Raw genomic sequence first — 115,343 nt, forward strand, 5'->3', positions numbered from 1 at the left:
CGAGCTTGAGTCGATACGATATACGATAGAGCAGTTGGCAGCAGAAAGACGAGCGCTTAAAAACGCCTCGACCTGACCCGGAGGGCCTCCCATGCAAAGCGTCCTTTTCTCCAGGATTTTCGATGAAGCCGTCGTCACCGTGCACTACAAGAGCGGCATCTGGACCACGTCCGAGGTGCTGCAGCGGCATGGCAGCTCCCACAGGGGACGCTATTTCACCGTGGAGATCGAGAGGCGCAAGCAGGAGTATCACCCGGTGCTTGCGTGGACCGCGAACGCGCCGCGCTACCTGTACAAGATGGAGATCGCCTTTTTCGGAGAGATTGCCGGGTCATGGAGCTTTTTTAAGAACGGCTACCAGTCCTGGACGGTCACGCGCAGTTACCGTCCCGACGAAACGCCCCTCAAGCCCAGGCGCCCGTGGTACCTTCCCATGGTCAATCCCGTCGCGAAAATGCAGGACAACATGAACAACCTGCCGTCGGGCCGCCACGGAGAAATCAGCTCCGAATCGTTGGTGGTGCTCAAGAACATGGAGAACGGCAAATGCGACTTTGCAGGCGTCGCCGGCGACTTCAGGGATTTCGTATATTTCCGCGCGAACCTTGAATCCGGGGGAATAACGCATTTCGCGATTACGTACGATCTCGACAATTTCGAGCTTCCCATGGGCGCGGGCAAGCGCGCGCTCGAGCCGCTCCATACCGCGTTCGGCGACGAGGAAGTCGTCCTCGAGGATTACTGCGAGGATATCCGCAAACGAAAAAATCCGCCCATCCCGAAAGACGTACCCGTGGGCTGGTGCTCGTGGTATTACTACTTCACGGAAATCAAGTACGCCGACATGCTGGCCAACCTGGAGGTGTGCAAAAAGAAGAAGCTCGCGCTCGACTACTTCCAGGTGGACGACGGCTGGCAGTTGAACGTGGGTGACTGGCTGGAGATGAGGCCCGAATTCAAGGACAGGATGAAGCATCTCGCCGACGAAATTCACAAGGCCGGATACAAGGCGGGGCTATGGCTTGCCCCCTTTGTGGCCACGATAAAATCGAATATTTTCAAGCGCCACCCGGACTGGTTTATCGTCGACCGAAAATCCCTGATATCGCTCGGGAAGAGTTACGCCGGATACAATCCCAACTGGGCGGGATCGATATTCCTGGGACTGGACCTCACCAACCCGGAGGCGATGGCGTACGTGCGGCGGGTCATCCATACCGTGGTGCACGAATGGGGTTACGACGTGATCAAGCTCGACTTCCTGTACGGGGCCGCGCTTACCGGTCACTGCCGCAACAACCGCCTCACACGCGCGGAGCGCCTGCTGGAGGGACTGCACGCGATACGCGAGGAGGCGGGGGCGCATACCTTCATCCTGGGCTGCGGTATTCCCATGATGCAGGGGATCGGAATCGTCAATGGGAACAGGATTGGTGAGGACGTCGCCCCCAACTGGATCGACCCGGACGACATCAGATGGGGCGGGGAATCGCACGTGGGCACCAGGAACGCCCTGCGCAACACCCTCAACCGTGTGTTCATGCACCGTAAATTCTGGCTCAACGATCCCGATTGCCTCATGATCCGGGACACCGATACGCAGCTTACCGCCGCCGAGCGCTCGATGCTCAGGGATGTCATCTGCGTTTCCAACGGGATGCTCATCGTTTCCGACGACATGGGAAAACTGCCGGACGCGAAGATCGAGGAGATCAGGGACGCATTCACGCTCTCGCGCGCGCTCGCGAAGGGCAGGGTGTACACACTGGGCGTCATGGATGCTGCGCACCCGTCATGGCTCCTCAATACCGCGGGAGCCCTACTCGCGATGAATTTCGCGGACGACAGGCGCGCCGTAAGGCTCGACCTGGTCCAGCTCGAACGCATCCTTGCGCGCAGTAAGAAGAAGCTTCCCGCCAAATTCTCGGACGGGGCGGGAAAGAAGTATACGCCCGCGAAGCTCGAAGCGGGTGTGGAGCTGGAAGCGCACAGCGCGCTCCTGCTGCGATTCTAGACGGCTGCCGGGACGGGGGGTCGATCAGGAAATCACCCTCCATCCCTTGATCCGGGAAACGATCTCGAACGGCCGGATGAACTCGCCGTACACCACCGATGCGTGATGCGCAATCCCGTTGTAGATCACCTTACCGAGCACGTCGCACACCGGCTCGTCGAACACCGCCTTGAGATAGGTCCCTTTGAGCTCCTTCTTCATGGGGACCGCCTTCGCACGCATGAGCAGGGTCCGATACTCCCGGTCCGCGGAATCCAGGCGCAGGATGCTGAGATCGCCGCTTTTTAAGACGAAGTCCGCGGTGACTCCCTTGCCGGTGGCGAAATAGGGATCAAGGGAACGCACGCATTCGCTGTCCCACAGGCCGCAGGGCGCCACGCCGCAATGCCAGAACAGCGCGAAGTTCTCCTCGAAATTAACCTGCGAGAAATCGAACAGGAAGGGTGTGCCGGCGCCCGCGGCCCGCTGCGCAAGCATCGACAGCGCGCCGTCGATATCGCCCTCGCAGGCCAGGATCCTGTGCTCCCCTTGAAGAAGCGACATGGCGGCGCAGGGCGCTATGCCGAAATCCGCGGCGAACTCCGGCCAGCAGCGCAGGGCGAGCGCGTCAAGGCCGTGACGGTCCTGGAAGCCCGCGAGCTTGACCGAGAGCCGGGCGACCAGGTCTGCCTGCGATTCAGTAATCGCCGAAAGGTCGAAGACGTCTGCAAGCGATTTTCTTCGTGCGGCGACGTCGCTATCCGCCGCCGGAAAATCGAAAATCTCCCTCAGCTCGAAATGGTCTATGATCACGCCCATCTGGCGATGCGCCAGAGGCTCGTCCACGCTCATATTGAAGAATCCGTGAGCGTGGGATCCGGCGATCCCCACGCGCGCGCGTTTGAGCGCGACGATCACGCGGACGGCGTCTACCCAGTCCGTGTCGATCGCGTCGCCCGTCACCGCGTGGTAATCGCGGATTCCCGCCTTGTAGAGGTTGGACGCATCCAGGTTCACCCCGCACACCGAGTTCAGCCGGATCTTGCCCCCGTCGTAGGGGAGCTCGTTCAGGCCCCAGAGGAGGACAGGCACCCTGGTCTCATTTTGAATTTCGAGCAGAAGATGGCCCAGGTGAAAGGTTCCGCTGATGCACACGAGGGCATCGATCGCGCGCGACGCGAAGATGCGCGCCGCCTTCCGCGCGTCCTCGACCTCGAAGACCAGCCCGGGAACGATTACCAGGTCGACCTCCGGCAGGCCGGCCAGGTCGCGCCTGATGCGCTCGAATATTTCCGCCGCGGCGTTGAAATCGAAGGTCTTGCGGGCAAGGCAGACGATGCCAAGGGTAATTTTCTGCTTCATGGCCGGCTTGTTCTCATGGTTTTAATAGGTCGCATACGTCACCGCCGGGGGCGCTCTCAGTCTTCCAGGCCAAGGCGCCAGAGGGCGGTCCCGGCCAGTCCTTTTTTTTGGGCGAGCACGGCCAGCAGGCGTCGCGTTTCGGCATCGGAGAAGTATACCCTGTGCGTCCCGGCGGGACCCTGGTACGAGTACGTGATCGTTCCGGACGAATCCCTCTTCCCTGAGTACCGCGAGGATTCCGCCGCGGCATCCCGCGCCGCGATCACCTGGGCCCGTCCCCGTGGAGGCCAGGCGTATCCGTACGCGGGGATTCCCAGCCAGGTTCGCGCGGAGGGAAACACGCGCGCCACGCGATCGATGTTGCGCTCGGCCCACTGGAGCGAGGTGACCGGGCCTGGGGACGTATCGGCCCGATTAAGGTCGTAACACATGAGCACGATCTCGTCGAGATGCTTTCCTATGAGTGAAAGGTCGTGGAATTTTGCCCATTTCTCGGGGAAATCGACCGGCGGAAAGATCGCCATGCTCAGGCGTACGGCGCCCTCGGATGATAGCTTTGCGCGGGCGAGGGCCAGGAATTCCGCGAGGCGTTTCGCGTGCTCCGGGGGAATGTACTCGAAATCGAAATGGATGCCCTGGAGGCGGTGCTTCTCAAGCAGCGCGGCCAGTCGAGCCACGGCATTCTCCCGGGCCGTTTCCGATTTCAACATCGCCGTGCCATCGGCGGCCGACGAAAAGGTGACGAGGGGGCAGATGCTCTTCGCCCCCGAAATTCTTTTCAGGAGCGCTACATTCGCCTCGCTCGTGACGAGGTCGCCCCTTGCGTTGAGATAGTACCCGGTGAGGCAGATAACGTCGTAGCGCGATGCCGCAGATTCGAGATAGGCGGCGTCCGCGGACGTGTCGAGCATTCCGCTCATGATATAGGCCCAGGATTTTTGCGCGCCGGGGTCCGGTTCGCGTCCGCGCGAACAGGTGATAAGGAATCCGGCGATGAGACACGCGAAGACCGGGATCGCGCGCAGCGCGAAGCGCAGTGTACGCCGGCACATGGAACTCTGCGGCGCGCTCGGCATTTCAGCCCTCCTTTCCCGGCTCTATCTCGCGGATTTTATACAGACATATCCCGGGAAACTGCATCCCGTCCTGCTCGTAACTATTCCCGGTCACTACTGCGAAGTTCATAGTGGAGTTGTTGCAAAACTGTCATTTCGACCGCAGGGAGAAATCTTAAGGCGTATGCGGGGCAAAGATTTCTCACCCGAAAAAGCCGGGTTCGAAATGACAATAAGAGAAAAGCAACAAGTCACACACCCGTTCGCTCTGCGGGATTCACTTCTTCGCGCGTACGAGGGAGCGTACCGCCTCCACGATATGCTTCACACCGAACCCGTGCTTGTCGAACAGGTAGTTCTCGGTCGCGACCTCGCCGAATTTATCGGGAATGCCGAGGCGCCTGACCTTCACGGGGTGATGTTCCGAAAGCGTTTCGCACACGGCGCCGCCCAGGCCCCCGATTATCTCCTGGTTCTCGACGGAGACGACGGCGCCCGTTTTCTTGGCGGAGGCGACCAGCCCGTCTACGTCAAAGGGCTTCACGGAAGGGAAGTGCAGTATATCGGCCCCAATCCCTTCTTTTAAGAGCTCGTCGGCGGCCTTCACGGCGAACTGGGTCATGTAACCGGTCGCGACGATCGTGACGTCGCCCCCCTGGCGCAGCCGCACCGATTTCTGGGGATCGAAAACGTACGTCTCGTCAAACAGCGCGGTGACCTTGGAGCGCACGAGCTGCATGTAGGTGGGCTGCACCGCCGCGGCCATGTACTTCATCATCGCGTGCAGCTCGAACGGGTCACAGGGGCTGTAGACGTGCATGTTGGGCATCGCGCGCATGATCGCGAGGTCCAGGAAATCCATGTGGGTCCCGCCGTTGGGCCCCTGGGTGATGCCGGGCGCGGTGCCCACGATCTTGACGTTGTTGTTCGCGTAGGCGACGCTTATCGTTGCCTGGTCGTACACGCGCCGCGAGGCGAAGCAGGAGAACGTGGCGCAGAAGGGAATCTTCCCCTCGTTCGCGAGACCCGCGGCGATGGAGATCATGTTCGCCTCCGCGACGCCGGCGTTAATAAAATTTTTCGGATGCTTGTCGCACACCACGGGGTTCGTGCCGCTCGCCTTGGAAAGGTCCGCCTCCAGGCACAGGACGTTCGGGTTCGCCTCTATGAGCTCGTTGAGCGTATGGGCGTATACCATGCGCATTTCCATGCTTTTATAGTCCATCGTTATACTCCTCTGCAGTAGGGTAAATCGTAGCGGCAGCCGCATCCTTCAAGGTATTCCTCCCATGTCTTACCGTCCGGAATCTTGATGTTGTGGCTTCCCACCTTGCCCTCGACGAGCCTGTTGCCCTTTCCCTTGATCGTGTGCGCGATGATCATGGAGGGCTTTCCCGTGACCGCGACCGCGCCGTTGATCGTCGTAAAAAGCGCGTCCCAGTCGTGGCCGTCCGTCTCGAAGACCTCCCAGCCGAAGGCCTTCCACTTATCGGCGAGGGGCTCCAGGCCCATGACCTGGTGGGTGGTCCCGTCTATCTGGAGCTTGTTGTAATCGCAAATGGCAACCAGGTTATCGAGCTTGTAGTGGGACGCGAACATGGCGGCCTCCCATACCTGGCCCTCGTCGCTCTCGCCGTCGCCCACGATGCAGAACACGCGGTGACCCTTGCCGTCGAGCTTCCCCGAAAGGGCGAGCCCGCATGCGCACGAGAGCCCCTGTCCCAGGGAGCCTGCCGTCATGTCGATGCCGGGGGTCCGTACCTGGTCAACGTGGCTGGGGAGCCTCGTCCCGTCAAGGTTCAGGGTGGGGAGCCATTCCTTGGGGAAATATCCCTTCTCGGCAAGGGTAACGTAGAGCACGGGGCCCGCATGCCCCTTTGAAAGCACCAGGCGGTCCCGGTCGGCCCAGCGGGGCTCTTCGGGGCGCACGTTCATGATCCGGTAATACAGGGTAATTAATATTTCCACGAGGCTGAGCGCGCCTCCTATGTGGCCCGATCCGGCGCCACAGATCATATCGGTGATGACGAACCTGAACTTCTTCGCGAGCTCGTCGTACTCGTCGCGGGCGAAGCCTCCTGGTGCGGTTGCAGACATGTGAATCCTCCATGGTGAAAGAATGAGCTTGAATATGAAGATGAGGGCTAGGCTCTCATGGCAAGCGGAATATTGTCACACAGAAAATGGGCATCGTGTAAAGCGACTTTTTTCGGGATGCACTGATTTTCGAAGCAGGGATATGTCGTATCTAAGATTCGATGAATTTGAAGTGCAGTGTGCGCGACGAGGAGGATCCGCCTATCGGGGAGCGTTCGGCGGGCGGCGGACCGGTATGACTTCTGCCGGGGAAGGAGTCATATCGGTCCCGGGGATTATTCAAATACCCATAAAGGGCCGACCCGGCCGTTCCTATGGCATCTTCGCGGAATAGTACGGTCCCGTAGTATTAAAGAAAACTCGTGCGCAGTGTAACCCCTCCGGAATAGCTGAATCCTTCCACATTCACCTTCGCGTATCCTATGGGATGATACCCGCGGCTTCCCTCGACGAAGACGGCGAAATTGGGTGCGAACGCTATCTCGATACCGGCAAACCCTACAACCCCGTACGTGTTTTTGGAAAATTCGTAACTCTTGACCCCTGGGCCTTTGGGCGGAGTTGCCGTTTCCACGAAATTCTGGTACTGGAATGCGGCACCCGCATACCCTTGCCAGAGTATTCCCAGGCGGTAATACCCGCCTATAAACCTGCCGCCCAGGAATCCCCCGGTCGCCACCAGGCTGTAATCCTCTAGGGCGGGAAACAGTTTATCCTCCAGGACCATCTTTTTATTCGTCAGGTTGGTCCCATTTCCATAGGTCCGGTGTGAAATCCTAAGCATGAGATCAAAGCCGTTGCCGAGCGGCGAGCGGAAGGTCGCGGGAAACCAGTCGATCACTATCATGTAGGCGTCTTCCGGCGGCATGGATTCGATCGCCATTCCTTTTTCAAGCGTGGATGAGACGATGGCGGTTCTGCAGTATCCCACCCTCAAAAGGGATGTCCGCGATTCGATGTTCTTCCTGCGTCCCGCGACGACTCCGCTTTTACCTTCGCCTGCGCGCCATGCGTATTCGCGCTCCTTTTCTTCCGCCTCGAACCTGGCAATACCGGAGGCATCGCCGGTTATCAGGAAGGACCCCATAAGTTTGGATACCTCCTCCAGGTAATCCCTTTCCCTGAACTTAACCGTCTTCACTCGCGCAAGCTCTATCCTTCCGGTTGAGCGATCCAGTATTTTCGCGGTGATGTAGAACAGTCCGTCCACGTTCGAGACGGTTCCATACACGATGTAATCGGTCTTTATGTTCTCCATGAGTTTCTTGATGCAGGCGTCATCGTAGCACGCGTCCAGGCTCATCTTGAGCTCTTCCTGCGCGATAACCTGTTTTACCTCGTCGTCCGAGGTGATGAAGAACGTTCCCTGTTCAATTATTTTTTCGGAGATGTAGTCCTTGATGTGGTTCCCAACAGGATCGGTCAGCGGGATACCCTGGACAATGCCGAAGGGCTTGATGTAGATTGCCTTCTTATCGGCGAGCGAGGGGAGGGTCAGGAGCAACAATAACACCGGAGTCACTATTCCAACAGCCTTAAACCTCGTACCCATTTTCGATACCTCCCCGGAAATCGAGCGAAATTACACTAAACGCATTTATAGACCCGAGTGGGCCTTTTTTGTGTCCATATGTCAATTGTTAATTAGTAAAAAATTGTTTTTAAGCGTTCGAATTTGACACTCTAGCATGTTCTTGGGACGTTCGGTTACCGGGTGTCCCAAATTTAATTGGGATAAGTTAGTATCCGAACACGTAAGGAAAGTGGAATAGACGCTAATTTTAGTCTAATGTGACATAACGTATATTATCGGAAGTTGCTGAAATATGTTTTGCTAAACGGTTGATAAGGAGGTAGGACCACATGGAAAACAACAGTGAACCACGGTGCCGGCGTGTTTGGAAGTGGCGCGGTTACGATTTACGCCCATGACGCAATTTATAACGCTATGTTCGACACTCAAATTTCATTCGAGGTAGCGTCATGAAATATATACCGAATACCGAAATCGAAATACGCTTCATCGCGGCACTGAAAGCGTTCAAGCTGGAGACCGGTCTTTCCGGCCTTGAGTACGTCATTTCCAGCACGTACCGCCCCGGCGAACAGAGCGAACACGGAAAGCCAGGCGGCGCAATGGACGTGTATTTCATGATCCATTCAGAGAGCGGCCGGAAGGAATTCGCCCCCCTGTCTGTCTATATCGATCTTTTCGCCTTTCTCCTGGATAACTGGGAGGGATACGCGGGCCTCGATGCGTTCAACGATCAAATACACATTCACCTGGACATGAGGCCGGACAACGTTTTTTTCCTGGAAGATAAAGGCTATGCCTTCGCGGTCGCTAACAACCGCGCGGCCCTGCTCCTGGAAGTCGCGGACTATCAAAAAAAAAGCGCGGGGGTCTGATGCTCGCGGGCCTCGCGCTCCTGGTCGTGTGTCTCCCCGTCATCGCAAGTATACCGCAACGTCAGATCAACTAAGTGCCCTGGGGTCCGCACACCCTGGGGCGCTCCTCTTATTGTGGTTTAGGGTTTATCTTTTCCTCTAATTTTCTTGTAAAATAATTATTTCTGTTATCAACATAATTTGGTAACATGTTCGTGTAGATTATTTATCAATGGAGCATGATAATGAAATTGAGTAAAAAACAGCAGGATTATGTATTTAAAAAATTAAACTCATTTGGGCCGCCGCCGACCTGCTCGATTTGCCATACAAAAGATTGGACAGTATCGGATACCATATTCGAGTATCGCGATTTCAACAAAGGGAGATTGTCGGGAGCAAGTATTCTATATCCCGTAATTCTTCTTACGTGTTCAAAATGTGGAAATACGTATAGCTTAAATGCAAATATTCTTGGTATTGAATAAGCCGGGGTGAAGTATGAAAAAAATCAAAGATATAACCAGACCGAGCATTTTATTTGAACCAGTAGTTCAGGGCGAATACCCCATCACCGAAACGGATTGGAATCGATTAAAAGAAATGGTGAAAACTATTAAACCAGAGAATAGAGTATTCAATTTTATATCCGCATTGTGTTTCGGGGTATTTGGTAATTCAATTTTCATGATTTTGTCTTTGTGTTTGCTAGAAAAATTACCACCTTGGATGATTCCCACATCCGTTGCGACAGCATTCGTGACCATAGTACTTGGTGTTGCGTTTTTTAAACTAGACATGTCACAAAAAGTTTATACTTCGAGCTCATCAAGTGCTGTTGTGCAGGAAATGGATAGATTGGAATCGCGTTTTGAAACAGGCATAAATATCGAACAAAAGCCTGAGGATTTACTTTGGGGGGATTACAGTTAGCTAAATAATGAAAAACCTGGCGGGGATATTATCCACCGGCCGGGCCTCTCGGGCGCCTATAGCTTTGCGCCGTTAAGCCGTTGCCGTCAAGCCTTTTTCTCGACGCCCCCGCCGGTGAGCGCGCCGACAACGGCCGCGATGTCCAAGTCCCCGGACTGGAATTTCTGCAATAACGCCATTATCCCCGCGGTGGGGTCCGTCGACGCGACTGGCTGAGGAGCGGCGGCGACGGCCGCCTGGAGGCGATCCCGTTCCGCCCGGACGATTTCCAATTCTTTTTCCATGCGCCCGATGTCTATTCCCTCGCGGCGGCCCATATCCTTTCTTTCCTCCCTGGTCTTCATGACGTCGATCTGCATGGCGAGGGCGTCAGTGGGAGAACACATGCATACTTTACACAATTTTGCCTTAAAACCAGCAACAATCCCATCTGCCACTGCTTGTCGTCGAGAGCATTCGGTCTTCCGGAGGCCCTTTTCCATGGCGGATATCCAGAAACGTTGTCCCGGTGTAAGCTGCGCGATGATCAGGAAAGTCTTCGCCGATTTAAAGAAATCCGGTGAGATCAAGCCAATAGTCCGCGGCCCCGGGGCACAGTGGGTTAAAAAGGGGTAATTTTTTTAATAAGGGTAAGAGAAAGGGTAATGTTAACATTTCCCTCACCTCATGCCTTCCCGCCCAGCCCTGTACCTACTCCCAGCATGACTGATACATCAGTTTCCTTATCTCTTATATAGCCTTCTTCACCTCAACCTTTCAATCGGGTCGTCCGTCATCAATTCCGGGTACAGCCTCTGTTCGCACTCGGGGCAGATTCCATGCGTGAATTTCGCTTCAATGCGTGCGGCCAGGTAGTGCTCCACGTCCTCCCAGGTGCCGTCCTCGTTCTTCACCCGCTTGCAGTGGGCGCACATCGAAATGACCCCGCACGCGTCCACCTTCGCGAGCGCGTCCCCGAGGTAGCCAAGGGTTTCCTCAACCTCGCGAGTCTTCAGGTCGAGCTCCGCCTCGAGCCGGGCCACGCGGTCCGCGAAATCCGCGATGGCCCTGTCCTGTTCCAGCATCCTCTGGCGCTGCTGGATGATCTCGGTGACGTCCTCAACGCGGTGGATGATATAGCGCACCTCGTTCTCATGGCCCATCACCGGGATGTTGACGGGGCTCCAATAGCGCTCCTCGACGGGACTTCCCGCGCTCCTGTTGATGCGGATGTCGTATTTACGGACCACCATGACGTCGGACATGCGGGTTTTCCGCACCCGTTCAAGCGATGCGCTCAGAACCTTCATGATGCTTCCAGGCTCCTTCTCGCGGCCGTTACCGAACAGGACCTGCGCCTTACGCCCCATGATGTCGTGCCGCGAGGTACCGGATGCACGCAGGTATTCCTCGCTCGCGGCCACTATCCGGAGGTCCTCGTCGAACACCAGGAACAGGCCCGGGGCCGATTCCAGCAATTTTTTGTAATCGGGCTCCATCGCGGGGTCGATCGCCCTGCCCCTGGCCGAAACGGGGCGTGCCACTGCCTGGAACGCTCCCTGGACCGCGGCGCCCTCACCGCCGTAAAACAACCTCCTGTCCGGCCCCCTGCGCCTTCCGCCGGGCGCCCGCACCGGGTCGGCGCCGATATTCACCCAGCCGGTCGAGCGCATGAAGCCTTTGATCTTATTCGAGGCTATGAGCCCGTCCAGGAGAAAGGGCTCCACTTCTTTACGGACATTGTCATGAAACATTACTTGTATATTCATGGTTATTGTCACACTCCCGTTTCGGTTGTGCGCATATGTCGAGGGTTATTGCAGTAACGCTGCCGCCGTTTACGTTTCAACTTGGAACCATAATAAGGAAAAATTTATTTGGATTCAATCCGCGCCCTGTTTTTTCCCGGAAAATATGTATTTTTGTTATACAGGATTATCAAGCGCCGTTCCGATACCGCGGACGTTCCCGGGGGAGCCGGTTCCGCCGGCAGGAACGCATTATCGGACGGCGAGACGGGGGAAGATGAATACATGAGTATCGATATACTGGAACAGAGTGAGATCATACTTCAATCGGTGATTCACTGCCCGGTGTGCGGTTTCGAACGCGAGGAAACCATGCGTACCGATTCATGCCTGGTGAACTACCTATGCGCCTCGTGCGGCTCGATTTTACGGCCCGCGAACGACGACTGCTGTGTGTTCTGTTCGTTTGGCAGCGTGAAGTGTCCCCAGAAACAGGCGCAATGAGCCGTGCGCGGGTGACGGGTTCGGCCGCGCGGATTTGAAGCCGCGACGCCCTATGAGGGTTTATTCGTTTTCGCTGTTCTTGAGGATGTAGCGCGCGCGCTCGTGTCCCGGCTCCAGTTCGAGCGCTTTTGTCGAGTAGTGGGCCGCCTTTTTCATGTTGCGATGCTTGTAGTAAAGCTCCGAGAGCATGACGAGCGCGTCCACGTTGCCGGGCTCCAGTTCCGTCACGGTGACGAGGTGATCGCGTGCCTTCCGGTCGTCGGGCTCCTCGCTGCGGCTGTAGAAGGTTCCCAGGAAAAAGTGCACGTCGGGGGCGTTCGGATACAGGGCCAGGGCCTCTTTTGAATACTTGATGCCCTCCTTGATATACTTCTCGCGAAGGTCCGCCTTTATGTAGGAAAAATACGCCTCCCGGTATCGGGTCTCGGAAAGGCTCTTCAACAGGGCGAACCGGTCCTCCTTGTCGTACAGACGCGAGATGCTCTTATACGCTTCGCTGAGCTCCTTGTAGGCGAAGGGAAGCATGTCGTCCTTCAGGTAGCGCTGGCCCAGCCTCAGGTGCGCCTCGGGATTTCCGGTGTCCAGCTCCAGGGCGCGCTTGTAGCTCGCGATGGATTCGGCGTCCTGTCCGGTCTCCCGGTGGAAATCGCCCTTCGCGTTGTGGATGTAGGCGTCCTTCGCCTGTGCGCCCTCGGAGCGCTGCACGACACGGTCACCCTCGTTCGCGAACCTGAAATTACCGAACGCGAGTATCATGGGACCCAGCGACATGGAGTTGAACACGGTTTTGACTTCCATCTTAGCGATGATCAGGTTGTTTTCGTTTACGACATAAAGCTCATCGCCCGCCTTGATGCCCTCGTCGGAATAGAGCCGCGCGGAGAGCTTCGTCTTGCCGCGCGCGCCGCTCGATACGCTCTCGATGTCGGTCATCTCGCTCGTCGATATGGAAACGATCTTCCCTACCTCGACGCACTCCCAGCCTATGGCGTCGGCCTCGTGGTACAGCGCGCGAAGCCGCCTGCCCTCCCCCGGAAGCTTCATGAGGGACGCGGCGCGCGCGTCTGCCAGGGCGCAGGCGAGGTAAATGAATACGGCGATGATGGAAATGAACGGTCGCATCAGCGAATGAACCTCAACGGATTGAGGGGGGTCAGATATTTCCTAAGCTCAAAATGGACGTGCGGTCCCGTGACCGCGCCCGTCATGCCGGAGAGCGCCACCTGCTGTCCCTGTTTCACCTCGGCGCCCGCCGCGACGGTGTTCTGCTTGTTGTGCGCATATACCGTAATATAGCCGCCCGGATGGCTCACGACCACCATGTTCCCGTACCCGTCCTTCCACCCGCTAAAGATCACGCTTCCCGCGGCGGCGCACATGACCGGCGTGTCGATCGGGACGTAGATATCCACGCCGCAATGGAATTGCGGGCGCCTCGTGAACGGATCGAGCCTGTTCCCGAAACCGGAGGTGATTCCCCCGCGGACTGGCCACGCGAGCGCGATCCCCAAACCCGCCGCAGGCTTCGATACGGCGACAGCCGCCTTTGCCGCGAGCCTTTCGGGCTTGCGTGCGTCGGGTATGAAAATCGTCGTATTGGTCTTAAGCACCATGCTCTTGTTCTGTTCCTGGATGGAGCGCGGGGTCACACGGTAGGTACCGGAGATGGACTTGATCGTTTCGCCCGGTTTCACGGTATGGCTCACCCCGTTGCGGTTGGGAACCATGATGACGTTGCCCGGGGCGAGCATCGCCGGCGTTTCGATCTCGTTCGCCCTTATGATAAGCCGGTGGTCGACGCCGTATCTCTTCGCGATGGTCCAGAGGTTGTCGCCCTTCGCGATACGGTAGTTCGTGAGGTGCCAGCGGGAATCCTTTTCCTTCAGCTCGGCGAGCACGGTCCGGGCGGCGTGCGCGGGAGAGTCGACCTGCGTATCGGACCCCCCGTCCTTTTCTTCCGGCCCCAGCGAGGCGATGGTGTCGTCGAAGGACTCGTCATAGATTATCTGCCCCTCACCCGCCTCTTCCTCGTCCTCGCGCAGGGGGTTTTCGGAGAACATGCTCAGGCCGTTCATGATGACAGCCTGTTCCAGGGCGGCCATGCCGTCGTCGGGGGATTTCTTCTTCGCCCCCCCCGCCACGATATTCGTGTACAGGGCGAGAAGGAGCAGGACCGCGATGAATGCGATGGTGGCAAGGGTGAAATGACGACGGTTCATGCATTAATCATCGGATCGAGGGGGGCTCTTCTTTACCCGGAAAACGCTGAAACATTCGTAAAGCGAGGCCAGTCGCGTTCGGAGCTCGGGAATCCCCTCCCCCGTCACGGCCGAGCCCACGATGCAGCCGGGAAAGCGCTCGGCGATGTGGAGCGCGCGTTCGTGGTCGGCGAAACGGTCGGCCTTGTTCAGGAAGAGGACACACTGCTTCTCCCCGGACCCCAGGTGCGCGAGCTCGTCCTCGACCACACGGATGTTCTTGTCCAGGGTGGGCGCGGTGATATCGGCCACGTGGATGAGAAAATCGGCGTTGTTGATCTCCTCCAGCGTCGACTTGAACGACTCGATGAGGTTCGTGGGGAGGTTGGTGATGAATCCGACCGTGTCCGTGAGGAGCGCCTTCATGTCGTCGGCGATGTGGACGGACCGCGTGTACGCGTCCAGGGTGGCGAAAAGCCTGTCCTCCACGAAGAGGTCGTCGCGCGCGAGAAAGTTAATGAGCGTGGACTTGCCGGCGTTCGTGTAGCCCACCACCGCGCCGCACACCGAATCCGCGCGGGATTTCCGCACCCTCGCGCGGTGCGCCGCGATCGTTTCCAGACGGCTTTTGAGTACCGATATTCTCCTGAGCACGTGGCGCCGGTCGGTCTCCAGCATCTTCTCGCCGGGCCCCCTGGTGCCGATACCGCCCCCCAGCCGGGAGAGCACACCGCCCAGCCCTTTAAGCCTGGGGAGGATGTAGCGCAACTGCGCGAGCTCGACCTGGATCTTCGATTCGGCGCTGCGGGCGCGGCGCGCGAATATGTCCAGGATGATCTCGGTGCGCCCCACGACGCGGATCTTGAGGATTTCCTCCATATTGCGTATCTGCGCCGGCTTGATCAGGTTGAGGTCGAACACCAGGAGCTTTATCCCGGCGGCCTCCACGGCAGCTTTGAGTTTTTCGAGCGTCCCCTTTCCCACGAGCGAGGAGGCGTCCAGGCGGTCCCTGCGTATGACGCGCGTATCGACGATGATAGCCCCCGCGGTCCTCACCAAGTCACGGAGCTCGTCCAGGGAGTGCTCCACTTCGTGCGAATCCTGCTTCCCCAGCCGGATCGCGACCAGGCAGGCGCGCTCTTCCGCCGATGACGGTATCCTATTGACCGAGGCATCCATCTATGTGCACCCTGCATCCGCGCGTGATCCCGTTTCTTTCGAACCATCCCGCGTTCACCTCGAGCGCGTACATCGCCGGGTTGCGCGACGGGTACGTGAGCGTATCGTCCAGCGGCTTCATGTCGTAAATTTCCCTGATGACCCCCCTGCGGTCGATGTAGGCGATGCTGAGGGGAATATGCGTGTTTTTCATCCAGAAGGCAAGCACCTGTTCGTACTCGAAGGCGAAGAGCATGCCGGAGGCTTCGGGAAGGTACCTGCGGTGCATGAGCCCCAGGTTCCGCTCCTCCGGCGTGCGTGCGATCTCCACGCCGAGCGTTATCCGCTCCCCGCGCGCGTTGACGAGCACTAAGTCGCAGGTGCCCGGTGCGCCTGCCGCTGCTGTCTGGAACAGGAGTACAAGGGTTAACGCGAGGGGGCTAAAACGCATCGTTGTATTCAATCCGGATGATCCTGTTGGCAGGCTCCCGCGATTGAAGTAAAATGTCAAACTCTATTGCAAGATGGCCCATGTACGAATAGCGCATACCCAGGTTCCACAGCCACTCGTAGGCGCGCCTGAAATTATAATAGATGCGCTCGCTCTCGGCCTTGAAAATAAAGTACTGTCCCAAAGGAACGTCCAGTCCCACGAAATAGGCGGTGTCTTTGGGTACGTAGTGCGGCTGGGTGGGCGTGCGAATTCCCACGCTGATATGCTGCTCGTCGTTCAGGAGGTAAATGGGTTTGGTGACGACAAAGTACGGGCCGTAGATCATGCGGTTGAGCTCGTTGTCGGCGTTTTCGGTCCGCGCAGCCTCGCCGATGTAGAATGAATCGTACCCTGCCGCGATCGATATGGGAAAGGTCTCCCACCCGTCGGTGAACTTGAGCTTGGCGATGACGCCCGGCACGTTCGGCTTGGGTTTGTCCTTCCCTATCGCGTTCTGCATGTCGAACGAGACGCCCAGGAAGAGATTATTGTGGAGGCCAATGAAGGTCTTGAGTTCCATGCCCCCGTTGTCGTAGCCCAGGAAGGAAACCTGGTAGGTGCCCTTCTCGATCGTGAAGGCGGTGGGCGAATCGATTTCGACGGTGTTGCGGATGTAGTTCTGGGCGAACGCGCCGGCCGGCGCCATGAGCAGGATCGCGATAAGGCACTGGACGCATGTCGTTTTCATGAAGTGGCAGACCCGCATTCGATAGATTCGTACTCTTCTTGAGTATCGGAACCTTGCGGGCGGGAGATTACTTTCTTTCCCCCGGGAGCCGCGACTGGACGTCAAAAAGCGTTCGGCCTCTTCTCATCTGGTTTTCTTGCGCTTCTGTTCGACTTTTTCATTTTCCAGCTGGAGTTCCCTGAGCTCTTCGAGCTCGAGGATCTTCTGTTTCACGTTTTTATGGTACGGATTGTTCTCGGCGCAGTCCTTGAACGCCTCGATTGCCGAGTCCAGGTCGTTCTGGATGTAGTACCGGATGCCCTTCTGGTAGAATTCCTCGGCCTTGATCTTGTTTTCCACGGTGATAACTTTAGGAATGAGCTTGACGGTGACCGTAAATGAGTAGACCGGACCGAACACCCTGGTGTCCGTATACGAGGTGTCCACCTGGAATGCCACGTTCTTCACCGCGTAGTTGAACCCGAACCCCAGGCTGTACTTCCCCTGGATATCCGTCACCTTGTTGTCGAGGAACCGGTACCCCGCCCGGAACGTCAATATTTCCAGATAATTAAGCTCGAACCCCGTGAGCACGCGCAGTCCCTCATCGAAACCATAGGTGAAGTCGTACAGGTCGGAAGAATCGATGAAGTACTCGGTGATGTCCACGTTGACCCCGAACCATTTCGTGAGATAGTACGAACTCCCGATCCTCAGGGTCCTGGGCAGCGGATCGTTCTTGACCTTGGTGCCCATGTTGAGAAGCGAAAGCCCCAGGGAAAGGTTCCTGATAGGCGCATCGAACGGCGAGTACATGTACAGGCGCTTGAGCACGCCCACGTCCACTGCCGCCGCGTGCACGGTTATGGGGCCGATGCGCTGGTACAGGTATTTGACGGAGCCCCCCACCTCGACGAAGCCGAGCGACTGTCCGTAGGCCACGGTCATTGCCGAATTGTAGAATTGCACGTCCCCGACCTTGTTGCCGTCTATATCGATCCTGTCGAACGGCGGGACCCAGAAGAGCGAGTTGGAGAATCCCAGGAAGCCCTGGTACACCGGCCACACGAAGCTGAAGTTCTCGAACCGGGAATCGAGTATGAGGTCCTGGTGCATTACCGCGAATTCCGGGTATTTCATGGTGCCCAGCCCGGCTGGGTTGTAATATATGGAGTTGATATCGCCGACCGCAGCGGTGAACGCTTCCCCCATGCCAAGGGGTCTGCTTCCCACCCCGAGTTCCAGGAACGCCGCACCCGACGTGCCCACGGAACCCGCCGCGAACAGCGACCGGCCTCCCCGGGACAGGGACAGCGCCAGGGTCATGCACGTAAGGGCAATAACGGTCAGACTTGTATATTTTCTCATAATTGCGCGCATCGACCGATCCGCTCCCCGGCCCCCGGACGCACCGGTACGAGAATAGCCGAACCTGAACGACTATTCAAATATTTACTGGTAATTTCTACCCAGTGGGCAAGTTTTTATTTAAACATAAGCTCCCGGACAAGGTCGATACCCGTTTCGTCCCCGCCCGTTCCCGGGAGTTTGACGACGATCACGCCCGGTTGTACCTGCTCCAGCCGCTGCACTTCCAGATCGAGCATTATCTTGTCCGCCGGAGACGCCAGAACCAGTATCCTGGCCCGGTCGAGGCGGCAGATTATCGAATTGCCGGAGAGCCTTTCATTCAGCAGCGCGTAAAGGTACACGGCAAGGTGGTACGATTCGGGATCGTGACGCAGGATTTGCAATTCCACGGTGACACACCTCCTGGCCGCGACCCGCGCCTTCTGGAGGTATTCCAGGATATAATAGGTGTTCTGAACCGTTCCCGGGTTGAGCGTCCATTGCCGGCGGATTTCGTCATGGGTGTACATGAGCAGCGCGGGGGCAAGTACCGCCCCGATGGAGGAGCGTACCTCGCCCGGGCTTTTGTCCGGGGCGCCCTGCCGGTACCAGATCATGAGTATGGGCGAGAGGGATTTGTCCTGGAATCCGGTTTCCGCCGCGGGGCCCTGTTCTCCCAGGAGCGGCGCGTAAAGATTGTGGAAGCTGTTTGCGTAAAGCGCCCAGGAGTTCCCCTGGAGAAATCCGAACCGGGACGCGAGCGCGTCGTCGGCGGCGATGTCCTCGCGCTTTACGAATATTCCATCCGCCGATTCGCGGAGCATCCGGTATATGCCGTCATGCACATCCAGGAAGAGGGAGTATATCTCGACATCGCTTATGGTATTGATGACGGGGGTGAAGCACTTGCTGCGCATGTTATAGGCGAGAATGCAATACGAATGTATCCCTATCCCGTCCAGGCCGTCGCGCAGCACCGTTCCCAGATCCTCGCTCGTGATGGCCGACAGCGCCGCGTAGGTGGAGGCGGAATCGGTTCCCGCGCGCCCGGGAAGGTTGGCCACGTGGTAAAAGAGCATGTGGAAGCGCATGATGAGCTCTTCCTCGGAAAGGGAATCGACGTCATCGTCGATATGGGGGGCCGACTCCCGTGCGTTGATCTTGTTCACCAGGTCGCGGAGTTCTGGATTGAAGGTTTTCTCTCTCAGGAAAATAGGCGCGGTATCTTCCGGGGCCGTATCTGCGCCCTCCCCCCCCGCGCCGGGCGCGGGGCCGCCCGTCACGATGAATTGATCGTCCAAGTGATCGCTCACAATATGCCGCTATTCCTTTTTTCGCAAAGTGTGCGCGTTCAAAATTAATTAGGCAAGATAAAATCAAATTTGCGGGAAAAAAGTTACAAAAAGTATTGACACGGTTCCGTTACTCTTGCTAAGAAGTAACCCACTCGGAAACCATTCCCCTGTAGCTCAGTTGGTAGAGCAAGTGGCTGTTAACCACTGGGTCGCAAGTTCGAGTCTTGCCGGGGGAGCAGGGGCGGACGTTATCGAACTCACGATAACGTCCGTTTTATTTTTATTATATTCCCCTTCATCAAGCAGCTTCTCTGAATTACACTCATTTAAGCAAAACCTTCCCGTCCTTTTCTTTGTGGTCTATTGCAATCAAATTTGCCTTTTTAACCTGCCACTCACTGGGTGTGTAAAAAAATAATTGACATTTATATGCCTATGCAATAAACGGACGCACTAGTACGTCCGTTTATTGCATAGGGGCCTCACGAGGATGGGAAACGATGAACAAAACAGACACGGAAATGAAAATTCGGGTAAGCTTCTATGGCAAAATAGGAGAGTTCTTTCAGCCGGACGGTAATTTTGACAGAGCACGCTTCCTGGTACGCCTTGGGCGTTCGCTGGAAGATGTCAAAAAGAAGCACAAGACGGAAAAAACCTATAAACGGGCCGGGGCGGAGTGGCTTTCCCGCTACCTGAATGAAGTACTCGTCTACCTTTTTGAAAAGGGAATGGCCGGCGCGGCTTTAGATTTATTCAGGTCGGCAATTTCTGAGGCGAAGAATCGGATGCTGGATCCCATCGCCGTCGCTCCGGCATTCCTTGAAAACATTATCGCTTTGGGGGAGTCGCGTGATGAAAAAACAAAAAGAACGAATCCATCGTGGGACAATAAACGGAAAGCAATTTTTAAGGCCGCGTTAAATGTTTTCGAGCGTGACGGCTACCCTAAATCGACGATGGACGCCATTGCGGCGGGCACAGGGATAGGCAAGGCATCGATATACCGTATGTATAAAAACAAGGAAGCCCTGCTGGATGACATGCTTCAGGAAAAATTCAACGAGATAGCCGCGGAAATAAACAAAATCCATTCGCAGGAAAGCGACGTGCTTGGGCAGATTCAGGAAATGGTTTCATACTGGCTCTCATTCATCACTGATAACTATACGGTGTACACGCTTATTCATAATGAGAAGAATTCCGCGGGGGTGAGCAATCGCATGCTGTTTTATGACCATATAACAGCCAATCTTCCCATGTTCAAAGAAAGGATCGTCGCCCTCAATAAAGAGAATAAGCTGAAAACCATTAACTTCTACACGGTATTCTATGGGATTTTGGGATATATCGACGGAATCGTCGTTAAATGGCTCAAAGATGAAAGAGCGTATGACCTGACGGGAAAATCCCTGGAAATACTGGATGTCATTTTTACCGGCATCCTGACCGGTGACAATGGTGCAGGAAAACACCGACGATGAGATAAAGCAACTTTCCGCGCACGCACGCTTTCTTCTTTGCTGGAAAGCGTTAAAAATATTAGAGGAGGTCCGTTATGGACAATAAACAAAAAATCCCCATTTGGGGAAAGGAGAAGGGAAGAAAAATAGCGATCCGGGGTACAGATGTCGTTCACCCTTCCCAGTGGGTTTCGGGAGAACATCCGGGCACGTGCCAGGTGCCGTATATTCTGAACCCCAGATCGCTTAGTCATCATGAAAATCTTGCCATTCGAAGAATCTGGAGGTCAAGCGATTATTCCGGAAAAAACTTCAGTCTCTTCAACATCACCGACGTGCCCAGTAAATACAAGCTCGCGCAAGTGCTTGCGTGCGGGTTAAAGGCCACCAATGCCACCTATTCGCAGCACTGGGAGGGACTGTATTTCGACTGGACCTTTAACGAGCGAATGAAGGCTATCGTTAATGAATTCAAACTCTTTCGCCAGGGTGAACGATTTGTCGACAACGCATTCGCGACCATCGTTCTGTTGAATACCGGTTACAGTGGCCCGTTCATGCAGATGCTCAATCTGCGCAGGAAACCAATGCCCCCCAGCATGCTGACCCTCGAGCAGATCGACATGGGCACCTTTGAGCATAATATCAGGGCGGCCATCGGAGGGGTTCTTGGAGGTGCGATCGGAGCGAACGTCATCCGCCATTCTCTTGCCCGTGAGTGTATCGAAGGGCTCAATAAAGATGCGTACCTGGAATTGAGGCGTAATCTGATACTCGAGGCGCGCGAAGGGAATCCGGGGATGAATGAACGCGGCCGCGTAGCGGTTATCATCCAGATCGGGTTCAAGGGTCCCGAGGATCGCTTCACCTTTAGCGAGCACTTGATGAAACTCGCCGCGGCTAAGATCATCGAGCGCAAGAGCGAGCGGCGCAATGTGGATTTCGATCGTGATCTGGACGTGACAGTCTTATTCAATTTCAAAAGGACCATCAATAATTTATTCGTGAGGGATGGTCTGGAAAAAATCGTTAAAATGATCGAGGTGGAGGGGAATACCGAGCAAGGGCGTACCGTGCTCAACAGGATCAGAGACCGTATTGAAGAGGGATTGAGCAAAGCGCACGACGACATACTTGAAAGCTATGAGGACAATCTCCGAGATGGCCTTATCGGCCCCGGTCGCGATGGATATAATCAAATGGCCGGGCTCGTCGTGGGATTGGGCAAGAAGGTGCTCAAGCCCCGTGAAGACGCTCATAAAATGTTCTTCTTTTATATCGATCTCGATATGCTCGCGAAAACAGCATTGCCCATAGACATGATTGAACACTCTATCGGCGAAGCTATACAGGCGGGTCTTAACTCGATCCATCTGGACGGAACCACGCTCGTTCCTACCGGGGAAGACCTCCGCTTCGGAGCGTTCTGCCTCACCGGACCGCTCCATTCGGCAGAGTGTAATGACTCAGTCGAGGAGCTCGAGCGCGGATATGGAAAGGGATTTTGGGATATCCTGGCGCCTGACCTGCCCCCGGTGAACAAGATGGTCGCCATTATCGCCCTCGCAGCCAAGAGCGAGCAGGATGCGATGATAAGCGAGGAGCAGGCGATGAGCGAACGCAAGTCGGTCAATGATGTATTCTGGTATAAAACCTGGAATCATCCCGAAGGGAAAAAGCTGGATGTGCGTCAGTGGATATCGTATGCAGACATGTTGAATGTCGTCCCTATACCCGGGAACGACACTGCCTTGTCAGATGACCCGGTGCCTGATATTCTTCCTGCCGATCATCCGAATACCATGGTATACTCCTCCCTTAAAAGGAAGGATGCATGATGAGGCACACTATATCAGTCCAATGAGCACACGGTTTTACAGGCCGGCCGGCGCTACTGCGGTCGGCCGGCCTGTGATTTTTCTGAATCGCTTGTTTTTCTCCAGCCGGAATACCCCCCGGAAATATTCTGTATCGGCGGCCTCGCTATATCACACTTGAAAATTCCCAATTTTTCCTGTATTCTAATCTTAGCTCAGGGACTCTAGAAGTTTCCAGGAGCCGATTGAGACGTCCTCCAGGGGGTTGAGCCATGGCCGAGAGGAAACGGGCAGTCTCGATTCGCAGCGTGTCGGTGTTCATAGGTCTTTTGCCACTTATATTCGCGGCCTGCCTTTTTTATGTCCTCCTGATATTCGTGTCCCCTACCGGCGCCTTGAACAGCAGTGCGCTCGCGTATTTTGGGCTTGCAATGGCGGGGATTCTCGCATTTGGCGTCTCTGCCGCTATTCTCCGGCACAGGAGGTTTGGCATCCCTGTACGGAAGCTTGTGGAAAATACCCGTAATATTACCATTTACACCCGGCTGCCGGGAACAAGCCGGAGCGGCTTCAGGGAAATCACGGACAACCTGAACGGCATGTTCGCACGGGTTTCGTATCTCATGGACGAGATAACCGGAATTACCGGCAATCTCGTGGAATCACTCAACTCTATGTCCGATACATCGTTGGTGTTTTCTCAAAATGCACAAAACCAGGCCGCGACCACTGAACAGATCACCGCAACCATTGAAGAGATATCCGCCGGGATGGAAACGGTCACCAATAACGTTTCCATGCAGTTCTCCAAGCTTTCCGAGCTTACCCGGAACATTCTAACCCTGTCGAGCGTCATCACCGAGATCAGCCGGCAGGTCCAGGACGCCCAGGCGCTTTCCGGGGAAATATCACACCACGTAGCGGTGGGGAGTGAAACGCTCGAGAGATTGAGCGTCAGCATGGAAACGATACGCGCGAACTCCCGGGAAATGACCAATATCGTGCAGATTATCAACGACATCTCGGACAAGATCAACCTGTTGTCCCTGAATGCCTCGATCGAAGCGGCGCGTGCCGGGGATTATGGGCGGGGATTCGCGGTCGTCGCAGACGAGATTTCGAAACTCGCCGACCAGACCACGATGAGCATCAAGGATATCGACGCCCTCATCAAGAAAAACGACCAGGAGATCGTGGTGGAGCTGGGCAATGTCAAGGAAACCGTTTCGATGATTTCCGGCATCTCCCAGGGGGTCGGGCGGATCGATTCGCTGGTGGACCAGATTTCCTCCAACGTGAACATGCAGCTCGAGATCAAGGAAATCATCAACCGGGAGGCGGACACGGTAAAGTCCGGTTCGGATGAGATCAAGGCGTCTACCGAGGAGCAGCACACGGCGATCCAGGAAATCGTGAAATCGGTATCACAGATCAACGAATCCACCCAGGCGATCGCGTCCGGCTCCGAGCAGATTGCGAACAAGTCCGTCGAGCTGGCGAGCACCTCGCAGGTGCTGAAAGAGCGGATCGAATATGTAAAACTGTAGAAGGAGGTCCCAAATGGCTCAGTTTAAGGCATTCACGGCCAATGCGGAGGTCAACGGCGAAACCGTGCTTTCAATCGTTGACGGGATGGGTAACTTCAAGGATCGGGCCATGAAGTTCCTGGATGAACAGGGAATAAAATCGCCGGAACCGGGGAAATGGTATTCACAGCAGGCATGGCTCAATGCGTTCGAGGCCATAGCCAAGGCGACGGGAGATTATACGCTCTTCAACATCGGGAAGAAAATACCCGAGAACGCGAAATTTCCGCCCCAGATTGACGATATCGAAAAGGCGCTCTCCGCGATCGACGTTGCGTACCACATGAACCACAGGATCAACAACGAGGTGCTCTTCAACCCGAATACCGGAGCCATGAAGGAAGGCATAGGGCATTACGCATTCGAGAAAACGGGGGAGCGCAAGATGAAGCTGGTATGCAATAACCCGTATCATTGCGATTTCGATAGAGGCATAATCGATGCGATGTCGCAGCGTTTCAAACCGGCAGGCGTTCCGCTGGTGATGGTACGCCATGACGATACTCAGCCCTGCCGCAAGAAGGGTGCGGATTCCTGTACCTACCTTGTAAGCTGGTAGTTTTCCCCAACCTGCGCGCCGGCGTCTCAGTTCTGTTATACAAAACGCTCTCCCGGCCTTGCGATGAGTATGTCTCCTGATTCCCCGAGCTTGTGAACGATACGGATTATCCTGTTCTGTGATTCTTCCACGTCCTCGAGACGTATGGGGCCCATATACTTGATATCTTCGCGGAGAAGCGCGGCTGCCCTTTTGCTCATATTCGCAAATATCTTCTCCTGTACTGCCGGGCTTGCGCCCTTAAAGGCTTTTGCAAGGTCCTGCGTATCCACCTCGCGAAGGACTTTTTGTATCACCCTGTCGCCGCACGCGGCAAGATCCTCGAAGACAAACCATTTCTGCATGATCTGTTCATACAATTCGGGGGCATATTCCTCGAATCCCCGCATCACCTGCGAAGACAGTTCTGCCGGTCGTGATCCCAGGAGCATGATAAGGGTGCGCACTCCCTGCCCGGACGATTTCACTGCCTCCGCGAGCGCCCCTATCTCCTGTTCGGAAACGGGTTCGCTGGACACGATGCGCCTGTTGGCCGACAGGATTTTTTCGAGCTCCTGCCTGCATTCCTCGTCTTCCATGGGAATGGAGATATTCGCTCCGGGAGACATTTCGTTAACCGGAACGCGGTTGGGCGTAAAACCGGTCTTGTCGTCCGCTTTTTCCGGATCAGCCTGACCGTGTACCGCCGGCGGAGTGGAATAATCGGGTTCCAACCGTTCCCCGAGATGCGCCATCATTTCCTCGCGGACATAGTTTGGTGAAAGTCCCTGCTGAATGCCCAGTATCCCGCTCGTCGCGACCATGCGCATGAGCAGCTCCCATCCGTCAAAATGCCCGGCACGCATCCTGGTCACACATATATCATGCACACGCTGCGGATCGCATCCGTCCACCACGAGCCTGAGGCCGTTTTTTATGAAAGTCGATTCGATGCCGGGCAGCTCGTCTTCAAGGGCGAGGAGGCCTTCCATGCGCGCCTTTTCGGCGAATTGAACGAGCATGTCTATTATGGGGATAATTTTCCGCTTTTCGGTTTTTGAGCATGTGGTGTTTTTCCAGAGATGCGCATCGTATAGCATTGGAACCCCCTGAGCTGGAATGTACTTATTCTTTTATCGCCGGGCCACCAGTCGCGGGATGTAGCGAAACGCTTCCTTTACCTTCCTCCACACGCCATGCAACGCCCGGAAAATCATGGGCCCGTCCCTTCATGCAAGCCCACTCCGTGTGATAACCCCCGTGAACCAGCGTCCCCCTAGTCGTCGCCCTTCATGCCGAGGTAGAGCTTCATCGTGTGCCAGGCGATCCCGGGGTCGTCGGCGATCATGCCGAACAGGGTGCGCAGGTCGCGCATGAAATACCATGCCTTGAGTATGCCCGGCTCGCGCTCGGCGCCGTAGCGCACCCCGCGCGCATCGAGAATGCCGTAGTGCGTCTGCAGGCGTCCGTGGAATTCGTCATAGTCCCGGCCCTCGGGCCGGCTCCACAGCGTTTCGCTGAGCGCGAGCATCCGGGGGAAAAGCTTCTCTTCGACGTTGTCGACGGTCGCGTATTCGGACCACATGTTCGCCTCGGACCCGAGTATCAGCCCCCGGCGGTCTTCGGGGATTCCGGGGGGAATGGGCTCGAACGAATAGACCGTTTCCAGGCTGGTGATCGCGAGCCCGTAATCGAAATAGGTATGCGACGTGGGGGACACAATCGCCCTGCGGCCCTGCTTCACCGCCTCGACCGCGCCCTGGACACCCCGCCACGACTGCACGGTAGCCGATTCCGGCAGCCCGCCCTCCAGTATCTCGTCCCAGCCTATGAGCCTTCGCCCGTGCGCGGCGAGCATAGATTCGGCGCGCGTGATGAACCAGCTCTGCAACTCCTTCTCGTCGCGAAGGCCCAGTTCCTTCATGCGCGCCTGGCACCTGGGGCATGCCTTCCACCTGAACTTGGGACATTCGTCACCGCCAATGTGGATGTACTTCCCGGGGAACATCGCGGCGACCTCGGCGAGCACGTCTCCCAGGAAACGGAAGGTGTCTTCGCTGCCCGCGCAGAATACGTCCCGATGAATTCCCCACCGTGCGCTCACCTTGAACGGTCCCCCCGTGCAGGACAGTTCCGGGTAGGCAGCCAGGACCGCCTGGCAGTGACCCGGCATCTCGATCTCCGGGACCACGGTGATGAAGCGCTCCCGCGCGTACTCTACGATCTCGCGCACGTCGTCGCGCGTATACAGGCCTCCGTAATCGGCCCCGCCCTCCTTTCTGAAGGCGCTCACCTGGGCCAGGCGCGGATATTTTTTGATTTCGAGCCTCCAGCCCTGGTCGTCGGTGAGATGCCAGTGGAACACGTTCATCTTGTAGAGCGCGAGAAGGTCCAGGCAGCGTTTAATGAAATCTTTCGGATAAAAATGCCTGCTGCAGTCGAGATTGAGTCCGCGCCAGGGGAAGCGCGGCGCATCGCGGATAACGATTCCCGGAAGTCTGACGGTCTTATTCCCGGGGCCGCCCGGCCCGGCAAGGATCATCTGCCTGAGCGTTTGCGCGCCGCGAAACACGCCCTCGGGCGAAGGCGCGCCCAGAAACACCTCGTCGGGTCCGATACGCAGCGAGTAGGACTCCGCGTTTATCCCGCTCCCGGGCGCCTCCAGTGCAAGGTGGATGGCGCCCTGCCGCCGCGCCCCCTGGTATGATTTTATCATGAGCGCAGGCCCTTTGGCGTCCGAAATCCATCCGGAAAGCATGGCCGCCGTCGTGCGCACGGATGCGTCATCGCTCGCGAAAATAATCGTGTCACCGCTGATTGTAAAAGATCCCGGCACGGATTCGACTTGTGTGGGTCGGGGTATGAGCGCGCGCTGGTCCATCACGGCCTCCATGGGGCCCTTATTCGTGCAGCCGCAGAGCATAAGCATGCCCGCGGCGAGTACCGTCGGAACGCCCCTGTGCATGGGAATTCTCCTGTGAGAATGATTTCAGGGGACAGGGAATGCAATCCCCCGGCGATCTTTCTATTTGTTCGTACGCACTTTCACGCGCACGGTCAACAATAGCATTCCCACCCTGAAAATTAAAATACATTTTTTCATTTCGGAGGTCGCGGGGACGTATTTATTGGTTGCCAAACTAATATAATGATGGTATACTCATACCCGCGATCCCACGGCACATCGAAGCCGCATCCTTCGAAAACCGGCGGGCGCGGAAAGAGGGGGTACCTTGCCATGATCATTGACGCGCACAGCCACCTGGGCGACATACTGAACCGCGGGGGCGGAGAGCTCATCTACCGGAAAGGGGTACGAATGCCCGCGATGATGGATCCCCAGGCCCTCAGCGAGAGTCTCATGATGCGGAACCTGGGCCTGGGCAAGCTTCTTTATTACGCCTGCATGACCCAGGCGACCAGGGCGGAACGCGCGCGTAATTCCACGGCGACGCTCGAGAACATGCGGGAATCCCTCGATGGAACCGATATCGCGCATACCGTATGCCTTCCCATCGCGCCGCACGTAACCTTCAAGGACCTCATCGGCGCTGCCGCGCACGACGATCGCATCGTTCCCTTCACGACCGTCGACTTCGACGACATGAGCTCAATGGAGGAATCGCTCCGGGAGGATGTCCGGGACGGCGCCCGCGGGCTCAAGCTCCACCCCGTGATACAGCGTGTCTCCCCCACGGACGAGCGCACCTCGCGCGTCCTGGAGGCCTTCCAGCCGCTCGGAAGGCCCGTGCTCGTACACGCGGGAAAATCGCAATACTACCTGGGGGACGAGAAACACCGCAACGTCGCCGCGTTTGGGTCGATTAAGCCCATTGCGCATATGGTGCGGAATTTCCCCGGCATACGATTCGTCGTGGGTCACGCGGGGCTTTTCTGGCATCGCGAGGTGCGCGCACTCATGGGCGGGTTGAAAAACGTCTGGGTGGACACGAGCTTCCAGTCTCCCTATACCATAAGGAAACTCATCCGTTCATTCGGCGCGGAACGGGTCATGTACGCGTCGGACTGGCCGTACGGGAACCGGAAGCCGCATTTGCGGACCGTCCGCGCCGCGTGCCGCGGCGACGCATCGCTCGAACGTATGATTTTTTTCGAGAACGCGGCGTCCTTGCTCGGCATTTCCGCGAGCCGGGTGTGATGGCCCGTCTCCGGTTCAGCCGTCCATACGGATAAACAGTCCCGTCCAGCCGTCCATCTCCGCGTCGTCGGCGATCCGGATACCGCGATGGCGCAGCGCCTCCAGCACCTCATGCGCGCGGCGCGTGAGTATGCCGCTCATTATGAGCGCGCCGCCCGGGGCGACAAGGGCGAGGATCCTGTCCAGGTAGGCGAGTATCACGTCGGTGATTATGTTCGCGAGCACGATGTCGTAGGTCCTGCCGGGATTGAAGTTCGCGAGGTCGCCCAGGCCCACGTCGATGAACCCGCAGCCGTTCGCGATCATGTTTTCACGCGCGCATGCCACCGCGCGGTCGTGTATATCGATCCCCCTGATGTCGCGCACGCCGTAACGCGCCGCGAAGATCGAAAGTATCCCGGTGCCGGTCCCCACGTCCATGATCGACAGGCCTTTTCGGGCCTCCTCGGGAATGGGGCGCAGATACCCGGCAAGCAGTTTCATGCAGAGCACCGTGGTGGGATGCTTCCCGTCTCCGAACGCCCGGCGCGGATCGATGTAGATGTACGAGGCCATGTCGCCGATACTCCGTTCGTGGGTGAAATCCACCGAGACGTTGAAATCGTCCAACAGGACGTATCCATCCGCGCCCTCCATCCAGATGTAGGGCCACAGGCGCTCCTCGAAGTCCTCGAGAAAATCGGCGCCCTCGTTCACCGCGTCGTACAGCGCCTCGAGCTCGTTGAAGTGCCCTGAAAGATGCAGGACGTCCTCCGTGGAATGCCTCTCGCCGTAGACGTGGTACGATTCCATACCCCGCCCGGTGTCGAGCGTGAGCGCGATCCGGATCGAGGCAGTATCGGTACTATTGCCGCTCATTCGGGTCTTTCCCTCCCCGCGCTGATTACAGGCGCTTTTCGCGCTGATCAACTCTGCCGGTGCGCGGCGCGCGCGGCAAGCGCATTTCCTTAATTCCCGCAAAATGCTTGACAGTGTCCGCGACAATGCATGGAATTTCACGATATTTACTGAGGAGCGCCCCGGTGGCCGATAAAAAAGATCCGAAAGACAAGAAAAAAACAGGCGGCAGGAAGAAGAAGCCCAATACGGGAAAAGCCCCCGCCGGAGCGCCCAGGCGCGGTAAAAAGAAGTCTCCTGTCGTCGAGAACGCGCTCGCCCGCGTCCCCTCGAAGCTCCCCGTGAAGATAGAGGAACCGGAAGAAGAGATCGATCCCGAGGCCCTCAAGCGGGGGGACACCCCCATGAGCCTCATCTCGCACCTGGACGAGTTTCGAAGCCGCATAGTGTTCACGCTGGTTTCCATCCTCGTCATCATGCTGCTTTCGTTCTTCTTCTCGGACGAGATACTGTCCTTTCTCACCAAACCCTATACCGATACAGGGCTCAAGCTCAACGTGTTCAACCTCATCGACGGTTTTCTGCTCAGGCTCAAGTCTTCGCTCATCGCGGCGCTGCTCCTGGGATTTCCCATAATCATTTTCGAGATATGGAAGTACATCGCGCCGGCAATAAACAAGGAGGAACGCGGATTTGCGCGCGGTATGATCGTTGTGGCGGTTTTGCTCTTTTACCTGGGCGTGAGCCTCACCTATCTTGCCCTCCCCATGGCGATAACGGCGCTTCTCAGCTTCACGCCGCCCGACATGGTGAGCATGATCAGCGCGAGCGATTATCTTTCGGTGATCATGCTCTTCAGCTTCGCCATGGGAGGCATCTTCGAGCTTCCCATCGTGATCCTCATACTCACCAAGATCGGCCTCGTCACCCCCGCGTTCCTGGTCTCCAAGCGCAAGTACGCGATCGTACTGGTGTGGATCATCGCGGCAATCATCACCCCGACCGTGGACCCGCTTACCCAGTCGATGGTCGCCATACCGCTCATGCTCCTCTATGAAATCTCGATCATTATCTCAAAGGTTGTGGTAAAGAAGAAGATACGCAGGATGCAGGCCGAAGAGCGCTAAATATTTCTTGACGGGCGCGCTCCGGCGCCCCACCCTCTTTCCGGCGTATCGAAACCATTCAATGGACGACGAGGTGTCGACATGGCGATCAAATACCTGAAAGACCTTGAATTGAAAGGCAGGCGGGCCCTCATCCGCGTGGACTATAACGTGCCCTACGACAAGGAAATGAACATCACCGACGATACGCGCATCACCGCGACACTCCCCACCCTGAATTACTGCATAGAAGAAGGCGCGAAGGTCATACTCATTTCCCACCTGGGACGTCCCGACGGGAAGGTCGTACCGAAGATGAGCCTTAAGCCCGTGGCGCTCAGGCTGTCGCAGGTTTTGAAAAAAGACGTGAAGTTTATCGACGCCCCCCTGGGTGACGCGGTGCGTGACACTGTCGCGTCCATGAAGGAGGGGGATGTCGCGCTCCTCGAGAATATACGGTACTATCCCGAAGAGGAAAAGAACGACGAGGCGTTTGGCAAACTGCTCGCGTCCCTGGGCGATGTGTACATCAACGACGCCTTCGCCACGGCGCACCGCGGGCACGCCTCGAACGAGTCGATCACGCATTACGTAAAAGATTGCGCGGCCGGAACGCTGCTTCAAGACGAGATTGAATATTTCAACAAGGCGATGAAAAATCCGGAAAAGCCCACCCTCGCGATCGTGGGCGGCGTGAAGGTCTCTACGAAAATCGAGGTGCTCAAGCACATCATGGACAGGGTCGATTACCTGGTCATAGGCGGCGCAATGGCCTTCACCTTCCTGAAGGCGAAGGGCGTGAACACCGGGAAATCCCTCGTCGAGGAAAACTACGTTCAGACCGCGCGGGACATCATGGAGCTGGCGAAAAAGCATAACGTCCAGATACTATTGCCTGTCGACGCGGTAATCGCGCCGGATATGGAAAGCGGCTCAAAAACCAGCGTGGTGCCGATAGACAACATCCCCCCCGACATGGCAGGTTTCGACGTGGGACCCCAAAGCGTCGCGCTGTTCAGGGACGTTATCATGAAATCGAAGACCATCATCTGGAACGGGCCGTTGGGCGCGTTCGAGAACGCCGCCTTCGCCGGCGGAACGAACATGACCGCGAAGGCCGTCGCGGAATCGGGCTGCCTGAGCGTGATCGGAGGCGGAGATTCGGTCTCGGCGCTAAACCAGTCCGGTTACGCGGACAAGATGTCGTATATTTCGACGGGGGGCGGTGCGTTTCTGGAAATGCTCGAGGGGAAAACGCTTCCTGCGATCGCCGCGCTCGACAGGTAGGCGGTACCCCAGTTCAGGACCTTCCTTTCGCCACGCGGTCCCGTCGTGAAAGTATCCTGTCGGGATCGATCTCCCCGACGTTATTGAAGATGTAATCGGGCACGTAGGGAAACTGACCGACCATCTCCCTCGTGGTCACCCCCGTGAGTACGAGGCAGCAGGTCATGCCGGCCTCGAGCCCCCCGACGATATCGGTGTCCATGCGGTCTCCCACCATGAAGCAGTTCGCCGAATGCACGCCTATGTGCTTGCGCGCCCAGTACATCATCGCGGGATTTGGCTTCCCCAGGAAATAGGGGCTGCGACCGGTGACCTTTTCTATCGGAGCGACGAGGGCGCCGCACGCGGGGACCGGCCCGCGCGAGGTGGGACCGGTTATGTCGGGATTCGTTGCAATGAATCGGGCCCCCTCCATGATAAGAAACGTCGCCTCCATGATTTTCAGGTAATCGTACTCGTCCGTCTCGCCGATTACCACGTAATCGGGATTGTCCTTGGTCACGGTGATATGGTGCTTTTCGAGCTCGGCCAGGAGCCCCTTGCCGCCGATCACGTACGCCGAGCACCGGGGCTTCTGGTACTCCATGAAGGTCGCCGTCGCCATGGCGGAGGTGTAGAATCGGCTTTCCTCCACCTCGATCCCCATTCCGTGCATGCGGTGGCGGAGCTCCAACTGGGTGTGGTAGGAATTGTTCGTGATGAACAGGAAGGGGTAGCCGCGATCGATCAGCCTGTTCACGAATTCCCTGGCCCCGGGGATGAGGGTAGGCCCGCGGTTAATCACACCGTCCATATCGATTAAAAACGATTTCTTATACCCGTCATCCGGAATCTGTGTCTCAATCACTATCCTGTCCCCTGTAGCTATTAATGGTTGATTCGAGCGCGGAACGCGCTACTACGCAACAGTATTTATAGTATATCCAAATTTTAAGCAATAGTAAATACCATTTTCCGGGCTGCACGGTCTCGTCCGATCCTTCTTAACCCAACCGGGCATAATTAATTGTTTACAATTTAACTCGTTGTACGACAATCAATCGAACATACTATGGAGATCGTAGATATGAATAAAGAAAAATCCCCCCGGGGCGGCCTGCGCGGACTTCGCACATTTTTGAAATTCCTGCTGGTACTCACCCTTATACAGATAATCGTCGGGGTGTGCCTGGGATCCATGACCATCGCCATTACGGAGATGGCAAAATTGAGGACCGTGGTCGTCGCCGTGGCGTTCATCCTTGTACCCTCGACCCTGATTTACTTCATCGTCAACCTGGTAAGCCTTGTGAGGATGCGCACACTTTTCTTCGGCACAGTCGAGGCGATCCGGGATGATCCCAAGCTTCGCAGGCGTATCGATACCTACACGCGAAAGCTCTATATAACAACCGTTATCCTGGCGACGAGCTCCCCCGTCCTTTACACGGCCATTCAATTCATGCGCAAGACGCCGCCCGCGATGGGCAGCGTCGCCATCATCGCCTTCTGCACGGCGGGGGTTGGTATCGCGGGGGGGAACGTGATGCACCTGTTCGCCGCTCCCCGTCTTGCGCGTCTGATGCACGACGCCGGCGCGAAATTCAAACGCGTGCAGCTTAAGCACAAGCTGATGCTCCCCGTCATGAACATGGTCATGGTGCTGCTCATCGTGGCCTCGATATTCACCTATGTATCGATAAGGAACATCTACGAACCCGCGGGAATGGAGAGAAACATGCTCTCGTTCAGGCTCTCCCTGGAAACCATTCTCGAAAAAGCGCCCGCGAAGCCCGGCCCCGAGCGGGATAGGTACATTCTCGAACAGCTGCGCTCGAAAAAGCTCCTGAATCAGGATTTTCATTTTATCCTGGACCGGGCCGGCACGATTACCGGTTCCAGCTTCCCGGACATCCTTGGAAAGAACGCGCTGAACGACCTCGAGAAGAACTGGATGATTACCAACCGGTTCGAACCGAACGTGCGCGCGCTCATCGGCGGCGGCGAGGGCATGGCCGGCATCTATTACGGCCGCAACGTATACTATTCATTTTTCATGAAGATCCCGGACACGGGGCTTTATGTGATGAGCGGGGAGCTTTCCAACAGCTTCTTCAAGGACCTGAGCGTGATCGCCACCATCATGGTGGTCTTCGGCTGGTGTGCGGTCCTCGCGCTCGTATTTTACTCGCTCTACTCTGCAACCGTCAAGTTCAGGCCGCTGGCGGAAGTATCGCGGCAGCTCAACCACATGTCCAACGGTGACATGAGGGCGGTAGATTTCAGCGCCCGGTACCAGTTCGGCGACGAGATCGGGGACATGGTGGATGCGCTCCAGAGGATGAAAAGCATTTTCAGGGACATCACCGTGAACCTTAAAACAGCCTCCAGCGACCTGAGCGAGATCGCGACCACGGTCGATTCGACAAGCCGCAGCATATCGGACGACGCCCAGTCCCACGCCAGCACCATCGAGGAGTTCTCGGCCTCGGTCGAGGAGATAATGTCGTCGATCGAGATGATCTCGGGCAACGTGAAGGACCAGTATGAGAAGACGCATAGTGTGTTCAAGTCCATCTCCGGTTTCGTGAATTCGATGCAGAGCATCTCCCGGAACACGGAAGAAGCGGAATTGATCGCCGAGAAGACCTACAGCAACGTGGCCCGGATCGAGGGAGAAATAGGCACCACGGTGGACGAAATAAAGGCTATCGGCGAAAGCTCGAAAAAGGTCGGCGAGACCCTCGCGGTGATCCGCGATATTTCCGACCAGATAAACCTGCTTTCCCTGAACGCATCCATCGAGGCCGCGCGCGCGGGCGACGCGGGCCGGGGATTCGCCGTCGTGGCCGACGAGGTGGGCAAGCTCGCTGACCGCACCAACACGGGCGCGCGCGACATCGAAAACCTCATCAAGGAAAGCGGGAAGCGCGTGCAGGAAGGCATCGTCAAGATTCTGGACATCTCGGGAAGCATGAAGGCGATGACCGATTCGGTCAAGACCACCTCGGACATCATCGTGCGCATCGCGTTCCATTCGAAGTCGTTCGTCGAGGAGACAGACGCCGTATTCAGGGAGGTGAAACAGCTCACCGAGCTTTCCAACACGAACGCGGTCGCCGCCGACGAGCAGATGAGCACCACGAAAGAGGTCATGTCGGCGATAGACCAGATGAACGCCGCGGTCGACAAGACCATGGAAAGCATCAAGAAATTCATGAGCGTGGTGGACACCCTGACGACGCACTCGCGCCGCATCTCCGAGATGCTGTCGGTGGTCAGGACGGAATAGGCGGCGGGAATTCTAGACGTACACGAGGTTTACGACGGGCCCGATATCGACCTCCACGTGCCCGGACGCGTGGTAGAGGTCGCCGTCCATCGTGTAGGTGATCCCTTCCGGCGACTCCATGCGCAGGGAGCTCACATGCCGGTAGAAATGCCTGGGGCTGGGAATGGGCTTGCCGCGCTTTAGCCGGATAAAATAACGCAGGACCTCCCGGGGGCTCAGCGCCGTGGCGATCACATGAAAGCTTCTCTCACCCGGGTGCCGCGGGGCGAGCGGGGAGAATCCCATGCCCACGGTCTCCACCGTTCCCGCAAGCACGCCGATAAAATCCTCGCAGGGAAGGTAACTTCCATCCAGTGCGACGCGGCCGTGAAACCTCTTGAACAGGCGCGGGGTGCCGGTATCGGAGGCGCACTCCCAGATGGCGCGGGCAAATACCCTGATGCGTTTGAGCAATCCCTTGCTGCCCCCGTCATACACCGCGTCCAGCACATTCGTGACCAGGCCGTTCCCGAACAGGAAGCAGTAGCGGTCCTCGATCCTGAGCGTGTTCCGGGGAACCGTGCCGATCGCGTCGCCCCGCCTGACGCGCGCCAGGTAGCGTTTCAGGATGCTCAAGCCGCTCCCCTTGAGATTGATCGTCCGGGATATGTTGTTCATGGTCCCGTCTTTCAACAGGAGCACCGGGGGCAGCGGGTCGGAGCCGTATTCGCGGATAAACCGTGTGAGTACCTGGTGGATGCTGCCGTCCCCGCCGGAAATTGCGAGAATGGAAATCCCCTCCCTCCTGCAGCGCGCGACCGCATCGTCGAGTTCGTCGAAAGAACACGGCGCGATCACCTCTACCAGCCCCTGCCCCGCTTCCCGAAACTCGCGAATGGATTTCCCCTTCCGGAGCTTGTTTATCCTGGAAAGCGGATTGACAAATAGGGGGATTTTTCCGACTTGATTCATTAAGGGTTCCGATGCACCCAGATGTATCGACGAGCCCCGATTAAGTCAATGATAATCGTCCCCGGGGGTCCGATAAAAAATACTTGCGTAGACGGGTCCCCGGTTTTATGAATCGAGACACGGAGGGCCCCATTGAGCGACGAAATTATAAACATTCTTCCCCGCGCGCGCTGGGAGGTCAAATTCTCCGACCAGGGCAGCTGGCGCACGGGAATTTACCGGCCCGAATTCGCCGGCCCCGGTGCGGTCGAGACGCTCGAAAAGCATTCCTGCCCGGAGCTTTTTATCTGCGCCGGCGGACGAATGGGCATGGTGCTCTATGACGGCGCGCGCGAGCGCGTCGTCGAGCTCGATCCGAACGAGGCGCTTCTCGTGGAAGACTACCATAACGGCTTTGCCGTCGACGAGCGCGGGTTTTTCATCGTCGTGGAGCGCACCTCGTTTACCACCGAGTATATCGACCGCCATACGAAGCGCTTCATCAGGAAGGTTGAAACGTGAAAATTCCAGGGGCCCTCACGAGGCTCTATTGCATATTCGGCAATCCGGTCCGCCATTCCCTTTCCCCGCGCATGCACAACGCGGCGTTTTCCGCGCTCGGCATGGACGCGGTGTACCTCGCCTTCGAGCCGTCGTCCATCAAGGATGCGCTCGCGGCGATGCGGGCGCTTCCCATTCACGGCGCAAGCGTAACGATTCCCTACAAGACCCCGGTGCTCCCCCTTCTCGATTCCGTGGACGAGCTCGCGGCGCGCATCGGCAGCGTCAACACCGTCGTGAACAGGAACGGCAGCCTTCATGGCGCGAACACGGACGGCAGGGGCGCGCTCACTGCCCTTGAGCGGGCCGGATTTTCTGCGCGCGACAAATCCGTGCTGGTCGTCGGCAACGGGGGATCGGCGCGCGCCGTCGCGTTCACGCTTCTCGCCGCGGGCGCGCGCGTGCTCGTCGCGGGGCGCAACGAATCAAGGATCGCGGCCCTCTCCGCGGAGCTCGCGGCGTCGTATCCCGGCGTCGCGCACCGCACCCTGAATTCGCTGGACCGCGCTTTAATGAAAGATATCGACGCCATCGTCAATACCACCCCCGTGGGAATGGGGTCCGATACCCACGACACCCCGATCGACGCCTCGCTGCTGGCATCGGCGCACCTGGTAATGGATATCGTGTACGCCCCTCCCATGACTAGGCTCCTCAGGGAGGCCCGCGACGCGGGATGCACGATCGTCCAGGGCACCGATATGCTCCTCTACCAGGGCGTGCTCCAGTTCGAGCTGTGGACCGGGATGAGCGCCCCCGTTGAAATCATGCGCGCAACAATCATCGACGCCATGCCGCACGCGGTCCCTGAATAGGCGCACCGTGGCCAGCCCTGTCGATCGCTTATCGGCCCTTGCCAGCTTCGAGCGTTCGGGCGGCTTTGCTCAAGGCGAGTACAGCCAGGACGCGATCCGCACGGTTCTCGATCGCGTGGGCAATCCGCACCGGGACTTCAAGTCCATCCATGTCGCGGGCACCAACGGGAAGGGATCCGTGTGCCACATGCTGCACGCCATATTCAGCGCCGCGGGCTGCCGGACCGGGCTGTATACCTCGCCCCACCTCGAGCGGATCAACGAGCGGATAGTCATCAACGGGATGCAGATTTCGGACGAGGCGCTCGACCTTCGCATCGCGGAGATCCTCGATGCGTTTGTGGGCCCGGGGGCCGCGCCCACGTATTTCGACGCGCTCACCGCGATTTGTTTCCGCCATTTCAGCCGCGAGAAAATCGACATCGCGATCGTCGAAACCGGTCTCGGGGGGAGGCTCGATTCGACCAATGTCATCGCACCCTGCGTGTCGATAATTACCGACATATCGCTCGACCATACCGCCGTCCTGGGAAATTCTTTACCGGGCATTGCGAAGGAGAAGGCGGGCATAATCAAGGCGGGCGTTCCGGTTGTCAGCTCCAATTCCCGCGCATCGGTCGTGCGGGTTCTCGCGCAGCGGAGCAGGGAGCTCGGCGCCCCTCTGCATCTTTTAGGAAGGGATTTCCACGTGCGCACGACCGGCGAATCGGCGCCAGCCCATATCCGTCTTGATTATTCCGGTACAGCCTGCACGCTGCACGACGTACCCGTCGCCGCGACCGGCGACTTCCAGGCGAAGAACGCGGCGCTCGCCATTCATGCCGCGTTTCTTGCCGGGTCATGCGCTCTTCCCGTGACGGAGGAAGCGATACGCGCCGGCCTGGCCGGACTTTCAATTCCCGGGCGGATGGCCCGCCTCAACGATTCACCGCGGATCCTGTTCGATCCGGCCCACAATCCCGCGGCCATGCGGGAGGTACTGGATGCGCTGGGGAAAAGAACCCGAAATTCACGGCTTATCGTCGTATTTTCCGTGATGCGCGACAAGGACCACATCCGCATGGCGAGAATGATCGCCTCCAGGGCCCACCTGGTTTTCTATTTCGAGTCGGACGATCCCCGCGGATTGAAGGCGGCACAGCTCGATCCGGGACTCGTTTCCGCGACCGGAGCGCCGTGGCGCTTCGTCGGCTCGAATGATGAATTGGACCGATCCCTGCATGAATGCCTGGCAAGGGACGATGTGCTGCTGTTCACCGGAAGCTTCCGGCTTTTCCGCACGGCCCGAGAAATATCGTTGAAATTATCGAAGCACTGGTCTTGAATGGATGGGGACATGCGGAATCATCCGTTGCCTTTGAAGCGCACCACTCCATAAAAATGAAAGACCGGGAAAAGGAACTGCTCATTTCCATATCGGGCGCAATGCGTGATTTTGCGCACGGGTCGCTTCCCCTGGGCCAGGCCCGCGAGCGCTACAGGGAGCTCAGGGACCGGTACCGATCGCTGGGCGTGAGGACCCCGGATCACGCGGGCTCGTCGGTCTTTAAATCCCTGTGCTACGACCATAACATAACGAATTTTTCCCTTCTCTCGGGCGCCCTGAGGCTGATCGAGGATAAACCGGAATTCCTTTTCTTCAGCGGCGACGCCGCCATCGCGTCCGCGGTGAAAGAGCGCATCCCCATGCATTCCGTCGAACTGCAGAAGGGAATCGCCTGCACGCTCGCGCCGGGCGACGCCGCCCGGTTTCCGCACGCCGTGCACTGTTCGGAACCCTTCACGGCGGGGGGCACGCCCGTAATCTTCACTGCGGTGACCTCCTCGAAATATTTCGGATTCAACCGGTTCCTGGGCTATTCAGGGCTCGTGCGCAAAATTCTCGAAGAGGTGAGAGTCGAGACGGGCGCGATGCATTTCGATTGCCGGAAGCCCGGCAGGGACGAGATTCACGACTTCATGGATTCGGCGCTACGGGGCGGCGGTGTCGTGACGGCGCGATGTTTCTACTTCGGGCTTATTGACAGGATATTCAGCCACCTGGGCATTCCCATCATCCTGGAAATATCCGAACAGATCGTGCGCGACATCACCGGGCACGCGGTCCGGGGCGGGAAGGTTTTTCCGCTTTCCGTCAGGGAATATATCGCCCTTCTTCCCGAGGAGCCGGACTTGTCGCGCAAGCCCGGAAGAGGGCCCGTCGAATTCCGGTACAAGGGCGTCTCGATCCCCTACGAGTATATCGAGATACCCGTGCGATCCATGCCCGACAGGATCGCTTTCTGGGAGCACCTGGCCCGGTTCGTCGACGAACACGCGGCCTCCGCGCAGTAATATGCCCCCTGCGGGCCATGGCCGCGTCCGGGAAGCCCTCTCTCAACTCGACGGCCTACTCCTGTGAAACTCCAAGATCGGAAAGGACCAGACCGGCGAGTGCATCGTCCGCCGGAGTGCCGGTCATCTCGAAGGCCTGTTGAATCCTGCCGCATTCCAGCATGAGTCCGTACCCCTGCCGGATATGAACCGGCACGATGCATACCCGCGCCGACGCGTTGCGCGCCATTTCTCCCACGGCCGCGATGAGCCCCCTGGCGAATTGATCGCCCACCGGCGCGTCTTCGCCCGCGGGCACGACCATGGACACCCCGTTCACGAGCATGACCCCGGCATACGCGTACAACAGCTCCCGGTAGAGGGGATTCACGAGCCTGGACCGGTCGATGGTGTATCCCCCCGACCGGTGAATGAGCGCTTTTTTCAGGAAGCCCCCTGCCGCATCAAGGTACACGGGAAATCTCGGCATCGTATTCCATTCATTGCCCAGCGCGACGGCAGCAGAGAGGGGATCGGCCAATCCGGCACCCGCGATAATGAAAAGCGGCGTGCCCTCTTTCCGCAGGTAGTCGGTCGGCGTGCACAGAATCTTCCGGTTTCCTGCGGATTTCCCGATTCCCAGCAGCGCGCCCGCCTGAACCAGCCCCGCGAATGCGAGCCTGACCAGCGGGGAATAATTGTCGACGATACCGGCGAGGTATCGATCGCACAGCGTGCGCGCCGCCGCCGCGGATTTTCGCGCGTCTTGAAGAAGCGCGAACTCTCCCGCCGACGCGTCGCGCGCGTAGCCGGAGCGGGGAACGCCGTCCTCACCCGGGGTGATAAGCGAATCGACGAAGCGCGCTATTTCGGCACGGAGGGGCTCGCTGCGCCGATACCGCTCCTCGAACGAGGAAAGGATCATTTCCCTGAAATGGATGCCGCTCGTGTGCTCCAGCCCCCTTTTGCGCTCCTTGACCTGGATTTTCGTGGACAGGTAAATCTCCTCGAACCTGCGCGGGTCCTTGATCGTCTCGATAAGGAGGGACGGTTCCTTCTTGTTGAGAAGTATCTCGTACAGGGACCGATACACCGGAAGCGCGATACCGTGCGCGGCCGCGATCTCGATGAGCGGCTCGATCGCGTAGGCCCCCTCCGCCAGGTAATCGAGCTTCTCTCCCATTTTTGCAAGCACCGAGCCGGGACGAAGCCGCAGCATCAGCCGGTCGAATAATCCCAGCGTGTTCCCCTTCGTCATTATCCTCTGCGCGATTTCATACCCGAATCTCCGGTTCCTGCTGTGCGCGCTCAGGGCGGTGGTCACCAGGTCGCCCAGCCCCGAGATGTCGAGCAGGGTCTCTTCCTGCGCCCCCATGATTCTCCCGATCCGTATGATCTCCTTGAGCGATTCGGCGATGAGCGCTCCCGCCAGGTTGTCGCCGCACGCGGGAAGCGCCGAAATCATCCCGGCCGCGATGGCTGCCGGGTTTTTCAGCGTGCCGCCCAGTTCCACCCCCTTCACGTCGGCGCTTCCCCGGCAGTGAAGGTACGGGCACTCCAGCAGGCCCATGAAGGTATCCCGCGCCTCGGCCGATTCGGAGGCGACGGAAAGGCAGGTGTGAAATTTCCTGGATACCTCCTCCGCATGGCTGGGCCCGGAAATGGCGACGATGCGCCCGCGGACCTGGGGTATGGCATTTTCAATGGTTTCCGAAATCGTGAGCACCCGCCCCTGGACCTTGCAGAAGCCCTTCGAGATATAGCCGAAGCGCGCGTCCGGGTCCACGATTTTGGATATCCGTGCGCAGGTTTCAGAGATCGCCTTCGAGGGAACCGCCAGTATTATATTTTTGCATCCGAAAACACAGTCCCTGATGTTGCCCGTAGCCATCACGTTGTGCGGCAGTCTGACCCCCGGCAGGTACATCGCGTTGACGCCCGCCGATGAGATCGAACGGACGACCTGCTTTTCGTAGGCCCAGAGCTTGACCGAAAGATGGGGGTTCGCCTCGGCAATGACCATGGCGATAGTCGTACCCCAGGAGCCCGCCCCGAGCACGGAGACTGCTTCTTCCTGGTACTTCCTGAAATCTTCCATGGAGCGAGGGTAACGGCAAGGACGATTTTTGCAAGTATTAATACGGGGAGCTGATATTGAAGAAGGGCGGGATCGCTCCCGCCCTTTCGTGTTCTACATGTAATCCAGGTAATCCTTAAGCTTGCGCGCCCTGGTGGGGTGCCGCAGCCGCCGCAGCGCCTTCGCCTCGATCTGGCGTATCCTTTCGCGGGTGACCTTGAAGACGTAGCCCACCTCTTCGAGCGTGTGCGAGTATCCGTCGTCCAGGCCAAACCTCATCCGGATGACCTTCTGCTCCCGTGCGGGCAGGGTATTCAATACCGTGTGAATCTGCTCGGACAAAAGCCGGTACGCCGCCGTGTTCGCGGGCGAATCGACTTCCTTGTCCTCGATGAAATCGCCTAGCAGCGAATCCTCTTCCTCGCCCACCGGCGTTTCCAGGGAGATGGGTTCGCGCGCGACGTTCTTCACGCCCTTGACCTTGCTCACCGGCCAGCCCAGCCTGTCGGCAAGCTCTTCGGCGGTGGGCTCACGCCCGAACTCCTGCTGGAAGAGCCTTGTTTCGCGCATCACCTTGTTGATCTGCTCGATCATGTGCACGGGAACGCGGATGGTGCGCGCCTGGTCGGAAATCGCGCGCGTGATGGCCTGCCGTATCCACCAGGTGGCGTACGTGGAGAACTTGTACCCCTTCCGGTATTCGAACTTGTCCACGGCTTTTATGAGACCGATATTGCCTTCCTGGATAAGGTCGAAAAAGTGCATGCCGCGGTTCGCGTATTTCTTGGCTATAGAGACCACGAGGCGGAGGTTGGCGTTGATAAGCTCTTTTTTCGCGACATGGATCTTCCGCTGTCCCTGGTCGATCTGCTTTCCCCATCTAAGAATATCGTCGGCCGATGCCCCGGCCTCCTGCTCGATGCGCCTGATCTTCCGCTCGTTGTTGCGTATATCCTTGACAAGCTCCACGAGCTCGTCCTTATTCTTCATCTTGAATTCGGCGACGATCTTCTTGACGTCCTCGCCCTTCTCGACCTTGCGCGCATAATGCTTCAGGTCTTTAAGATCCTTCCGGTATTTGCGCTCTATGGACGAGAAAAAGTCGAGGGTGTCCTTGATCCGGGCCACCATGGACTGGATCTTGTTCGCGAGCTTGCTGATCTCGTTTTCGTTGATTTCCAGGTCGCGCACCGAATCGACGATGATCTTCATGGACCCGTCGATCTTTTCCTTGAACTCGGCGTACTTCTTGGACTCCGCGTCGAGCTTCTTCATCTTGTTCTGGACCTGGACGATCTTCTTGTCCTCGCCTATGATCGCCGACATCTTCTCGCCGTACTTCTTCTCGAGCTGTTTCATGTCGACGGACGAAAAATAGTAAAGCCGGTTGATGCGCAGCACGTCCATGAGCTTGATCTTCCCGCTCCTGACTTTTGGGAAATTCTTGATGAGGTCGTTGATGAGCAGGGACGAGTGTATCACCGCGTCCTCTATGAGGAGCTCGCCCTCCTCGATCCGCTTTGCAAGGTCGACCTCCTGGTCGCCGGACAGAAGCGATACCTTCCCGATTTCCTTAAGGTAGAGGCGAATGGGATCGTCGATATACGAAGAGTCTTCCGAAGCGGAGCCCGAGGATTTCTTGGAAGCCGTCGAGGACTTCTTCTTCACGGGCGCGGGCGCGAGCTTCCTGGTGGATTCTTCGACCACCTCGATGCCCAGCTGGTTCAGGAGGATGAAAATATCGTCAATCTTGTCGGAATTGAGCAATTTGTCGGGTAAAATGTCGTTGATCTCGTCATAGGTGATCTCGCCGTTGGACTTGCCCATGGTGATCAGCTTCTTCACTTCCGGGATCTTCTCGAGAATCAGTTCGCTCTTGCTCATGGCCCCTCGTACAGTGCGGTTCAAACGGATTTATTATAGACATAATGAGAGAGTTTTTCCTTCTCTCTGCGCAGTATTTCAAGTTCGGTCAGGTATTCCTTGCTGTCGACTCGCGCGGGATCGCCGGCTTTGATCAGGTTCACATATCTGTCGATCTTCTGATCGATTTGATACAGCTTCACGTTTATATATATCTCGGTATACGCGGCACCGGGATTCTGTAAATTATACTCTACAAAGAGGTGTTTTTCCAGAAAAAGTTTTACCTCCCCATCTGTGAAATAATCGATGATCCTGTCAATTGAAATACTTTCCTCCGCCTCGAATAATTCGGCCAGCCTGCGGTATATCTCCCGCGCGATGGGGTCCGGGATATCACCGGGCGAGAAGTCGATTATGGCCTGGTTTATGAGCTCGGGATGCCGGCAGAGCAGGAGCACCATCTCCCTGTGGGAGCGCGTAAGATAATCGGCGGCGGGCGTCCCGGCCTGCCGGTCGGTCTTGAGCAGCGCGGAATTTTCGGGCCGAAGCGCCTTCGCGGTGAATTTTTTATAATCGGCGCGCAGCGCATCTTCCCTTATCTTGAGCCGTTCCGCCAGGGTGTGGAAATAGCCGCTTCGTTCGCTCTCGAATTCGACGCCTTTGAGTATATCGAACAGGCTCAGCAGAAGCTCCATGCGTCCCTTCCCCTGTCCGGCGATAATCGCCCTTTCCAGGAGGAAATCGACCGGCATTCGGGCGGTATCGATGACCGCCATGAGCTCGCGGGGGCCCTTTTTAATGACGAAATCGAAGGGATCGTCGCTTTGCAGCTCGGCCACGCGCACCTCGACGTTCTGTTCCCGGGCGACATCCAGGGACCGCAGCGACGCCTTTATGCCCGCCGAATCCGCGTCGAAGAGCATGATGATCTCGTGGCAGTACCGCGACATGAAGCGCACGTGCCCCTGCGTGAGCGCGGTGCCCAGGGGGGCCACGACGTTGGTGATCCCGGCCTGGTGGCAGCCTATGACGTCAAGGTATCCCTCCACCACGATTGCCCTGTTCAGGGAGCGAATGCTCTCCTGGGCCCGTTCGAATCCGTACAGGACGCTCCCCTTATGGAAGAGCTCGGATTCCGGTGAATTCAGGTACTTGGGCTCCCCCTGGTCCGTGACCCTGCCCCCGAACGCGATCACCTCCCCCTTGTGGTTGAAGATGGGAAACATTATGCGGTTGCGGAACCTGTCGTACACGCGGACCCTGCCCTCTTTTTCCTTGGAAGACAAGAGGCCCAGTTTCTCCGCAAGTTCCAGGGGGGCCTTCATGGCGGTCAGGCGCCGATACAGCGAGTCCCATTCGTCCGGAACGTAGCCCAGGGAGAAATCCTCCATGCTCTGCGGCGTGAGGCCGCGGCGCTCAAGGTATTCGCGCGCGAGGCTTCCGGCGTCCGATTTCAATATCTCCCGAAAGTGCTTCAGGGCGATCCGGTTGATCTTTTTCTCGCGCTCGATATCGCCCGATTCCGCGCGCGCCGATACCTCTTCCTCTATCCGGATGCCCAGGATGTCGCCCAGGTGACGCACGCTTTCCGGGAAATCGAGCCGCTCCATCTTCTGAATGAACGTGAAGACATTCCCCCCGGTCTGGCAGCCGAAGCAGTAGAATATCTGCTTATCGGGGGAAACCGTGAATGAGGGCGTTTTTTCCTTGTGAAAGGGGCACAGGCCCAGGAAGTTCCGGCCCTTTTTTTGCAGGGTCGGCACGTAGCGCTTCACGATATCCTGGATTTGCGCCCTTTCCCGGATAAGGTCGATTGTTTCGCGTTTAATGGGCACCTGGACTCCGATACGACGGGAATAGCAACCTGCCGGGAGAGGATCCCCGGGAAGCCGTTAACGTCAGAGGCTCTCCATCTTCTGGGAAAGGAGTTTTTTTACCATGGCCCCGTCCGCCTGTCCCTTCAGGTCTTTCATGAGCGTGCTCATTACCTTCCCGAAGTCCTTTTTGCTGACCTCACCAAGGGCTTTCAATTTGGCATCTATCGCCTGGGAGAGCTCCTGTTCGCTCATTTGTGTGGGCAGGTAAAGCTCGATAATGACCAGCTCGGCGGCTTCCTTGTCGGCGAGGTCTTTTCTGCCGGCCTTGGTGTACTCATGTATGGCCTCTTTCCGCTTCTTCGCGGAGCGCATGAGCACTTCGATCACCTTTTCGTCGCTCAGATCCTCCGTCCCCCTGGTTTTTTCATACATGATATCGGACTTGAGCATCCTGAGCGTCCCCAGCTTTACTTCTTCCTTCGCGCGGAGGGAATCCTTGAGATCGCGGTCAATTGTTTCGAGTATGGACATTACAACCTCGCTCACGATAAGATATATAGAATTGTACTACCTGCAACCAATAAGTGCCTGTTTTCACTATTAAATTTTTATTGACGCGAGGGGCTTTATGCGGCAACAAATATGACATAAATTCGTCCGATAGTCGCTCCTTCCGTATTTATTGATTTTAGCCCGCCGTGCGGCGTTTTGCGGGGTTATTTTATTGAAGTTATTCAATTGCAGGACGATTATTATAAAAGTAAATGATAAATTCCGGAGTGGTCATGAAAAAGTTCATGTGGTTTGGTCTCCCTGCGTTGATCGTGTTTGCGCTTATCGTTTTCAAAGTGACCGATACCATATGGAGCGAAGGCCGGGAAGCCGGAGCTAACGGGCTCCGCCTGGAAAGCGCCGACCAGGGGGACAGGAAAGGCTACAAGTTTCCCCGGTTCTACAAGGGCTTTTACCTCACCACCGAGGCCGGGGCGAACATGAAAAAGCTCGAGCCCTTCATCGAAAAGGCGAAAGCGGCCGGCCTCAATACCGTGGTACTTGACGTCCAGAATTCCCGGTTCTCGGAATGCATGGTTCCCGCCGAAAACATCGAATATCTCGTTAAAAACGGGTTTCACCCGATCGCGCGGGTCGTCGTTTTTCCCGACGGGCTGAAGAGTTTCCCCGTCCCTGAAGCAGCCATCCAGGATAAAATCGCCCTCGCAGAAAACGCATGCAAGAACGGCTTCAAGGAAATCCAGTTCGATTACATCCGCTTCAACGATTTCGGGGTATTGCGCCAGCTCACCCTCCAGCAGAAATACGATTTCATCCAGGGCTTCCTCGCGCGCGCGAAGAAAAGCCTTGAAAAGTACGATGTGAAGATCGCCGCGGACATCTTCGGCCGTATTCCGCTCAACAAGCAGGACGAGATCGGACAGAACATGGAGGTGTTCGACAAGGTGGTGGACGTTATCTGCCCCATGGCCTATCCCTCGCACTACACCTGGAGCATGGACCTCATGTCGAACCCCTACCAGACCGTATTCATTACCTCGAAACGGGCCCGGGAGCGCGTCAAGAACGCGGATATCGTGACCTACATCCAGGCATTCAAATACAAGCACGACCTTTCCAAGCTTACCTTCGAAAAATACATCGAGGAACAGATTCGCGGCGTGCACGATTCCGAGGTCAGGGGCTATCTCCTTTGGAACGCGCGGCATGAATACGATACCGCCTTCGACGTGGTGAAGGAATACTATTCGAAAGAAGCCTCCCGCGTATCCAAGGTTTCGAACAGGAACAAGGCCGAGTCCAGCTCCATCTAGGTTCGGCCGCTTTAACTGCTATTCCTCCCGTATCCGGACCTGGTAGGGACGCTCATAATTTTCCCGCAGGGCTTCTATTATCAGGTACCCCCTGCCGTCTATCATCTCGGTGACCTGGATGCTCCGGTCGCCCGAAAGCTCTTCCGATCGAATTTCGTATCCTGCCGGGTCGGTGACGCTGATCTTCATCTCGGCACCGGGTACGCCGTCGATCTCCAGGGTGATTTTTACTCTTTTGGAATATTCAAGCAGGTAATAATCGAGATCATGCTTTTTCGAGATGTAGCCACGGATAATTTTCCTTACGACCCTGTTTGCCTTGTCCCGCGAGTCATTCGGTTCGATCTCGTAATTGTCGGAGAAGGCGTAATTTTTTGCGGAAAGGACGTACGAATCGCCCTTGTCGAACTGTCCGCGCTTGGCGGATACCATGACGTAGAATTCGGGTTCCAGAAGCGCATTGGGGAATGTTTCACTTTCACCCGGACCACCGTTGTCAATCTCGAAAATCTTCTGCCTGTTTTTTCCGATTATCGTCATGACCAGGTCAAGCGATTCCGGGGGCGCGGCCGTGATCGAGTAGAACGACCGGCCTTTCCCGGCAGTGTGCCTGAAAAAATCGATATCCCCCTCCGGGAATATCTTAGCATGGATATCACCGTCGGCCAGCGCCGTTGAGCGCGCGATGTCATTATTGGGCTCAAGCTCGGAGCCTTCATCGTACTCGTTTGTCGTCAGGGAAAGCTTGTAGGGTGAATCGTGGTTCGATTCGAAGCTTTTAGATGCGACCATGATGTAATACCTGTCTTCCGATGAGATCCCGATGTCACGCAGGCTTTCCCCCTCTCCCGACCCCGTTGAATCCGAATGGGCGACCAGCTCTTTTTTTGCGTCGTAAAGCGACAGCGTCGCATTAACCCCCGGAACGCCGGTCAGGTTAATTGTCACAAGCTTCGCTCGAAAATCATCCAGGGACACCCGGAATTCGTACCAATCCTCCTCGCGCATGGGGGCGTCCCCTTTATCGTTCATGCGATTGAAGGCCGGCGAAAAATATCCTTTTATCTCCTTGTTTTCCTCGACGCGCGTCGCCGTTGAAATCGCATCATTGGGCTCCGCCTCCTCGCGGCTGTATCGGCGCGATTTGTATTTAAGCAGGTACGGATTCTCGGAATTGCCTGTCGGCGTGTCCCTGTCGCCGTGCATGACCAGGATGAAATAGGTGCCCGGCGCGCAGTACAGGTTGCAGAATCGTTCCGGTGAAGACTTGCGTGAATCGTCGATATGCTTGAGAAGCTCCTGCCCTTTGAATTGCCGCCATACCTGGAAGGCATGGTTCACGCCCTTTATTGCAGAGAGCTCGATATCGATGACTGCGGGCTCATCGACCCGGAAGGTATAATAGTCCCTGTCTGTAGCCGAAGCAAGGAATCCCTGCATGGCGCGGCCTTCGGCGAGCGGGGTAGCGGTGAAAAACGAGTCATTCGGCTCCTTTTCCGCCTCGGGTTTTTCACCGCATCGCACGAGGGTGCCCGATGTTACGATCAGGAAAAACAAGAAAACTATCTTGAAAAAGCGTTTTTTCTTCACGATGCCGATCCGCCAGCAGGTCTTATTTCAGGGATTTGGTTCATGTGGACGATCTGGTATGAAATTTTGCGCCCCGTCAAGTTACATTTTCATTTTGCCGGCGGGCACTATTTCAAATTAAATTATTATTGAAAATTTCCCGATTTCCCGGTCCTGTCATACCATCTAGAACCATCCGGAGGAACCATGAGTACCAGGATAAAAATAATAGGCGTAGTCGCAGGACTCGCGCTGATATTCGGCGGCTACCTTTATTTCAAGTATTTCTTCACCTACGAGCAGAAGAACATCTTTCAGCGAAAGCTCGAGAACATAACCGGCCAGAATCTCACTATTACGGTGTTCGGTCTCGATGGAAAGATAATCAAGCGCTGGACCAATGTCGCGAAGATCACGTCGGGCAAGGACGAGCACAGCCTCACCTATACCTTTTTTTACACTAAGGACAACAAGTATGTCCAGATACCCAATTCCGTCTGGTATCTGGCCGAAGAGGAGTAGGTGCTTTCGGATCCTATCCAATCGGTAAAAGGAGTAGGCCCCGCGAAGGCCGGGGTCCTTTCCCGGGAAGCCGGCATTGAAACGGTCGAAGACCTGTTGTACTACGGGCCGCGCCGGTACCTTGACCGTTCGGCCTTCAAGGCAATTCGTGATTGTTTTGTAAACGAAACCGTTACTATCTCGGGAAAAATTGTCGGCGTGATACAGGCCGGGCGGTCGCGGAAATACCTCCAGGTGCTCATTGACGACGGCACGGACGTCCTGGCAGGGGTATTTTTCCGCGGGATCACCTATTTCAAAAAGATATTCGTCGAGGGCGAAGAGGTCCTGTTTTCGGGCAAAGTCGAATTTTTCCGCACGAAGCAGATCGTTCACCCGGATTATGATTTCTTCGAGGCCGATTCCCGCATACAATCCATCAACACGGGACGGGTAATCCCCCTGTATCCCTCCACGGAGGAGCTCAAGGGCGCCGGTTTCGATTCCAGGGGCTTCCGGCGCATCATCAGGCGCGCGATCGATTCTCATCTCGATTCCGTGAACGATCCCCTGGACGGCGCTACTCGGTCCCGGATGAATCTAATGGGACTCAGGGAAGCGCTGCTCGCGGTTCATTTCCCCGAAACTATCTCCCAGGCGGAGGACGCCCGGAGGCGGCTCTCGTATAACGAGCTCCTTATCTTTCAGTACTACCTACAGCTTCTCCGGAAGCGTTTACAGAGGCAGGGCGGAAACAGTGCGCGAGCCGTGAACGGAGAGGTTCTCGCGTCGTTCATGGCCCGACTCCCCTTCACGCCCACCGGAGATCAGCAGAAGGCGATTTTAGAAATAGCCGGGGACATGCAAAAGCCCTACCCGATGAACCGGCTCCTCCAGGGCGACGTTGGCACAGGCAAGACCGTCGTATCGATGGCCGCCGCCATCCTTGCGGTATCGCGGGGCGCACAGGTCGCGGTTATGGCGCCCACGGAAATTCTCGCATCGCAGCACTATGCGAATTTCACAAAGCTGTGCCCGGGGGGCATGAAGATTTCGCTTCTCACCGGCGGGCTGGAGCAAAAAAATAAGTCGGCCGTATCCGCGGAGCTGGAAACGGGCAACACCGACATTATTATCGGAACGCATGCCCTCATCCAGGAAAAGGTGCTTTTCAGCAACCTGGGTCTTATCGTCATCGACGAGCAGCACCGGTTCGGTGTCGAACAACGCGCGAAGCTCCGCGAAAAAGGGGCGCGCTGCGATGTGCTCGTGATGACGGCCACCCCCATACCGCGATCCCTCACCCTCACGCTTTACGGCGACCTGGACGTATCCGTGCTGCGGGAGCTTCCCCGGGACCGCATGCCGGTGAAAACGCTCGCGTTGCCGGAATCACGCATAAAGGGGGTGTACAAATCCGTCGAGAAATATCTTGCGGAAGGTCGCCAGGCTTTTTTCATTTTCCCGTTGGTCGAGGAATCCGAAAAGCTCGATCTTAAATCGGCGACCGGGGCCTATGAATCGCTGAAAGCTGAATTCTTTCCGGACCGTACCATCGGACTCCTCCATGGCAGGATGCCCGCGACCGCCAAGGAGGCGATCATGGGCGACTTCAAATCGGGGAAAATCGCTCTCCTGGTGTCCACGACGGTAATTGAGGTCGGCATAGACGTTCCGAACGCGAACGTGATCGTCATATTTCACGCAGAGCGTTTCGGGCTTGCCCAGCTCCACCAACTGAGGGGCCGGGTCGGGCGCGGTGCCCACCAGGCGTTTTGCGTGCTGCTCTATCCCGATTCGACGGATGGCGACGGCATCACGAGAATAAACGCGCTCGCTACGAACAATGACGGATTCAGCATCGCGGAGGAGGACCTGCGTCTCAGGGGGTCCGGGGAATTTTTCGGGGCGCGGCAGCACGGAAGGTTTACGGGGTTTGAATTTGCAGACCCGGTAAAAGATTACGAGCTCATCGTGGCCGCGCGCGCCGAGGCCGGGAAACTGGTATCCTCCGCCGTTGACGGCGATGAATCACCGGATGTTCTCGATGGTATCCGGCGTCATGCGTTATTCCGGGGAATGCGAACCAGCCGCCTTCTCGCCATTCTCTCCTAGCGATCGCCCAAATCAGAGCAACCCGCAGCAATGCTTGTACTTTTTATTGCTGCCGCACGGACACTGGTCGTTTCTCCGGACTTCCTGTCCCGTCTGCGCCTCTATGTTCCGTATAACGGTCTTGTTCTTGCCTCGTTCGTGTTTTTTCGCCTTGACCGATTCCTTGAGGGTCACCATGGTATCCCATAGTATCCTGGTGAACCGGTTGAGTCTTTCCACCAGCGATTTCGTGTCCTGGAAATCCTTCTCCCCCCAATTTAGCATGCTTTTATGCATTTCCCGCAGGAGCGCGAGGTTGTTTTCGAATATCGCGTATATCTTCGCGAAGCGTTCGTCCCCGAAGAAGTCCTGGATCCTTCCGAAATCGGCCTGCCTCAGGAAATACTCCCCCGCGAGCACCTGCCGGCCCACGAATTCAATGAGCGTCTCCCGATCGGCCCCGGGATCCCCGATCTGCATGTGCGGCGAAACCGCGAAGGCGGACGAGCCGTAAAGCCGGTACCAGAGCGCCTCGATTTCATCGCGGAAGCCGCCGGCACGCGATGGGGAACCCGTCGCGCCGACAACGTCGTTCATCAGATCGCCGATAATGCGGTCAATGGACGACGCCTGTCGCCCCAGTATCGAAGCCTTTACAACGTCCAGGGAGATGGAAATCCCCGCTTCCTTCATGCGCGCGGAAAGCTCATCATCGCCGGAATATTTTTTTACTTTCATCTGCTGCATTGACTATGTCCGTTTGCCGGGGTTTTCGAAAGATTTATTTAAAAACGGTTTTATCGACGAAGCGGTTGTAAACCTGGATGTTCGATATGCCGAACCACTGTGTATGCTTGCTTTTAAAATAGTCGTTCCGGTTGAATTGCGGATTTGCCTCGAGGTTTTGCCGCAAGATGGTTTCATCGAGCAGGCGGGTATACTTGTCCACCTCCGCGCTGTACTTGCGCGCGACGGTTCTTCTCAGCTCGTCGTACACCTGGATCTTGTCGAACTCCAGGTCCCGGTTGTTGATATTCTCTTCGTACCAGGTGAGGACCACCTCTTTCAAATATTCGAGCGGCAGGAAGCGCACGACGCGGTTGCCGGGCAGATATCGGCAGCATTGTCCGTACTTGTCGTTCTGGAACGCGAAGACGAGCTGCCGGTAAATCGTGAGCGGTCCCAGGTGGTAGGAGAAGATCGCGCGCGATTCTTCCTTTACCCCGAAGAAATTGCAGGTCATGTCAAGGTTTGACACGATCACCCGGTGAAGGAATTCTTCATATTCTTCCAGCGCGGTCTTGGACGGATCGCTCAGGTATTTGACCAGGCTCCTTTTTACCGCCGCGTCAAGGTCCGTCGTGGTTTCCGGACGGTTGAGGAAATAAAAGACGGTGGAAAGATCCTGGTAATCCTTCTGCAGCTTGTCATAATCTATCTTTAAAAGGTAGGGTTCGCGCGTGTTCCAGCTGCTCTTTCCGCGAAGCGTGAAGGTTATCTCCTCGATGGATTCCTGCGGTTTTGCCTGATGTTTTTTCAGAGCCGCTACAGTCGCGGGCGGCACCTTTACGTACTTTGAATCCCGGGATTCGTTTCCAAAGGGAAATGCAGACTTGTCCACGAAATCGGGATCGAGGATGTCGTCGGTGGAGTGTCCGGCCGTCTGGAGTCTCAGGGCGGCGTCGATATTAAACAGCGCCTCGTATGCATAGGGGAAGGCTTTTCTAAAGTGAATTTTATTGTTGATGTCCTTTTCAAGCACATCAAGGTCACGCTCGGATATCCCGAGAACCGTCGCGATCCTTCCGAGCAGCACGTCGGTTTTCATGCAAAGTCCGCTGCCGATCTCCACAACCGGCTGCAGGTCCTCCTGAATCGACGCGCCCTCCTTTGAGGAACCCAGTTCCCTGAGGCCCTTGAGGATGTCGTTCCACTCCCTGCGTACCTTGCTGTTGAATTCCCTGGTGCGAAGAAAGAGCTCCTTTATGGTGAGAAACGCGAGCTTGTTCGCTTCTTCGAAGTCGTCGAAATACTTGTCGTAGTCCCTCCTGGCCTTCCGCTCAAGCGAATCCATGGAAAGTACCGGGTAGTACTCGTCGTAAATCTGCATGACGGTCTCGGCATGCTTCTGGAACTCGAACCTGTATTTCTGCAAAATCGCGTGGGAGGTTTCCGCGTGATCGAATTCGGAATATTTTTTAATGAGCTGCTGGGCGCACATGGTGTGCTCATGCAGTCCATCGAGCAGGCCCTTTTGAAATATAAGGATGTCCCGCGGAAGCTCCATCCCCCTGAGCTTACGAATGAATTCGTCGTCGGTCAGGTCCCCGTCTGGTCCATGCTCGACGATCGAATCCGCCTTGCGGGCCATTTCCTGCTTGACGCGCAGGTCCTCCTTGCGCGCCTGCTTGAATTCCGCGGTATCATCAAAATCGGTGAGTATCTTGTCGAGGTCGTCATCGCGCATTGGGGACATTTCCCGTCGTCCTAGTGCGAAGGCTCCAGTGCTCCCGCCGGATGCGGCTGGGTGACTCCGTCCTGGCCCTCCTCCTTTTCCGTACGCTCACCCGGCGCATCGACCGCAAGCTGGACGGGGGGAAGGTCCTCGCCGCGCATGATGATATCGATATCGGCCCCCGTAAGCGTCTCGCGCTCCATCAGGTAGCCGGCGATCTTGTCGAATTGCGCGCGGTGTTCGCTGATCAGGCTATGCGCCCGTTTCTCACACTCCTGGATTATCTGCTTCACCTCCGCGTCAATTATCTCCGCGGTCTGCTCGCTGTAATCCCTGTGTTGCGATATCTCCCGTCCCAGGAAAATCTGTTCCTGTTTCTTGCCGAAGGTGAGCGGCCCCATGTTCTTGCTCATCCCCCATTCGCATACCATCCGTCGCGCGATATCGGTCGCTCGTTCCAGATCGTTGCTGGAGCCCGTGGTAACCTCGTTGAATTTGATGCTTTCGGCGACGTGACCGCCGAACAGTATCGTGATTTGGTTGAGCCAGTACTGTTTCGAATGGAGATGCTTCTCTTCCTTGGGAAGCTGCATGGTAAGTCCAAGCGCCCGTCCCCGGGGAATAAGGGTTACCTTGTGCACCGGATCGTTACCCGTCACGAGACCCAGTATCGTATGTCCGGACTCGTGAAACGCGATGATTTCCTTTTCCTCGTTGGAAATGAGCATGGACCTGCGCTCGGGACCCATCATTACCTTGTCCTTCGCGTCTTCCATATCGTGCATGGCCACCCGCTTCTTGTTGCGCCGTGCGGCAAGCAGCGCGGCCTCGTTGACAAGGTTCGCGAGATCCGCGCCCGTGAAGCCCGGCGTGCCCCGCGCGATAACCTTGAGGTCAACCTCTCTCGACAACGGTATCTTCCTGGAATGTACCGCGAGAATCTTTTCGCGGCCCTTTACGTCGGGCGTATCCACGACCACCTGCCGGTCGAAACGTCCCGGCCGGAGGAGCGCGGGATCAAGCACGTCCGGCCTGTTGGTCGCCGCGACTATTATCACGCCCTCGTTCGTCTCGAAGCCGTCCATTTCCACGAGGAGCTGGTTGAGCGTCTGTTCGCGCTCGTCATGCCCGCCGCCCAGGCCCGCTCCGCGCAGCCTTCCCACGGCGTCGATCTCATCTATGAATATGATGCAGGGGGCGTTCTTCTTTCCCTGCTCGAACAGGTCGCGCACCCGGGAGGCGCCCACACCCACGAACATCTCCACGAAATCCGACCCGCTTATCGAGAAGAAGGCGACGCCCGCTTCGCCCGCGATTGCGCGCGCGAGCAGGGTTTTGCCGGTGCCGGGGGGCCCCATGAGCAGTACGCCCTTGGGTATCTTCGCGCCAATGTTCACGAACTTTTTGGGCTCTTTGAGAAAATCGATGATTTCCTTGAGCTCCTCCTTCGCCTCGTCAACCCCTGCCACGTCGACGAAGGTGATCTTGTTCTTGGTCTCGGGGTTCAGCCGGGCACGGCTTTTCCCGAACGACATCGCTTTGTTCCCGGTCGCCTGGATCTGGCGAATCATGAAAAACCATATGAGCCCGAAGAAGAAGAGCCACGGGAGAAAGTTGAGGAGCCCCTTCAGAAACATGTTGTCGTCGGATTCCTCGCCCTTGACCTCGACCTTGTTGTCGATGAGCATCTTCATGAGCGCGGGATCGTCGTACGGGATAACGGTTTCGAAAAAGATCGGCTTGTCGGCCTTCAGGTACGTCCCCATTATCTTTTTGCCGTTCGCAATGGAGACGGCTTTTACCTTCTGCTCGGTGACCTTTTTCACGAAATCGCTGTATTGCAGCGGCTCGATCTTCGGTTTCGTATAATCGTTCATTTTAAAAATCGCGACCGCCAGCACCACGATGAGCAGCAATAGCGCGATCTGTTTTCCTGCCTTGTTCATTGCAAACTCCTAAATTAGCCTGAGTCCCTTTCAACTACCCGGTTTCATCCGGCGAAGCGAACTGCCCCGTCACCCGCGCATTGTTCCGCACCCCACGAGTACATGATCAGTTTTGAACGGAGAGCGCAAGTATTCTTTTTGAGCCCGGATGCACGAAAAAATCGCTCGACACCCTCTCCCTGAGCCCGGATTTCCTCCCGGGAAGAATCCCTGCGATGCGCCCGCCCGCGATAATGAGCGGGATATCGTTTTTCCGGACAGTGTCAAGTTTATTTTCTATGTACAGGTCTTTGACCTTTTTGTTACCAAATTCCAGCCTCACCCGGTCTCCCGGACGCCTGTTTCGGATTGAAATATACCTTATTTCATCCGGCAAGGCAATAAAAATCGATCCCGTCTCGCCCCTCGTTGCAGTATAGCGCGCCTCGTCCGCCGGTTCAATGAGCACGACGGCCCCGGTCTCGCGAATTTCCACGGTGACGGGCGTATCGGTCAGGGGTACCAGGTATTCCCATTCCCGGCCCTTTTCTTCCCGGCCCGCGACGCGGTCTATCCTGATAACCGGCTCTCCGTCAAAGACGGTTTTTTGTACCGATATCGCATCGCTCCGGTACAGGCTTCCATGCGTTTTTTCCGAGCCCAGATTCCTGCAGATTTCCGCGAGCATTCCCCCGTGCACGAATTCGGCGAAATCTTCGCGTATCACGGCGGCAAGCGTCCACCTGAGAACAGCCTCTTTTCCCGCAACGGGCGCGAGGCGGATGTAACTGGCCCCGTCCGCCCGGAAGCGTATCGGACCAAATCGTTCGTCGATAAGCCCGCGCAGCATTCCCTCGTTCTCGCGGGCCCGGTCGCCCAGTTCGGCAAGCGCGCGCGAAACCTCCGGGAGACGCTCCCGAACCCTGCCCAGTATCTCGTGCCGGACGAAATTCCTGAAATAGGCGGTGTCCGCGTTCGTCGCGTCTTCGCGCCAGCGAATCGCGCGCTGCTCCAGGTGCGCGTAGATTTCCTGCGCCGATACGCACAGCAGCGGCCGAACGATCTTCCCGCGACGGGACGCGATGCCGCACAGCCCGTGAATGCCGGTACCGAAAAAGATGCGCATAAGCAGCGTCTCCGCCTGGTCGTCCATGCTGTGAGCCGTCGCGATCTTCGAATATCCGTGTTCGCCGGCAATGCGTCCGGCCTCCCGGTACCGGAACTCCCTGGCATAATCTTCGAAGGAGATTCCCCCGCCCGGGAAGGGACCCATGCGCACGACATGCGCCTCGATCCCTTCGCCTTTCGCCCGCTCCCGCACATGGGATTCGTCGGTGTCCGATTCCGCCCCCCGGACACCGTGATTGACATGAAATATCCCCAGGCCTATCGCGCACCGTTCGCGAAGCGCGAGCAGTACGTCCAGGAGCGCCATCGAATCCTTACCCGCCGACGCGCACACGAGCACGCGGTCCCCCGTCTCGAGGAGCGCGCGGGCGCGGATGAAATCATGGATGCGATCATATAGAGGGGAGCTCATGGCGAACCGGATGAAAAATGATTGATTTTTGCCCGGACGGAGTCAACATCTTTATTCATTATATCACCGCGGAGGGACCATGGATACAGTGCTTAAGGCGCGCATCGAGGAATGGACGAAACCACCCTTCGACAAGGACACCATCGCCGAGGTACGCGCCCTTGTCGACAAGGGCGACGAGAGGGAGCTCACCGACCGCTTCCATGCCACGCTCGAGTTCGGGACGGGGGGACTGCGCGGGATTATCGGCGCGGGCACCAACCGCATGAACATCTACACGGTGGGTATCGCGACCCAGGGACTCGCCGACTACATCGTCGCGAGGGGACGCGCATCCGACGGCGTGGTTATCGCGCGCGATTCCAGGAAAATGTCCCTCGAATTCGCGCGCGCCGCGGCCGGGATACTCGCGGCGAACGGGATCAAGGTGTACTATTTCGACGATATCACCCCCACCCCCCTGTGCTCCTTCACTATTCGGGAGAAGCGCGCGGCGAGCGGCATCGTGATCACGGCAAGCCACAATCCCCCGGAATATAACGGCTACAAGGTTTACTGGGACGACGGCGGCCAGGTGGTATCTCCCCAGGACGGAGAGATAATCGCGCAGGTGAACCGCGTCGAATCGATTTCGTCCATAAAGAGCATTCCCTTCGATGAAGGCGTCGCATCGGGGAAGATCGTCGTTATGGGTGAAGGGCCGGTATCGGACTATACCGCGCGCCTCGAAAAACGCGTGTTCAGGAAAGCCGCGCCCTCGGGCGTCAAGATAGTCTATACGCCCCTGCACGGGACGGGATACAGGATAGTGCCCCGGGTGCTCGCCCATTTCGGGTTCACGGCCGTGTCACTGGTCGAAGAGCAGGCGAAGCCGGACGGCGCCTTCCCCACGGTGAAGTATCCCAACCCGGAGGAGCGCGACGCGCTCGAGCTCTCCCTCGCACTCGCCCGGAAAATCGACGCCGACCTCGTCCTCGCCACCGACCCCGACGCGGACAGGATGGGCGTGGGATTCAAGGGGGCACACGGCGACTACGTCCTCATCAATGGAAACCAGATAGGAACCATGCTCGAGTATTACATTCTCACCAGGATGAAGGAAAACGGCAGCCTCCCGAAAAACGGCGCCGTGGTCAAGACCGTGGTAACGACCGACCTGCAGGACGAGATCGCCCGGAGCTTCGGATGCGAGGCCGATAATGTGCTCACCGGTTTCAAGTGGATCGCCCTGAAGATGGCGGAGTACGAAAAATCCGGGGCGCGTTCCTTCGTGTTCGGCGGCGAGGAGAGCTACGGCTACCTCCCCGTCGATTTCGTGCGCGACAAGGACGCCGTGAGCTCCTGCTACTTTTTCGCGGAGATGGCCGACTGGCTGTCGCGCGGGGGCAGGACGCTCGCCGGGATGCTCGCGGAGATATATTCCCGCTACGGCCTGTACCTGGAGGACCTGCATTCCCTCACCCTGAAAGGGCTGGATGGAATGGACCGTATTAAGAAAATCATGTCGTCGTTCAGGGGCAATCCCCCGGTCGAGTTCGCTGCCGCGCGCGTCGTGCGTATCGACGACCTCAAGCTGCTGGAGCGTATCGACGCGGAACGGGGCACGCGGGAGCATATTACCGGTCTCCCGCCGTCGGACGTGCTGCAGTTCTTCCTCACGGACGGCAGCAAGGTCACGATGCGTCCCTCCGGCACGGAACCTAAAATAAAGTTCTATTTCAGCGTACGCGGCGGCAGGGGGTTGCCCGATCCCGGTGCGGCCGAATCGGCGCTGCGCGCACGAATTTCGGCGTTAAAGAAAGACCTGCTCGCGCGGGTGGAAAAGGTTTAAACCGGGCGCTCAGACCGGGAGGGACGAGAGCAGCTCCTCTTCCTTCTTGCGCATAACGCCCGCGTCCCTGCGGGAGCGCTCGTGGTCGAATCCCGCGAGGTGCAGCACGCCGTGCACGAGAAGGCGCCGGAATTCTTCGACGGGGGTTACGCCGAATCGCTCCGCCTGGGACTCAACCCGCTCGAGCGAGATATACACGTCACCCAGCGCCTCGGGTTCCGCGGACGGCCCCGGGAAGGGTTCGTCGCGATACGCGAACGAGATCACGTCGGTGGGCTTGTCTTTTTTCCTATATTCCCTGTTTATCCCGCGGATGCGCGCATCGGTGACGAGGATGACGGTGATCGTCGCGTTCTCGATGCCGATCCGCGCGCACAGGTCGCCAAGCCAGCCGGCGATCGTGCGCTTCGCGATCCCGTGAAAGGGGAGCTTCACCGATTCCGCGTAAACCTCATGCCTCGCCTTTCCCATTCATCACCTTCTGCTCGAGACGCCTCACCTCTTCCTGCTCGGGATATTCCATCCTCGTATGGAAGAATCCGTTCAGCACCTGCATGAACGCACGCTGCACCTTGTTGAGGTCCGCCATGGTAAGGCTGGAAAACTCAAGCTCGTCATCGTTGAGCTTGTTATGGATGATCTTTTTCACCAGCGATTCGAGCTTCACGTAGCTTGGCTCCTGGAGGGAGCGAGATGCCGCTTCTATTGAATCGGCGAGCATCACGACCGCGGTCTCCCTGGAATGCGGGCGCGGGCCGGGATATTGGAATTCTACCTTGTTTACCTCCGCGCCCTTTCCCCCCGCTTCGGCCGCCTCGAGGGCCTGGTGGTAAAAGTAGGTCATTGTCGTCTGCCCGTGGTGCTCAAGGATGAAATCGATGACCTCAGGGGGAAGCTTGTTGTTTTTGGCGATATCGACTCCCTTCCTCACGTGCGAGATGATGATATTCGAGTATTCCCCGGGCGTAAGCGTCTTCGAGCGGGGATCGGTCACCTTGTTTTCGATATAGATGCCGGACTCGGCGATCTTCCCTATGTCGTGGTAGTATCCGCCTACACGCGCGAGGAGATAATTCGCGCCTATTTCCTTGCACGCGGCCTCCGCCATGGTCGCGACCATCAGGGAATGATTGTACGTCCCCGGGGCCTCGATGAGCATCCGCTTGAAAATCGGCGCGTTCAGGTCCGAGAGCTCGAGCAGGTTGAACTTGGTCACGATTCCAAACATGTTCTCGAAAAGCGGGAACACGCCCAGGACCAGGATGGAGTTGACGATACCGCTCGCCAGCGCGAGCTCGATGTTCTTGAACGTATCCGCAAGGGAGAGTTCCTCCATGAGGCAGATGCCCAGCACGACGAGCGAATTGATGAGACCCAGGAAGAGCCCGCCCCGGAGGAAGCCTGTTCGCTTCTCCACGTTGTTGAGCACGAACACCCCCAGAATCGCCGAGCTGAAGGCGATAATGATCACCGCCATGGAACCGCCGCTCACCACGAACGAGAAGAATATCACGTAGAGACCGATTATGACGGCCAGGAACAGGTTGAACAGCGTCGCGATTATCATGGTAACCGCGGGAATGGGCAGGTAAAATGCGAAATTGACCGTCGAATTCAGGATATTTTCGGTGCGTGAAAGAAAAAACGTATACACCATGAAAACCAGGATGATGACGAACACGATTACGGGAATTTTTTTATCCGGCAGCAGCTTGGCGTGAAATTCGACCAGGAAATATCCGAATATAATGAAGAATGACAGATGCAGCAGCAGTATTCCCAGGATGTAGTTGATCTTGCTTGAACGCGCATGGTTGTTGAGAATGGAGATCTTGTTGAGCGCGTCCGTCGTAATGGTATCGCCTTCCCGCACGAGCGTTTGCCCCTTCTTGAGGACGCCCATGACCGGCTTCACCCCATGCGTGGTCTCTTCGATCCTTCTCCTCGTTTCGTCCACGTTGAATCCAAGGTTCGGGTGGATGAGCCTGCCGGCCACGACGAACACGAGAAAGAGCTGGTCCTTGTTCAGGTTCGGTGCTATCGAAAGGCAGATCGTGTAGAGGTCGCGGCGCACGTCATCGATCGTTTTCAGGGTATCGAGCCCCCGGGATATCTCACTTGCGTCGTCCTGGCTGTTGAACAGCCTGATCGTTACATTTTTATTCTTTAAATTCAGCGGATTGTCGTAGGGGCGCTCGAGCACGCCGGTATCCTGGATATAGATGATTATCCGCCGCATGATCTGCCGGAGCTCCGCGGGGCGCGGATATTGCAGGAGGTTGAAGAGCACCTTGTCCTCGAAGTGTATGGACTCGGGAAGCCTTCCCTTCAGCATCATGAACTGGAAGGTCCTGTCGGTGCCGTCCGGGGGATACTCCCTGATCGTCTGCTCGATATTATCGAAAAGCGTCTCCAGGATTTTTAGCCGGTCAATGAGCACGGTCTGGTCCACGTCGAACACCAGCGGCACGGTCTCGGCGACCCGCATTTTCTCCACGCGCGTTTCCGACTCGATCTTATAATTGATCTCGAGGGGCACGCGTATATCTTCCCGCGCGATATCGCCGATGCTGTAATCGAATGTCTTTCCCACGATCCCGATCGAGAGCAGCCCCGTCGCGATGAACGTCACCGCGAGTATCAGGAAAAAAGAAAGGCGAACCGTCTTCTGACGCATCGAGCTGCGGAAGGATTTCCTGAGCATCCTGAACAGGTATATCATGCGATCGGCCTATTCCGTTTTGGCATGACGATCGTACGCCCCGACGATTTTTTCCACGATGGGATGCCGGCAGATATCTTCTTTCCCGAATTCCACAAACGCTATCTCCTCGATTCCCCGAAGCACCTTCATCGCGTTAAGCAGGCCCGACTTTTTGGGTTTCTCTATGTCGATCTGGGTGACGTCCCCGGAGATTACGATCCTGGAGCCGGTCCCGAGCCTCGTCAGGAACATCTTCATCTGCGAGCTGGTGGTATTCTGGCCCTCGTCAAGGATGATAAACGAGCGGTTGAGGGTGCGGCCCCTCATGTAGGCGAGCGGCGCGATCTCGATGCTTCCCTTTTCGATGAGCTTGGTGGTGCGCTCGAATCCCACGAGGTCAAAAAGCGCGTCGTAGAGCGGCCGGAGATACGGATTGATCTTCTGGATGAGATCGCCGGGAAGGAATCCCAGGCTCTCCCCGGCCTCCACCGCCGGACGCGTTAGGATGATCCTCTCCACCCTTCCGTTAAGCAGATGCTGAAGCGCGACCGCGACGGCGAGATAGGTTTTACCGGTTCCCGCGGGCCCGATGGAAAGCGTTATCGGAAATTTCTGGATCGAGGTGATGTACCGGGCCTGGTTCAGGGTGCGGGGGGAAATCGTACGCCCGGATTCCGGGATGAGGATCTTGAGCCTGTTCAGCTCGTCGATATCGACGCTGCCGCCCTTCGCCACGGTGGTCGCCAGGTACTTGATATCGAACTCGTCGAATTCGTATACCTTCTCCCGCTCGTGAAGAAAATCCCCCATGAGGTGCAGGAGCCGCGCGGCTTTCTCCCCCCTGTCCCTGGGTGCGGTGACAATGAGCGTGTTCCCGCGGGGAATGATGCGCACTTCCATGATTTTTTCGATGATGCGGATGTTCGCGTCCTTGAGACCGCAGATGCGCCGGTAGAGGGCGCCGTCATCGATCTCAACGTGGCTTTGTACGACGCCTTCGCTCATGCTAGCGTTCGACCACCTTAATGCTGAGTTCCCGCAATTGTACGGCGTCCACCGGCGACGGGGCCTCGCTCATGAGGCACTGCCCCTTTTGGGTTTTGGGAAACGCTATCACGTCGCGTATGGACGCGCGTTTCAATAAAAGCATGATGACCCTGTCCAGCCCAAGGGCGATGCCGCCGTGCGGCGGGGCGCCGTACTTGAGCGCCTCGAGCAGAAAGGAGAATTTTATCTTCGCCTCCTCCTCGGTAATCCCCAGGACGTTGAACATCTTCCTTTGAACGTCGGTAGTGCATATCCTTATGGAACCGCCCCCGATCTCGACGCCGTTAAGCACAATATCGTATGCCTGCGCCTTGATCGAATCCACGTTCGCGGGGCTGATAGACTCGAGCAGCGGTATATGCTCCTCCCTGGGCGAGGTGAACGGGTGGTGCTTCGCGTAATAGCGCTTGTCTTCCTCGTGGTACTCGAGGAGGGGGAAATCCAGTACCCACAGAAAATTGAACTTGTTCTCGTCGATGAGTCCCAGGTCGCGGCCTATCTGCAGGCGCAGATTCGCCAGCGTATCGTTCACCACGCCAAGGCTGTCGGAACCGAAAAACACGAGCACCACGCCCTTAAGTCCCAGCTTCGCCGCGAGCGCGCTTTTTTCTGCGTCGCTCAGGAATTTCGCGATTCCCCCCTCGAACGCCCCGTCGCGATACCGGAAGTACGGCAGACCCTGCGCCTTGAAAATTTTCACGTATTCGGTGTAGTCGTCGATCATTTTCCGGGAGATCTTTCCCTCGTCCGGAACCGGCAGGCATTTTATCGCACCCCCCGCCTCTACGGCCGCACGGAATACCTTGAATTCCGATTGGGCGAATATCTCGCTGCAAGTGACCAGCTCAAGTCCGAACCGCGTATCGGGCGCGTCCTTGCCGTAGCGTTCCATGACGTCGTCATATGCCAGGCATGGGAACGGCGTGTGCACGTCGACGCCGAGCACTTCCTTTACCATGACCTTTACCAGTCCCTCGACCTCCTCCATGATCATCTCGCGCGTGATGAACGAGAGCTCCAGGTCGATCTGGGTAAATTCCGGCTGTCGGTCATTGCGAAGATCCTCGTCGCGGAAGCATTTCACGATCTGGAAATAGCGGTCGAAGCCTGACACCATGAGTATCTGTTTGAAAAGCTGCGGCGACTGGGGAAGCGCGTAGAACATTCCCCTGTTGATCCTGCTGGGGACAAGAAAGTCGCGCGCACCCTCCGGCGTCGATTTGTTCAGCATGGGGGTTTCAATTTCAAAGAAGCGGCGGTCGGTGAGATAGCGCCGCGCAGCCTGCATGGCCTGGTGGCGCTTGATCATGGTGTTCTTCATCTCTTCGCGGCGAAGGTCGAGAAAACGGTATGTCAGGCGCACCTCTTCGTTGACGGGCGTTCTTGAATCGAGCGGGAAAGGGGGCACCGCGGACGTGTTCAATATTACTATTTTATCGGCGAGGACCTCGAGTGTGCCGGTCCGTAGATTCGGATTGATCGTCTCGGCGGAGCGTAAGGCCACCGTGCCCGTTACATGAAGACAGAACTCGCTGCGAACGCTTTCGGCTATGGCCGCGATTTCGGGGGACTTGGATGAATTTATGACTATCTGTACTATTCCCGTTACGTCCCTCAACTCAATAAAAATGAGACCCCCGAGGTCTCTTTTTTTATCAACCCATCCGGCAAGGATTACGCGCCCGCCCACGTCACCGGCGCCGACCTCACCGCAATAAATCCTTTCCCTGAACATCGCGTTTTCCCGTCCCTGTCCGTTCATTCGGTTCGTAGTGTTCGACACAAATTAAGAGTTCTCAGTAATTTACCGCTCCGGCTTTTGTCAAGCCGAAAAATGGGGGGCGATCCCGCGATCGAGGAGCACCACGTGCGGACGCCGCGCAAAAACCCCGCTGTCGAAAACGAAACCTTCATGCACCCTGAGAAAGGGAATGCTGCCGCAGTCTTTTATTTCGCACACGAATTTCCCCGCGGGGCATTTCCGGAAGTCGCATAACCTGCCCCGGTAACTTCCGTCCCGCCCGTCTAGGATATACACATCGACCCGGTGATGGGGAATGCCTATCGCGTGGAGCTCAAGCAGTCGCCGCAGCGCTTCGACCCTGCGTCGCTGGAGGTCCTTCATCGGGTGATTCGGGTCCATCCAAACGGCCAGGTCCACATCCCTGCATTGGTGCAGGAAGACGGGCCCGCTTCCCGCGAACCGGTGGTCCGCGGGAACCTCCTTCGAAAGCTCCGACGCCACCGACCCGAAGAGCACGATCCTCACTACCGAATCGATCCCGGCGAACGCGCGCGCGATTTCCTCCGCGGCGGCCCGGAAATGTTCCTGTAACGTACGCCGCCGTGCGTTTTCCTGCTCGATGGCGAGCCCGGGCAACTCACCGCCATCATCCCAAATGAAGCGAACCTTGTCCATATCCAGTTTATCGATAATTTATTTCAATTAAAATAGACGCGTTGCGAAACTGCCTTCTCGCGCTCGCAGGGAACCCCTGCGGGGGGCTTTTAAGGGGCTTCGCCCCTTATACCCCATAAAAAATTGAGTTCCACAACAAGTCTAGTGTGCGCGCATTCACGGGGAACCGCCCGGAAAGAATAGCGCTATTCGGAAAATTTAACCAGTATATTCACTATTTCCGGCCTGTTCCCCGTTCGTACCGGGGGGCCCCAGGTCCCGAAACCGCAGGAGACGTATACGTGCGATGAACCGAATTTCCTGTAACCCCGGCTTACTTCGTAGATCATGGAGGTGATGTAATTGAAGGGCCACAGCTGCCCGTGATGCGTGTGACCGCACAGGAGAAGATCGACCTCCTCCGCGATCGCGTCCGGTATACCGAACGGCTGATGATCCATGAGTATGACCGGAAGATCGCGCGTGTGTCCCGCAAGGATATTCGCGAGCGGTTTTCGCCTGGTTCCCGAAAACTGCCTGCCGCTCAGGTCCTCGCGGCCCGCGAGAACGAACGCGTTGTCGATCACCGCGGCTTCGTCCCTGAGCATGGTGATGCCGTGTTCCACGAGGTAGCTCACCGCCTCGTCGACGCCGCCGATATATTCGTGATTGCCCGTGACCGCGTACACGCCGTATTTCGCCTTGAGCATGCAGATTTTTTCGCCCACGTTTTCCTCGATCACCGGGGCGATGTCCTCGTCCACGATATCGCCGGCGAGCAGGATGATATCCGGATTCAATTCGTTTATCCTGTCCACGAGCTTCGCGAACCGGCCGTTCCCGATAATTACACCCAGGTGAATATCGGTCGCGAGCGCGATATTGAGCGACTTGAGGTGAGTACGCTTTCCCTTGATCTCGAGTTCAAGCCTGTTCATCAGGGGGTTTGCGGCATTGACATAACCCGCGGCCACCGTTACCGCGGCGATCGCGACGACAAGTCCTCCCGAAAGCTGCCTGCTGATCGCCGACAGGGAGACCCTGCCGGGGAGCGCCAGGTGCGCCAGGTATGCGGCGCCATGCAGGAGGTCCGCGACCAGGAAGCCGATCGCGAGATACGCCATGAGTCCCAGCCAGATGGAACCGATCCAGATAAACGCATCGCTCGCGGTGCACACGGTGAATTTTTCAAGCAGCCGGCCGCCGATATAGGACAGGGCCACGAAGATGAATCCGCCGATAAACCAGGGGCGGGCCGCGCTCCCTGCCGGGATTAACTGCCCTGCCCTGTAATAAATGTAGAAATTAACCAGGCCGTAGAGCGTGAGGAAAACGGTAAGGAATACCGCAAACGATGAAGCCTTCATTTTATCCGCCTGCCGCCCGATCAGGGCTCCTTCACTTTTTTCGGATCGAGGCGCTTTACCTCGATCATGTCGTCACGGGCCTCGTCTCGCAGCCCCAGCTTGTCGTAGGCCCAGGCCCGGTTCCGGTACGCCTCCAGGTAGCGCGGATTGAGCTCGATGGCCCTGGAAAAATCACGCACCGCTCTTTTCAGCTCGCTCTTGCGCGCGTACGCGATGCCGCGCCGGTTATACCCTTCCGGATTTTCGGGGAGAAGGGTTATGAACGCATTAAAATCCGCGATGGCGCGATCGTAGAGTTCCAGGTTCGTGTACACGCAGCCCCGGTTATACAGGGATTTCGCGAAACGGGGATCGGTCTTGATAACCGTGTCATAATCCCGCAGCGACTGATCGTACATCTTAAGCCGGTCGTACGCGATCGCCCTGTGGTGATAGGCCTCCAGCTCTTCCGGACGCACGCGTATCGCCACGTTGAAATCCTCTATGGCTTTCTGATACTCTTCCAGTACGATGTACGCCCTGCCCCTGTGAAAGTAGCCGGGATAAAAATCCGGGACGCGACCGATCGCCAGCGAATAATCCTTGATCGCGCGCTCCGTTTCGCCGGTCTCTTCGCGCACGGCCCCGCGACCGATATACGCGTCCGCAAAACCGTGATCAAGCGCTATCGCCCGATCGAAATTGTAAAGCGCTTTTTCGAACAGCCCGCTCTGGAAATATTTCATGCCCGCCCGGTAGTGGATCCGGGCCTCTTCCGCGTCCGCCGTGTTAGGTACGGACGCACACCCCAAAAACAATAACGGCAGCGCGATACAGGCAAGCGCAAGAAGACGGCGCAAGCACTACTCCGCAACGCGGGGAATCACCACGAGGTCGACCCTGCGATTGAGCGACCGGTTTACATCCGTGTCGTTGGGTACTATCGGATGGAAATCCGCGAATCCCGCCGCACCGAAACGTCCCGCGTTCAGTTTTTTATTCAACAGCAGATAGCCAAGCACCGCAAGCGCACGCTCCGTCGAAAGCTGCCAGTTGTCCCTGAATTGAGCGGTGAAAATCGGGATATTGTCGGTATGGCCCTCTACCATGATGGTATTCTCCGGGTATTCGGCGAGAATCCTCGTAATTTTATCCAATGCCGGCAGTATCTCTTTCTTGAGCTGTGCCGAACCGGAGTCGAACGATATCTTGTCGTCAATATTGATAATGAGCTTGTTGTGCAGCTTTTTGAGGCGAATCTGTCCCTTCGAGATTTCGCTCTCGAGCTGCTTGGCAAGCTCGTTGCGCTGTTCGTCCATTCGGTCGAGCTCCGCTTTTTGGGCCGCGGTAAGCTTTTTAAGTGAAGAGATTTCATTGTTCAGCGACTGGATTTCGCGTTGAAGATCGGAAATCCTCGCCTCGTAAGACTTTTTCAGCGCGTCGAGCTCTTTAATATTCCGGTCACGCTCGTCCTGGAGCTCCTTGCGTGCGGCCGCAAGCTCCTTCTCGTAGCGTTCCTGAAGCTTCTTGTTTTCTTCTACTAGCTCCTTTTCCTTGTCGCTGCCTTTTTTCTGTAAAATGTCGATGGTGTTCTGGAGCTCCTTCACCCTGCTGTCGCACAGCTTCCTGTCATTCGCCCTTTGCGCTTCGAGATTGGCGAGTTGCTTGTTCAGGCTTTCAATCTTGGATTCAAGGTCCTTGATCCTGGACTCATAATTCGCTTTCTCGTTCGCGAACTGCGACTTGAGGCTTTTCAGTTCAAGTTCCACGGCTACTTTTTCGTTGTATACCTTTTTGTATTCGGCGGGGGTATAGAACATCTGGGCCTTCACTTCCCCCCCGGCGAATACGAGTGCGATAAGGATCGACAGAATTACCGGCGTTTTCTTTCTCATGGCGCTCACTTCCCTATCCTTGCCGCCGCTTCCTTAAGGCGCGCATCGGCCTGTTTTAACAGCTCCGCGGACTTCTTCTGTTCCATTTCCCGTTTTGCAAGGATATCCTTCTGCTTCGCGAGGTAGGTTTCATATTCCGCAAGATTAACCTTGTCCTTATCGACCTTCTGGGCGTCCTTGGGATCGGCCGGTGCGGCGGCAGGAAGCTTGTCCTGGTATGCACGCACGATTTTTGCCTTTTCCAGCTCGCGCTCGGCGACCTTGGCGGAAAGGAGCGCGTCCTTGAGGTCGATTACCGCTTTTTCGTCTTCGACCAGGGCTTTAAGGTATTCAGCATTCAGGCCTTCGACCTCGGCCTGTTCGGTATTCCGCTTCATGGCTTTTTCATTGTCTTCGAGACCCTTGTGGTCGTCGGTAAGCATATGCAGCCTTTTCTGCTCTTCGATCACGTCCTTTTGGGCTGATATGACGCTTACGGTCTTCCTGCTGATCACCGCCCGCTGTTCGTTCAGCTTGAGCTCATTTTCCACCACAAGCTTTTCCTTGTTGATGGTGACGATCTCCTCGGCAAGCTTCTGTATACCTGCATTCTTCTCAAGCGTATCCTTGAGCGCCGCGTGATCGTCCGGGAGGGACGGCGGCATGGTTGCGAAACAGCCGGAGAGAATTGAAACCAGGAAAACCAGGCATATTCTGGATTTGAACATACGTTTACCCCACGAGATTGAATGTTTTTTTCTGCGCTTTCGCGGCACACGCACGATGCCGTGCAGAATTGATTCCCAGGAACCTTGTATTGAATCTACCGAAAAAGTCCTGGAAGTCAATCGAAAAATAGCCGGCGCGCCTTACCCCTAAAGCTGATGGGGTATCGTATATCAATATTTTCATTGACATGTTATAAGACACATACTATATTATTGACAACTACACTATAATGGCGGTACAGGCATGCACGACATCATTACCGAAGTAAGGGTGTTCCCGAAGGAAAACCTTGGGAAGACGCTTGGGTTCGCCAATATCACCATTCTGGACAAATTTGTCGTAAAAAACCTTCGCATTGTCCAGGGTGATAAGGGCATTTTCATTGGTATGCCGTCTAACAAAAGGAAAAACGGGGATTTCATCGATCTCTTTTTCCCGATTACCCAGGATGCACGGGATTTGATTACCAACGCCATACTCGAAAAATACAAAGAGATTTCAAACGACCCATCGGCCGTCAGTTCGTGACGAGTTAACTTTTTAATTTTATTTATAGCTGCACTACCGGCACGGCATTCCCCGCGGGAGGGAGAACGCGGGTCATTCCTCGCGCCTGAACCGTGACATGAAATTCCAGACGAAATTTGTGAGCCTCATGAGTACGAGCGCGCTGATAACGACATCCATGAGCCTGGGGATGGCGATTCCCGTGCCCTTGAATACGCTGAACGTCTCTATCTTGTAGCACAGGAAAAAAGCCAGGACGAATATCAGCGCGTCGCGCGTGGCCTCTACCGGCCGCTTCGAGGACATTTCGCGCAACGAAGACATCGAGAATACCGCCATGACCGACGCCTCGATGATGACTGCGATCACGAACAGGCTTACGACGTTCTGGAGCAGTATATCTATATTCATGTGCGGTGCAACCTCCCTGTAACGATCTGCATCTTCCCTCCCTGAGAAGCGTGTATATAATCTTACGCGGTTTCGGACGCCGATTCAAGAATTTTTTCCGACGAAAGGCGCTTTTCCAGGAGCACCTCGTTTCCCTTCCGGTTAAAGGTAATCTTGTCGAAGATGTTCAATGCCATGGTTATGCCCCTGCCATGGTAGAGCATCTCATCGTTCACCTTCCGGTGAATTTTATCCATCATGATTTTATAATCGAACCCGTTGCCGTCATCCGATATTTTATACGCGGCTTTCTCCGGGGACAGGAGGTATTCTATACGGACTTTTTTGTCCTTTAAATGGGGTTCCTGCTGCCGCTTCATCACGAATTCTATATAATTGTCTTCCATTGTTGCCTGCGTCTTTTCCTCGAACGTGATGTTCAGATTACCGTGCTCGATGGCATTGATGATCATCTCGCGGAGCCCTATCCTCATGAATTTGACATCCTGGGGTTCCAGGTATCGGGCTAAATTTCTCACGAGCCGGTGGCTGATCTCCTCCGCGGTGATGAGGAAATTGCCTATTTCGTATTTCTGGCGTTCCGATATGAAATAGTTGAGGAGCGCGTCTTCCCCCACGTGTGACGCCCTGCCCAGGAACTCATTTTTCCCCTCGATGGTGATGCCCTCGAGGCGCAGCACGAAATTCTGCGGTTCAACCCCCGCCAGCGGCTTGAGAAGAACCTTCGCGCTCGCGGGCACGCCCTCGCTGGTAAGAGAATCGAGCTTTTCCAGCATGAGTTTTTTCGTGACGCCCGCATCCTGGGGATCGTCGTACACGATATCGAAAAGGCTGTACGTCCTGATCTCCTCGGGCGACGCGTGCAGGAATTTCAGGAACGCCTTGTTGGCGTTCTGGAACTTCAAACCCGCGTCGAGCGTGAATATGCACTCGTTGGTACCCTCGACGAGCACCTTGTACTTCTCCTCCGAAATGCTGATGCTCCGGTTGGCCTCGTCGAGATCGCTGATCTTCTGCTTGAGGCTGAGATTCAACTTTTCGTTCTTCACCTGGAGGCCGATGAACTTGTTCGAAAGGATGAGCGCGGTTCCTATCACGAACATGAAAAAGCCGTACCGCGTAAGCACCAAGTCCATGTTGAGCAGGGTTGCGTCGATTATATCAAAAATCGTGGTCGACGCAAGCACCAGCACGCCGATTATCAGGTTTCCCGCTATTGTGTGCCACATGGTTGCGCGTAGCGCGTCCAGCCTGGGATAGCGCGCCCCGATCCGAATGGATTTTTTATGCATGATTCCCAGGTTCATGAAAAATTTCCTGCCTATCCGGAACACGCTGTAATAGGCGATGGGGATGATGCTCGTGATCTGCCAGACCCTGAGCACGTCGACCGCGAACGCCTGCGTCGTGGGGAATACGACAATCAGGATAAGAAAGGCGCAGAATCCGCCATAGATCACGTTGAACAGGGAAATGCTTCGTTCCAGTATGTCGTCAAAGAATAGCCCGATGAGCGGAACGAGCGTGAACAGGGAAGTAAGTTCGAGCCGGAAAATGGTATTCGAATCGGTGAGCACGGATTCGACCGTATGGGTGCGCATGAACAGGTATATGAACAACATCACGCAAAAAAGCCCGTAGTAGAGGTTGAACGCCTCCCCCTTCCGGTTCGAGAAAAGAAACAGGTAATAGAGACCCAGAAACCCGTACAGAACGATGAATGCTATCGGGATGGTCTCCGATATCTGCGCGGCAAGCGTTTCGTATTCGTCGATCACATAGGGCTTCGTATGCAGGAATCCCGTATCCGTAAAGGTGGGGTCGCCCGTCACCCTGAATGCAAGGACGTTTTCGCCGGCCTTGATTATCCGCGGATCCAGGTGGACAAGGACATGACGCGACGATTTATGCCGGTCGATTCCGCCTTCGCCGTCGATATGCATCTCGCTGCGCAGCATGACGCCATTTACGTATATCTCCCAGTTGTCGGAAATATGCGCGAGGAGGAGGCCAAGGGCTTTCCCCTTTTCAAGGTGCGAGGAATCCAGCGCGAAACGTGTCACGAAGGTGAACTGCTCGGGTTTGTAGTCGTGGAGTGAGAAGATCGTACGAGCCGGAATATCCGGAAGGTTCAGGCTCTTTACCTGGATCGGCCGCATTCCGTTATCGGACGGGGGCACGGCGATCCACGCTTTATCCGTCTTGTCCGGAAGCCTGGTTGTCCACCTGGGTGAAAAGCCGGTTCGCGCGTACATTGTTTCCGCGGTGAGGTCGACTATCGCCGCGCTCACCGCCGGAGGGAACGCGACCGCCACGCCAATCGCGGCCAAGCATAGCGCGATCAATCGCGCGCGAATGTGTATTCTATTCATTAATATTCCTTAATGTACATAATTGTATCGCACGTGATTGCCGGCGTCAATCGAATTTCAAACTACGAGTGTTCCGGGAATCACCTCTACCGGCAGCCGCTAAAAAATGCTGGCGCAAACGGTTTTCATGCGGTACTATCCGAACTACCGTATCGAGACGAATTTACCCGGTGGAACGACGCCCATGAAAACCAATGCACGAGTCCCAGGCACGCCCAACCTACCCGCCCGCATAAGGGCACTCCCCGCGGCGCTCCTGCTCTGCATATGCGCCCTCGGGGCCTGTGACGGCGGACCGGCGCAGGATGGAATGCTTGAAAGCGGATGGACCTATACCACGGGGGATCGCGACGAAAAACCGGCGCAGATCGCGGGCAGGGTGTTCCGCCCCGTCCCGGATATGAGCGATCTTTCGCGGCTGGTCCCGTCGTCCCAGGACGGCTATGTCTGGCTTAAAAATGAATTCACGCTTCCCGCGCCCCTCCGCGGAAAGTCCTGCTCCATGCTCCTTGGGCGCATAACCGTGGCGGACGAGGCGTGGCTGAACGGTGAATTGCTGGGGCATCACGGGGGATTCCCTCCCGCCCTTTTCCGGGAATGGAACCGGTATCGTCACTACCCGGTGAATCCGGGACTCATGCGCGAGAACGGCCCGAATATCATCCTGCTAAAAGTGTACGTGAGCGACGGGGGCGGCGTTTCCGGACGCATCGTCGTTGCCGAGCGCTCATTTTCGGAACGCTTCTCCGCGCGCGCCGAATTCCTTGGCTCTTCCCTCTTCGGGGCTATCGCCCTGCTGCTCTTTGCCGCGGGAATATATCACCTGTTCCTTTTCCTCATGCGCACACGGGGAAAAGAGTATCTGTACTTCGCGCTGCTCTGCCTTTCGTTCGGCCTGTACCTCGCGGACAGGTTCTTTACGCGTCTTCCGTGGGGCGATCAGCCCCCGTTTTCATATGGGATTTTCAGCAAGGTCATTTTCATATCGGCACTCTGCGCCGGTTTTTTCTTCACGCGCTTCCTGAAGGAGTTCCTTCGCCGTGACGAGCGCCTCCGTGGAATGGCAGTATCGGCGGCCATCCTGGCCGTTCCCGCGCTCGTCGCCCTCTTTGCCCCGGATTATCACGCGCTCGTGTCGCTGCGGCCGCTGTTTCTCGTCTTCCTGGGACTGCAGATTTTGCTCGCCGCGACTATGCTCGGGCGGGCGCTGTGGGCAAAGGCGGACGGGGCATTGACGATGCTCGCCTGTACGGTCCCGCTCGCGGTCTTTATCGTGGCGGCCCTCGCGCTGCGCGGGGATGCGTTCTTCGATGAATATTTCTTTTTTCCCGACATGGGTGTCGCCGCGTTCCTCCTGGGAATCACGTTCATACTCGCCGCACGGGGGACGCAGGAAAGCGCAACTGCCTCATCGATCCCGGGCAGCGCGGCTCTGCACGCTCATGCCGTTATTCCGGCGGAGGGAAATACTTCACGGGACGAGCCCGCGGCCGCTGTCCCCGAAAACGCGCCCGCGACAAACGCCGCCGTTGAGCGCGAGCTCGGGGAGGCACGCGCGTCCGCGTCGCGCTACGCGTGGATGATGGCGCAGGCCCAGAAATACCTGTTCACGGCGGAACCCCCCGTGTGCGACGGCTGGGAGATCGCACGCGTGTACCGGCCGGTGTCGGACATCGCCGGCGAGATGCACGATTTTCACACGGACGGTTCCACTCTTTCCGGCGCCTGGCTTTTCGAGTCTTCCGGAAGGGGTATGGGCGGGGGGCTGGTCACGCTCATGCTGAACGGGCTCGCGAGGCGTCACTTCACCGCCGACGGCGCGGTGAAACTCACGTCGATCATGGAGAAAATCAACGGGGACCTGGCCCCGGCGCTCAGGCAGAGCGGCGACTACGCGAGCGGGATCCTTCTCCGCTTCAGGGATGATATCGTGGAATACGTGAACGCGGGACATCCGGACCTGCTCCTGCGCAAGGCGGCCACCGGATCGATAAAGGCGGTGACGATGAGGGACCGCGACATCAAGGGGATATTCCTGGGGATACGCGTGGATGAGGCGGCCTATACCGGTCTGAGTTTCCGCCTCGCCCCCGGCGACGCGCTGCTCCTCTACTCCGACTGCCTGAGTGAAAGCGTGAATGGAAGCGGCGAGCCCTACGGCATGGATCGGGTCGCCGATTCGCTGGCCGGTGCTCCCCGTGCCGGCGCAACAGACGTGCTCGCGCACATCTCCGGGGCGTTCGACGCCTTCATGGGCGACCGAACGCCTTCCGACGACCTGAGCATTATCGTCATCATGAAAACCGTGTGACCCGTCAGCCCCACAGCATGTCCCTGAGCCCCGACGCGCGGCTGACGGGATTGCCTATCGCATAACGAAGCGCCGCGGCGCTCCCCCCTATGAGCACCGATTCCCGCGCCCGGGTGAGCGCGGTATACACGAGCTCCCGCGTGAGCACGGGGGAAACCGTTTCGGGAAGGACGAGCATGACCGAGTCGAACTCGGAGCCCTGGCTCTTGTGCACGGTCATCGCGTAGACGGTCATATGCTCGGGCATGCGCACGGGCGAAAGATGCCGGAAACCGCCGTCCTCGTCCCTGAACACCGCGGTGCGCGCGCCGGCCCCGCCGCCGTCCATAACGATGCCCACGTCGCCGTTGTAAAGCCGCTGCCGGTGATCGTTGCGCGTGATCATGACCGGCCTTCCCGCGTAGAAGCGGCCCCCGCCGGCGGGCAGTCCACGCTCCCCGAGCTCATGCTCAATGAGCCTGTTCACCCCTTCGACCCCGGCGGGTCCGCCGCGGAGCGCGCACAGGACGATGAAGCGCGCGTACGCGTCGAACGCCTCTTCGGGAGACTTTGCTTTCGCGAAGGCGAAGGCGCCGCGGTCGATTTCCCCGCGTAGCGCCTCCTCGACGCCTGCTTCGCCGGGCTTCAAGAGCCGCACGCCGGGATATTTCCCGGAGGTGAGCACCTCCATGGCCGCGTCCGCGTCCCCTTCCCTCACGGCGCCCCCCAGCTTCCCAATCCCGCTCTCGCTGCCGAAACGATAGCTCCTGCGAAGTATCACGATCGAGTCGGCGATAGGCTTCTCGAAAAGCCCGCCCGCAAGTGGGGCGAGGTCCTCCCCCGCGTACTGCGCGGCGATCCCCACGAACCTTCCCGAATACCGGTGCTCCCTACCGGTGTCGCAGATATCGCCCAGCACGGCACCCGCCTCCACCGATGCGAGCTGGTCCCGGTCCCCCAGGAGGATGAGGCGCGCTTCGGGCCGTACCGCATCGGCGAGCTTCGCCATGAGCGCCAGGTCGGCCATCGAGGATTCGTCCACCACCACGATATCGTGCGGGAGGGGGTTCCCGGAATCGTGGCGGAAGTACGGCGTTCCGCCGGACGGGCCCAGCAGCCGGTGAATGGTGGATGCGTCGTCCGGAAGGCGCGCGCGCACGGCGCCGTCGCTCGCGAGGGTATTCCTGGCCGCGGCTATGGATTCCTGGAGGCGCGCCGCCGCCTTGCCCGTGGGCGCGCACAGCGCGATACTGCATTCCGTCCCGGCGGCAAGGGCCTGTTCTATCAATAGCGCCAGGATGCGCGCCACGGTCCTGCTTTTCCCCGTGCCCGGCCCCCCGGAAATCACCGAGAACCCGTTCATCACCGCATTGAGCGCCGCGATCTTCTGCCAGTCCGTTTCCCCTGGTATGGCCGCGCCGAAAAGCCTGTTCAGCCCGTCACGCAGGAGCCCCGGATCGGCGGGCTCACGCTGCAGCGCAAGGCGCGCCCCGATATTCTGCGCGAGATCCCGTTCGTAGCGCCAGTAGCGGTACAGGTACAGCCTGTCGTGTTCGTCCAGCACGAGCGGGGTGAAATCGCCCGGCCTGCCCGCCACGCCGCTTCGGAGGATCGCGCTGCGCCATTCGGCAAGGGGCGGATAATCCGGCGCGTTACCTGTTACGCCCGGCGTTTCCGCGACCGGAAGCCCGGCCAGTGACGGCAGGTGGGCGCAGATATTACCCTCCGCGGTCGCGCGGCTGGCGGCCAGGCACGCAAGGTAGAGGGATGAATCCTCCCCCACGCCGAGCGTTACCAGGAATTCCGAAAGTCTCCGGTCGAGCGGACTGAAACCGGCTTCCCCCGCGAATGCGCGCAGATTTTCCAGCGTGTCAACCGCCATATCCCGCCCTCGTCCCGTGACATTCAAATTCGTGTTCCCCCGGCATTAACCCGCACCGACCGTGGCGGGTATTCGAACCCATCATGATTCCATCCCCTCGCACAGGTAGCGGTCAAGTTTCATCACGTGTTCGCGTTCGGGCCTCGCGGCGTGGACGCCGCACCCCGGCGCTTCGACGGCGTCGATGCCCCTTATGAACAGGTACAGCGCGCCTCCGAAATTCCGGTCGTAGTCGTAGTCCTTCACACGGCCCGCGAGATACCGGTTCAGGGCAACGGTGTAGAGCATATATTGGAGATCGTAGCGATGCCTCTGCATTTCACGCAACATGCGCGCGGGCGTGTAATCCGCCGCCGATTCCCCCAGGTGATTCGATTTCCAGTCGACCAGGTAATACCGTTCGCCACGCTTGAATACGAGGTCCATGAAACCACGGAGAAATCCGCGATGGGATTCGAACTCGAGCGCGGGGAAGGCGTCGCGGGCGAATCCCCCCCCTGACGAAATCCCGCACCCGGCGAGCACCGATGATAATCCCGGGGAGCCTATCTTCTCGAGCGGGAAAAAGAACTCGAGCTCGCTCATCCTGTCGCCCGGAGAAACGGCCGCAAGGGAGGCTTCCTTCCCGGCGCCGTCAAGGGGAGCGCCCAGAACCCTGCCGAGCATGGCAATCACCGCGCTCTCCCATGCGGCATCGATTCCGTATGTATCGAGCGCCGCGCGTACCACGGGGGCCCAGCCCGCCCCGCCGCCGGTAAAATCTATCCGCTCGAACACGTAATGCAGCATGCTGCCCGCGCGCGTGCCGCGCGGAAAATGAGCGATCGAATCGAATGCGCCCGCGCGCGTTTCAGGCACCGATGCGAAATCGATCGCGTCATGGTCCCTTCCGCCGGATTCGGCGCCCCTTCCCGCGGCAATCATGCTGAAGCTCGATATCCGCCACGTGCGCGGTATCGTCCCCCGAAATTCCCTGCTGCCGCACAATTCGTCGTCTTCGGGCCGCGCGTAGCCCCCCTGCATATCCGTATCGGGAAGCGGCGTTATGCACACGCCGGGAACACGCCCGGCGATATCATCAAGGGCACTGCGTATCTCGGCCGGGTCGATCGTGTCCATTATTTTCTTCAGCGATCCCTTCATGTCCGGATCGCCGGCGGCGGGCGCGCCATGAAGAAGATACGCCAGTGAGGATCGCTCGGAATCTTTTATCGGTCCCCACGCGAGGTAGCATCGGTACTTCGCCCGCGTGATCCCGACATACAGGAGGCGCATCTCCTCCGCCAGATCCTCCCGCCCCGCGAGAAGCGCGGCGCGTTCATCGTCCGCCGATACGCTTATCCTCAGTCGATCGTCCATATCCGGGTCGTGGAAGCTTACCGGTCCATTATGCGCCTGGGGCGTGCTCCACGCGAAGGTGCAGAACACCACCGGAAACTCGAGTCCCTTGCTGCGGTGCACCGTGATGATCCTGACGGCGTCGTCGTCCGTCTCGAGCCGCAGGAGGCTGTCGTCGCCCGTGTAATCCCCCCGTATCATGCCGGTGTACCACTTGAGCAGCCCGTCGATCCCCAGCCCCTTTTCCGTCTCGGCGCAATGGGCCAGCTCCGCCAGGTGCATGATGTTGGTGACGCGGCGCTCGCCGTCCGGGAGGGCGATAAGGTTCCGCTGTACCGATTCGCGCGCGGCGAGATCCCTGAACATGTGCATGAATCCGCGCCGCTCCCAGGCCGCCCGGTATTCATGGAACCGGGTGACCGCGCGGTCCCACGCCCGGTCATCCTCGATGAGCCGTGCAAGCGCATCGGCCCCCAGCCCGATCGCGTCCGTGATCATGGCGGCGCGGATTACGGGTTCATTGGCCGGTTCGGCGGCGGCGCGCAATATCGTGTAGAGCTCGATCGCCTCATCCGATTTGAATACGCTCCCCGCCCCGTACCGCACGGAAGGCACGCCGACAGCGGAAAGGGCCCGGTGAACGGCCTCCCCCTGGTGGTGCATGCGCACCAGGACCGCGATATCCGCGGGTCGCAGGGACCTGTCTCCGATCATGGTCTCCGACTCGCGGGACAGCAGGCGTGCGATCTCGAAGGCGGTCGACTCCGCCGCAAGCCCTGTCGCGGCACCTTTCAGTATTTTTTCCTTCCCGTCCCCCGACTCCATGAGCCACACGGTGAGCGGCGGCGGTTTCTTGCCGCGTTCCGTAAGTTCAATGCGGTCGGGCACGCCGGCCGCGGCTATCGCGGGCAACGTGATTTCCCCGAATACGAAGGGATTCGGATGGCCGCCAAAAAGCCCCTGCACGGCGCGCACCAGTTCCGGATCGGAGCGCCAGTTCCGGTCGAGCGTATAACGGCGCCGCGCCCCGCGCGACGCCTTCATGTAGGCGAAAATGTCCGCCCCGCGGAAGGCGTAAATCGCCTGCTTGGGATCGCCGATCATGAACAGGGCGCTCCCCGGCCATGAAAAAATGGTGGAGAAAATTGAATACTGGACGGGGTCCGTGTCCTGGAACTCGTCTATGAGCGCGGCGGCGTACCTGTCCCTTACCGACCTCGCGAGGAAGGACTCGCCCCCCGCGCGCAGCGCGTCGTGCATGCCCGCCAGCAGGTCGTCGAAGCTACGCGTATTGAGCTTCGATTTGCGCGCGCGCAGCATTTCTGCCGCGTACCCGACGAAATCCATATGGAGCTTCTCCCGGAAATGGGCGAGTAGTCCGCGCGCCGCCGCGCGCGCGCTGCAGAGATCGTCGCATACCGTGAAAAACGGGTGGCGGGGCGCCGTCTTCCCCTTGTTCAACCGCTCCTGCATCCCGGCGTTCGAGAAAAGCTCCGGCTTCGCCGCGTCGGAAAGCGGATGGGCATTATCGAAATACCGGCCCATCTCCTTCGCGCGCGCGGTGAAATTCCTGTACCTGTTTCCGTTTAGGTCCTTCGCTTCGATCGCGCCCGAGACGAGGGATATCGCTTCATCCGAGTCCTTTGCCCAGGTCCGGGCCGCTTTTTCATAGTCTTCGCGCAGCCCGGAAAGGGCGGATTCCACCTGGTGCGCTTCAACGCGCGCGGCCTCCGGACGGACGTATACATCGGACATCAGGGTGGTGCGGGAATAGAGCTCGACAAGCGCGGATGAGGCGGCGTAGCCCTTGTCGACCGCCGCGTACTCGGTGAACAGGGGAAGGCTCTCGTCGTACATTTTCTCGCGAAGGAAGTCCATTGCGAGGGTATGCAGCATTTCCGCTTCGTCGGTCACGAGCCGCGTATCGAACAGCGCCGCGCTCTCGAACGCGTAATCCATGAGCATCCTCTGGCAGAATCCGTGGATCGTATAGATCGCGGCCTCGTCGAACCCCCTGAGGGAAGTCTGAACCCAGAGCCTTGCCGCCGGGTCGCCCGCGCATCGCGCCGCGAGCGAGGCCATGAGCGGGTCCTTAAACGAGGCTGCCTGGCGCGGTGCGGACGAATCGAGCAGATCACGCAGGCGCGTGCGAATCCGGCCCCGGAGCTCCTCCGTCGCGGCCTCGGTGAAGGTCACGACGAGGACCTGGCCCGGACGCAGGCCCTTTTCCACAATGAGCCTCAGGTACAGCCCGGTGATCGCGTGCGTCTTGCCGGTTCCCGCGCTTGCCTCTATGAGGCTCGCCCCCTCGAGCGGACACGAGAGCGTGTCGAAGGGCTTCATATCTCCGCCTTCCCCGTCATTCATTATCGATATCCGCCTTTACCTGGTGCGCCAGCATGGGGCCGAATACCGCTGCGGCGAGTCGGCGGAATCTTTCACCGTCCGGCGGATTTGGCCCAAAGCAGCGCATGAAATACCTGTCCTGGACGTCCCCCTTCGCGTGGCCGGTGGAATCGGCGGGGCTCCACGCCGCGTCTATGGCCCGAAGGATTTTACGTTCCCGTGCGGCGGGATCCCCGGCGGTCTTCGCGTCCGCTTCGCAGAAGGCGAGTGAAGTTCTTGGAAAGAAGGGAACCGGCTCGTCGAGTCCGCCCGTGAAAATTTCCGCAAGGGCGCCCAGGTACCCGGGCGCGCCGTCGAAGTGGTTCATACGATAAATGGCGTCAAGGCACACGAGGTGGCTCACGCACCCGGAGCCGAAAGAACCGGAGGCGCAGGCCACGCAGTGTCCCAGCCACGCGGCCAGCCTGTCCTTTTCACGCGCCGCTCCCGCGCGGTGGTACAGCGTGCCCGTCGGGAGGACTCCCTGCAGCCGGCCCCCTATGACGAGGCCGCCGGCCCCCACGCTGAAGTCCCGTGCCGCGGGCGCGGTCCCGCGGCCCAGCGCCGTAACGTTATGCGCTATCCGATCCGCATCCGGACCCAGGCGCACGAGCATACCCGAGGAAAGCCCGCCCCGGGGAAGCATACCGGACGCCCTCATGGTCTTCGCGGTTTCGGCGGGATCCCGCCCGGCCAGTGCGCCCCGGATGAGCGTCGCGCGCGCCCTGTAATCGTCCAGGTTCGACGGAAACATGGGCTCCTCGTCGCTGACCGCTTCCTCCACCAGGGGAATGTTCACGCCCAGCCTTTGCGTCAGGAACCAGCGGGAGGGATTTTCGAAGAAGTCAAGGAATTGTTCCAGCGCGATTTCCCCTTTCACGGGCCGGACCGACGGAAGTTTCCCGTGCAAAAAAACCCCGGGTGACGCCGCCCGCGCACGCGCCCGGCAGGTCTCCCCCTGCATCGCCGAATAGCTGAACAGCCGGTCCCTCCCGGAGAAGTAACGCGCGCTGAACGGCTGGAGCGGGTGCCGATTCACCAGCCATTCCCGCGCGCCCTTTCCCGGTCCCGTGAAGGCGGCATCGATATAGTCAAGCAGTTCGCTCACGCACACCGAGGGGGGAATTTCGCTGTTATCCCTGCTGCTCTGCCCTACGTAGCTGATATACAGCGTCTCCCGCGCCGATAACAGGGTCTCCAGGAAGGTGTAGCGGTCCTCGTCCCGGATGGACCGGTCGCCCGGGCGGGGCGCGCGCGAAACGAGGTCGAAGGCCGGCGCCCTGACGGCCCGTGGGAACGCCCCGTCGTTCATGCCGATAAGGCAGATGACCCGGAAGGGAATGCTGCGCATGGGGAGCATCGCGCTGAAGGTCACGCCGCCCCCCAGGAAACCGCCGCTATCGAATGACTCGCCCACCGCCCCCAGGAGCCACGCGACGACCACCCTCGCGTCGAGGATATCCCCGTAACCCGTCCGTTCGCCGATAAGCGAGAGTCGCGCGACGGCGGACCGGAGCATCGCCTCGTCATCGCGCGCGTCTTCGCCGGCCAGGAAAAGCCTGTCCAGTATCCCGGTCAGCGCTTCCTTCCACCCGGAAAGCGTTCTCGCCGTGTCCAGGGTGTCGACAGCCTGAAACAGCGTTTCACAGAAATCGATAAATCGCCCGAGCACCTGGGCCCCGCTTCCCTCGATCGTATCGCAGGGCAGGATTCCCCTGAAAATCCGTTCCTCCCGGCCCGGCATGGCGACCCCGAGCAGCAGGCGCTCGATACCAAAGCGCCAGGAATGCTCATGGAATTCCGGGAATCCCTCCCTCTTCCGCCAGCCCGCGTCCCGCCCCCAACGCACGCCCGACCCTTCCGCAAGATCGCGCAGGAGCGGAATATCGTGCTCCTCGATCCCGAAGCGCGATCGGACATCTTCAAATTCAAGGAAATCGAGTACGGCGCTGGCCTCGAACCGTTTATGTAGGAAATCGAAGAAGGTGAAGAAGGAATCGATAAATCGCCTGGCCTTGCGTATCCCGCGATCGGCGATCGTGAAGGGAATCGCGCGGTCGCCCGCCGTGTCGTCGCCCAGGACGGCCCCGATGAAGGGCGCGTATTCCTCGATATCCGGCGTCATCACCAGCACGTCGCGGGGCTCCAGCCCCGCACAACGCTCGAACATCTCCAGCAGCGCGTCGCGGAGAACCTGCACCTCGCGCATGGCGCTGTGGCAGGAGTTCACGATTACACTGCGGTCGTCCGGCGCGGGGAACCGCCGCTCCGCCGGATTCACCCCTGCGCCCTCCACGAAATCCGGCGCCCCCGGATCACTCACCCGAAAAATGTCGTTCTGGATGCTTCCCCTCATGGTACCCGCACCCGGCGGCTCGTATAAGGGAAACGACGCCTCTCCCGTATCGAGCGTTGTCACCAGTTCCTGGAACTCCCTCCCCGATTTTCCCAGGGAGGCGAGCAGACTGTTTCCCTTCTCAAGGTGCAGGTCTTCGGCGGACATGGGCCCGCCCGGCGACCTTCGCGCGATCCGCGCGATTTCCGTATCGGAACGTATATCGGCCCAGAACTCCGGCGTGGGGCTCAGGACGAACAGGCGTACATCGACGTACCGGGAGATGGCGGAGAGCACCTCCATGTGAAAGGGCGGCAGCGAGGGAATCCCGAACACCGAGACCCGTTCGGGAAGGAACGACGCCGCGTCATCCGATGCGCCCAGCCTCTCGAAGAACAGGGCCCGCCGTGCCGCCCGGTGGGAACGTGCCCCCGTACCCGCAAGGGCGCGCCAGAGCTCCGCCTGCCACTGGCCGTCTTCCCCTTCTTCCCACGAGGTCACGATATCCGGCCTGAAGGTGATGTACTGGTCGAAGACGTCGGCGAGGCGGGTCGCCAGCTGGAAGCGTTTGAGATGGTCGTTGTCCTTCCCAAGGTACGAGCGCACCAGGGCGAAACCCGGCCGGGGAGCGCATTCCGGGAGAAGCCGCATCAATTTCCAGGTGATCGATTCGCGGGAGAAAGAAGCCTCGTCCGCCGGTTCGCCGATCACGCGCGAAAAGATATCCTCGATGGCGATGTTGGGAAACGGAAACCGTGCGTTGGCGAAGATACCGTTGCGGGCCGCAAGCTCGAGCGAGAGCCATCGCTCCATGCCGCGGCTCTGCACGATTATCGTCTCCGGGGTGAACGGGTGCGCACACGGTGCGCGCGTGACCTGGGCCAGTGCCCCGGCGAGAATCTCCAGGCGGTTGCCGGTATACAGGCTTAAGCCCGCCATAGCTCCTCGATGAAGCGTGCGACCCCGCCGATATCGTCCCTGCGAAACACGGGTCTTTTGTCCCTGACGGCAGTATCGGTGACCAGCGCCGTGATGTTTCTCACGCCCGAGGTATCGAGGGGACCCTCCGGCGAGTCGCCGATAACCTCGATCTTGGTGATATCGCCCTCCTTGTAGCCCTCGATGATGACGAGATCGAACGCAGGGAAGAATCGCTGCGCGAGATCGACAGGCGAAAGGGCGTCCACGTTGGATGCCATGACCGCATAATCCCGGTCGTTCGTTATGATGCTCGCGGCGGCGCCCGCCTCGCGGTAGCGGAAGGTGTCCTTTCCGGGGGTGTCGACGGTGAAATCATGCTTCATGTGTTTAATGATTGCAATTTTAAGCCCGCCTTCGCCCCAATGACGCAAAAGCCTTTCAATAAGCGTGGTTTTGCCCGACCCGGACCTGCCCACGATGGAAATGATATGTGGCATAATCCGATTAACGCAAAACCAGGGCCGCGTGTCAAGGAAATATGGACCAGCGAATCGAGGGAGTGACCGCCTATATCGTCGCCGGGGGCAAGAGCAGCCGGTTCGGCCGCGACAAATCCCTTTATCCCTACGAGGGGAAGCCCCTGATAGAGCACGTCATTGGCACGCTCTCCCTGGTGTTCGACCGGATCGTCATCGTCGCCGACGAGTCCGCCAAGTTCGCGTATCTGGGCCTCGAATGTATACCCGATGCCGTACCCGCCCACGGCCCCATAGGCGGGATATACTCTGCCCTCCTCCATGCGGCCGGGCCTTACAGCTTCATCTCCGCCTGCGACATGCCGTTCCTGTCCGCCGGCCTGATCCGTTACATGGGTACGTTTATCGGCACCCATGACGTAATCGTGCCCTGCGTAAATGAATTCTACGAGCCCCTTCACGCGTTTTATTCCCGGGCATGCATCGATCCCCTGTGCAGCGCCATAGAGGAGAACCGGAGGCAGATCATCCGGATATTTCCCGCGGTGAACGTCCGGAGGATCCCGGAGGACGAGATACGCCGGTTCACGGACCCCTCCCACGTGTTTCATAACATCAATTTTATCGAGGATATCGCCGGTCCCCCCGGCGGAATGCCCGCGTGAAACTTTAATTGACGTGCAAGAAGAGACCCGATACCTTGAACACAGGCGATTATACCACGATTGGAGAATGCTCATGGCTGCGGAAGAGGTAAAGGTCGGCGAAAAGATCAAGGCGACACGGGAGGCGAAAGGCCTCGCGCTCAAGGACATCGCCGACAGGACCGGGTTTTCAACCGCCTTTCTCTCCCAGCTCGAAAATCACCTGATATCGCCGCCGCTGGGCGCCATAATCAAGATCGCGCATTCGCTCGACGTGGAGATCGGCACCCTGTTCAACCAGGTGGGGACCGCCCCTTTCACCATCGTGCGCACGCACGAACGCACGCCCACCTCGCGCGTCGCGTCCAAGGAAGGGGTCCGATACGGATATTCCTACGAATCGCTCGCCCCGGACAAGATCAACCGGCGCATGGAACCCTTCCTGGTCACCCTGGAACCGGTCTCCACGCAGGGCGTTCCCTACAACCATGAAGGCGAGGAATTCCTGTTCGTCCTGGAGGGCAAGATCGAGGTTCGCCTGGGCGAATATACCGATACGCTCGAGCCGGGCGACAGCATTTATTACGATTCGACCACCCCTCATAAAGTGGCCTGCGCGGGGGACAAGCCGGCCAGGATACTCGCGGTGATCTTTGCGTCCTGATTCCCGGACAGATTCGGCGCCGCACGTGCAACTATCAGGCAGTTAAATATTGTTTTCCCTTTCCCATGCGCTACGTTGTCTGCGAGGTCTTTTTCAGATATGTTAAAAATGCATATCCAGGTTAAAAGTACTTTACAAGTCGGCTAATTAGTTCTAAAGACCGGGTAGCGATATCAAATCCCCCAATCGAAGAGAAAATATGAAACCAGGGTGTCTTGGACACTATTTGAATAGTTACAAGCCGCGCGAGGAGTGCGGCGTTTTCGGCATATTCGGAACACCGCAGGCATCCAACCTGACCTACCTGGGCCTGTACCGCCTCCAGCATCGCGGCCAGGAGTCCGCGGGGATCGCCTCCTCGGACGGGATGCACATCTTCCGTTACGCGGGCATGGGCAAGGTCGTCGACATCTTCAAAGAGGAACACCTTGAAAGCCTGTCGGGACACATGGCGATAGGGCACAACCGCTATTCGACGACGGGCTCGTCCTTTCTCAGGAACGCCCAGCCCCTTCGCGCCGATTCGATTCTGGGGCCGATAGTGCTTTCGCACAATGGGAACCTCGTGAACGCGGGGGATATCCGGTTCGACCTGGAGCGCCAGGGCTCTATCTTCCAGACCTCGATAGACACCGAGATAATCGTGCACCTCATGGCGCGCTCCGGGATAAGCGATTTTCTCGAAGCGCTCATACGCTCGCTCAAGCAGATCCGGGGGGCCTACTCGCTTCTGGTCATGAACCAGAACGCCATTTACGCCGTCAGGGATCCGTACGGCTTCCGGCCGCTCGTGCTGGGAAAGCTCGACGACGCCTGGGTGGTCGCATCCGAGACCTGCGCCTTCGACATCATCGACGCGGAATACGTGCGCGAAATCCAGCCGGGAGAGCTCGTGGAGATTACTGCAAACGGCGTGCGCTCCTACTTCCCGTTCGAGAAGCACGACCAGGCGCTGTGCATCTTCGAATACATCTACTTCTCGAGGCCCGATTCCATCATTTTCGGAAACTCGGTCCACGACATGCGCATCCAGCTGGGACGCACCCTCGCCAAGCAATCGCCCGCGAACGCCGACATCGTCGTGCCCATTCCCGATTCCTCGACCTGCGCGGCGCTGGGCTATTCCCGTGAATCGGGAATCCCCTACGAAAACGGTATGATCCGGAGCCATTACATAGGCCGGACCTTTATCGAGCCGTCGCAGAAGATCCGCGACTTCGGGGCCAAGATCAAGTACAACGTCGTGCGCTCGGCCGTGGCGGGAAAGAAGCTCGTGATCGTGGACGATTCCATCATGCGCGGCACCACGATGCGCAAGATCATAAAGATGTTCCGCAACGCGGGCGCGGTCGAGATACACGTGCGCATATCGTCCCCGCCCACCATGTTCCCGTGCTTCTACGGCATCGATATTCCCACGCGAAGCGAGCTCATCGCCTCGTCGCACTCCATCGAGGAGATTCGCAAATATCTCCGCGTCGAGTCCATCGAGTACCTCACGCGCGAGAACATGCTCGCGGCGATCGACCGCCCCGAGATGCAGTTCTGCGCGGCGTGCTTCGACGGAAAATACCCGGTCGAGTTCCGTCAGAGCGAGGACAGCCAGAAGTATCTCTTCGAAGACCTCGCCATAAGCGGCGAATACTACTGATCGGCGGGAATGAAACCGCGCGTTGAAACGCGCGGCTACGAAGCATAAACACCCGCCGCCCCGGCGCGGAAAAAAAACTTGACACTCCCATGAGCGGGGCCTTATGTGGGACACGTACAGGTGACTAGCTCAATTGGTAGAGCAGCGGTCTCCAAAACCGCAGGCTGGGGGTTCGAGCCCCTCGTCACCTGCATGAGGAACGCGAAAAGGCGGGGTTTTGAGACCCCGCCTTTTTGCCCACTAAAACGCTGAATTTATCCTTGATATGCTATACCCATCTTGTGAGCGATGCCATGCAACCTCTTATCATTAGTCCATAACACGCAATCCGATAGTAAAGAGGATGCGAGAAGGTTGATGTCTATGAATCCTATTCCCTTACCCTGAAGTTTATTCATCTCGATAAAACGCAATATTTCCTGAAGGGCTATTTCAGGCGACGAATCAAGTGTTTGCAACAGGTTCAGGATTTCTTTGCGGTTTTTAAGAGTTCCGCATGCGAGTTCCCCGATTATAAAAGGATGAATTACCACATCGGCATTGTTAAGCAGTTCTATCAACCGTGGATGGCCCTTCTTAAAGTGTTCGATCCAGACGGATGTGTCAACAAGGACCATAGGCTTAGAAATCGTTCCTTCTTCTTCGTACCGTAGTCAATGACTTCTCTGTCCCACCGAGCTTCGCAAGACGCCTGCTGTTCTCTTTCTTAATAAGGGCCTCAAGGCCGAGGCGGACAAGAGTCGTTTTTTCGTCTATTCCGGTGAGAGATGAAGCCTTCTTGATTAATGAATCGTCAATATTTATTGTTGTTCTCATATGTATCTATGTGCATATTTTAAGCATATTAGTCAAATAATAATTAATAGTAGACTGTTGCGAGACCGCAGGGAGCACTGTGGGGCGTTTTCAGGGGCTGCGCACCCGCCTTTCTTCTTGACGATGGCCAGTTCCCCGCTTATTTAATCTCGAAACCGAGGATGACGATGTCATCCTCGACCGGACCACCGCCGCGAAAGGCGGTCAGACCGCCGATCACGGCGTCAAGCGTCGCATCGAGCGATGCGACGCCGTTGTCCCTGAGTATCGGCATCATGCCTTCGACCCCGAAAAATCTTCTTTCGCAATCCCTGGTTTCAACTACGCCGTCGGTATAGAGATAAACCCGGTCGCCCCTTCGCAGGCGTACCCTTGTTTCGTCGAAACAGGCGCTCCTGAATTGTCCTATCAGGGTTCCGCCGCAGTTCAATTCCTCGATCCCCCCCGTGGCGGCCCGATGCACGATCGGGGCCGGGTGCCCTCCCCGCGCAAATATGAATTCCGCCGAATCGTCTTCCCGGGAAAACGTGAATATCCCGTACACCGCGGTAAGGAAGTAGTTTTGCATGTTCACGATAAGATCGCGGTTAAGCTCCTCCATGAAGGATTTCGGGCGATCCCCGCAAATCCGGCATATCCGGTCGAACTCGAATTTGACGAGCGAGAGAAACAGCGCCGCGGATACGCCATGCCCGGAAACATCGCAGATAAAGACGCCAAGATCCCCCGAATCGAATTCCGTGAAGGAGAAATAATCGCCGCCAATCGCCGCGGCGGTGTCGCTCCGGGAACCGATCCGGATGCACGTGTGTTCCGGGACGGACACCGGCAGCAGCGCTTTTTGAATTCTCTGCGCGTGCCCGAGCTCTTTTTCAATCGCGGCATTTTTCATACGTAATATGTCCTCGGCGGCGGTCCGCTCCCTGATCTCTTTCCGCAATTGAAGCTTCTCCCTGAGATCGCTGCCGATTATCACCACCCCCTGTGGATCTCCGAATTCGTCCTGGATGATCGAGGCACGAATTTCCGCGGGGATGAATTCTCCCGTCGAGGTTATGAATTCGCCTATAATTTCGAACCTCGGGGTCCGGCTGCTTATCATCGCGTCGAACGCCCTGCCCGCCCGCTCGCCGTCTTTTAAAAGGGCGTGGAAGCGCGTTCCCGGTTCTCGCCGGATATCGAACCCCAGTATCTTTTCGATCTGGGGATTGGTCTTGATAATAATTCCACGGGTATCTGTGAGTACGAGCAGGTCCCGCATCCGGTACACGACCTCGTCCGAGACGTCAGACAGGTTGATGGACATGAAGCGGTAGCGCCGGATGGAATACCAGATGCCGAACGCCCATATGAAAATAAAAATCGGCGAAAGCGCCGGCACAGTAAAATGATGTATGGCCGGCAGTATGATGTCGGTGAAGAAGGCGAATGTAAGCGCAGAAACGGAGGTGACCACGAGCACGCGCGCCTGTTTTTTCTCCCGCCGGGCCGGCGCCCTTTTTCCCCAGAGATAGATGAGCACGATTCCCGCGAGCGCGTATCCCGATTGGTATGCGATAAAGAGCCAGAACCACGGACTGTCCGTCATCGGGACCTCGGCGTATCCGAACCCCACGCGGATAAAATCCGCCGCGTACATTTCGCCGGTGATCTGCTTGAGCGTGAAAACGAGGCCCGGAGCATAGAGCGCGAGGTATACCCAGGATCTGGCCAGGAGCGAATGCTTTCCGGTGAGCGTGAGCACGTAGTGAAGTGCGAACCCGCTGAACAGGCACCACCCCGGGGCGCTCAAGCCGTACCAGAACAGGAGATCATCGCGGGCGGGCGCGGCATGAAGAAACGCGTAGCAGAATCCCCACAGTGAGAAACACAAACATGTGGCCAGGGAGAGCCGGTTAAGCCGCGCGCGCGGATCCAGACGCAGCGAAAAGACCCCGAGGGAAGCGCACATGATCGCGGAAAATATGTTTATAAGAGAGAACGGGTTCATTTTTCTTTACCGTCCCGGGATTACCAGATTTAGCCCGGTGTAAGAAATATCCGTCCGTGGACTGCGATGCCCGATTCCAGGCCGCGGCAGGCGCAGATAGTGCGCATTTTAATTCTCGACCAGCGTCTTGATAATCACATCGGTCTGCCGTAATCGTTTTGCCAGCGCCGACGCGAGCTTGAGGTACACCGTTTCCCCGAAGCGGTGGTCTATTTCACACAGCGCGTCAAATGAGGCGCGCGTCATCACGTAAAGCCAGGCCTCATCCTCCGCGACGGCATTGGCGGAGCGGCCCCCCTTGACGAGAAACGCCATATCCCCGAAAAAGTCGCCCTTCCCGAAGGTTGCAAGGTGCTCCGACATGCCGCCGGAAAGGGGAAGGTCGATTCGGACCGAACCCTTCCTGATAAAAAATATTTCCCTGCCCTCGTCGCCGTGCCCGAAAATCATCTCGCCCGGCGCGTAGCGCTTCTCTTCCATGATGCCATTGAGCCCTTCGATCACCCGCCGGTCCGTTTCCAGGAAAAAGGTGAACGCGGCAAGGTCGAGCGGAAGGTCCGCATCACCCAGGCACGAGTTCACGGACTCGAGGATGCGGTCCTCGGCCCACTGAATCCCCTCGTCCAGGCTGCCGAGGTAGCGGATATTCCTTCCGGCCTGAGATAGTCCCAGCCGCGAAAGGTACGCCTGCACGTTCTGACCGGTCGGCAGGTTGATGGGGACCGAGGTGAATATAAGCTCGCCCCCGTTCGCGCTTACCGTCTGCTCAATCTGGTCGATGCGATGCACGGCCGTGTAATCGACCGCGGCCACCCTCCGCATGTCGAGAATGAGGTAGCGCGATTTTTCGAGGTGCGGTTCTATCTCCGTCATGAGCTGGTCCGAGGTGCCGAAAAAAAGCGGACCCTGAAGTTCGACGATCAGGATGTCCTCGCCGCGCGCATTGAGTATTTCGCGCTGGAGCGGGATCCTGTGTTTGCGCGAATAGAACTGATTTCCGAATACTTTCCTGCGCACTACCGGCTGGCGCATCTGGTCCCGGAGAAAAATGAGTATGGAAAGAACGATTCCCATGCCCGCCGCGGCGATCAGGTTCAGGTAAAGGGCCGTGACGACCACCGCGAGGTATACCAGGAAATCGAACCGGGTGCTGCGGTGTTTTAAGAGATATAAATTCTTGAAATCGATCATGCGCGCGCCGATAACCACGAGGATGCCCGCAAGCGCCGGCAGCGGCACCCACGATATGGAAGAAGTCAGGAAAAGCAGCACGAGCACGGAAAACAAACCCGCAAGCACGCCCGAGAGCCTGCGCCGCCCTCCGCTGCCCGCGTTTACCAGCGTGGGGCCCATGGTACCGGCGCCCGCGATACCGCAGGCGAGCGACGAGCCTATGTTCGCGATCCCCTGTCCGAAAAGCTCGCGATTGGAATCGTGACGCGATCTTGTCATCGCGTCCAGCACCAGGCACGTCTTCAATGTATCGATCGAGAGCAACACCGCAAGGGTGATCGCCGTGACCGCGATGGTGGGAATAAGCGACGGGCTTACCGATGCGAGGGATCCGTAGGAATTGACGATCGTCTGGAAAAACGCGTCCGTCCCCGTGGCCACGGGTCCCACGACGAGGCTGTTTCCCATCAGGGTGGCCATTGCCGGATAGTACAGCGCAAAAGCCCAGTAGGAGGCAATCCCCGCGACGAGGGCGAGTATGGCCGCGGGCACCTTGCGGATTAATTGCTGTGAAACCACCATAACGACGATTGTCACCAATCCCACGGAAAGGCCCTGCAGGTTCCACGCGTCCGGCGTGGCGAGTCCCTTCCAGAGCGTCATGCCTCCTCCGGGAACGCTGAATAGCCTTGGAAGCTGGCCGAGTATTATGAGCAGGCCCACGCCGCTCAGGTAGCCGGATACGACGGAGTACGGAATGTACTTGATAAAGCGACCCCCGCCCACGAGACCAAGGAACACCTGCAGCAGTCCGCAGGCCATGATTACGAGGAGAATCATGGAGGGGAGCGTTGCGGCAATATCGGTGCCGGTTCCGTTCGCGGTGACTCCCAGCACGAACGCGGAAAGCACCGCGGCGGCCGGTGCGCACGGTGCGGAGACGAGCCCCGGGGTCCCGCCCGTGAGCGGCGCGATCAGGCCGAGCATTATCGCGCCCACCACGCCCGCCATCGCCCCGCGCGACGCGAATTCCGCGCCCATTGGCGAGTAAATGATGATCCCGAACGCGATCGAAGACGGCAGCGAGACGAGCATGGCGGCGAAACCGCCGTAAATCTCTCCCTGCAATGCCGACAGCCTGCTCTTTATATCACCCATGCTCCAATTCTCGCATCCATTTCTTTCGCGATACCGGGACTCATTGTTTCGGAACAGTCACATCCGCGACGAGGGGAAGGTGGTCCGATATTTTCAAGGTGTCGTCGCGGCGCACGTAGTGGGTCCCCAGGTTTACATTATTCGAATAGAACAAATAGTCGATTATCCTGTCCGGGCCCTTAACCGCGGGATCGTTCGGGAAATGGGTATACCAGCGCTTCGCATCGGGACTGTTCGCCTCGGCGTACGAGGGTACGGACCGGTATGCCTTGAATATCAGCTCGACCTCGGTTTTAGGATTGAAATACACGCGCTGGTCGGGAGGGAGCGCCTCATAGGCGCCGCCCGGGGGAAGCAGGTTGAAATCGCCGCCGATCATCCACGGGTTTCCCTCGGCGCTCAGGGTGTCCAGGATCGCCCTCACCTGCTGCGTCTGCTTTTCCATCGTGTTCGTGCCCTGGGCGAACGCGTCCATGTGCGTGGTCAGGAACGCGAAATCCTTCCCGCCCCTGACCGGCAGGCGGACCTCGAGCACCGCGCGCCGGAAATTGAAGAGCATCGTGACCGGATCGCCCGGGATAAGCTCAAGCTGGTGGCGCGTCGCCGACGATATCTTGTATTTCGAAATTATGGCGAGTTTCATTCCCACGGCGCCCCGGATGCGCGGGTGCGGCACATAGGCCGCCTTCCAGTACCAGGCGCTCGCCTGGCAGGCGTACGAGGACGGGAGAAGCGCGAGCAGCCTCTTGAGCTGGTTTTCGTAATCGGTGCGTTTCGAGCCGTCGTCGATCTCCTGCAACAAAATTACGTCGGGGTCCTCGGCCCTGATTACGCGGGCGGTCTCGTTGAAGGTCGCGGTAATATCGGCGGGCGACGGCCTTTCATCGGGTCCCGAGCCGTCGAAAAGATCGTAAAAGAATACGTAGTTCTTCCCTGCCATGTACTGGATGTTCCAGCTGAGCACCTTGAGCTTCTGACCGGGCGCGAGCACGGGCGCCTCCCCGGCGCAGTTCACTTTTTCGCTCTCGATAGCAGCGGGATGATAGGTGGTAAACCATGCCCAGGCGACAAGCACGATGACGAGCGCCGCCAGTCCCATTAATACCCGCGTCAGCACCTTCTTGGTTTTCACGATTTCTTTCCCCCACGGAATTTAATCGCCGACGGATGCGATCCCTTGTTTTTAGTTTCCCTTTAAAGACGGCGCATGTCAAGGAAGTTCCGCGCGGGGCGCCGATACTACTTGTCCTCCCAGTCCCAGAAATAGTCCTTGTTCGTGAGCTCCTCCTGTTTCCCGTTCGCGTCCTGTTCCCTTCGCAGTCCCTCCGGGATATCCTCCACGGTCTCGTGGAAATATTTTATCTGCTCCTCGAGGTCGGCGGTGCATTCCTCCCAGTACTGGACGGTGCCGAAATGGGGAAAGGCGCGCGGGAAGGCGGGGTCCTCCCAGCGTCGCGCGATCCAGGCCGCGTAGTTGATATACCTGAGCGCCCTGAGCGGCTCGATGAGCCTCAGGGTGGAGCGGTCGAACTCCCTGAACTGACCGTATGCCTCCAGGAACACCTCGCGCTGGCGGAGCCCCTCGCGATCCCGGGCGGGGACCATCATCCACACGTCCTGAACGGCGGGACCGTTGAGAAAGTCGTCGAAATCGAGGAAGTACCAGCCCTCCGCGCCGTGTAAAAGGTTCCCCAGGTGGCAATCGCCGTGGATCCGGTGAAAGGGAACGTCCCGGCGCAGTTCGTCGTAGAGCTTCACGATCTCGTGGACGGCGTCCGCGTAGCGCCCCGCGCAGTGCGGGGGAAGAAACCCGTTCTCCTGGAGGAACGCGAGCGGCTTAAGCCCATAGGTTTCGCCGGTGAGGGCGATACGGTACACGGCGTTCTTCGAGGCGCCCATGTTGTGGATCCGCGCGAGCGTCCTGCCCAGGATGCCCAGCACCTCGTCGGAGAGCTCGTCGGGCACCCTCCCGCCCGTGCGCGGCCAGATCGCGTAATAGATGCCCTCGATCTCGTGCAGGGTCGCCCCGTCCGCGAAGCCGCGCGGCGCGCAGACCGGGATCTCGTCGTCCCTGAGCGAGATCAGGAACTCGTGCTCCTCGAGTATCTGCTCCCGGGACCAGCGGCCCGGGCGGTAGAACTTCGCGACGACGTGGGTGCCGTCCTCGAGCTTCAGGTCGTAGACCCGGTTTTCGTAGCTGTTGAGCGCCATGCAGTGTCCCGTGGGCTCCAGGCCGCTTTGCTCGAGGGCCCTGAGGATGATGTCCGGCGTGAGGTTATAGAAAAAGTTTTTCATCGTACAGTTATATCGGCCCCCAAATGCTGTTACGCATCTCCGCGAACCAGCGCGGCTGGTAACATGGAATGGGGTCCGGTCGCGATGTAAACCGTTTTTTCCGGCGGGCGGATTCGGGGCGCCGGTTACCGCGTCCCGTAACCCTCCTCGCAGGCGCCGTCTCCCGGATGGTAATGCACGTGTACGTCCACGATTTCATCGATTTCCGCGACTAGGCGCGATTCAAGCATCGTCGAGATTTCATCGCCACGGCGAATGGTCCTCGAACCGTCTATGCAGATGTCGATGTTGACGACGAGGTATTGTCCGAACGTATGTACGCGTATCCGCTCTATGCCGCTGATCTCCGGGATTCCCTTCGCGACGCCGGTTATCCGCTGCGTGAGCTCCGTGGCAGGCGCCGTGCTCATGAGCGCAAGGGCCGATTCCCGGATGATGTTGATCCCCGTGCGCAGTATGAACAAGGCGACCACGCCCCCGGCGAGCGGGTCAACCCAGGGAAACCCCTCGCGGCCGAAATAGATGCCCACGGCCGCGGCGAGCGATGCGAATATGTCGTTGATGTGGTCGAACGCCAGCGCGCGGATGGCGCTGTTGTTGGTTTTGGCGCCGATTCGCTTCGTCACCAGGGTGAGCGCTATTTTCAGGCATATCGTGAAAAGGGCGATCCCGAGCGTAATGAGCGGGGTTTCCGGCGCGGGCGTATGCCGCACGAGCGCATCGTACACCCCGTCGAGCGCGTTCCAGAAGATCGCGACCGCGGTGCTCAGGATGAACGCGCCCACCACCACCGAGGCGATGCTCTCCATCTGCCGGTGCCCGTAGGGATGCTCGTGGTCCGCGGGCTCGACCGACAATCTTAGAAATATCTTCGTCGCGATATAGTACGCCACGTCCGAGGTCGAGTTGATGCCGTCCGCGAGGAGTGCCGGGCTGTGCCCGAGCATGCCGAAGAACACCTTGAGGAAGGCGAGCACGATATTGGACACGAGTCCCAGGTTCACCGCGAAGGAGTTGCTCCTGTCGTTTGCGCGCTCGCGGGTTTCCTGTTCGCTGTTTCGTTCCATTTTATTTACATGCCCCGTCCGGCGGCCGCGCGGGAGAGAAATATTTTTCGGGCCGGGGGCCGATACGCGATCGGCATCCGGACGCGCCGATCGTTACAGGTTCTGCCAGTCCTTGAAGACCGGCTGGTACCCGCGGGAATAGATCATGGCGCTCACCTCCTCCACGCTCCGGTGGTCGGCGATCTCGAACTGCCCGGTGGTCCGGGGGCCCTGGGCGTATCCGCCCACCTCTGTGTGCGATCCCGCGGACATGCGCGTAACCCCCAGGCCTACGAGGTTGTCGCGCATGTAGCCGCGCTCCCGCGTGGAGACCGTGATGCCGGCCCTGGGGATGAACAGGCGGAACGCGCACATGATCTGCACGAGCTCTTTGTCGCCTACCTCGTGCGGGGAGGTATAATGCCCTTCCTGCGGCTGGAGGCGCGGCAGGGATACGCTCACCTCGATCTCGGGAAAGCGGTCCTGGAGCCAGGCGGCGTGCAACCCGGTAAGGAAGGCGTCCCTCCGCCAGTCCGCAAGGCCCAAGAGCGCCCCGACCCCGACGGTACGCACATGCGCGGCGCAGGCGCGCTCGGGCGCGTCGAGCCGCCAGCGGTAATCCCGCTTGGGACCGCGGTGAAGCGCGTCGTACACGTTTTCGTCGTAGGTCTCCTGGTAGATGGTGAGCCCGTCAAGGCCGGAGGCGACGAGCTCCGCGTATTCAGGCTCGTCCACCGGGTACACCTCGGCGGAAACCGAGGAGAAGTGTTCCCTGAGCAGCTCGATGCTCTCGCCGATATAGGAAACCGGCGATTCCCGGCGGGATTCGCCCGTAAGCACGAGGATGTGGCGTATCCCGGTCGCGGCTATGATGCGCGCCTCGCGCTCTATCTCCTCCATGGTTAGCTTCATCCTGGGGATTTGAGTTCCCTGCCGGAAGCCGCAATAGGCGCACTCGTTCACGCAGTAGTTGCTTATATACAGCGGTGCGTAGAGCTGGATGACCCGCCCGAATTGCCGGAGCGTGATCTCCTGCGACTTGCGCGCCATGTCCTCCAGCCGGCCCTCCGCCGCGGGCGAAAGCAGTGCGAGGAAGTCCTCCGGGCCGGGCCTCTCCGCCGAAAGCGCGCGCGCGATATCGGCCTCTCCCGCGCGCCCGATCGCGTCGGCAAAGTCGAAATCCCTGTAGCGTTCTATGGTCTCGAAGAATGACATGAGTGTTCCTATGGAAGGGGCCTCACCGGAGGAACCCGGTGAGCGGCGACGAGGCCTCCGCGTATTTTTTAATCGATCCCGGACCGGCGAGGTAGGCCTCGCGTCCCGCCTGGATCGCCATCGCAAACGCCCTGGCGATGCGCGCGGGGTCCTTCGCCGTCGCGACCGCGGTGTTCACGAGGACGGCGTCCGCCCCTATCTCCATCGATTCGGCCGCCTGCGAGGGAAGCCCGATCCCCGCATCGACGACAACCGGCAGGTCCATTTCCTCTATGAGGATCGAGATCATCTCGCGCATGCGCAGGCCCTTGTTCGTGCCAATGGGCGCCCCCAGGGGCATCACGGACGCGGCCCCCGCGTCGCGGAGCCTTCGCGCGTCCATCAGGTCGGGGTTCATGTAGGGCATCACCACGAAACCCTCCTTCGCGAGTATATCGGTCGCGCGAATCGTCTCCGCGTTATCCGGGAGCAGGTAGCGGTTGTCCGATATCACCTCTATCTTGATCCAGTCCCCGCATCCCATGGCGCGGGCGAGCCGGGCAATGCGCACCGCTTCGTCGGCGTTGCGCGCACCCGAGGTGTTGGGCATGAGTATGCATCCGGAGGGCACGTATTCGAGCATGTTCTCGGACCCGGCGTCGGGGTCGACGCGCCGCACCGCGACGGTCACGATATGCGAGCCCGACGCGACTATCGTGTCACGCATCACCGTATGCGACGGGAACTTACCCGTCCCCAGGAGGAACCGGCTCCGGATTTCACGCCCCGCGATCTTCAGCACATCGTCCATCAGCCCCCTCCGACAAGCGAGAGCACCTCGAGGGTGTCCCCCTCCTCGACCATTACCGAGTCCCATTCGTCCCGGGGAACGATGGAACGATTCTTCTCGACTACCAGCGAATCGGTCTTAAGGCCCCTGGCCGTAATGAGCCCTTTTACGGAAATCTTCCCGTCGAACTCCACTTTACGGCCGTTCAGCGTAATGATCATGGCGCATCGCTCTTTCAATAGAATACGGCACTATTCAATAATACACACTTCTGTCAAGGTTTTCCGCGCGGTAACGCAAATCGAGCAAAAATACGCGCAAAGGCCCCAGTTAAATGGAATAGCTCCCCTGGTGCGCGGGTTCGCCCCTGCGCGCCTTCAGCTTGCGCACCAGTTCATCGAGCGTTACGGATTCCAGGTAACCGCGCATCGCCCCCCCCAGTCCCTCCCAGAACTCCCTGGCAACGCAGTCCCCTGAACGCGAACATGCCGCCGGGCTTTCCACGCAGTCGACGAGCTCGATGGTCCCCTCGAGCGCCTCGACGATTTCCCGCACCGGGATATCGGCCGCGGGCCGCCCCAGCATGTACCCCCCATGGGCGCCCCTGAATGTAGCCACCAGGCCGTGCGCCTTAAGCGGAATGATGATCTGGCTCAGGTATTTTTCGGAAATGCATTCGTCCCTGGCAATCTCTCGTAGAAGGATGGGACCTGCGCCATCGCGCGCACCGAGATCCATCATCATGCGCAATCCGTATCGAAGCCTCGTCGAAATTTTCATTGTGTTCGCCCGGAGTCCTTATATGGAAGCATATTACTAGTAATTGAAATTCGATTCTTCGTCAAGGCAATTTCGGCGGGGCGGCAGAATGGGCCTTGAAAAATCCGGGTATGCCGCAATCCTTCCCATCCACGCCGACGGCGAAACCATCGCCGCTGCCGCTCAAAGAGCGCGCATCGAAATCGCGGAAAAAGCGCTTGAAATCATTCGCCCCGCCGCGTCATAACACCGTCAGATTTCAACACGCCGGAGGCGGATCGTGCCCGAAGCTTATAGCATCATCCTTTTCAAATCGGTCAGCCACGCCATGCACGCCGAAAACCTGCTCAAGCGGGCGGGCGTGCCCGTGAAGCTTATCCCCATTCCGCGCCACCTGAGCTCCGATTGCGGCGTGTGCCTCCGGTTCGCGCGCGAATCGCGCGCCACCGTGGAGGAGACGCTCAGGGATCGCGTGGGATACGATCGCATTGTCGATACGGAATAACGGGCCGGACGGGCGGCGCGCCCCGGGAAGCTGCTTGACGCGGGAATGGCCGGCGTGTATCACGTCAGGTCTCAAGCACGGAATTCATTAGAGGATTTGGAATACGCCATGACGCTTCCGCCGCGCATCCGCCGCGATTTCCTGCTGTTCTTCATCGCCGTCTCTGTCGCGGCTTTTTCCCAGAGCGTGATCGATTCGGTGTTTAACAATTTCCTCGCGGAGAGCTTCTCGATCACGGACCTCCAGCGCGGGGTCCTGGAATTCCCGCGCGAATTGCCGGGATTTCTCGTCATCTTCTTCTCGGCGCTCTTCGCCTTCCTGTCCATACGGCGCATGGCCGCGCTCGCGAACCTTTTCGCGGCGGTGGGGATACTCTGCGTCGGGTTTTTCTCGATCGACTTTTCCTTCATGCTGCTGTGGCTTTTCATTTTCAGCACGGGGCAGCACCTGTTCATGCCCCTCGCCTCGACCATAGGCATGGAATTCGCCGACGAGGGCAACGCCGGAAGCCGCCTGGGCCAGTTCAACGGCGCGATGAACCTCGCGGCCATCGTGGGGAGCTTCCTGATCTTTATCGGGTTCAAGTATCTCGATTTTTCATTCTCAATCGCGTTCACGATTTCCGCCGCGGGCTTCCTCACGGTGTCCGCGCTCATGTTTTTCATGAAACCGGACAAACCGCTCCCCGCGCGGACGCGCTTCAAGCTTCGTAAAGAATACCGGCTCTTCTACTGGCTGAATATCCTGTTCGGCACCCGCAAGCAGATATTCCTCACCTTCGCGCCCTGGGTGCTCGTCAAGATATTCAACCAGCGCACGGAGGTCGTCGCGACGCTGCTCACCGCGGGGGGCATTATCGGTATCTTCTTCAAGCCCCTGCTGGGGCGCGCCATAGACCGGCTGGGCGAGCGCTTCATCCTCATGGCCGAGGCGGCGCTCCTCGTCTTCGTGTGTGCGGGCTACGGGTTCGCCCGCGATATCTTCACGGAGGACGTCGCGATGTACATTGTCTTCGCCTGTTACGTGATCGACCAGCTCCTCATGTCGGTAAGCATGGCGCGCGCGACCTACATGAGGAAGATCGCGCTTTCGCCCGCCGACATCTCCCAGACGCTCACCATGGGCGTGACGATCGACCACATCTTCTCGATCACCATCGCGCTTGTAAGCGGGGCAATCTGGATCACCCTGGGCTACCAATACGTGTTTCTTCTCGCGGCGTGCATCGCGTTCGTGAATTTCTTCTCGGCGTCGCTGGTGAAAATCCCAAGTAACCGAGTACCGGAATAGGATTCCGGGTACCCGCGTAAATCCCCCCTTTAGGTAACTGATCATTACCCATATCACAAAAATTGCCTCAGGAAGCCCCCTAAATCCCCCGGAGGGGGACTTTAGCAATCGGCAGAATATGCATTTTCTGGCATTGGCAGGTGTCGTTGCCCCCGTCGGGGGGGTATGGGGGGTGTTTTTTAAGCAGATAAATACTTGTTGACTTCGCGTCAATATTTAATAATCAGAAGCACATCATTCGAAACTACATGCGTGCCGCGATATGCCTGCCGCGGCCTTCCGGGAGCCTATGAAAACGACCGTAAGCCTGATCCTGTTCATCGCCCTCTGCATCTCCTCCACCGTCCTGTACGCGGAGCTTAAGCAGGGGGATACCGCCCCCTCCTTCACGCTGCGGGACTCGAAAAACAGGCTCGTCCTGAGCAAGGCGGTGATCCAGCAGAAGCCCCTGCTCGTGAGCTTCTACTTCGCGGGGTGCGAACCGTGTAAGAAGGAGCTCCCGGAAATGCAGAAGCTTTTCGAAAAGCACGGGAGCGCCGTCGCCTTTTACCTCGTTTCCACCGACAAGGAGGGCGCAGAGGTCGCCGTTCCGTTCGTCCAGAAGCTCTCGGTCACCATCCCCGTTCTCTGCGACAAGTATTCCGACGCGGCGAAGGGATTTGGTGTAACGAAGTACCCGACCGTCGTGATCATAGGGATGGATGGGACCGTCCTGTTCGCCGCGAGCGGTTACCATGAGGAGACGATTGCGCTGATTGATCAGGTGTTGGGGGCGCTGCATCAATAGGGGATATTGCCAAACCGGATGAATTCTTTTACCCGGAGAAATCCTTCTCACGCACCAGCGCATAGCTGAACCGATTGCTCCATCCGCGCTTGATCGCCTTCCGGTAGTGCCCCAGGAACTCATGATAGCGGAAGCTTTCGGGACCATACCGGAGCACCTGGCAGCCGGCGCTCCATTTCCCAATGTGCTCAATCCTGTCAACGCTGTAATGTATATTGATCCCCGACCAATCGATTTACTGGACGGTGCGACCGTCCAGGTCCAGCACCATGTCGCGCGTCGTGTCTCGATAGAGCCTGAGCAAGCCTACCTGCTGGAGTGCGGGCAGCCCATAGTGCAATCCCAGTGTGTACGCGCCACGGTAGAAACCGGGGGCAAGAATCGCTGTCCCGAATTCGGGGAGCATGGGATGTTGCAAATAATAGATCCCGGGAACCGTCGCGGCCTTATAGGTGTAGAGCTTCCACTTACCCTTCACTTTGTAGAAAACACACAGGCAATCGTTGAATCGATCGGCCTGCACCTCCCCCGTCTCATCGTTCATTATCGACCGGATGCCGACCGTGTTTATATTGTAGTCCCCGGTCTCGAAGACGGGATAATACTTTCTTTTCATTACACTAATTATCGAAGAGACGGAAAATTTTTTCATTGGGGCCTCGTACAGGTAAATTTTCCAACCTTCCCCGAAGCGATGCTTCACAAGCGGGTCAGTTCTATATACGAGCGGGGATGCGCAAACGGTAATACTTTTACGCGCGGGGACGGGTGATTTCTCGTTCCCGCGCGCAAGAGTAATTCATTATGCATGCAGGGAGGGATCGACAAGGAGCCGGCACGCCGGTCTCCTGGCTAGTTCTTGAACATGAGTTCGTTGCTAGTTATTATTCTCCTGCTAATATTCAGCATCGTGTAACATGTGTATGTTCCGTCTTCACCGATCTCCAGGTATTCATCGATTTTTTGCTTGGACTCCAAAGCGAGAGAAGCCGCATCCACCTGGAACCCGGATTTATTTCCTTCTGTCCCTATGGCAAGGGCCAGCCGCGTTCTCATCTGTGCGATGCCGTTTTCCATAGACGCCCGCCGGGCTTCATCGATGCTGTTTCCCCGTCCTATTCCCACGAAATACGCAAACTGATCATCCGCCGGGGTCTTGCTTACCCATTCCGGGGCCGCATCGTCCGCTGCATAAGCACTCGTTAATAAACCAGTTGTGGTTGCCTCGTTAGCGGCTATTCCGGCAGAAATTTTTCTAATAAATTCATCTTCCCTGGTGTAAATAGAGTCCCTTTTCTGAAAGATGAGATACTCCAGCACCGCTTTTCGCTTCACAATGGTCGTAGTATTGTACTCCGCAACGTAGAGCTTCATTTGCGAATAGTCGCGGTTCATTTCCCGTACGAGCTTGTCGATTGCTTTATAATCCGTGTCGAAACAGGTGTTTTTTACTACGACGAGCGAGGGAATGAGTATACCCATGATGATCACGGCACTTTTTACCCATTTGTATTCAAGGCGCTGGAATCCGACGATCACGACCCCCAGCACTGCCACCAAGACCGTGAGCGCGAGGGACAGATTGGACTGCCATTTCCATCCGTTGATCGTCTTACCTACCTCATCGATCAGGTCTCCGAATGCTCCTCCCTGTGAGTTGAGTGCTGTGGACAATAGGAGCATTGATGAAAGCGCCAGCACAACGACTACTGCTTTTTTCATTTCATACCTCCCGTTTACAAATTTTTGTTAGACGTTCTCTATTAAAATGAGACCGCTGCAAAGTATCCTGCGAATCCCAGGCATAAGCCCATTCTACGCGTTTGCCTTCGTTTCTGAGTTGTCATACCATTTTAAATACAATTCCGCCCCGTCCCTGCCGGACTTTACTAAATCATTTTTCTTCTGATCGGTAAGATTGAAGTCGGTCGTGTTCACGCCAAGGGTATCAATGTATATCGTTCGCATCCAGTCGTCGCTGTGCAGGTGGAGGCTCTCCTGGGCATTGAGCACCGTTCGAATGAGGGCCCAGCTGTAGTCGAAAAAGTTATCCACCTTCCGGTGAACGGGCTCCTCATGATCCCTGAACAGGGAAATCTCCTCGCGGGTATCCAGCCGAAAGCCCAGGGTTTCCTTATTGTAGACGAAGTCCGAATCCCTGCCTGCCGCGGTAAAATCGGTATTTATTTTCGAATAATAGGGCGGCACGGAATAATTGACGGTTGCGAGGTATCGTTTACGGTCGAAAAGCTTAACCGGGTAGTTGTCCAGGACGCCGCCGTCCACGTATACGTCGCCCCGTGCGTTGCGCTTCGCCGCAAAGAACAGCGGTATGGACATGGAAATTCTCACCGCATCGGCCACGCGCGTTTCGGGCGTTCGCTCCGCCGAGAAAACCTCCGAAAAACCCGTCGACAGATTGGTTCCCATGAAGTACAAAGACTTGAATCCCTTCGTTGCCCGGGCGGCCTCTATGTCCGCGAACGTCGAATTGGCGTTCCCGGTCTTTTTCTTTATAAGCTTTCCTATCCAATCCCTGAAGAAATCCCCCTTGTACCAGCCGAATTTCTCGATGAGCCGGGCGGTATCCCGGACAACGCCCCACGAATCATCCATGAACTTGTTGAAATCGAGCGACCACATGATCTCCCGGACCTCGGCAAGGGTGAAGCTGAGACCCAGCAACACCGCGTTAATGGCCCCCGCCGACGTGCCCCCTACCCTTTCGATGTTCGGTAAGATGTTTTTTTCGGTGAGAACTTCAAGGGCACCAAGGTAGGCTATTCCTTTTACTCCGCCGCCTTCGAAAACGAGGTTTTTGAAATGGTACGGCATGGGTTGGACCTCCTGGGATAAATTTTGCTGCTTCCACCAGGAATCACATGTCCCCTGATAATCTCGACATCATCGACCCGACATAAAGTCTTCGACTAAAGTCGAAGGTTTTATTCCCCGCATTGGATAATAAGACCCGCATATTAGAGATTTTCCAATAGTAGCTGTTCAGCTGAATTTGGCTTTTAACTAATTTTTGTACCTTCACATCCTTTTGCTGGAATTTTGGATATGAAATGAAGTTTATTCTCCTGATTTCTTTATTTTGCTATACGCATCAATAATAGCGGTTACGATAACGGTCACATCCTGCATTGTGTTGTATCTGCCGTATGAAATGCGAATTGATGATTTAGCTTGTTTCTCTGACAGACCTAATGCAAGCAGAACGTGTGAAGGTTCATCTTTGCCGGAGTTGCAAGCCGATCCTGTAGCAATATAAATCCCTTTTAAATCCAACAAATGCATTATTGCTTCGCCATAAACATGAGGAAAAGTTACATTCATCGTACCTGGTAGTCGTTCAGCATCGTCCCCGTTGATTCTGATATCAGGGATTTCTGCTCTCAGTCCATCAACGGTTGCTCTGATGAGAGAAGAGAGCTTTTCTCTCATTTCAATCATATCGGTAACGCTTTCCACAAGTGCATAGCCCAAAGCCACTATCCCTGCTACATTCTCTGTACCTGCGCGTTGACCTTGTTCTTGTTCGCCGCCATACACCAACTGAGGCAATGCTAAGCCAGAGCGCCTATACAAAAACCCTGTGCCTTTTGCACCGTTGAATTTATGTGCAGAAGCAGTCAAGAAATCAACCTGCAAGTTTTTTACATTCACCGGAATGTGTCCAACAGCCTGCACTGCGTCAGTGTGAAATAGAATCCTTCGTTCGCAAATACGCTTACTAATAGCGGCAATAGGCTGGATTGTTCCAATTTCGTTGTTAGCTAGCATTACCGATACAAGTTTTGTGTTCGGTCTCAATGCCATTTCTACATCATCAACCGAAACACACCCGTTACCATCAACAGCTAAGTACGTTACTTCAACTCCTCGGATTTCAAGCGCCTGGCAAGCGTTCAAAACAGAGTGGTGTTCAATGGAGGATGTTATGATATGAATCGGATTGTTACTGAACAATATTGAAACGTTCTGAATAACCCAACTGTTTCCCTCAGTTCCGCCGGAAGTGAAGGTGATTTCGGAAGACTCCGCCCCAATAACTTCTGCAACCTGCCGTCGTGATTGTTCGATAGCTCGTTTTGCTTTCACTCCGAGCGCATACTTACTGGATGCATTGCCATATTGCTCCTGTAGAAACGGGAGCATTTTTTTAAAAGCCACATCGGATATTTTTGTTGTAGCTGCATTGTCGGCGTAAATCACGATTTCATCTCACTAAAATAGTATACAGCCTTGCTCTTTAAATTCTTCAACCTTTGCCAAAAGGAACTCGGTGTCGACCTCCAAGAATTCCGAAAGACAATCAATGCAGTAATAACGCTTGGCGTCTTTGTCGATTAACTTTTTAATTAGCCCGATTTCATTTTTGCTCAGGTCTTGCTTCCCGCATACGTAACAGTTCTTTTTCTCCATTCCATTACCCCTTTTGCACTTCAGGGTCTGGGCGCACACTAAATACCGGGATATCTTTGCCTCTATACTCTTCATCAAGCACACCAAGCTGGTACTTAATGGTATCTCTCATCTTACGTGCTCTGTCAAGGCAGTACCTTTTAAATTCACGGGCTGTAATGTCACCGGGCTCACGCACATTTGGGAAAAGTAGTTTTAAGTAGGCTGTAGCTATACGCTTGACTGCTTCGGTATCACGGGTGTCTGCCGCTTCCGGCACTTCAATAAGTTCATCGACAACAGCACGATAACTCATATCTTCACGAAGTTCGTGAAGTACCGAGCAAAAATACTCTGAATTCAAAGCCCAGCCTGCAATTTTAAGGTCATCGTTCATCCGAGGTATGTTCCAACCTTTAATGAAACCGTGGAAACGCTCTATCAGTGCCGATTCGTGGAACACATTCGGCAATTCTTCAAACATATTGCTGTAACCATCTGCATCCATTGTTTCTTTTTTAATGTTACCGCAGAGGATTACACCGGCATCGGCAATTCCCTCATAGTTGCCAACTGTGAAAATACCCGATTCGAGGTAACCTTTTAGTGCCGCGCGCATTTCATCAACATCTGTGAATGATATAGTCTGCACTTCGTCGAGAGTTATAAAATCATTCCCTGATACCAATCCAACCGCTCGTTTATTTTGATCATAGAACATCTTTGCTCGGCTCATTATACCTCCGCTTGAGAGCCAACCGAAACGACTTACACGACCAAATAAATACGACTTGCCAGTACCTTTTGGTGCAAGTTCGATAAGATTCAGTCGCTTTTCTATAAAGGGAAGTAACCGAGTCAGCATAGTCAGTTTTTTTTCATCGTCACCGAGGTAACCGCTCGGATTATAGTCTACCGCACTTAAAAGGACATCAAGCCACTCCGATGTTGTAAACTCCCTGCGGGCATCCTTGTAGTAGTCAACATCAATTGTATACGGACAAAATGTCTTGAAAGTAATCAGTTTAATTTTTCCCCTGTTGGCTCCTTTGGCTCTGTTTTTTAGAAATTCAACATCATAGTCATCAGGCGGGCGATAGCCGATTTCAACCATTCCCCATGTTTCACGACCGCGTACCAAATCTTCCTTGCAGATTTGCCAAACGGAATCCTCGATGATAGTGTCTTTGCTTGACAACCCGAAATCAGGCAAAGCAAAAGAAACTTCTCCCGTTTTGATGTCGATGTCAATAGACACCTTAGCGAGAAATTTTACTCGCTCGTGTTCGATTACCACCTGATTCTTAATAGCTGTCCAGTCGTCCTTGCGCGGCAGGTAAGTCCGCACAAAACGAACCAACTCGTCGGAGTCGAAGTGACCGTTCTCGTCCTCGAATTTCTTTAAGAGCCAGTCACGCATAAAGGAAGGTAGGCTCAGAGCGGAGAAGAAGTTGCTCTTCTTAAGGTCTTTATAAACGACCATCTCGTCAAAGCAATTTCTGAGTTTATCAATCATCAATTGCACCTCCTAAAACAAGTCATCAAAAGCGTCATTGACTTTGCCGCTCTTGCCTTGCGCCTTAATCATAATCTTGCCAATCAAGTTGTCACCCGCGTAAACGTCCGCCGAATAGTCACCTGCCCGTTTTGTGTCGGGCAACTTCACGGAGTAGTGGTTCGCGTCTATCTGCAAAGCTGAGTAGGGTTTCCCATTCAGGACAATGGAAAGATCCTGCACCGGCGAGTTAAGGAATAGCTTAATCTTCGATCCGGTTTGGATGTCTACGGTTACGATCTCGTCGACCAGCTTAACCATTACGCTTCCGTCTTTCAGAAACAGTTCAATAACGGGAACGACGACCTCTTCCAAAGACGCCCCGCCGTGAACCTCGACATTCGCTGCGCGGCTGCCCTTGAAGCGTCCGTAATCGGCAAGTACGAGGTATCCGTTCTGCTCTGCAGCGAACGGGAGATCATAAGGATGAAACAACTTACAGCAACGCCCCGAATGCTCGCCTGCGGTATCGGTGTCGTATTTTTCCTCTTTGCGCCGCAGGACAGCAAGCCGTGATGCGCCGTGGTCACTTACAATCAAGAAGCGTTTGCAATGCCTTAGCGCAAGTTCCGTAGCCGCCTTGTCTATCATTGCAGTGATGATGTCCAGTTCTTTCGCAAGGTGGAGGGGAAATTCATTATTTGTGAAGTCGTAACCGCCCGCATCACTGTGCTTAGTATCATCAAGTTCATCGTTCTTCTCTTTGCGACCTTGCCACGCATCGAAGAAGTCTCTGTTGATGGCCGTTATCGTAGGAAGTTCCGCACGGGCGATATTGACCCGAACTGACAACCCACGCTTTTGTACTAACGCTTCGATCAAACCTAAATATTCGACACCGAGGGCATCAAGACAGTATAGGAAGGTGTCGCTCTTATCCACGCTATCCATAATTTCATTCCGCGTTGGCAGTCTGTTGAACTTCCGCGAAAGAGCAAGCTCATCAACCTTTTCTAAGAATTCAGGCTCAAGATGGTTGGACAGCTTTTGCCGTTTATACGCCTCGAAATACTCGGACAGCAAGTTTGCCAATTCCGGGCATTTGAAAACGTACTTTTCCATGTAGGCCGCTAGCACGGGGTAAATGCCATCGAGCTCCGGAATCATACCGTTTTTCGAGAGCCAAGCAATAATCTCTTCACGCTCCGCTCTTGTCCCGTCCGTCAACTTATAAATGCTTTCAGGCACCAATTGTCGACTATTCACCACGAAGTCAGCAATATCCGATTCTGGGAACTTCTCGACCAGGGCCTTACGCTCACGGTAGAACGAGGCAAATCGCCTGTCGGTATATTGAATTTCGATTATCGCATTAAGAACATTCCCGGCAAAGTCCTCAAAACGGCTCGTCTTCTCTAGTATGAACCGAAGGTATCCGTTTTGCAATGTGTCAGCTTTGCTCTTTAGGCAAATGAAATAGAGCCAGTTGCGGTAGTCGCTCCCAGCAATGCGGGCGTAAAAATCCGACTCCATATTCTTGCCAAAATCGTGCTTTTCGAATACCTCGTCTAGCGAGCCGTTGCTCTGGTTGAGTTCTGTCAGCAACTCTGCCCAGTTAGCGTCATTTCCGCAAGAAGGCGCCAAGGCAAAGCCCCTTTTTAAGAACTTAATGCCCTCGTAGGCATCGCTGATTTGGTGTACCGTCAATATCGATTTGTCGAGATTAATAGCAGTGTTTACGACAACACTACCGCACCGTCCATTTTCGAGTTCCGCAAGCATCGCTTTAAAACCCGATAAAGCCGACAATCCGACAGACGGGGCAGCAAGGGTAAACGATAAGTCGCACTCCGCCTTGTCGACGACGCTTAGCCGACGGCTGTCAAAGCGTGGGTCTGTCTGCAACCCGTCAATCAGCAAGGCAAGCCCTCGCAGTAGCAGCAAAACTTTTACACCGCCGACATTGAGGTCTTTCAACCGCGACAGGGTGCGTATTGCCTCATCACTTCCGCGAAGCGCAAGAAACTCGCCAAGCCCCGTTACAACGAGCTTTTTCCCGTTTGCCTTTACGTCCTCCGCCTGGATATAGGTGAGGAGTCCGTCGATGTCTGGCATTTTGTCGTCACTGTTACAGAACCAGCTCATATGCACGAAATCAAGCCCCAAGACCGATAACTCTTCCATTGCGGTCGTATACTGCCCGTCGCTGATGAACAAAAAATATGGCGTTTCGACGGGTGATGTCAGGTATTTTTTTACCGAATCAATTTGCATTCTGTCCCCCCCCATTCGCCAGTATTTCAATCCCGACTGTTATGCTGTCCTTGACAAGCCGTTTGAGGTACTGCTTTAATTGGGCGTCGTCCATCTCGTCGATTTTCAAGAGAACCTTGTCGCTGCCGCCGGCATTATACTCGGCTTCGGCGAGTTGCTTCACCTTGCCCTTGACGCTAGGATTGTCGCGCCAATCGTAAGTGTCTACGGAAAGGTGGTCGAGCGTGTCCCTGACCTTATCGAGGTCAGGGAGCAACGGGCTGTATTCACCGACAATATCCCGCTTGAATGCCGTGTTCCGCTTCTCTTCATCCGCAAGGATGCCGAACAGCGTGGTGGATTCAAGGAACGCATGAGCGGATTGGATTTCGGAATCCATTCCCCAGTTTCGGTTGAGGGTTTCAAATGCTTTCTTTGCTTTTTCGTATTCAGCTTCGGAGACACAACATAGAATAGGTGTCCTGTAGCGGCTCGACCACTCACTAGGGTTTCTCGTTCCCGTCTTGTCTTTCCATAAGCGGAAGAGCTGCGATTTCAACTGGTTCTTGCGGAACTCCTCGGCAGCTTCTTTTACCTTGACATTACAATCAGTTTTCGATAACTCAAACAAGCCTGTCTGGAGTTTGCTCTTCACATCGGCGATGTCGTTATCGCTCAAGTCTTCAAGGTACGGCTTATAGACCTCTGCAAAAGCACGTCTGTCGTTGTTCAGCAATTCTCGGATTTCCGCGCCGTGCGTCTCTAACTCCGGATAGAACGCTTTCAACTGTTCGGGCAGGATATCCTCTTGCTTACAGATTTTCAGGAGCGTGTCGAGGACTTTTGCCAAGTCGGGATACTTTGCCCGCAGAGCCTCGCACGAGATGCCGATGAACTTCAGCCGCTCGCGCCACTCCTTGTACGCGTCCGTCAAGGAATGACCCGCACTATTCAGGATTGTATTGCTCTCTTTGACCACGTTATACTCGGTCAGCAGTTTGCGTATTTCTGTCTCGCCCGTTTGCTTATCCCAAAGGCACGAGTACTCCACTTCGAACAATTGGCGAATGTCGGAAAGCACATTATTTTCAGCACCGATTGCCGTTGCAAGTTCCATAACTTTACCGTCCTCAAAGGGGCGGAGATACTCGCGCATACCTTTCTGGCAGTTCTCGCTTGTGAGCAAAGTAAACAAGTTGTCGGCGAGCGAGGGCTTGGCGGACGCAATCCTGCCGATTTCCACCGCTTTCTTATGAGCCTCATGGCCTTCCTTTTGAACAAGTTCAATGTACTTCTGAACCACATCAAAGATTCCGACTGTGTCCACTTCTTCAAGGCACCATACCGGCAGGTTTAGAGCGCGCATTTTCGTAGACACGGCTATTGCAGCATGTCCTGCGGATGAACACGAATTTGGCTGGATACCCCATGCTTTTTCCGTGAGTTCGTAAAATGCCTTCTCATCCGCAGTCATCTTCACGATGTAAGTTGGCTTCGCTTTTTTTCCGATGTAATTGCCGATCATCTCCGCAAGTTTATCCTGTGTCATCTGTTCGTGACTTCCGGATGAATCGCTGTAACGGTAAGGCTCACTGCCGTACTCTTTCAAGAGGAAACCCGTAATTAAGGCCGAAAGGTTACACGGTGCAAAGCCATAGGTTTCCTCAAGGAAGTCGTAGATTTCGCCGATTGAAATCTGCCCGTCGCGGGCAAATTCGACATCGATCCGCTTGTCTACCTCGACTTTGATTTTTGAGATGGGCAGTGAAGATGTTGGCGGGCTTTCCCAATACTTATCGATCTTCCAAACGGTCGGAAGGACATGCTTCTCGATGCCGGAAACAACACCACTAGTGGCCTGCGATATGCCGGACTTTGCCGATTGCCTCATCGCAGGAGTTATCTTCAGTTGGCTCTCTGTGAGGCTTTTTGCGAAATCGAACACGTACGGGAATTTGGTCATCACTATGGTCTGGAGGACGCTTGCCACGCCTTGCCCGTTGCCGAGTTTTTCGCCCTCTTGATTTGCGTAGGTGTATACTACAAATTGACCGTTGTAGATATGGTTTTTCCAGTTTTGGTCTAAAACACGCTTTGCTTTATCCGAACTTTCCCGCGAGGACGTGTTGTTGCTGCCTTGGTAGTACATCGCCATAGCGGAGAAGTCCACGTACTGTTCAAACGCCTCCGAGCCAAGCGGTGTAGAGAGCGCGTCGATGAATACGATGTTCTCATACTGCTTATCCGCAACAGCAGTTCTGAGCGTCTTGCGGAAGCTTGCCGCTTCCACATCGTCCTTGGCAAAGGCGATAACGGCGCAGAAATTACACCCCATGGCTCTGTCGCGCAGGATATTGATTGTGCGTGTGAAGTCGGCGGTGGTTACGGGAGTGATTTTTCCAGTACCCGGCTCGGACTCAAATCTCAGACGTAGGGCAGGCGAAAGCGACAAAACAGTAGAAAGCTCACCCTCTGTAACCAGTTTCGAGGTTGTGCTATTCTGTCGCATATCTTTCTTATGGTTGTCGATCTTGGCTTGGTCTCCCGCAAGCACGGCAGCCGCATAGGCATACCGCCCACCGCTTATCGGGTTCGAAACGAGGATGCCTTTTTCCTTAAGTACTTTCGCGATGTTAGCGGATTTCGTTCCCTCCAAGTCGGGAATGCCCTCAAAGACATAGCTGAGGTTCTGTTCGGTTGCCTTGAAAAGGTCGATTGTGCCGCCCAACCGCTGATCAATCGCCTGCATACTGAGGATGGCTTTCAGGACAGCTTTCTCATCCTCACGCAAATTCTGCTGCTGCGGAAAGGTGTCCAGTATTAGGCGAATGCTTGATTTGAGATTATCCCTACCTTTTTCATAGAAAAAGTTCCACAGCATATCCACCGTGAGAAGCGGGTGGCCGTCAAAGGGACCCGTATTCTCAATGAACCATTGGAACGCCTTTACATTGTCCGTGTTAGAGGATTTGATGAAGTCGAACATACTCCGCTGGTTGGACTTGAACGCAGAGGCTATGTTTTTAAGGAGCAGAGCCGCCATCGGGTGAAGCGGCATAATGTCCTTCATCACCTGAAAGTTGTCAATCTTTGCAACCGCCATCACCTTGGAGCAGGAATTCTTGACCCGGTCGTTAAGGTCGTCGGCGAGAATGTCCCACTGCGGCTTGGCGGCAGGCTTAACGTTGAAAGCGTGACCGATTAGGTTGAACGCAATGTTGTCAGGCAGGGCAATCTGCACGGGGATGAAGCGGTCGCGTACCTTTTTCCAAGTCGTGTCGGCGGTCGTGAACAACTGTCCCGATTCGTGCGTAACGACGATGAAGTAGAATGGCTTTAGGTTCACCAACTCGGCGAGTTTCTGGAACTCCGAAAGGCTCTCACGGTTGTTCTTAAAGTAATCGGAGAACTCGTCCCATATAAAGACAATCTTTACATTGTTGTGGTCGATAATGTCAATCAGCCAGGCGATGAGCCTGTCAGCGTCAATATTCAGCGCAGTAATGCCTTCTTTGTCGGCAAGACGGAAGATGTTATCCATCAGCGTCTTGATCTCACCACCTTTTCGAAGGGCGTTCAGCACCTCACCAGCAGAGGATTGGCTGAACAAAGCGGCCCACTCCGGCTCTTTCAAAAGCGCGTTGAAGTACAGCTTGTTCGAAGGCTTGTCAATCCAAGCTATAACGCTTTCCTTCAGAGTGTTCTCGCCTGCGTAAAGGTTTGTCGCTACCAGTGAAGCCTTTAGTGTTTCTTGAACAGCAAGAAAAAGATCGCGGGGAGAGTCAATCATACCCGAAGCATAACGATAAGCGGTCAGGATACCCTTTTGTTTATGACCGTTGAGCTTTTCGAGCAAGTCGGTTTTATTTTTCAGCGGCTCGTATCTGTCCCAGTAGGCGCGGAGCTCTTCTTCCGGCACTTCGAGAATTTTTTTCAGAGCATAGGCGCACTGCGACTTGCCCGTGCCGTATGCGCCCTCAATCCAGAGGGAACGCTTCTCCTGGCGTGCCAACACCCGCTCCATATTGTTCAGCATTTCGATGAACGTGTTGTGCGGGTATGTGCGCATCCAGAAGTCCGGGCTGGCGGCGGCGATGGCAGAGTCGTTTACTTGAGGAAAATACTCCTCGTCAATGTCAAAGTATTCGCGGTATTTGTTTTTAGTAGCCATTTGCTGCATCCCCCTTAAATAAGTCGAGTACATCTTGGGACGATTTATCCTCTGCCAGCGTTATTTTTTCAAGGTCGTGCGTGAACGATGCGGTTATGAACTCAGGGTACTTCGCCGATAGTCCCAACAGGAGCTGCGTCATATCTTCACGGTCAAGCCCGAAGATGCGGGTGGGGCTGATGCCGTCGCGATCGATGCTGTCGTTCAGAAGCGTGGCAAGAGTGAACTCCTTATAGTCGTTGCACTTTTCCGCGAACTTGAACAGGCCGTACAGCACCACGCGCGGGTCGCTCACCGAGCATTTCGTGCGGACGAGGTCGCCCTCATTGGTAACGAAGCCCCAATGCAAGCTTGCGCCGAGTGGTGTCTCGACAAGACGTTTGTAGGATTTGACGATTGACTTAGCGTCCTTTGGACTGACATCAACCACGGTCAGCATATCCTCGACTGTCTTACGAGCATAGGTTCTGCCGACATCGAAATTGTTTACATACCACTCTATCTGCGGGTTTTCGGCAACAAGGTTGATAAGAATCAGACCTTGCGCCGTGTCCGTTTCCCAACCTATCTGCGCGATTAACTCGGCAAACGACGTGAAGTGGTTCTTTTCATTTAGGGAAGCATCCTTAAGGAAACGCCTAAACATATCGAACATCATTGGACCCAGTGAATGCTCAGAAAAGAAAGCCCCTTTCAGTTCAAAGAATGAGCGCAACCACTCCGGCTTTGGAGCGTGGTCGGCAAATGAGTTCAGGCTTTTCATTGACTTACCTCCTCCTTGTGGCTGGCGCAGCGAGTGGAACAACAGACAGCCGCTGTCGATTGCGTGGCACTCGTGACACCTGCTACAGTTACTTATTTGGACTTTGCCGTCAGCAAAACTGATACAACCATTTCGACAGTTCGTTTCGCAAACTCGGCAACCTTTACAATACGAGGCTTTTCTGAATACCTGTCGGAACATTTTCCCGAATACGGGTCGCTCTTTCAGCACAACCTCCGGGATTGTTACGATGTAGCCGTTCTTTGTCGCCTTAACGGAAGCCAGAATGTATTCGCCGTCAAATTGAACGTAGTAGCCACCGTTACCGCCGCGTAAATCTCCGAGCGTTTTTATCCATTCCAACCAGTCGGAATCAGGGTCAGTAATGGTTATAGTCAAATTTCCATTTGTAATCTTTTCAATGCAACGGAAAGTATTGTTCGATAACTCGCGCCCATTCTTTCTGGCGTTCCAGCCGCCGTTTAGGATATACGATTCGATGTTGCTCTTACTTCGCTTGTCCCCATCGTAGGTCTTCTTAATCGAATCGATATAGCTATCAATCTCTGCCGGATAGCTCGCTCGGCGTAAGTAGTCGCTTGTACCGCCCGACATAGGGCAAAACAAACATCCGGCACGACCATTGCCCTTCTTATAGGTTTCGTTAATAAGCACATCGTTCGCGTATATATAAAGCCATATCTCGGCAGATGTCCATTCGAGGATTGAGTTATGGCTGAACTGGCCCTTTTGTTTTGCGCCATAGTTCTCATAATTGTAAGTGCTTCGAGCAACGCTCTCCTGGGCCCGAACTCCAACAAAGTCAAGGCCGATAAAATTGTTATTGCCAGTTACATCTCTCAACTTCAACGTCTGCGGAGTGCTTTTATGCACCGAGCAGCACCAACGGAGCACACGTGACGGGGGGCCGAATAATTCCCACGATTCCTTTGGGTTGAGGTGCGACTTGCCAATGTAGAACGGTATCTCGTCCGCGGCACATTGATGTTTGGTCTTTTTGATGACTTCGTAGGTGTCGGGGAACTCCATGCCCGTGTCGCCAAATACCA

General features: G+C 56.8%; 91 protein-coding genes and 2 tRNA genes (1 of these 93 running past the window's edge). 30 read left to right on the forward strand and 63 right to left on the reverse strand.

The window, feature by feature from the left end:
- Nucleotides 1-91: 91 nt before the first annotated feature.
- A complete protein-coding gene (locus tag EPN93_02560) occupies nt 92-2,014 on the forward strand; it encodes an alpha-galactosidase (GenBank protein ID TAL38978.1) in 1,923 nt (640 codons plus the stop codon).
- Between the two features lie 24 nt (nt 2,015-2,038).
- Here the strand turns inward: EPN93_02560 and EPN93_02565 are convergent, their stop codons facing one another.
- From EPN93_02565 to EPN93_02585, 5 genes are all read right to left on the reverse strand, one after another.
- Entirely contained in the window at nt 2,039-3,355 is a 1,317-nt protein-coding gene (locus EPN93_02565) for a fucose isomerase (GenBank protein TAL38979.1), read from the reverse strand.
- 56 nt (nt 3,356-3,411) lie between these two features.
- Nucleotides 3,412-4,431 carry a hypothetical protein gene (locus EPN93_02570; protein TAL38980.1) on the reverse strand — a complete coding sequence of 340 codons (1,020 nt, stop codon included), beginning with the start codon at nt 4,429-4,431 and terminating at the stop codon, nt 3,412-3,414.
- Nucleotides 4,432-4,687: 256 nt separating this feature from the next.
- Entirely contained in the window at nt 4,688-5,680 is a 993-nt protein-coding gene (locus EPN93_02575; protein ID TAL38981.1) for a transketolase family protein, read from the reverse strand.
- Entirely contained in the window at nt 5,638-6,507 is an 870-nt protein-coding gene (locus tag EPN93_02580) for a transketolase (GenBank protein TAL38982.1), read from the reverse strand. Before EPN93_02580 ends, EPN93_02575 begins: the two co-directional genes overlap by 43 nt.
- A 349-nt stretch (nt 6,508-6,856) precedes the next feature.
- Nucleotides 6,857-8,059, reverse strand: coding sequence for a hypothetical protein (locus tag EPN93_02585; GenBank protein ID TAL38983.1), 1,203 nt, complete (start codon nt 8,057-8,059; stop codon nt 6,857-6,859).
- 431 nt (nt 8,060-8,490) lie between these two features.
- On the opposite strand from EPN93_02585, the gene EPN93_02590 reads away from it, so the two are divergent.
- Entirely contained in the window at nt 8,491-8,916 is a 426-nt protein-coding gene (locus tag EPN93_02590; protein ID TAL38984.1) for a hypothetical protein, read from the forward strand.
- Between the two features lie 480 nt (nt 8,917-9,396).
- Nucleotides 9,397-9,828: a hypothetical protein gene (locus EPN93_02595; GenBank protein ID TAL38985.1), complete on the forward strand. Its 432-nt coding sequence runs from the start codon at nt 9,397-9,399 to the stop codon at nt 9,826-9,828.
- A gap of 86 nt (nt 9,829-9,914) precedes the next feature.
- On the opposite strand, the gene EPN93_02600 is transcribed toward EPN93_02595, so the two are convergent.
- Both EPN93_02600 and EPN93_02605 read right to left on the reverse strand, forming a co-directional pair.
- A complete protein-coding gene (locus EPN93_02600; GenBank protein ID TAL38986.1) occupies nt 9,915-10,214 on the reverse strand; it encodes a hypothetical protein in 300 nt (99 codons plus the stop codon).
- A 357-nt stretch (nt 10,215-10,571) separates the two neighbouring features.
- A complete protein-coding gene (locus EPN93_02605; GenBank protein ID TAL38987.1) occupies nt 10,572-11,576 on the reverse strand; it encodes a PAS domain S-box protein in 1,005 nt (334 codons plus the stop codon).
- A 264-nt stretch (nt 11,577-11,840) separates the two neighbouring features.
- On the opposite strand from EPN93_02605, the gene EPN93_02610 reads away from it, so the two are divergent.
- The gene (locus EPN93_02610) at nt 11,841-12,059 is read left to right on the forward strand and encodes a hypothetical protein (protein ID TAL39122.1); all 219 of its coding nucleotides are present in this window, start codon (nt 11,841-11,843) and stop codon (nt 12,057-12,059) included.
- 60 nt (nt 12,060-12,119) lie between these two features.
- Here the strand turns inward: EPN93_02610 and EPN93_02615 are convergent, their stop codons facing one another.
- The 7 genes from EPN93_02615 to EPN93_02645 all read right to left on the reverse strand — a co-directional run bounded on the left by EPN93_02615 (nt 12,120) and on the right by EPN93_02645 (nt 19,238).
- On the reverse strand, nt 12,120-13,181 hold the full coding sequence (locus tag EPN93_02615) for a tetratricopeptide repeat protein (protein TAL38988.1): 1,062 nt from the start codon (nt 13,179-13,181) through the stop codon (nt 12,120-12,122).
- A complete protein-coding gene (locus tag EPN93_02620) occupies nt 13,181-14,278 on the reverse strand; it encodes a M23 family metallopeptidase (protein ID TAL38989.1) in 1,098 nt (365 codons plus the stop codon). The genes EPN93_02615 and EPN93_02620 overlap by 1 nt, the downstream gene beginning before the upstream one ends.
- Before the next feature lie 3 nt (nt 14,279-14,281).
- Entirely contained in the window at nt 14,282-15,436 is a 1,155-nt protein-coding gene (gene hflX / locus EPN93_02625) for a GTPase HflX (protein TAL38990.1), read from the reverse strand.
- Nucleotides 15,417-15,878 carry a DUF192 domain-containing protein gene (locus EPN93_02630; protein ID TAL38991.1) on the reverse strand — a complete coding sequence of 154 codons (462 nt, stop codon included), beginning with the start codon at nt 15,876-15,878 and terminating at the stop codon, nt 15,417-15,419. The genes hflX and EPN93_02630 overlap by 20 nt, the downstream gene beginning before the upstream one ends.
- Complete coding sequence (locus tag EPN93_02635; GenBank protein ID TAL38992.1) at nt 15,856-16,596, reverse strand: hypothetical protein; 741 nt, start codon at nt 16,594-16,596, stop codon at nt 15,856-15,858. The genes EPN93_02630 and EPN93_02635 overlap by 23 nt, the downstream gene beginning before the upstream one ends.
- 123 nt (nt 16,597-16,719) lie before the next feature.
- Nucleotides 16,720-17,955 carry a PorV/PorQ family protein gene (locus EPN93_02640; protein TAL38993.1) on the reverse strand — a complete coding sequence of 412 codons (1,236 nt, stop codon included), beginning with the start codon at nt 17,953-17,955 and terminating at the stop codon, nt 16,720-16,722.
- Nucleotides 17,956-18,059: 104 nt separating this feature from the next.
- On the reverse strand, nt 18,060-19,238 hold the full coding sequence (locus EPN93_02645; protein ID TAL38994.1) for a hypothetical protein: 1,179 nt from the start codon (nt 19,236-19,238) through the stop codon (nt 18,060-18,062).
- Between the two features lie 145 nt (nt 19,239-19,383).
- On the opposite strand from EPN93_02645, the gene EPN93_02650 reads away from it, so the two are divergent.
- The 5 genes from EPN93_02650 (at nt 19,384) to EPN93_02670 (ending at nt 24,645) form a co-directional block, all read left to right on the forward strand.
- Nucleotides 19,384-19,456, forward strand: a tRNA-Asn gene (locus EPN93_02650).
- Nucleotides 19,457-19,720: 264 nt separating this feature from the next.
- The gene (locus tag EPN93_02655; protein ID TAL38995.1) at nt 19,721-20,704 is read left to right on the forward strand and encodes a TetR/AcrR family transcriptional regulator; all 984 of its coding nucleotides are present in this window, start codon (nt 19,721-19,723) and stop codon (nt 20,702-20,704) included.
- A 74-nt stretch (nt 20,705-20,778) separates the two neighbouring features.
- Nucleotides 20,779-22,521 carry a hypothetical protein gene (locus EPN93_02660; protein TAL38996.1) on the forward strand — a complete coding sequence of 581 codons (1,743 nt, stop codon included), beginning with the start codon at nt 20,779-20,781 and terminating at the stop codon, nt 22,519-22,521.
- A 251-nt stretch (nt 22,522-22,772) separates the two neighbouring features.
- Nucleotides 22,773-24,047 carry a hypothetical protein gene (locus tag EPN93_02665; protein ID TAL38997.1) on the forward strand — a complete coding sequence of 425 codons (1,275 nt, stop codon included), beginning with the start codon at nt 22,773-22,775 and terminating at the stop codon, nt 24,045-24,047.
- A 13-nt stretch (nt 24,048-24,060) separates the two neighbouring features.
- Complete coding sequence (locus EPN93_02670; GenBank protein TAL38998.1) at nt 24,061-24,645, forward strand: hypothetical protein; 585 nt, start codon at nt 24,061-24,063, stop codon at nt 24,643-24,645.
- A gap of 35 nt (nt 24,646-24,680) precedes the next feature.
- Here the strand turns inward: EPN93_02670 and EPN93_02675 are convergent, their stop codons facing one another.
- Nucleotides 24,681-25,646 carry a hypothetical protein gene (locus EPN93_02675; GenBank protein ID TAL39123.1) on the reverse strand — a complete coding sequence of 322 codons (966 nt, stop codon included), beginning with the start codon at nt 25,644-25,646 and terminating at the stop codon, nt 24,681-24,683.
- Nucleotides 25,647-25,900: 254 nt separating this feature from the next.
- The gene (locus EPN93_02680; protein ID TAL38999.1) at nt 25,901-27,589 is read right to left on the reverse strand and encodes a beta-N-acetylglucosaminidase; all 1,689 of its coding nucleotides are present in this window, start codon (nt 27,587-27,589) and stop codon (nt 25,901-25,903) included.
- Between the two features lie 183 nt (nt 27,590-27,772).
- On the opposite strand from EPN93_02680, the gene EPN93_02685 reads away from it, so the two are divergent.
- Nucleotides 27,773-28,783 carry an amidohydrolase gene (locus EPN93_02685; protein TAL39000.1) on the forward strand — a complete coding sequence of 337 codons (1,011 nt, stop codon included), beginning with the start codon at nt 27,773-27,775 and terminating at the stop codon, nt 28,781-28,783.
- Between the two features lie 15 nt (nt 28,784-28,798).
- Here EPN93_02685 and EPN93_02690 read toward each other — a convergent pair whose 3' ends face one another.
- Entirely contained in the window at nt 28,799-29,641 is an 843-nt protein-coding gene (locus tag EPN93_02690; GenBank protein ID TAL39001.1) for a methyltransferase domain-containing protein, read from the reverse strand.
- 125 nt (nt 29,642-29,766) lie between these two features.
- On the opposite strand from EPN93_02690, the gene tatC reads away from it, so the two are divergent.
- Together tatC and EPN93_02700 are read left to right on the forward strand one after the other, a co-directional pair.
- Nucleotides 29,767-30,747 (forward strand): twin-arginine translocase subunit TatC, encoded by a 981-nt coding sequence (gene tatC, locus EPN93_02695; GenBank protein ID TAL39002.1) that lies wholly within the window; start codon nt 29,767-29,769, stop codon nt 30,745-30,747.
- Between the two features lie 81 nt (nt 30,748-30,828).
- The gene (locus EPN93_02700; protein TAL39003.1) at nt 30,829-32,013 is read left to right on the forward strand and encodes a phosphoglycerate kinase; all 1,185 of its coding nucleotides are present in this window, start codon (nt 30,829-30,831) and stop codon (nt 32,011-32,013) included.
- Between the two features lie 13 nt (nt 32,014-32,026).
- Here EPN93_02700 and EPN93_02705 read toward each other — a convergent pair whose 3' ends face one another.
- Nucleotides 32,027-32,806, reverse strand: a complete 780-nt coding sequence (locus tag EPN93_02705) for an HAD family hydrolase (GenBank protein ID TAL39124.1) — start codon at nt 32,804-32,806, stop codon at nt 32,027-32,029.
- 258 nt (nt 32,807-33,064) lie between these two features.
- On the opposite strand from EPN93_02705, the gene EPN93_02710 reads away from it, so the two are divergent.
- Complete coding sequence (locus tag EPN93_02710) at nt 33,065-35,284, forward strand: methyl-accepting chemotaxis protein (protein ID TAL39004.1); 2,220 nt, start codon at nt 33,065-33,067, stop codon at nt 35,282-35,284.
- A 12-nt stretch (nt 35,285-35,296) separates the two neighbouring features.
- On the opposite strand, the gene EPN93_02715 is transcribed toward EPN93_02710, so the two are convergent.
- Complete coding sequence (locus EPN93_02715) at nt 35,297-36,235, reverse strand: hypothetical protein (GenBank protein TAL39005.1); 939 nt, start codon at nt 36,233-36,235, stop codon at nt 35,297-35,299.
- A gap of 132 nt (nt 36,236-36,367) precedes the next feature.
- Between EPN93_02715 and EPN93_02720 the strand changes: the two genes are divergently transcribed.
- From EPN93_02720 to EPN93_02735, 4 genes are read left to right on the forward strand one after another with little or no spacing between them, the layout of a single operon-like run.
- A complete protein-coding gene (locus EPN93_02720) occupies nt 36,368-36,736 on the forward strand; it encodes a hypothetical protein (protein TAL39006.1) in 369 nt (122 codons plus the stop codon).
- Nucleotides 36,737-36,738: 2 nt separating this feature from the next.
- The gene (locus EPN93_02725) at nt 36,739-37,590 is read left to right on the forward strand and encodes a shikimate dehydrogenase (protein TAL39125.1); all 852 of its coding nucleotides are present in this window, start codon (nt 36,739-36,741) and stop codon (nt 37,588-37,590) included.
- Nucleotides 37,535-38,914 (forward strand): bifunctional folylpolyglutamate synthase/dihydrofolate synthase, encoded by a 1,380-nt coding sequence (locus EPN93_02730; protein TAL39007.1) that lies wholly within the window; start codon nt 37,535-37,537, stop codon nt 38,912-38,914. Before EPN93_02725 ends, EPN93_02730 begins: the two co-directional genes overlap by 56 nt.
- A gap of 56 nt (nt 38,915-38,970) precedes the next feature.
- Nucleotides 38,971-39,924 carry a hypothetical protein gene (locus EPN93_02735; protein TAL39008.1) on the forward strand — a complete coding sequence of 318 codons (954 nt, stop codon included), beginning with the start codon at nt 38,971-38,973 and terminating at the stop codon, nt 39,922-39,924.
- A gap of 55 nt (nt 39,925-39,979) precedes the next feature.
- On the opposite strand, the gene EPN93_02740 is transcribed toward EPN93_02735, so the two are convergent.
- The 4 genes from EPN93_02740 to EPN93_02755 form a co-directional block, all read right to left on the reverse strand.
- Nucleotides 39,980-42,001 carry an NAD(P)H-dependent glycerol-3-phosphate dehydrogenase gene (locus EPN93_02740; protein TAL39009.1) on the reverse strand — a complete coding sequence of 674 codons (2,022 nt, stop codon included), beginning with the start codon at nt 41,999-42,001 and terminating at the stop codon, nt 39,980-39,982.
- Nucleotides 42,002-42,094: 93 nt separating this feature from the next.
- Nucleotides 42,095-43,864, reverse strand: coding sequence for an RNA polymerase sigma factor RpoD (rpoD, locus tag EPN93_02745; GenBank protein ID TAL39010.1), 1,770 nt, complete (start codon nt 43,862-43,864; stop codon nt 42,095-42,097).
- 20 nt (nt 43,865-43,884) lie between these two features.
- Complete coding sequence (locus EPN93_02750; GenBank protein ID TAL39011.1) at nt 43,885-45,693, reverse strand: DNA primase; 1,809 nt, start codon at nt 45,691-45,693, stop codon at nt 43,885-43,887.
- Between the two features lie 51 nt (nt 45,694-45,744).
- Nucleotides 45,745-46,209 (reverse strand): GatB/YqeY domain-containing protein, encoded by a 465-nt coding sequence (locus EPN93_02755; protein ID TAL39012.1) that lies wholly within the window; start codon nt 46,207-46,209, stop codon nt 45,745-45,747.
- Nucleotides 46,210-46,427: 218 nt separating this feature from the next.
- Between EPN93_02755 and EPN93_02760 the strand changes: the two genes are divergently transcribed.
- Nucleotides 46,428-47,489 (forward strand): hypothetical protein, encoded by a 1,062-nt coding sequence (locus EPN93_02760; GenBank protein ID TAL39013.1) that lies wholly within the window; start codon nt 46,428-46,430, stop codon nt 47,487-47,489.
- Between the two features lie 18 nt (nt 47,490-47,507).
- On the opposite strand, the gene EPN93_02765 is transcribed toward EPN93_02760, so the two are convergent.
- Nucleotides 47,508-49,079, reverse strand: coding sequence for a hypothetical protein (locus EPN93_02765; GenBank protein ID TAL39014.1), 1,572 nt, complete (start codon nt 49,077-49,079; stop codon nt 47,508-47,510).
- Nucleotides 49,080-49,265: 186 nt separating this feature from the next.
- On the opposite strand from EPN93_02765, the gene EPN93_02770 reads away from it, so the two are divergent.
- Both EPN93_02770 and recG read left to right on the forward strand, forming a co-directional pair.
- Nucleotides 49,266-49,580, forward strand: a complete 315-nt coding sequence (locus EPN93_02770) for a hypothetical protein (GenBank protein TAL39015.1) — start codon at nt 49,266-49,268, stop codon at nt 49,578-49,580.
- Nucleotides 49,581-51,674, forward strand: a complete 2,094-nt coding sequence (gene recG / locus EPN93_02775) for an ATP-dependent DNA helicase RecG (GenBank protein TAL39016.1) — start codon at nt 49,581-49,583, stop codon at nt 51,672-51,674. It begins immediately after the preceding gene.
- A 12-nt stretch (nt 51,675-51,686) separates the two neighbouring features.
- On the opposite strand, the gene EPN93_02780 is transcribed toward recG, so the two are convergent.
- From EPN93_02780 to tilS, 4 genes are all read right to left on the reverse strand, one after another.
- Complete coding sequence (locus EPN93_02780; protein ID TAL39126.1) at nt 51,687-52,133, reverse strand: hypothetical protein; 447 nt, start codon at nt 52,131-52,133, stop codon at nt 51,687-51,689.
- Between the two features lie 301 nt (nt 52,134-52,434).
- Nucleotides 52,435-54,120, reverse strand: coding sequence for a hypothetical protein (locus EPN93_02785; protein ID TAL39017.1), 1,686 nt, complete (start codon nt 54,118-54,120; stop codon nt 52,435-52,437).
- A 20-nt stretch (nt 54,121-54,140) separates the two neighbouring features.
- Nucleotides 54,141-56,054, reverse strand: a complete 1,914-nt coding sequence (gene hflB, locus EPN93_02790; protein TAL39018.1) for an ATP-dependent zinc metalloprotease FtsH — start codon at nt 56,052-56,054, stop codon at nt 54,141-54,143.
- A 106-nt stretch (nt 56,055-56,160) separates the two neighbouring features.
- Complete coding sequence (gene tilS, locus EPN93_02795) at nt 56,161-57,573, reverse strand: tRNA lysidine(34) synthetase TilS (GenBank protein TAL39019.1); 1,413 nt, start codon at nt 57,571-57,573, stop codon at nt 56,161-56,163.
- A 79-nt stretch (nt 57,574-57,652) separates the two neighbouring features.
- On the opposite strand from tilS, the gene EPN93_02800 reads away from it, so the two are divergent.
- Entirely contained in the window at nt 57,653-59,404 is a 1,752-nt protein-coding gene (locus tag EPN93_02800) for a phospho-sugar mutase (protein TAL39020.1), read from the forward strand.
- Between the two features lie 9 nt (nt 59,405-59,413).
- Here the strand turns inward: EPN93_02800 and ybeY are convergent, their stop codons facing one another.
- The 9 genes from ybeY to EPN93_02845 form a co-directional block, all read right to left on the reverse strand.
- On the reverse strand, nt 59,414-59,875 hold the full coding sequence (gene ybeY / locus EPN93_02805) for an rRNA maturation RNase YbeY (protein TAL39021.1): 462 nt from the start codon (nt 59,873-59,875) through the stop codon (nt 59,414-59,416).
- Nucleotides 59,856-62,126, reverse strand: a complete 2,271-nt coding sequence (locus EPN93_02810; GenBank protein ID TAL39022.1) for an HDIG domain-containing protein — start codon at nt 62,124-62,126, stop codon at nt 59,856-59,858. The genes ybeY and EPN93_02810 overlap by 20 nt, the downstream gene beginning before the upstream one ends.
- A 9-nt stretch (nt 62,127-62,135) precedes the next feature.
- A complete protein-coding gene (locus EPN93_02815; GenBank protein ID TAL39023.1) occupies nt 62,136-63,113 on the reverse strand; it encodes a PhoH family protein in 978 nt (325 codons plus the stop codon).
- 1 nt (nt 63,114) lies between these two features.
- Nucleotides 63,115-64,917, reverse strand: a complete 1,803-nt coding sequence (aspS, locus tag EPN93_02820; protein ID TAL39024.1) for an aspartate--tRNA ligase — start codon at nt 64,915-64,917, stop codon at nt 63,115-63,117.
- A gap of 60 nt (nt 64,918-64,977) precedes the next feature.
- On the reverse strand, nt 64,978-65,574 hold the full coding sequence (locus tag EPN93_02825) for a hypothetical protein (GenBank protein ID TAL39025.1): 597 nt from the start codon (nt 65,572-65,574) through the stop codon (nt 64,978-64,980).
- A 185-nt stretch (nt 65,575-65,759) separates the two neighbouring features.
- Entirely contained in the window at nt 65,760-66,920 is a 1,161-nt protein-coding gene (locus EPN93_02830; GenBank protein TAL39026.1) for a metallophosphoesterase, read from the reverse strand.
- A 20-nt stretch (nt 66,921-66,940) separates the two neighbouring features.
- Nucleotides 66,941-67,759 (reverse strand): tetratricopeptide repeat protein, encoded by an 819-nt coding sequence (locus EPN93_02835; protein ID TAL39027.1) that lies wholly within the window; start codon nt 67,757-67,759, stop codon nt 66,941-66,943.
- A 3-nt stretch (nt 67,760-67,762) separates the two neighbouring features.
- Complete coding sequence (locus EPN93_02840) at nt 67,763-68,794, reverse strand: endoflagellar motor protein (GenBank protein TAL39028.1); 1,032 nt, start codon at nt 68,792-68,794, stop codon at nt 67,763-67,765.
- A 5-nt stretch (nt 68,795-68,799) separates the two neighbouring features.
- On the reverse strand, nt 68,800-69,501 hold the full coding sequence (locus EPN93_02845; protein ID TAL39029.1) for a hypothetical protein: 702 nt from the start codon (nt 69,499-69,501) through the stop codon (nt 68,800-68,802).
- Between the two features lie 244 nt (nt 69,502-69,745).
- Here EPN93_02845 and EPN93_02850 point away from each other — a divergent pair, with 244 nt between their 5' ends.
- Nucleotides 69,746-70,030: a hypothetical protein gene (locus tag EPN93_02850; protein TAL39030.1), complete on the forward strand. Its 285-nt coding sequence runs from the start codon at nt 69,746-69,748 to the stop codon at nt 70,028-70,030.
- 72 nt (nt 70,031-70,102) lie between these two features.
- Here the strand turns inward: EPN93_02850 and EPN93_02855 are convergent, their stop codons facing one another.
- Together EPN93_02855 and EPN93_02860 are read right to left on the reverse strand one after the other, a co-directional pair.
- On the reverse strand, nt 70,103-70,420 hold the full coding sequence (locus tag EPN93_02855; GenBank protein ID TAL39031.1) for a hypothetical protein: 318 nt from the start codon (nt 70,418-70,420) through the stop codon (nt 70,103-70,105).
- A 62-nt stretch (nt 70,421-70,482) separates the two neighbouring features.
- Complete coding sequence (locus tag EPN93_02860) at nt 70,483-72,792, reverse strand: hypothetical protein (GenBank protein ID TAL39032.1); 2,310 nt, start codon at nt 72,790-72,792, stop codon at nt 70,483-70,485.
- Nucleotides 72,793-72,898: 106 nt separating this feature from the next.
- Between EPN93_02860 and EPN93_02865 the strand changes: the two genes are divergently transcribed.
- On the forward strand, nt 72,899-75,103 hold the full coding sequence (locus EPN93_02865; protein TAL39033.1) for a hypothetical protein: 2,205 nt from the start codon (nt 72,899-72,901) through the stop codon (nt 75,101-75,103).
- Between the two features lie 4 nt (nt 75,104-75,107).
- On the opposite strand, the gene recD is transcribed toward EPN93_02865, so the two are convergent.
- The 4 genes from recD to mobB form a co-directional block, all read right to left on the reverse strand.
- Complete coding sequence (recD, locus tag EPN93_02870) at nt 75,108-76,964, reverse strand: exodeoxyribonuclease V subunit alpha (GenBank protein TAL39034.1); 1,857 nt, start codon at nt 76,962-76,964, stop codon at nt 75,108-75,110.
- 81 nt (nt 76,965-77,045) lie between these two features.
- Nucleotides 77,046-80,669, reverse strand: coding sequence for an exodeoxyribonuclease V subunit beta (gene recB, locus EPN93_02875; protein TAL39035.1), 3,624 nt, complete (start codon nt 80,667-80,669; stop codon nt 77,046-77,048).
- Complete coding sequence (gene recC, locus EPN93_02880) at nt 80,662-83,961, reverse strand: exodeoxyribonuclease V subunit gamma (GenBank protein TAL39036.1); 3,300 nt, start codon at nt 83,959-83,961, stop codon at nt 80,662-80,664. The genes recB and recC overlap by 8 nt, the downstream gene beginning before the upstream one ends.
- Nucleotides 83,949-84,440: a molybdopterin-guanine dinucleotide biosynthesis protein B gene (mobB, locus tag EPN93_02885; GenBank protein TAL39037.1), complete on the reverse strand. Its 492-nt coding sequence runs from the start codon at nt 84,438-84,440 to the stop codon at nt 83,949-83,951. Before mobB ends, recC begins: the two co-directional genes overlap by 13 nt.
- A 41-nt stretch (nt 84,441-84,481) precedes the next feature.
- On the opposite strand from mobB, the gene EPN93_02890 reads away from it, so the two are divergent.
- From EPN93_02890 to EPN93_02905, 4 genes are all read left to right on the forward strand, one after another.
- Nucleotides 84,482-85,084, forward strand: a complete 603-nt coding sequence (locus EPN93_02890; GenBank protein ID TAL39038.1) for a molybdenum cofactor guanylyltransferase — start codon at nt 84,482-84,484, stop codon at nt 85,082-85,084.
- Nucleotides 85,085-85,097: 13 nt separating this feature from the next.
- Nucleotides 85,098-85,727: a cupin domain-containing protein gene (locus EPN93_02895; protein TAL39039.1), complete on the forward strand. Its 630-nt coding sequence runs from the start codon at nt 85,098-85,100 to the stop codon at nt 85,725-85,727.
- A gap of 199 nt (nt 85,728-85,926) precedes the next feature.
- The gene (locus EPN93_02900; protein TAL39040.1) at nt 85,927-87,378 is read left to right on the forward strand and encodes an amidophosphoribosyltransferase; all 1,452 of its coding nucleotides are present in this window, start codon (nt 85,927-85,929) and stop codon (nt 87,376-87,378) included.
- 118 nt (nt 87,379-87,496) lie between these two features.
- Nucleotides 87,497-87,569 (forward strand) — tRNA-Trp (locus EPN93_02905).
- A gap of 63 nt (nt 87,570-87,632) precedes the next feature.
- Here EPN93_02905 and EPN93_02910 read toward each other — a convergent pair.
- From EPN93_02910 to EPN93_02960, 11 genes are all read right to left on the reverse strand, one after another.
- Nucleotides 87,633-87,995 carry a type II toxin-antitoxin system VapC family toxin gene (locus EPN93_02910; protein ID TAL39041.1) on the reverse strand — a complete coding sequence of 121 codons (363 nt, stop codon included), beginning with the start codon at nt 87,993-87,995 and terminating at the stop codon, nt 87,633-87,635.
- A gap of 4 nt (nt 87,996-87,999) precedes the next feature.
- Nucleotides 88,000-88,194 (reverse strand): type II toxin-antitoxin system VapB family antitoxin, encoded by a 195-nt coding sequence (locus EPN93_02915; protein TAL39042.1) that lies wholly within the window; start codon nt 88,192-88,194, stop codon nt 88,000-88,002.
- Between the two features lie 139 nt (nt 88,195-88,333).
- Nucleotides 88,334-90,184 carry a PAS domain S-box protein gene (locus EPN93_02920; protein TAL39043.1) on the reverse strand — a complete coding sequence of 617 codons (1,851 nt, stop codon included), beginning with the start codon at nt 90,182-90,184 and terminating at the stop codon, nt 88,334-88,336.
- Between the two features lie 108 nt (nt 90,185-90,292).
- Nucleotides 90,293-92,515, reverse strand: a complete 2,223-nt coding sequence (locus tag EPN93_02925; GenBank protein ID TAL39044.1) for a cyclic nucleotide-binding domain-containing protein — start codon at nt 92,513-92,515, stop codon at nt 90,293-90,295.
- Nucleotides 92,516-92,555: 40 nt separating this feature from the next.
- Complete coding sequence (locus EPN93_02930) at nt 92,556-93,614, reverse strand: endonuclease/exonuclease/phosphatase family protein (GenBank protein ID TAL39127.1); 1,059 nt, start codon at nt 93,612-93,614, stop codon at nt 92,556-92,558.
- A 140-nt stretch (nt 93,615-93,754) separates the two neighbouring features.
- Nucleotides 93,755-94,810, reverse strand: coding sequence for a serine/threonine protein kinase (locus EPN93_02935; protein ID TAL39045.1), 1,056 nt, complete (start codon nt 94,808-94,810; stop codon nt 93,755-93,757).
- Nucleotides 94,811-94,935: 125 nt separating this feature from the next.
- A complete protein-coding gene (locus tag EPN93_02940) occupies nt 94,936-95,877 on the reverse strand; it encodes a cation transporter (protein ID TAL39046.1) in 942 nt (313 codons plus the stop codon).
- 93 nt (nt 95,878-95,970) lie between these two features.
- A complete protein-coding gene (gene thiH / locus EPN93_02945) occupies nt 95,971-97,071 on the reverse strand; it encodes a 2-iminoacetate synthase ThiH (GenBank protein TAL39047.1) in 1,101 nt (366 codons plus the stop codon).
- 22 nt (nt 97,072-97,093) lie between these two features.
- Complete coding sequence (locus EPN93_02950; GenBank protein ID TAL39048.1) at nt 97,094-97,861, reverse strand: thiazole synthase; 768 nt, start codon at nt 97,859-97,861, stop codon at nt 97,094-97,096.
- Complete coding sequence (gene thiS, locus EPN93_02955) at nt 97,861-98,061, reverse strand: sulfur carrier protein ThiS (protein TAL39049.1); 201 nt, start codon at nt 98,059-98,061, stop codon at nt 97,861-97,863. Before thiS ends, EPN93_02950 begins: the two co-directional genes overlap by 1 nt.
- A 109-nt stretch (nt 98,062-98,170) precedes the next feature.
- A complete protein-coding gene (locus EPN93_02960) occupies nt 98,171-98,620 on the reverse strand; it encodes an Rrf2 family transcriptional regulator (GenBank protein TAL39050.1) in 450 nt (149 codons plus the stop codon).
- A 307-nt stretch (nt 98,621-98,927) separates the two neighbouring features.
- Here EPN93_02960 and EPN93_02965 point away from each other — a divergent pair, with 307 nt between their 5' ends.
- The 3 genes from EPN93_02965 to EPN93_02975 all read left to right on the forward strand — a co-directional run bounded on the left by EPN93_02965 (nt 98,928) and on the right by EPN93_02975 (nt 101,181).
- Nucleotides 98,928-99,104, forward strand: a complete 177-nt coding sequence (locus EPN93_02965; GenBank protein TAL39128.1) for a DUF3343 domain-containing protein — start codon at nt 98,928-98,930, stop codon at nt 99,102-99,104.
- A gap of 45 nt (nt 99,105-99,149) precedes the next feature.
- The gene (locus tag EPN93_02970) at nt 99,150-100,394 is read left to right on the forward strand and encodes an MFS transporter (GenBank protein TAL39051.1); all 1,245 of its coding nucleotides are present in this window, start codon (nt 99,150-99,152) and stop codon (nt 100,392-100,394) included.
- Nucleotides 100,395-100,656: 262 nt separating this feature from the next.
- Nucleotides 100,657-101,181, forward strand: coding sequence for a TlpA family protein disulfide reductase (locus EPN93_02975; protein TAL39052.1), 525 nt, complete (start codon nt 100,657-100,659; stop codon nt 101,179-101,181).
- Between the two features lie 235 nt (nt 101,182-101,416).
- On the opposite strand, the gene EPN93_02980 is transcribed toward EPN93_02975, so the two are convergent.
- The 9 genes from EPN93_02980 to EPN93_03020 all read right to left on the reverse strand — a co-directional run.
- Nucleotides 101,417-101,833: a hypothetical protein gene (locus EPN93_02980; GenBank protein ID TAL39053.1), complete on the reverse strand. Its 417-nt coding sequence runs from the start codon at nt 101,831-101,833 to the stop codon at nt 101,417-101,419.
- A 200-nt stretch (nt 101,834-102,033) separates the two neighbouring features.
- On the reverse strand, nt 102,034-102,903 hold the full coding sequence (locus tag EPN93_02985) for a hypothetical protein (protein TAL39054.1): 870 nt from the start codon (nt 102,901-102,903) through the stop codon (nt 102,034-102,036).
- A 93-nt stretch (nt 102,904-102,996) separates the two neighbouring features.
- Nucleotides 102,997-104,016: a patatin gene (locus EPN93_02990; GenBank protein TAL39055.1), complete on the reverse strand. Its 1,020-nt coding sequence runs from the start codon at nt 104,014-104,016 to the stop codon at nt 102,997-102,999.
- Between the two features lie 243 nt (nt 104,017-104,259).
- Complete coding sequence (locus tag EPN93_02995) at nt 104,260-105,405, reverse strand: cysteine desulfurase (GenBank protein TAL39056.1); 1,146 nt, start codon at nt 105,403-105,405, stop codon at nt 104,260-104,262.
- Nucleotides 105,406-105,414: 9 nt separating this feature from the next.
- Nucleotides 105,415-105,612 carry a hypothetical protein gene (locus EPN93_03000; protein TAL39057.1) on the reverse strand — a complete coding sequence of 66 codons (198 nt, stop codon included), beginning with the start codon at nt 105,610-105,612 and terminating at the stop codon, nt 105,415-105,417.
- Nucleotides 105,613-105,616: 4 nt separating this feature from the next.
- Nucleotides 105,617-107,107, reverse strand: a complete 1,491-nt coding sequence (gene brxL / locus EPN93_03005; protein TAL39058.1) for a BREX system Lon protease-like protein BrxL — start codon at nt 107,105-107,107, stop codon at nt 105,617-105,619.
- 12 nt (nt 107,108-107,119) lie between these two features.
- Complete coding sequence (gene pglZ, locus EPN93_03010) at nt 107,120-109,390, reverse strand: BREX-4 system phosphatase PglZ (GenBank protein TAL39059.1); 2,271 nt, start codon at nt 109,388-109,390, stop codon at nt 107,120-107,122.
- Nucleotides 109,350-113,510, reverse strand: coding sequence for a hypothetical protein (locus EPN93_03015; protein TAL39060.1), 4,161 nt, complete (start codon nt 113,508-113,510; stop codon nt 109,350-109,352). The genes pglZ and EPN93_03015 overlap by 41 nt, the downstream gene beginning before the upstream one ends.
- Nucleotides 113,500-115,343 carry the 3' portion of a phosphoadenosine phosphosulfate reductase gene (locus tag EPN93_03020; protein ID TAL39061.1) on the reverse strand. 511 nt of this gene lie beyond the right edge of the window, so the window shows 1,844 of its 2,355 coding nt (coding positions 512-2,355); the start codon falls outside the window, past its right edge — the gene reads right to left on this strand; its stop codon occupies nt 113,500-113,502. The genes EPN93_03015 and EPN93_03020 overlap by 11 nt, the downstream gene beginning before the upstream one ends.

The organism is Spirochaetota bacterium (assembly GCA_004297825.1).
Lineage (GTDB): Bacteria > Spirochaetota > UBA4802 > UBA4802 > UBA5368 > FW300-bin19.

Bases quoted from the DNA above. Each gene is read 5' to 3' on its own strand.
- EPN93_02560 (TAL38978.1), top strand. From the start codon at position 92: ATGCAAAGCGTCCTTTTCTCCAGGATTTTCGATGAAGCCGTCGTCACC.
- EPN93_02565 (TAL38979.1), bottom strand. From the start codon at position 3,355: ATGAAGCAGAAAATTACCCTTGGCATCGTCTGCCTTGCCCGCAAGACC.
- EPN93_02570 (TAL38980.1), bottom strand. From the start codon at position 4,431: ATGCCGAGCGCGCCGCAGAGTTCCATGTGCCGGCGTACACTGCGCTTC.
- EPN93_02575 (TAL38981.1), bottom strand. From the start codon at position 5,680: ATGCGGCTGCCGCTACGATTTACCCTACTGCAGAGGAGTATAACGATG.
- EPN93_02580 (TAL38982.1), bottom strand. From the start codon at position 6,507: ATGTCTGCAACCGCACCAGGAGGCTTCGCCCGCGACGAGTACGACGAG.
- EPN93_02585 (TAL38983.1), bottom strand. From the start codon at position 8,059: ATGGGTACGAGGTTTAAGGCTGTTGGAATAGTGACTCCGGTGTTATTG.
- EPN93_02590 (TAL38984.1), top strand. From the start codon at position 8,491: ATGAAATATATACCGAATACCGAAATCGAAATACGCTTCATCGCGGCA.
- EPN93_02595 (TAL38985.1), top strand. From the start codon at position 9,397: ATGAAAAAAATCAAAGATATAACCAGACCGAGCATTTTATTTGAACCA.
- EPN93_02600 (TAL38986.1), bottom strand. From the start codon at position 10,214: ATGTGTTCTCCCACTGACGCCCTCGCCATGCAGATCGACGTCATGAAG.
- EPN93_02605 (TAL38987.1), bottom strand. From the start codon at position 11,576: ATGAATATACAAGTAATGTTTCATGACAATGTCCGTAAAGAAGTGGAG.
- EPN93_02610 (TAL39122.1), top strand. From the start codon at position 11,841: ATGAGTATCGATATACTGGAACAGAGTGAGATCATACTTCAATCGGTG.
- EPN93_02615 (TAL38988.1), bottom strand. From the start codon at position 13,181: ATGCGACCGTTCATTTCCATCATCGCCGTATTCATTTACCTCGCCTGC.
- EPN93_02620 (TAL38989.1), bottom strand. From the start codon at position 14,278: ATGAACCGTCGTCATTTCACCCTTGCCACCATCGCATTCATCGCGGTC.
- hflX (TAL38990.1), bottom strand. From the start codon at position 15,436: ATGGATGCCTCGGTCAATAGGATACCGTCATCGGCGGAAGAGCGCGCC.
- EPN93_02635 (TAL38992.1), bottom strand. From the start codon at position 16,596: ATGAAAACGACATGCGTCCAGTGCCTTATCGCGATCCTGCTCATGGCG.
- EPN93_02640 (TAL38993.1), bottom strand. From the start codon at position 17,955: ATGCGCGCAATTATGAGAAAATATACAAGTCTGACCGTTATTGCCCTT.
- EPN93_02655 (TAL38995.1), top strand. From the start codon at position 19,721: ATGAACAAAACAGACACGGAAATGAAAATTCGGGTAAGCTTCTATGGC.
- EPN93_02660 (TAL38996.1), top strand. From the start codon at position 20,779: ATGGACAATAAACAAAAAATCCCCATTTGGGGAAAGGAGAAGGGAAGA.
- EPN93_02665 (TAL38997.1), top strand. From the start codon at position 22,773: ATGGCCGAGAGGAAACGGGCAGTCTCGATTCGCAGCGTGTCGGTGTTC.
- EPN93_02670 (TAL38998.1), top strand. From the start codon at position 24,061: ATGGCTCAGTTTAAGGCATTCACGGCCAATGCGGAGGTCAACGGCGAA.
- EPN93_02675 (TAL39123.1), bottom strand. From the start codon at position 25,646: ATGCTCGTTCAATTCGCCGAAAAGGCGCGCATGGAAGGCCTCCTCGCC.
- EPN93_02680 (TAL38999.1), bottom strand. From the start codon at position 27,589: ATGCACAGGGGCGTTCCGACGGTACTCGCCGCGGGCATGCTTATGCTC.
- EPN93_02685 (TAL39000.1), top strand. From the start codon at position 27,773: ATGATGGTATACTCATACCCGCGATCCCACGGCACATCGAAGCCGCAT.
- EPN93_02690 (TAL39001.1), bottom strand. From the start codon at position 29,641: ATGAGCGGCAATAGTACCGATACTGCCTCGATCCGGATCGCGCTCACG.
- tatC (TAL39002.1), top strand. From the start codon at position 29,767: ATGCATGGAATTTCACGATATTTACTGAGGAGCGCCCCGGTGGCCGAT.
- EPN93_02700 (TAL39003.1), top strand. From the start codon at position 30,829: ATGGCGATCAAATACCTGAAAGACCTTGAATTGAAAGGCAGGCGGGCC.
- EPN93_02705 (TAL39124.1), bottom strand. From the start codon at position 32,806: ATGGACGGTGTGATTAACCGCGGGCCTACCCTCATCCCCGGGGCCAGG.
- EPN93_02710 (TAL39004.1), top strand. From the start codon at position 33,065: ATGGAGATCGTAGATATGAATAAAGAAAAATCCCCCCGGGGCGGCCTG.
- EPN93_02715 (TAL39005.1), bottom strand. From the start codon at position 36,235: ATGAATCAAGTCGGAAAAATCCCCCTATTTGTCAATCCGCTTTCCAGG.
- EPN93_02735 (TAL39008.1), top strand. From the start codon at position 38,971: ATGAAAGACCGGGAAAAGGAACTGCTCATTTCCATATCGGGCGCAATG.
- EPN93_02740 (TAL39009.1), bottom strand. From the start codon at position 42,001: ATGGAAGATTTCAGGAAGTACCAGGAAGAAGCAGTCTCCGTGCTCGGG.
- rpoD (TAL39010.1), bottom strand. From the start codon at position 43,864: ATGAGCAAGAGCGAACTGATTCTCGAGAAGATCCCGGAAGTGAAGAAG.
- EPN93_02760 (TAL39013.1), top strand. From the start codon at position 46,428: ATGATAAATTCCGGAGTGGTCATGAAAAAGTTCATGTGGTTTGGTCTC.
- EPN93_02770 (TAL39015.1), top strand. From the start codon at position 49,266: ATGAGTACCAGGATAAAAATAATAGGCGTAGTCGCAGGACTCGCGCTG.
- EPN93_02780 (TAL39126.1), bottom strand. From the start codon at position 52,133: ATGCAGATCGGGGATCCCGGGGCCGATCGGGAGACGCTCATTGAATTC.
- EPN93_02785 (TAL39017.1), bottom strand. From the start codon at position 54,120: ATGCGCGATGACGACCTCGACAAGATACTCACCGATTTTGATGATACC.
- hflB (TAL39018.1), bottom strand. From the start codon at position 56,054: ATGAACAAGGCAGGAAAACAGATCGCGCTATTGCTGCTCATCGTGGTG.
- tilS (TAL39019.1), bottom strand. From the start codon at position 57,573: ATGAGCTCCCCTCTATATGATCGCATCCATGATTTCATCCGCGCCCGC.
- EPN93_02800 (TAL39020.1), top strand. From the start codon at position 57,653: ATGGATACAGTGCTTAAGGCGCGCATCGAGGAATGGACGAAACCACCC.
- ybeY (TAL39021.1), bottom strand. From the start codon at position 59,875: ATGGGAAAGGCGAGGCATGAGGTTTACGCGGAATCGGTGAAGCTCCCC.
- EPN93_02810 (TAL39022.1), bottom strand. From the start codon at position 62,126: ATGATATACCTGTTCAGGATGCTCAGGAAATCCTTCCGCAGCTCGATG.
- EPN93_02815 (TAL39023.1), bottom strand. From the start codon at position 63,113: ATGAGCGAAGGCGTCGTACAAAGCCACGTTGAGATCGATGACGGCGCC.
- aspS (TAL39024.1), bottom strand. From the start codon at position 64,917: ATGAACGGACAGGGACGGGAAAACGCGATGTTCAGGGAAAGGATTTAT.
- EPN93_02825 (TAL39025.1), bottom strand. From the start codon at position 65,574: ATGGACAAGGTTCGCTTCATTTGGGATGATGGCGGTGAGTTGCCCGGG.
- EPN93_02830 (TAL39026.1), bottom strand. From the start codon at position 66,920: ATGAAGGCTTCATCGTTTGCGGTATTCCTTACCGTTTTCCTCACGCTC.
- EPN93_02840 (TAL39028.1), bottom strand. From the start codon at position 68,794: ATGAGAAAGAAAACGCCGGTAATTCTGTCGATCCTTATCGCACTCGTA.
- EPN93_02845 (TAL39029.1), bottom strand. From the start codon at position 69,501: ATGTTCAAATCCAGAATATGCCTGGTTTTCCTGGTTTCAATTCTCTCC.
- EPN93_02850 (TAL39030.1), top strand. From the start codon at position 69,746: ATGCACGACATCATTACCGAAGTAAGGGTGTTCCCGAAGGAAAACCTT.
- EPN93_02855 (TAL39031.1), bottom strand. From the start codon at position 70,420: ATGAATATAGATATACTGCTCCAGAACGTCGTAAGCCTGTTCGTGATC.
- EPN93_02860 (TAL39032.1), bottom strand. From the start codon at position 72,792: ATGAATAGAATACACATTCGCGCGCGATTGATCGCGCTATGCTTGGCC.
- EPN93_02865 (TAL39033.1), top strand. From the start codon at position 72,899: ATGCTGGCGCAAACGGTTTTCATGCGGTACTATCCGAACTACCGTATC.
- recD (TAL39034.1), bottom strand. From the start codon at position 76,964: ATGGCGGTTGACACGCTGGAAAATCTGCGCGCATTCGCGGGGGAAGCC.
- recB (TAL39035.1), bottom strand. From the start codon at position 80,669: ATGAATGACGGGGAAGGCGGAGATATGAAGCCCTTCGACACGCTCTCG.
- recC (TAL39036.1), bottom strand. From the start codon at position 83,961: ATGGCGGGCTTAAGCCTGTATACCGGCAACCGCCTGGAGATTCTCGCC.
- mobB (TAL39037.1), bottom strand. From the start codon at position 84,440: ATGCCACATATCATTTCCATCGTGGGCAGGTCCGGGTCGGGCAAAACC.
- EPN93_02890 (TAL39038.1), top strand. From the start codon at position 84,482: ATGGACCAGCGAATCGAGGGAGTGACCGCCTATATCGTCGCCGGGGGC.
- EPN93_02900 (TAL39040.1), top strand. From the start codon at position 85,927: ATGAAACCAGGGTGTCTTGGACACTATTTGAATAGTTACAAGCCGCGC.
- EPN93_02910 (TAL39041.1), bottom strand. From the start codon at position 87,995: ATGGTCCTTGTTGACACATCCGTCTGGATCGAACACTTTAAGAAGGGC.
- EPN93_02915 (TAL39042.1), bottom strand. From the start codon at position 88,194: ATGAGAACAACAATAAATATTGACGATTCATTAATCAAGAAGGCTTCA.
- EPN93_02920 (TAL39043.1), bottom strand. From the start codon at position 90,184: ATGAACCCGTTCTCTCTTATAAACATATTTTCCGCGATCATGTGCGCT.
- EPN93_02925 (TAL39044.1), bottom strand. From the start codon at position 92,515: ATGGGTGATATAAAGAGCAGGCTGTCGGCATTGCAGGGAGAGATTTAC.
- EPN93_02930 (TAL39127.1), bottom strand. From the start codon at position 93,614: ATGGGACTGGCGGCGCTCGTCATCGTGCTTGTCGCCTGGGCATGGTTT.
- EPN93_02935 (TAL39045.1), bottom strand. From the start codon at position 94,810: ATGAAAAACTTTTTCTATAACCTCACGCCGGACATCATCCTCAGGGCC.
- EPN93_02940 (TAL39046.1), bottom strand. From the start codon at position 95,877: ATGGAACGAAACAGCGAACAGGAAACCCGCGAGCGCGCAAACGACAGG.
- thiH (TAL39047.1), bottom strand. From the start codon at position 97,071: ATGTCATTCTTCGAGACCATAGAACGCTACAGGGATTTCGACTTTGCC.
- EPN93_02950 (TAL39048.1), bottom strand. From the start codon at position 97,861: ATGGACGATGTGCTGAAGATCGCGGGGCGTGAAATCCGGAGCCGGTTC.
- thiS (TAL39049.1), bottom strand. From the start codon at position 98,061: ATGATCATTACGCTGAACGGCCGTAAAGTGGAGTTCGACGGGAAGATT.
- EPN93_02960 (TAL39050.1), bottom strand. From the start codon at position 98,620: ATGAAAATTTCGACGAGGCTTCGATACGGATTGCGCATGATGATGGAT.
- EPN93_02965 (TAL39128.1), top strand. From the start codon at position 98,928: ATGCACGCCGAAAACCTGCTCAAGCGGGCGGGCGTGCCCGTGAAGCTT.
- EPN93_02970 (TAL39051.1), top strand. From the start codon at position 99,150: ATGGCCGGCGTGTATCACGTCAGGTCTCAAGCACGGAATTCATTAGAG.
- EPN93_02975 (TAL39052.1), top strand. From the start codon at position 100,657: ATGCCTGCCGCGGCCTTCCGGGAGCCTATGAAAACGACCGTAAGCCTG.
- EPN93_02980 (TAL39053.1), bottom strand. From the start codon at position 101,833: ATGAAAAAATTTTCCGTCTCTTCGATAATTAGTGTAATGAAAAGAAAG.
- EPN93_02985 (TAL39054.1), bottom strand. From the start codon at position 102,903: ATGAAAAAAGCAGTAGTCGTTGTGCTGGCGCTTTCATCAATGCTCCTA.
- EPN93_02990 (TAL39055.1), bottom strand. From the start codon at position 104,016: ATGCCGTACCATTTCAAAAACCTCGTTTTCGAAGGCGGCGGAGTAAAA.
- EPN93_03000 (TAL39057.1), bottom strand. From the start codon at position 105,612: ATGGAGAAAAAGAACTGTTACGTATGCGGGAAGCAAGACCTGAGCAAA.
- brxL (TAL39058.1), bottom strand. From the start codon at position 107,107: ATGATTGATAAACTCAGAAATTGCTTTGACGAGATGGTCGTTTATAAA.
- EPN93_03015 (TAL39060.1), bottom strand. From the start codon at position 113,510: ATGGCTACTAAAAACAAATACCGCGAATACTTTGACATTGACGAGGAG.